General features: G+C 67.2%; 86 protein-coding genes, 2 pseudogenes and 2 CRISPR repeat arrays (1 of these 90 running past the window's edge). Of the genes and pseudogenes, 52 read left to right on the top strand and 36 right to left on the bottom strand.

The genetic code is table 11. From position 1 onward, the window contains the following. The 3 genes from MJ777_RS01225 to MJ777_RS01215 form a co-directional block, all read left to right on the top strand. Window positions 1-1,115, top strand: partial view of a deoxyguanosinetriphosphate triphosphohydrolase gene (locus MJ777_RS01225; protein WP_239308371.1) — the 3' portion only. Its footprint begins 136 nt before the window's first position; only the last 1,115 of its 1,251 coding nucleotides appear in the window; its start codon lies off the left edge, out of view; its stop codon occupies window positions 1,113-1,115. A gap of 253 nt (window positions 1,116-1,368) precedes the next feature. Beyond that, window positions 1,369-3,258, top strand: coding sequence for a DNA primase (dnaG, locus tag MJ777_RS01220; protein ID WP_239372513.1), 1,890 nt, complete (start codon window positions 1,369-1,371; stop codon window positions 3,256-3,258). A 40-nt stretch (window positions 3,259-3,298) separates the two neighbouring features. Next, window positions 3,299-4,480, top strand: coding sequence for an RNA polymerase sigma factor (locus MJ777_RS01215; protein WP_239330237.1), 1,182 nt, complete (start codon window positions 3,299-3,301; stop codon window positions 4,478-4,480). A 354-nt stretch (window positions 4,481-4,834) separates the two neighbouring features. Here the strand turns inward: MJ777_RS01215 and MJ777_RS01210 are convergent, their stop codons facing one another. Both MJ777_RS01210 and MJ777_RS01205 read right to left on the bottom strand, forming a co-directional pair. Further along, window positions 4,835-6,112, bottom strand: a complete 1,278-nt coding sequence (locus MJ777_RS01210) for a lipopolysaccharide biosynthesis protein (RefSeq protein ID WP_239372511.1) — start codon at window positions 6,110-6,112, stop codon at window positions 4,835-4,837. Then, on the bottom strand, window positions 6,112-6,915 hold the full coding sequence (locus tag MJ777_RS01205; RefSeq protein ID WP_239372509.1) for a bifunctional 2-polyprenyl-6-hydroxyphenol methylase/3-demethylubiquinol 3-O-methyltransferase UbiG: 804 nt from the start codon (window positions 6,913-6,915) through the stop codon (window positions 6,112-6,114). The genes MJ777_RS01210 and MJ777_RS01205 overlap by 1 nt, the downstream gene beginning before the upstream one ends. A gap of 365 nt (window positions 6,916-7,280) precedes the next feature. Here MJ777_RS01205 and MJ777_RS01200 point away from each other — a divergent pair, with 365 nt between their 5' ends. Continuing rightward, complete coding sequence (locus MJ777_RS01200) at window positions 7,281-8,300, top strand: GDP-mannose 4,6-dehydratase (protein WP_239346274.1); 1,020 nt, start codon at window positions 7,281-7,283, stop codon at window positions 8,298-8,300. 51 nt (window positions 8,301-8,351) lie between these two features. Here MJ777_RS01200 and MJ777_RS01195 read toward each other — a convergent pair whose 3' ends face one another. After that, window positions 8,352-9,545 (bottom strand): glycosyltransferase family 4 protein, encoded by a 1,194-nt coding sequence (locus MJ777_RS01195; protein WP_239346273.1) that lies wholly within the window; start codon window positions 9,543-9,545, stop codon window positions 8,352-8,354. A gap of 400 nt (window positions 9,546-9,945) precedes the next feature. Between MJ777_RS01195 and MJ777_RS01190 the strand changes: the two genes are divergently transcribed. The 12 genes from MJ777_RS01190 (at window position 9,946) to MJ777_RS01135 (ending at window position 22,385) form a co-directional block, all read left to right on the top strand. Then, window positions 9,946-11,445, top strand: coding sequence for a DUF362 domain-containing protein (locus MJ777_RS01190; RefSeq protein WP_239372507.1), 1,500 nt, complete (start codon window positions 9,946-9,948; stop codon window positions 11,443-11,445). Continuing rightward, window positions 11,442-12,785: a phenylacetate--CoA ligase family protein gene (locus tag MJ777_RS01185; protein WP_239372500.1), complete on the top strand. Its 1,344-nt coding sequence runs from the start codon at window positions 11,442-11,444 to the stop codon at window positions 12,783-12,785. The genes MJ777_RS01190 and MJ777_RS01185 overlap by 4 nt, the downstream gene beginning before the upstream one ends. A 212-nt stretch (window positions 12,786-12,997) precedes the next feature. Continuing rightward, on the top strand, window positions 12,998-13,681 hold the full coding sequence (locus tag MJ777_RS01180; RefSeq protein ID WP_239372499.1) for a bifunctional 2-polyprenyl-6-hydroxyphenol methylase/3-demethylubiquinol 3-O-methyltransferase UbiG: 684 nt from the start codon (window positions 12,998-13,000) through the stop codon (window positions 13,679-13,681). Between the two features lie 221 nt (window positions 13,682-13,902). Further along, on the top strand, window positions 13,903-15,789 hold the full coding sequence (locus MJ777_RS01175; RefSeq protein WP_370652612.1) for an asparagine synthetase B: 1,887 nt from the start codon (window positions 13,903-13,905) through the stop codon (window positions 15,787-15,789). A gap of 98 nt (window positions 15,790-15,887) precedes the next feature. Continuing rightward, window positions 15,888-16,841 (top strand): bifunctional 2-polyprenyl-6-hydroxyphenol methylase/3-demethylubiquinol 3-O-methyltransferase UbiG, encoded by a 954-nt coding sequence (locus tag MJ777_RS01170; RefSeq protein ID WP_239372497.1) that lies wholly within the window; start codon window positions 15,888-15,890, stop codon window positions 16,839-16,841. A gap of 215 nt (window positions 16,842-17,056) precedes the next feature. After that, window positions 17,057-17,215 (top strand): hypothetical protein, encoded by a 159-nt coding sequence (locus MJ777_RS01165; protein WP_239372496.1) that lies wholly within the window; start codon window positions 17,057-17,059, stop codon window positions 17,213-17,215. Beyond that, on the top strand, window positions 17,212-18,162 hold the full coding sequence (locus MJ777_RS01160; RefSeq protein ID WP_239372495.1) for a transposase: 951 nt from the start codon (window positions 17,212-17,214) through the stop codon (window positions 18,160-18,162). The genes MJ777_RS01165 and MJ777_RS01160 overlap by 4 nt, the downstream gene beginning before the upstream one ends. Continuing rightward, window positions 18,093-18,467, top strand: a complete 375-nt coding sequence (locus MJ777_RS22940; protein WP_370652615.1) for an ATP-binding protein — start codon at window positions 18,093-18,095, stop codon at window positions 18,465-18,467. Before MJ777_RS01160 ends, MJ777_RS22940 begins: the two co-directional genes overlap by 70 nt. A 404-nt stretch (window positions 18,468-18,871) precedes the next feature. Continuing rightward, complete coding sequence (locus MJ777_RS01150; protein WP_239372494.1) at window positions 18,872-20,272, top strand: O-antigen ligase; 1,401 nt, start codon at window positions 18,872-18,874, stop codon at window positions 20,270-20,272. A 50-nt stretch (window positions 20,273-20,322) separates the two neighbouring features. Continuing rightward, complete coding sequence (locus MJ777_RS01145; protein WP_239310987.1) at window positions 20,323-20,592, top strand: helix-turn-helix domain-containing protein; 270 nt, start codon at window positions 20,323-20,325, stop codon at window positions 20,590-20,592. Then, on the top strand, window positions 20,589-21,218 hold the full coding sequence (locus MJ777_RS01140; protein ID WP_239310986.1) for a hypothetical protein: 630 nt from the start codon (window positions 20,589-20,591) through the stop codon (window positions 21,216-21,218). The genes MJ777_RS01145 and MJ777_RS01140 overlap by 4 nt, the downstream gene beginning before the upstream one ends. Before the next feature lie 102 nt (window positions 21,219-21,320). After that, a complete protein-coding gene (locus MJ777_RS01135; protein WP_239310985.1) occupies window positions 21,321-22,385 on the top strand; it encodes a glycosyltransferase in 1,065 nt (354 codons plus the stop codon). Between the two features lie 5 nt (window positions 22,386-22,390). Here MJ777_RS01135 and MJ777_RS01130 read toward each other — a convergent pair whose 3' ends face one another. The 5 genes from MJ777_RS01130 to MJ777_RS01110 are packed head-to-tail and all read right to left on the bottom strand — an operon-like array spanning window position 22,391 to window position 30,209. Continuing rightward, complete coding sequence (locus tag MJ777_RS01130; protein ID WP_239372493.1) at window positions 22,391-23,788, bottom strand: hypothetical protein; 1,398 nt, start codon at window positions 23,786-23,788, stop codon at window positions 22,391-22,393. Window positions 23,789-23,837: 49 nt separating this feature from the next. Beyond that, window positions 23,838-26,084 (bottom strand): bi-domain-containing oxidoreductase, encoded by a 2,247-nt coding sequence (locus MJ777_RS01125; protein ID WP_239372492.1) that lies wholly within the window; start codon window positions 26,082-26,084, stop codon window positions 23,838-23,840. Then, window positions 26,081-27,982, bottom strand: a complete 1,902-nt coding sequence (locus MJ777_RS01120; RefSeq protein ID WP_239346281.1) for a heparinase II/III family protein — start codon at window positions 27,980-27,982, stop codon at window positions 26,081-26,083. The genes MJ777_RS01125 and MJ777_RS01120 overlap by 4 nt, the downstream gene beginning before the upstream one ends. Further along, window positions 27,979-28,842 carry an SDR family oxidoreductase gene (locus tag MJ777_RS01115; RefSeq protein WP_239372565.1) on the bottom strand — a complete coding sequence of 288 codons (864 nt, stop codon included), beginning with the start codon at window positions 28,840-28,842 and terminating at the stop codon, window positions 27,979-27,981. The genes MJ777_RS01120 and MJ777_RS01115 overlap by 4 nt, the downstream gene beginning before the upstream one ends. 2 nt (window positions 28,843-28,844) lie before the next feature. Continuing rightward, complete coding sequence (locus MJ777_RS01110; protein WP_239372491.1) at window positions 28,845-30,209, bottom strand: glycosyltransferase family 4 protein; 1,365 nt, start codon at window positions 30,207-30,209, stop codon at window positions 28,845-28,847. 397 nt (window positions 30,210-30,606) lie between these two features. Here MJ777_RS01110 and wecB point away from each other — a divergent pair, with 397 nt between their 5' ends. Together wecB and MJ777_RS01100 are read left to right on the top strand one after the other, a co-directional pair. After that, complete coding sequence (gene wecB / locus MJ777_RS01105; RefSeq protein WP_239310979.1) at window positions 30,607-31,773, top strand: non-hydrolyzing UDP-N-acetylglucosamine 2-epimerase; 1,167 nt, start codon at window positions 30,607-30,609, stop codon at window positions 31,771-31,773. Between the two features lie 483 nt (window positions 31,774-32,256). Further along, the gene (locus MJ777_RS01100) at window positions 32,257-33,951 is read left to right on the top strand and encodes a bifunctional diguanylate cyclase/phosphodiesterase (protein WP_239372490.1); all 1,695 of its coding nucleotides are present in this window, start codon (window positions 32,257-32,259) and stop codon (window positions 33,949-33,951) included. Here the strand turns inward: MJ777_RS01100 and MJ777_RS01095 are convergent. Together MJ777_RS01095 and MJ777_RS01090 are read right to left on the bottom strand one after the other, a co-directional pair. Next, a complete protein-coding gene (locus tag MJ777_RS01095; protein ID WP_305039355.1) occupies window positions 33,890-34,561 on the bottom strand; it encodes a protein tyrosine phosphatase in 672 nt (223 codons plus the stop codon). The two genes, MJ777_RS01100 and MJ777_RS01095, sit on opposite strands and share 62 nt — an antisense overlap. Then, entirely contained in the window at window positions 34,561-35,694 is a 1,134-nt protein-coding gene (locus tag MJ777_RS01090; protein WP_239372489.1) for a glycosyltransferase family 4 protein, read from the bottom strand. The genes MJ777_RS01095 and MJ777_RS01090 overlap by 1 nt, the downstream gene beginning before the upstream one ends. Window positions 35,695-35,869: 175 nt before the next feature. On the opposite strand from MJ777_RS01090, the gene MJ777_RS01085 reads away from it, so the two are divergent. From MJ777_RS01085 to MJ777_RS01045, 9 genes are all read left to right on the top strand, one after another. Beyond that, window positions 35,870-37,174: a nucleotide sugar dehydrogenase gene (locus tag MJ777_RS01085; protein ID WP_239372563.1), complete on the top strand. Its 1,305-nt coding sequence runs from the start codon at window positions 35,870-35,872 to the stop codon at window positions 37,172-37,174. A gap of 117 nt (window positions 37,175-37,291) precedes the next feature. Continuing rightward, window positions 37,292-38,467, top strand: a complete 1,176-nt coding sequence (locus MJ777_RS01080; protein ID WP_239372488.1) for a glycosyltransferase — start codon at window positions 37,292-37,294, stop codon at window positions 38,465-38,467. Window positions 38,468-39,891: 1,424 nt separating this feature from the next. Then, entirely contained in the window at window positions 39,892-40,902 is a 1,011-nt protein-coding gene (gene gap / locus MJ777_RS01075) for a type I glyceraldehyde-3-phosphate dehydrogenase (protein WP_239308503.1), read from the top strand. A 122-nt stretch (window positions 40,903-41,024) separates the two neighbouring features. After that, window positions 41,025-42,227: a phosphoglycerate kinase gene (gene pgk / locus MJ777_RS01070; protein ID WP_239308504.1), complete on the top strand. Its 1,203-nt coding sequence runs from the start codon at window positions 41,025-41,027 to the stop codon at window positions 42,225-42,227. After that, on the top strand, window positions 42,227-43,048 hold the full coding sequence (tpiA, locus tag MJ777_RS01065; RefSeq protein WP_239308505.1) for a triose-phosphate isomerase: 822 nt from the start codon (window positions 42,227-42,229) through the stop codon (window positions 43,046-43,048). The genes pgk and tpiA overlap by 1 nt, the downstream gene beginning before the upstream one ends. Window positions 43,049-43,196: 148 nt before the next feature. After that, window positions 43,197-44,954, top strand: a complete 1,758-nt coding sequence (locus MJ777_RS01060; RefSeq protein WP_239372487.1) for an ABC transporter substrate-binding protein — start codon at window positions 43,197-43,199, stop codon at window positions 44,952-44,954. A 192-nt stretch (window positions 44,955-45,146) separates the two neighbouring features. Next, entirely contained in the window at window positions 45,147-45,377 is a 231-nt protein-coding gene (gene secG, locus MJ777_RS01055) for a preprotein translocase subunit SecG (RefSeq protein WP_239308507.1), read from the top strand. A 29-nt stretch (window positions 45,378-45,406) separates the two neighbouring features. After that, on the top strand, window positions 45,407-47,158 hold the full coding sequence (locus MJ777_RS01050) for an ABC transporter substrate-binding protein (RefSeq protein ID WP_239308508.1): 1,752 nt from the start codon (window positions 45,407-45,409) through the stop codon (window positions 47,156-47,158). A gap of 164 nt (window positions 47,159-47,322) precedes the next feature. Beyond that, complete coding sequence (locus MJ777_RS01045) at window positions 47,323-47,658, top strand: RNA polymerase-binding protein RbpA (RefSeq protein WP_255720378.1); 336 nt, start codon at window positions 47,323-47,325, stop codon at window positions 47,656-47,658. Between the two features lie 198 nt (window positions 47,659-47,856). Here MJ777_RS01045 and pgl read toward each other — a convergent pair whose 3' ends face one another. The 4 genes from pgl to tal form a co-directional block, all read right to left on the bottom strand. Next, a complete protein-coding gene (gene pgl, locus MJ777_RS01040; protein ID WP_239308531.1) occupies window positions 47,857-48,633 on the bottom strand; it encodes a 6-phosphogluconolactonase in 777 nt (258 codons plus the stop codon). Further along, on the bottom strand, window positions 48,633-49,673 hold the full coding sequence (locus tag MJ777_RS01035) for a glucose-6-phosphate dehydrogenase assembly protein OpcA (protein WP_239346293.1): 1,041 nt from the start codon (window positions 49,671-49,673) through the stop codon (window positions 48,633-48,635). The genes pgl and MJ777_RS01035 overlap by 1 nt, the downstream gene beginning before the upstream one ends. 122 nt (window positions 49,674-49,795) lie before the next feature. Further along, window positions 49,796-51,328 (bottom strand): glucose-6-phosphate dehydrogenase, encoded by a 1,533-nt coding sequence (zwf, locus tag MJ777_RS01030; RefSeq protein ID WP_239308511.1) that lies wholly within the window; start codon window positions 51,326-51,328, stop codon window positions 49,796-49,798. 152 nt (window positions 51,329-51,480) lie between these two features. Next, on the bottom strand, window positions 51,481-52,590 hold the full coding sequence (gene tal, locus MJ777_RS01025) for a transaldolase (RefSeq protein WP_239308512.1): 1,110 nt from the start codon (window positions 52,588-52,590) through the stop codon (window positions 51,481-51,483). A 583-nt stretch (window positions 52,591-53,173) separates the two neighbouring features. On the opposite strand from tal, the gene MJ777_RS01020 reads away from it, so the two are divergent. After that, window positions 53,174-54,106, top strand: coding sequence for a heme o synthase (locus tag MJ777_RS01020; RefSeq protein WP_239372486.1), 933 nt, complete (start codon window positions 53,174-53,176; stop codon window positions 54,104-54,106). A gap of 118 nt (window positions 54,107-54,224) precedes the next feature. On the opposite strand, the gene MJ777_RS01015 is transcribed toward MJ777_RS01020, so the two are convergent. The 4 genes from MJ777_RS01015 to MJ777_RS01000 all read right to left on the bottom strand — a co-directional run bounded on the left by MJ777_RS01015 (window position 54,225) and on the right by MJ777_RS01000 (window position 57,877). Beyond that, entirely contained in the window at window positions 54,225-55,169 is a 945-nt protein-coding gene (locus MJ777_RS01015; protein ID WP_370651426.1) for a heme A synthase, read from the bottom strand. Window positions 55,170-55,282: 113 nt separating this feature from the next. Beyond that, on the bottom strand, window positions 55,283-56,116 hold the full coding sequence (locus MJ777_RS01010) for an ABC transporter permease (RefSeq protein WP_370652614.1): 834 nt from the start codon (window positions 56,114-56,116) through the stop codon (window positions 55,283-55,285). 5 nt (window positions 56,117-56,121) lie between these two features. Beyond that, on the bottom strand, window positions 56,122-57,063 hold the full coding sequence (locus MJ777_RS01005; protein ID WP_239308515.1) for an ABC transporter ATP-binding protein: 942 nt from the start codon (window positions 57,061-57,063) through the stop codon (window positions 56,122-56,124). 280 nt (window positions 57,064-57,343) lie between these two features. Then, complete coding sequence (locus tag MJ777_RS01000; RefSeq protein ID WP_239308516.1) at window positions 57,344-57,877, bottom strand: transcriptional regulator; 534 nt, start codon at window positions 57,875-57,877, stop codon at window positions 57,344-57,346. A gap of 374 nt (window positions 57,878-58,251) precedes the next feature. Between MJ777_RS01000 and MJ777_RS00995 the strand changes: the two genes are divergently transcribed. The 8 genes from MJ777_RS00995 to MJ777_RS00960 are packed head-to-tail and all read left to right on the top strand — an operon-like array spanning window position 58,252 to window position 65,190. Further along, window positions 58,252-59,010, top strand: a complete 759-nt coding sequence (locus MJ777_RS00995; RefSeq protein ID WP_239346295.1) for a metalloregulator ArsR/SmtB family transcription factor — start codon at window positions 58,252-58,254, stop codon at window positions 59,008-59,010. Continuing rightward, window positions 59,007-60,563: a Fe-S cluster assembly protein SufB gene (sufB, locus tag MJ777_RS00990; protein ID WP_239372485.1), complete on the top strand. Its 1,557-nt coding sequence runs from the start codon at window positions 59,007-59,009 to the stop codon at window positions 60,561-60,563. Before MJ777_RS00995 ends, sufB begins: the two co-directional genes overlap by 4 nt. Then, entirely contained in the window at window positions 60,563-61,813 is a 1,251-nt protein-coding gene (gene sufD / locus MJ777_RS00985; protein WP_239372484.1) for a Fe-S cluster assembly protein SufD, read from the top strand. The genes sufB and sufD overlap by 1 nt, the downstream gene beginning before the upstream one ends. Next, window positions 61,813-62,130, top strand: a complete 318-nt coding sequence (locus MJ777_RS00980) for a non-heme iron oxygenase ferredoxin subunit (RefSeq protein WP_239372483.1) — start codon at window positions 61,813-61,815, stop codon at window positions 62,128-62,130. Before sufD ends, MJ777_RS00980 begins: the two co-directional genes overlap by 1 nt. Window positions 62,131-62,169: 39 nt before the next feature. After that, window positions 62,170-62,967, top strand: coding sequence for a Fe-S cluster assembly ATPase SufC (sufC, locus tag MJ777_RS00975; RefSeq protein ID WP_239308521.1), 798 nt, complete (start codon window positions 62,170-62,172; stop codon window positions 62,965-62,967). A gap of 14 nt (window positions 62,968-62,981) precedes the next feature. Continuing rightward, the gene (locus MJ777_RS00970; RefSeq protein WP_370652613.1) at window positions 62,982-64,298 is read left to right on the top strand and encodes a cysteine desulfurase; all 1,317 of its coding nucleotides are present in this window, start codon (window positions 62,982-62,984) and stop codon (window positions 64,296-64,298) included. After that, window positions 64,295-64,756: a Fe-S cluster assembly sulfur transfer protein SufU gene (gene sufU / locus MJ777_RS00965; protein ID WP_239372482.1), complete on the top strand. Its 462-nt coding sequence runs from the start codon at window positions 64,295-64,297 to the stop codon at window positions 64,754-64,756. The genes MJ777_RS00970 and sufU overlap by 4 nt, the downstream gene beginning before the upstream one ends. Further along, complete coding sequence (locus tag MJ777_RS00960; RefSeq protein WP_370652611.1) at window positions 64,753-65,190, top strand: metal-sulfur cluster assembly factor; 438 nt, start codon at window positions 64,753-64,755, stop codon at window positions 65,188-65,190. Before sufU ends, MJ777_RS00960 begins: the two co-directional genes overlap by 4 nt. Before the next feature lie 96 nt (window positions 65,191-65,286). Here the strand turns inward: MJ777_RS00960 and MJ777_RS00955 are convergent, their stop codons facing one another. After that, window positions 65,287-66,306, bottom strand: a complete 1,020-nt coding sequence (locus tag MJ777_RS00955; RefSeq protein ID WP_239372481.1) for a type IV toxin-antitoxin system AbiEi family antitoxin domain-containing protein — start codon at window positions 66,304-66,306, stop codon at window positions 65,287-65,289. A 270-nt stretch (window positions 66,307-66,576) separates the two neighbouring features. On the opposite strand from MJ777_RS00955, the gene MJ777_RS00950 reads away from it, so the two are divergent. Genes MJ777_RS00950 through cas2 form a run of 7 tightly spaced genes read left to right on the top strand, consistent with a single transcriptional unit; the run spans window position 66,577 to window position 74,868 of the window. After that, window positions 66,577-67,266: a CRISPR-associated endoribonuclease Cas6 gene (locus MJ777_RS00950; RefSeq protein ID WP_239372480.1), complete on the top strand. Its 690-nt coding sequence runs from the start codon at window positions 66,577-66,579 to the stop codon at window positions 67,264-67,266. After that, window positions 67,263-68,732: a hypothetical protein gene (locus MJ777_RS00945; protein ID WP_239372479.1), complete on the top strand. Its 1,470-nt coding sequence runs from the start codon at window positions 67,263-67,265 to the stop codon at window positions 68,730-68,732. The genes MJ777_RS00950 and MJ777_RS00945 overlap by 4 nt, the downstream gene beginning before the upstream one ends. Continuing rightward, the gene (gene cas7i, locus MJ777_RS00940) at window positions 68,732-69,793 is read left to right on the top strand and encodes a type I-B CRISPR-associated protein Cas7/Cst2/DevR (RefSeq protein WP_239372478.1); all 1,062 of its coding nucleotides are present in this window, start codon (window positions 68,732-68,734) and stop codon (window positions 69,791-69,793) included. Before MJ777_RS00945 ends, cas7i begins: the two co-directional genes overlap by 1 nt. After that, window positions 69,790-73,026 (top strand): CRISPR-associated helicase Cas3', encoded by a 3,237-nt coding sequence (cas3, locus tag MJ777_RS00935; protein WP_239372477.1) that lies wholly within the window; start codon window positions 69,790-69,792, stop codon window positions 73,024-73,026. Before cas7i ends, cas3 begins: the two co-directional genes overlap by 4 nt. A 14-nt stretch (window positions 73,027-73,040) precedes the next feature. Beyond that, entirely contained in the window at window positions 73,041-73,580 is a 540-nt protein-coding gene (locus tag MJ777_RS00930; RefSeq protein WP_239372476.1) for a CRISPR-associated protein Cas4, read from the top strand. A gap of 40 nt (window positions 73,581-73,620) precedes the next feature. Beyond that, window positions 73,621-74,601 (top strand): type I-B CRISPR-associated endonuclease Cas1b, encoded by a 981-nt coding sequence (gene cas1b / locus MJ777_RS00925; protein ID WP_239372475.1) that lies wholly within the window; start codon window positions 73,621-73,623, stop codon window positions 74,599-74,601. 3 nt (window positions 74,602-74,604) lie between these two features. Further along, window positions 74,605-74,868, top strand: coding sequence for a CRISPR-associated endonuclease Cas2 (gene cas2, locus MJ777_RS00920; RefSeq protein WP_239334171.1), 264 nt, complete (start codon window positions 74,605-74,607; stop codon window positions 74,866-74,868). Window positions 74,869-74,978: 110 nt separating this feature from the next. Beyond that, window positions 74,979-76,344: direct repeats of the CRISPR family, unit length 27 nt; unit sequence CCTGATCATCCCTGGAGGGATTGAAAC. A gap of 60 nt (window positions 76,345-76,404) precedes the next feature. Here the strand turns inward: cas2 and MJ777_RS00915 are convergent. Further along, on the bottom strand, window positions 76,405-76,773 hold the full coding sequence (locus MJ777_RS00915) for a hypothetical protein (protein WP_239372474.1): 369 nt from the start codon (window positions 76,771-76,773) through the stop codon (window positions 76,405-76,407). Between the two features lie 296 nt (window positions 76,774-77,069). Between MJ777_RS00915 and MJ777_RS00910 the strand changes: the two genes are divergently transcribed. Continuing rightward, window positions 77,070-79,277, top strand: a complete 2,208-nt coding sequence (locus MJ777_RS00910; RefSeq protein WP_239372473.1) for a recombinase family protein — start codon at window positions 77,070-77,072, stop codon at window positions 79,275-79,277. Between the two features lie 290 nt (window positions 79,278-79,567). On the opposite strand, the pseudogene MJ777_RS22935 reads toward MJ777_RS00910, so the two are convergent. The 13 genes and pseudogenes from MJ777_RS22935 to MJ777_RS00840 form a co-directional block, all read right to left on the bottom strand. Then, a pseudogene (locus MJ777_RS22935) lies at window positions 79,568-80,233 on the bottom strand (transposase); the annotation flags it as partial. Between the two features lie 323 nt (window positions 80,234-80,556). Then, a CRISPR array of direct repeats spans window positions 80,557-83,287; the repeat unit is 27 nt; unit sequence CCTGATCATCCCTGGAGGGATTGAAAC. Between the two features lie 37 nt (window positions 83,288-83,324). Further along, entirely contained in the window at window positions 83,325-83,726 is a 402-nt protein-coding gene (locus MJ777_RS00895; protein WP_239372470.1) for a hypothetical protein, read from the bottom strand. Further along, window positions 83,723-83,968 carry a type II toxin-antitoxin system CcdA family antitoxin gene (locus MJ777_RS00890; protein ID WP_239372469.1) on the bottom strand — a complete coding sequence of 82 codons (246 nt, stop codon included), beginning with the start codon at window positions 83,966-83,968 and terminating at the stop codon, window positions 83,723-83,725. Before MJ777_RS00890 ends, MJ777_RS00895 begins: the two co-directional genes overlap by 4 nt. 1,438 nt (window positions 83,969-85,406) lie before the next feature. Then, complete coding sequence (locus MJ777_RS00885) at window positions 85,407-87,725, bottom strand: hypothetical protein (RefSeq protein WP_239372468.1); 2,319 nt, start codon at window positions 87,723-87,725, stop codon at window positions 85,407-85,409. Further along, complete coding sequence (locus tag MJ777_RS00880; RefSeq protein ID WP_239372467.1) at window positions 87,722-88,513, bottom strand: hypothetical protein; 792 nt, start codon at window positions 88,511-88,513, stop codon at window positions 87,722-87,724. The genes MJ777_RS00885 and MJ777_RS00880 overlap by 4 nt, the downstream gene beginning before the upstream one ends. Before the next feature lie 207 nt (window positions 88,514-88,720). Continuing rightward, entirely contained in the window at window positions 88,721-89,800 is a 1,080-nt protein-coding gene (locus tag MJ777_RS00875; protein WP_239372466.1) for a hypothetical protein, read from the bottom strand. After that, on the bottom strand, window positions 89,801-91,414 hold the full coding sequence (locus MJ777_RS00870; RefSeq protein WP_239372465.1) for an AAA family ATPase: 1,614 nt from the start codon (window positions 91,412-91,414) through the stop codon (window positions 89,801-89,803). Beyond that, on the bottom strand, window positions 91,411-94,188 hold the full coding sequence (locus MJ777_RS00865) for a TIGR03986 family CRISPR-associated RAMP protein (RefSeq protein ID WP_239372463.1): 2,778 nt from the start codon (window positions 94,186-94,188) through the stop codon (window positions 91,411-91,413). Before MJ777_RS00865 ends, MJ777_RS00870 begins: the two co-directional genes overlap by 4 nt. Further along, entirely contained in the window at window positions 94,181-94,738 is a 558-nt protein-coding gene (gene csx19 / locus MJ777_RS00860) for a CRISPR-associated protein Csx19 (RefSeq protein WP_239311030.1), read from the bottom strand. Before csx19 ends, MJ777_RS00865 begins: the two co-directional genes overlap by 8 nt. Before the next feature lie 8 nt (window positions 94,739-94,746). Beyond that, entirely contained in the window at window positions 94,747-96,495 is a 1,749-nt protein-coding gene (locus MJ777_RS00855) for an RAMP superfamily CRISPR-associated protein (RefSeq protein WP_239372461.1), read from the bottom strand. Beyond that, window positions 96,495-99,209, bottom strand: coding sequence for an RAMP superfamily CRISPR-associated protein (locus MJ777_RS00850; protein WP_239372453.1), 2,715 nt, complete (start codon window positions 99,207-99,209; stop codon window positions 96,495-96,497). Before MJ777_RS00850 ends, MJ777_RS00855 begins: the two co-directional genes overlap by 1 nt. After that, complete coding sequence (locus tag MJ777_RS00845; RefSeq protein ID WP_239372451.1) at window positions 99,206-100,957, bottom strand: hypothetical protein; 1,752 nt, start codon at window positions 100,955-100,957, stop codon at window positions 99,206-99,208. The genes MJ777_RS00850 and MJ777_RS00845 overlap by 4 nt, the downstream gene beginning before the upstream one ends. A 235-nt stretch (window positions 100,958-101,192) precedes the next feature. Continuing rightward, complete coding sequence (locus tag MJ777_RS00840) at window positions 101,193-101,408, bottom strand: hypothetical protein (RefSeq protein ID WP_239372449.1); 216 nt, start codon at window positions 101,406-101,408, stop codon at window positions 101,193-101,195. A gap of 326 nt (window positions 101,409-101,734) precedes the next feature. Here MJ777_RS00840 and MJ777_RS00835 point away from each other — a divergent pair, with 326 nt between their 5' ends. Further along, a complete protein-coding gene (locus tag MJ777_RS00835) occupies window positions 101,735-102,517 on the top strand; it encodes a DedA family protein (protein ID WP_239372447.1) in 783 nt (260 codons plus the stop codon). Between the two features lie 48 nt (window positions 102,518-102,565). Here the strand turns inward: MJ777_RS00835 and rfbB are convergent, their stop codons facing one another. After that, window positions 102,566-103,567 (bottom strand): dTDP-glucose 4,6-dehydratase, encoded by a 1,002-nt coding sequence (gene rfbB, locus MJ777_RS00830; protein WP_239311332.1) that lies wholly within the window; start codon window positions 103,565-103,567, stop codon window positions 102,566-102,568. A 440-nt stretch (window positions 103,568-104,007) separates the two neighbouring features. Here rfbB and MJ777_RS00825 point away from each other — a divergent pair, with 440 nt between their 5' ends. Continuing rightward, complete coding sequence (locus tag MJ777_RS00825; protein ID WP_239311333.1) at window positions 104,008-105,621, top strand: ABC-F family ATP-binding cassette domain-containing protein; 1,614 nt, start codon at window positions 104,008-104,010, stop codon at window positions 105,619-105,621. Between the two features lie 75 nt (window positions 105,622-105,696). Next, window positions 105,697-106,656: a cation diffusion facilitator family transporter gene (locus tag MJ777_RS00820; RefSeq protein ID WP_239346319.1), complete on the top strand. Its 960-nt coding sequence runs from the start codon at window positions 105,697-105,699 to the stop codon at window positions 106,654-106,656. 77 nt (window positions 106,657-106,733) lie between these two features. Here the strand turns inward: MJ777_RS00820 and MJ777_RS00815 are convergent, their stop codons facing one another. Continuing rightward, window positions 106,734-108,152, bottom strand: a complete 1,419-nt coding sequence (locus MJ777_RS00815; RefSeq protein ID WP_239372445.1) for a hypothetical protein — start codon at window positions 108,150-108,152, stop codon at window positions 106,734-106,736. Window positions 108,153-108,547: 395 nt separating this feature from the next. On the opposite strand from MJ777_RS00815, the gene MJ777_RS00810 reads away from it, so the two are divergent. The 5 genes from MJ777_RS00810 to pyk all read left to right on the top strand — a co-directional run bounded on the left by MJ777_RS00810 (window position 108,548) and on the right by pyk (window position 113,829). Then, a complete protein-coding gene (locus MJ777_RS00810; RefSeq protein ID WP_131766260.1) occupies window positions 108,548-108,766 on the top strand; it encodes a helix-turn-helix domain-containing protein in 219 nt (72 codons plus the stop codon). A 2-nt stretch (window positions 108,767-108,768) separates the two neighbouring features. Continuing rightward, entirely contained in the window at window positions 108,769-109,575 is an 807-nt protein-coding gene (locus tag MJ777_RS00805; protein WP_239372443.1) for an enoyl-CoA hydratase-related protein, read from the top strand. Between the two features lie 93 nt (window positions 109,576-109,668). Next, window positions 109,669-111,621, top strand: coding sequence for an ABC transporter ATP-binding protein (locus tag MJ777_RS00800; RefSeq protein ID WP_239372441.1), 1,953 nt, complete (start codon window positions 109,669-109,671; stop codon window positions 111,619-111,621). Between the two features lie 455 nt (window positions 111,622-112,076). Then, entirely contained in the window at window positions 112,077-112,229 is a 153-nt protein-coding gene (locus MJ777_RS00795) for a hypothetical protein (RefSeq protein WP_239311338.1), read from the top strand. 184 nt (window positions 112,230-112,413) lie between these two features. Further along, the gene (gene pyk / locus MJ777_RS00790; protein ID WP_239311339.1) at window positions 112,414-113,829 is read left to right on the top strand and encodes a pyruvate kinase; all 1,416 of its coding nucleotides are present in this window, start codon (window positions 112,414-112,416) and stop codon (window positions 113,827-113,829) included. Between the two features lie 928 nt (window positions 113,830-114,757). Here the strand turns inward: pyk and MJ777_RS00785 are convergent. Continuing rightward, a pseudogene (locus MJ777_RS00785) lies at window positions 114,758-115,343 on the bottom strand (hypothetical protein); the annotation flags it as partial.

Raw genomic sequence — 115,343 nt, 5'->3', positions numbered from 1 at the left:
CCGGCAAGACACAGGTCGTCGGCCCGCTCGACGACGACTTCCCGCGTACCCGGCTCACCCATTCGCTGGAGACCGCGCAGGTCGGCCGGGGACTGGCCCGTTCTCTCGGCGCGGATCCGGACCTGGTCGACGCCGCCTGCCTCGCGCATGACATCGGGCATCCTCCGTTCGGTCACAACGGCGAGGCCGCGCTTGACGCCGCTGCCCGTGCCTGTGGGGGTTTCGAGGGCAACGCCCAGAGCCTGCGTGAGCTCACCCGTCTCGAGGTCAAGATCGTGGATGTGCACGGGCGCGAAGCCGGGCTCAACCTCACCCGCGCCACCCTCGACGCGGCCCTGAAATACCCGTGGCCGAAGCGGGGCGATACGCCCAAGTTCGGTGTCTACGCCGACGACATGGCGATTTTCAACTGGGTCCGCGACGGCGCGCCAGCTGGCCGGCGATGCATGGAGGCGCAGCTCATGGACTGGGCCGATGACGTTGCGTACAGCGCGCACGATCTGGAGGACGGTGTCGTCGCGGGTCTGATCGACCTGGGCCGGCTGGCGGATCCCGGGCAGCGGGCCGATCTCGTGGCCTCGACCGCGGCCCGCTATCCCGCGGCGCCCGAGGCCGCGCTTGACGAGGCCTTGGAGCGCCTGCGGCGGCAGCCCTGGTGGGTCGCGGGCCCGGTGAGCACGCCGGCGGCGCTGCGCGCGGTGCGGACGATGACCAGCGAGCTGATCGCGCGGCTGTGCGTCGCCGCGGTCGCGGCCACCCGCCGGCTGCACGGCGAGCGTGCGCTCCGCCGCTACCACGCGGACCTGATCCTGCCCGCCACGACGGTCGCCGAGTGCTGCCTGCTCAAAGGGGTGACCGCGCGCTTCGTCATGGACCGCCGCGACGCGCATGACCGGCAGCGGCGGCAGCGCGAGGTCATCGCGGAGCTGCTCGCGCTGCTCGTCGTGCGGGCGCCGGAGGCACTCGACCCGCTGCTGCGCCCGGCCTGGTCCGCCGCCGCCGATGACGCCGCTCGCCTGCGGGTCGTCGTCGACCAGGTGGCCCGTCTGACGGACGCGAGCGCCGTCCGGCGGCACGCTCAGCTGACTGGCCGTTCCTGGCCGGTGACCCTGTGACAGCAGGTGGTGCCGCCCTGGTGACGGCCGGCCCCGTGACGCGGCTCCTGGCCCGCGTTGCCGTACCCGGCGGAGATGACCGTTGCTGTTTGCGCACCGCGTGCTTGGAAGATCGGCACTCTGGCGCGCTGACAAGTATCATCACGGGGGAAAGGGCGGACCCGCGGGGGCGGTGGCAAGCCGGTGGCATCAGCTGAGGGGCGGCGGCCCCGGTGTGACGCCGGTACCCCGCCCGGGATGCAGGGAGGGACGTGTGGCCGGACGCATCCGCGACGCAGACGTCGCTGCCGTGCGTGACCGCTCACCGATTGCGGACATCATCGGTGACTATGTGCAGCTGCGTCCCGTCGCTAGTGGTCAGCTGCGCGGCCTGTGCCCGTTTCACGATGAGAAGACCCCGTCGTTCAATGTTCGTCCACAGGTCGGTGCCTATCACTGTTTCGGGTGCGGCGTCGGCGGCGATGTGATCGCGTTTGTCCGGGCGATCGATGCCCTGTCGTTCCCGGAGGCGGTGGAACGCCTGGCCCGCCGTGCTGGGGTTACTCTCAGCTATGAAGGCGGTGGGGTGACCGGCCGCGTGGTCACCAGCCAGCGCCAGCGGCTCCTTGACGCACACCGGGCGGCGGCGGAGTTCTACACCGAGCGGCTGGCATCGACTGAGGCCCGTGAAGGCTGGGAGTTTCTCGCGGCGCGGGGCTTCGATCAGGAAGCGGCGTCGCGGTTCGGCGTCGGCTATGCGCCAGCGGGCTGGGACACCCTGACCCGTCACCTCATGGGCCGGCACTTCACCGCCGCGGAGCTCGTCCTCGGCGGCCTGGCGAAACAGAGCAGCCGCGGGAGACTGATCGACAGGTTTCACCGAAGGCTGGTGTGGCCGATCCGTGATCTCGCGGGAGACGTCGTCGGCTTCGGCGCCCGTCGGCTCGCCGCCGACGATCCCGGGCCCAAGTACCTCAACACCCCTGAGAGCCCGCTGTTCAAGAAGGCCAGCCTGCTCTATGGCGCGGACCTCGCCCGGCGTGAGATCGCGCGGCGGTATCAGGTTGTGGTCGTCGAGGGTTACACCGACGTGATGGCCTGTCATCTCGCCGGCGTGCCGACCGCGGTCGCCTCCTGCGGCACCGCGTTCGGCAGTGAGCACGTGACGGTGTTGCGGCGGCTGCTGATGGACCAGAGCGAACACCGCGGTGAGGTCGTGTTCACGTTCGACGGTGACGAGGCCGGCCGCAAGGCCGCCATCCGTGCCTTCGAGTTCGAGGAGCGGTTCGTCACCCAGACCTTTGTGGCGGTCGAACCGTCCGGGCTGGACCCGTGCGATCTGCGGATGGCGCGGGGCGACGGGGCTGTTCGTGATCTTGTCGCCGGCCGTCTCCCGCTGGTGGAGTTCGCGATCCGCGGGAAGCTGGCCGAGTTCAACCTCGACACGACCGAAGGGCGGCTGGCGGCGCTGGACGCGTCCGCACCACTGATTAACAGGCTGAAAGACCGGGGCCTGCGGCACCGTTATGCGGTTAACCTTGACAACTGGCTTGGTTTTCTGGACGAGGAGTTCGTGGTGCGGCGGGTCGCTGAGCACTCCGCACGTGTCAACGGGGGTGCCGCGTCCCGTGCCGGCTCCGCCCGCCCGGCGCTGTTGCGCCCACGCGACGCCACCGCGGATGACGCGGTCGTGGCGGTCGAACGGGAGGTGCTCAAGGTCGCGCTCCAGTATCCCGGCCTGGCCGGCCCCGCCTTCGACACGTTGCCGGCCGAGTTGTTCACGGTTCCCGCGCATCGCGCTGTCCGTACGGCCATGATGACGGCCGGTGGTGTATACGCTGGGCTGTCAGCGGCTGGTGATGTCGCGGGCTGGGTTTCCCTGGTGGCCACGGCGGCCGGGGACGATGAGCTCCGGCGGTTGGTCACCGGGCTTGCCGTCGAAGCCGTGTTCTGCGACCGCGATGTCGACGACAGGTACGTCGATGAGCAGCTGTCACGTATACAGGAGTTGCATGTGACCCGTCGTATCACGGAGCTGAAGTCGCGTGTGCAGCGGCTCAACCCCGTGACCGACGCCGAGACGTTCAAGCACGCATATGGTGAGCTGATCGCCTTGGAACAGCACAAGCGCCAACTCCGGGAACGGGGCCTGGGTGCCGCGTAACCTGGGTCGATCCCGAGAAGGAAGTGACGAGATTCCGCCCATGAGCAGTCCAGCCGTCCTACCGCGCGAGGCCCAGGTGGACGAGGTCAAGGACCTCATCACCAGGGGCAAGGAGATCGGTTTCCTCACCACTGAGGACGTCACGGTCGCATTGCAGGCGGCCGAGCTGCCGCCGGAGCAGACCGACGCCGTTCTGCAGGTCCTCAACGACGAGGGCATCGAGATCCTCGAGGCGGGTGGAGAGGACGCCGACGAGGCCGACCTGCTCGCCCGGCGTCGCCGTGAGGAGGAGGAACTGGCGCTCAAGGCGCCGACCTCCGATCCGGTACGCATGTATCTCAAGGAGATCGGCAAGGTTCCGCTGCTGACCGCGGAGGAGGAGGTCGACCTCGCCAAGCGTATCGAGGCCGGTCTGTTTGCCTCCGAGAAGATCGCGGCAGCCACCCGCAAGACCTCTCCGCAGATGCGTCGTGATCTTGAGGCGATTGAACGTGATGGCCAGGTTGCCAAGCGTAAGCTTGTAGAGGCGAACCTGCGCCTTGTCGTGTCGATCGCCAAGCGCTATGTGGGTCGTGGCATGCTGTTCCTGGATCTCATCCAGGAGGGCAACCTCGGTCTGATCCGCGCTGTGGAGAAGTTCGACTACACCAAGGGCTACAAGTTCTCCACCTACGCCACCTGGTGGATCCGCCAGGCGATCACCCGCGCTATCGCAGACCAGGCCCGCACCATCCGCATCCCGGTGCACATGGTCGAGACGATCAACAAGCTGATCCGCATCCAGCGGCAGCTGCTGCAGGACCTCGGGCGCGAGCCGAGCCCCGAGGAGATCGCCAAGGAGATGGACCTCACACCCGACAAGGTGCGTGAGATCCTCAAGGTCTCCCAGGAGCCGGTGTCGCTGGAGACTCCGATCGGTGAGGAGGAGGACTCCCACCTCGGTGACTTCATCGAGGACTGCGACGCGGTCGTGCCGGTGGACGCGGCCAGCTTCATCCTGTTGCAGGAGCAGCTTGACTCGGTCCTGCACACCCTCTCCGACCGGGAGAAGAAGGTCATTCAGCTGCGCTTCGGGCTGACCGACGGGCATCCGCGCACGCTGGAGGAGGTCGGCCGGGAGTTCGGGGTCACCCGCGAACGGATCCGGCAGATCGAGTCGAAGACACTGTCCAAGCTCCGCCACCCGTCCCGCTCCCAGAAACTCCGCGACTACCTGGAGTAGCAGCTGGCTTCAATCTCCGTTGGTTCAGGATTCGGACGATCAGCTTTTCACGCCAACGGTCGTCCGTTGGCGTTGGCTCAGCCAACCTGGATCTGCGCGGCCGTGGCCGCTACGCGCGTGTGGACAGCGAGGGCGGGAGCGCGCCCCCAGGGCCCGGAGGGCCAGTCGGGGGCGGCGACGCGGTGGGCGCTGCCCCGTGTTTGTCATCGTCAGCGTTGATCGTTCCGCTTTGATCCGCATTCGGACGCACGTAAGGGTCCTCCGCAGAAGGGCGTCCGGAAACGTGACCGCCAGATCGAGGTCCGTCATAACCCACTCGCGGATTTTCCAGGAAAGATCAAAAATTCTCGGTCTTCAGGTTACAATTTCTGAGCCGAGTTCTTGAGATGGAACGGAGACAGCACGAAGGCGGCGGTACCACAACGCCTCCCCGACTATGAGCGCAGCCATTGTCGACAGTACATTCGCCCAGGCGAGACCGATCATCGTCGGCTCAAATACCACGCCAACAGCGAAGCTGACGGCGCCGACTCCCTGCGAAATGGCTGCCGCCCGCTGGCCCATGGCACCGATCAGACGCCATGTGCAGCCCTGGAGGCAGAAGACGGCAACGCCGCCAAGAAGGAGCACCTGTGCCACCGGCACAGCCTGCGCATAGGCGGCACCGAAGACCAACGGAAGCACGGTAGGTGCGAGAGCGCAGCCAACAAGTGCAGCGGCAGCAACCGCCAGGGCCCCGTGGACGTCGATACCCGACGAGCGGCCCGCAAGGCCCCGGAGCGCATTTGCGGTGCCCAGGAATCCGAGCACCTGACCGACTGAGACTCCCACGGCGTACCAGCCAACCTCATTTTGGGTCAGCAGCAACGGAGCGAGCAGAAGATCGAGTCTGCTGTTCAGGTACTGCAAAGCCGTACATAGCTGGATTTCCCATGCCACGCGTGACAATCGTTGTGAAATCGCTGCGCGGCGTGCCCTCGTCCACGGTCTGGGTAGGGCTGGGCCGAAGAAGAGAGAGATGAACGACGAGCAAACGAGACAGCCTACCACCATGATCTCGCCATCGTGGTCCAGAGCCTTGGGTATGGCGGCCAGGAGAGCGACGAGCATGAGATAAAGGAGCGGCTGGATCAGGCGGACACCCAGATAGCGTCGGTGATTTCTCGCCACGATCAGAAGGCCGTACTGGAACTCCTGCAGCGTGGTTACCATGACGAGTATCAGAAACAAGGGGACAAGGATCGGGAAGAGAACCATCCCCAGCATGCCGGCAGCGATCAATGCGACGGCGGTGGCTGGCCGCATAGTGGTGGCCGCCAGTACGGCGAGTTGTCGGAGACGCGCCGGATCATGATCAGCCTGAATATCCTTTCCGATGACGACGATTGCTTTATCGACAGACAGAACACCGATCCATCCTAGGAACTGCCCCCACGCGGCGAATGTTGCAACTGTTCCTCGTCCGCTGGGCCCGAGAAGGCGGGCGGTGGTGACCCCGGTCGCTATGCCGAGAAGTTGCGCCACAAATAGCAAAGCGTCTGTATTCCGACTGTCCAGGGTTGCGGAACGGGATACTTCATCCGGTTTTCCAGGATTTTCCCGGTCTTTCACGAGAACCTTTCCGCCGATCATCAGCCCAATACGACGGCGGGACCGACGATGCGCGGAAGGACATCCTCTGATCTCGTTCCCCGCGGTAGGGGCTCTGCTGGACGCTGGGCCCGCGCGAGGAAAACGCGGGTGTACACACCGCTTCCGCGGCTTCCTGTTTCTGCGAGGTTCCATACAGCAAGACCACTGCTGATCATTTTCCACAATGCCGCTCGCGCGGCGCTTGCCGCGCCGTGGACATAGGGTCCACACGCACGAACCTCGAATTCCGTGAGGCCAGCTACCAGGAGTACGTGGGCAAGACTAGCTGGATCGAAGCCCGTCTCATGGGTGAAGTCGTGATATCGATGCATGCTGCCCCAGGGCGACTCCGCGTTCGGCGTCTGGAGTATGACCGTTCCGCCAGGTCGCAACGCCTTTCTCACGAGGTCAAGAAATTCAATGATCTCCGTCTTGTGGAGATGTTCGATGATATCGAAACCAGTAATGAGGTCAAATTTTTCAGCATGGCTGGAAAGGTAGTCCAGGACATTCTCGCACTTGACGTCGGGCCAGACCTTTCGCGCCACGGCAGCCTGTTCGGGGCTTACATCAACCCCGCTGATGTTGTGGTATCCGGCTTCCCGGAGAAGATAGAGGAGGTTGCCGTGGCCACAGGCCACGTCGAGACAACGCGCTTCCCGGCTGCTCGGCAGCCAGCCACGCAGGCGACGTCGGCAAGCAGCTGCCCAATGCTCATAGTCGGTCTCGGTCGAGTCAAGCAGGTGTGGAAGCTTCTCACTGGTGTACCGGGCGTATATACGGGTTCGATAGTCGGATTCCATGCTTACCGGCACAACAGCTCCATCCCGTTCTTCGGTGGGTGGTCAGCGCGAACCGCTGGGCAGCGCGAGGCCATTATGGTTCCACCGAAGAGCACGCGTGCGGCAACACGCCGAGCAAGCGCGCGGAAGATGTAAATATTCAAGAATATTCGAATTTTCAGCCATCTATTATTTTGGTCCCGTGCCGGCCAGAATGTCGGTTTTTGGGCCCGCTGGGTAGCAGTGGTTGCCTGCTACCACGGCGTCAGCGTGTAGATCCAAAGCAGGCGGCGATTGCCTGAGTGTGGCGGCGGTAGAAAATAACGTAAGGCAACTACGATGCGCAATATGCCGTACACCTTGAGTCGCAATAGGGAGGACATCGCATGCCACGCGCGCTGATCACCGGCATCACCGGCCAGGACGGCCTCTACCTGGGTGAGTTGCTGAGCGACAAGGGATACGAGGTATTCGGCCTCGTTCGCGGACAATCGAATCCGAAGATCGCGATGGTTGAGAAGGCGCTGCCGGGGATCCGGCTGCTGGAGGGAGACCTGACAGACCTGCCATCCCTCATCGGAGCGGTCGAAATCGCACAACCGGACGAGGTCTACAATCTGGGCGCAATCTCGTTCGTCGGGCTGTCGTGGCGGCAGGCGGAACTGACCGGCGAGACAACCGGCATCGGCGTCCTGCGCATGCTGGAGGCGATCCGGATAGTCACTTCGGACGAAATGGATCGAATCCGCTTTTATCAGGCATCGAGCTCGGAAATGTTTGGCAAGGTGCGGGAGACCCCGCAGCGCGAGACCACACCGTTCCACCCGCGCTCGCCGTACGGGGTTGCCAAGACCTTTGGCCACTACATCAGTGTCAACTACCGTGAATCCTACGGCGCGTACGCCGTGTCCGGTATTCTTTTCAATCATGAGAGCCCGCGGCGCGGCGTGGAGTTCGTGACCCGGAAAATCAGTCGCGGTGTGGCACGGATCGCGCTGGGCGTACAGGAAAAGATTACACTCGGCAATCTTGACGCACGCCGCGACTGGGGTTTTGCCGGCGACTACGTCGACGCCATGTGGCGGATGCTCCAGCGCGACGCCCCCGAGGACTACGTTGTCGCTACCGGCGAGACGCACTCGATCCGTGAGCTTCTCGACACGGCGTTCGGCCACGTCGGCATCGATGACTGGAGCGCATACGTCATCCAGGACCCGCGATTCCTACGTCCGGCGGAGGTGGATGTGCTTGTCGGTGACGCGGCCAAGGCGCGGGATGCGCTCGGCTGGCGACCAGCCGTTGGATTCAAGGCTCTCATCCAGATGATGGTGGATGCTGACCTTGCCGCCGAACGCAATGACCTCGAGCGGGCGGACAACGCGGATCATCGGCTGTTCCGCCACTGACCCGATCAGCGTAGTTGTTCCCAGTCCCCTCGATTGCCGACTCGCCCCCGGTTAGCGCAGCGGGATCGAGTCGGCGACCTGCCCGTCGTCGGCGCTGTGCACGTGCGAAACCGGCCGACATTCGGACACAGCGCCGGATGACGTCGTGGCGCCCAGAAGAAGTCGACACGCCTGCTCCGCATATGCCACAGGTTCAGTTACCGTCCGCGCCCATTCCCGGGCGCGTAGGCCGGCTGCGGCACAACGCACAGGGTCGGACAACAGCCTCAGTAGCAGATCGGCCAGGGCCTGCGTGGACTCGTCTACCGGCGACCAACCGGTCAGCCCGGCAACATAGGCATCGGCCGAGCCGCCGGAGAATGGCGCGATGACCGGGCAACCCGCAAGCTGCGCCTCGACCAGGACGATGCCGAAGCCCTCACCACTGGACGGATGCCCTACTCGGGTACGGGTACACAGGGCGAACAGGCCCGCCTTTGCGTAGAGCTCCGCGAGCTCAGCGTCAGACGGTGAGACCCGCAGCTCGGCTTGCACGCGATCAAGCAACTCGACCAGCTCGGCTGGGGCCGGTCCCTGCCCCGCCACGATCAGGCGCACTTCGCCAAGCCGCTCCCGAACCTGCACGACGGCTCCGGCCAGCTCCGGTAGGCCTTTTCCACGCCAGTCCGAAAGCCGAAAGACGGATAGTACCGTCGATGGGAGGTCTGGGCTGGACTGCCGGGTGGCCTCCAGCAGAGTCCGTCGCCACAGCGGATCGATCCCCGGTGGGAGGACCGCTGGGAGACCAAGAGACGATAAGGCACCCGCACTGAAGCTGCTGATCGTCAGAGGGCTTGCCCCCGACAGCCGCATGAGCAGTGTTCGACGCAGCGACGGAGTACCCCAGATGTCTGTGCCATAGAACGCGACGAACGACCGGCGCGGACGGGCCAGACCCGTTACCGGGACAGCTACCGGCATGAAACCGGGATGCCCTATCAGCAGGCACTCAACAGGGCGGTGGCGCCGAGCGACAGCAAGCGCACGAGCAACGAAGACCGCCTTGGCGGCCGGGGTGGGGTGGTGCCCAGGAGTGAGCAGATCGATCCTGTGGACCTTTGCGCCCGACCCCTCGAGTGCGCGGACAACGGTGGAGAGGTACCGCTCGATACCGCCACCAAGTCCAAGCGAAGGCGCGAGCAACAGCACGGTGCCAGCCGGGTCAGGCAGTTCCGCCAATCGATCACTACGGAAAGGATTTTTCACATCACATATTGTGCCCGAAGAACATCTCGAAACAGCAACACCGACGCGACGATCCTTGAAGGGCAATAATTCTTTTACTAGATTAGATAAATATCAACAGTGCATGCCCCGAAGCAGAGCCACGCGCGGGGCGAGAAAACCCCTGCCCTAGCGGAGCACGGTCTGCTGGGGCAGGGCGGGATGACCTGCCAGGTTCTCTTGGTCCATCAGACCGCTCGAGCCTTAACATGCCCGACACAGCAAGATTATCACTTTCAGTGAATCATCTGCTACCCTAGGTGCATCAAATGATCGACTTCAGGCGCTCGCCTACCATCCTATAGATGATCAAAACATCCGACGCACCGTTACCGCAGCCGTCATTGTACTTTGGCCGGCGCTCCTACCAAGAAGGCAGGGAATGCCCGAACATGTTGCCCAGTATCAGGTATCGGTAACGCGCACCGAGGTCGCCTCCTACCCGGACGCGGCGCCCTTCTCCCCTGATACGGCATATCCCGAGTACACGCACGATCACCTCAGCCCCAGCAAGAACCCGGTGTACTCTGGGGTCCGCCGGGTACTGGCACTGGCCGGGATGGACGCCGCGTACGTGGAAACGGCCCGCTGGAATCCACTAGGTGATTTTGTCGGACCGGGCGGAACGGTCGTACTCAAACCAAATCTGGTGCGGGAGCGCCATCCGCGTGATTCCGGTGGATGGCGTTACATACTCACGCACGGCTCGGTGGTCCGGGCCGTCGCCGACTATGCCTTCACCGCGGTCGGGCCCACTGGACGGGTGGTCGTCGCTGACGCACCACAGACTGATTCGTCATTCTCCGCGATCATGCACATACTCGGCATGGACGACCTGCAGCGTTTTTATCGGGAGCGCGGATTCACGTTGGACCTGATCGACCTACGGAAGGAGGAATGGACGACGGTCGATGACGTTGTCGTGGCCAGGCACCGCCTGGTGGGTGATCCCGGTGGCGAGATGTCCTTCGACCTCGCCGCGGCCAGCGAGTTTGTCGGTCACAGTGGCACCGGCCGCTACTATGGTGCTGATTATGACAGCCGCGTGGTGAATTTTCACCACCGTGGAGGTCGGCACGCGTACCTGCTGTCCGGCACTGTGATGCGATCTGACCTCGTGGTCAACCTCCCGAAGTTGAAAAGTCACAAGAAAGCTGGGATCACGCTTGGGCTCAAAAACCTCGTCGGGGTCAACGCGGACAAGAACTGGTTGCCGCATCATACGGAGGGTCGGCCCGACAGCGGCGGTGACGAGCATCCCAGTCGAAATACCCGGCACTCCCTTGAGCGGGCTGTTGCGACCAAGCTCCAACGGGTGGCGCTGGCCGCCCCTCGCCTGGGTGGCGGCATATTGCGAGTTGCTCGGCGTGGCGGCAGCCAGGTGTTCGGGGACGGCGACAGCGTCGTGCGCAGCGGCAACTGGTGGGGTAACGACACGGTGTGGCGCATGTGCCTGGACCTGAACAAGATCGTGGAATACGGCCGTGCGGATGGCACGGTGGCTCACACCCCGGACCCGGACCGGCGACACATCGTCCTTGTGGATGGGGTGATCGCGGGTCATCGTAACGGTCCGATGAACCCGGATGCACTTCCCTCCCGGTTGCTCGCCTGCGGGACGACCCCCGCCGCCGTTGACGCGGTTGTCACCTACCTGTTTGGCTTCGACCCGGATCGGGTGCCGGTGGTCCGCCAGGCGTTCATGTGTCGAAGCCTTCCGTTGGCCTCCGGTAACTGGCGTGAGATCCAGGTCGTTTCCGATCATGATCCGTGGAACGTCCGTCTCGGGGCGTTGCCGGTCGAGGTTACTCTGCATGCCGAACCACACTTCGCCTGGAAGGGGCACATCGAACACGAGCCGCGTACGGCAGTGCATCGATGAAGACCACCTCGTTGTTCGGATCACGGGCCGCGGCCACGGCATTCGCGGCTGCGTACACCAGCCCACTCGTCCAGGCGCACCTTCGTACGCTCGCCCGGTTGGAAATGGCCGACGCGGCCGAAGTCCGGGAGTGGCAGTTGGCCCGGCTGAGCAGGTTCCAACACAGATGGCTTCGATCGGTGCCCTACTACCGGGCGCGCCCGGAATACCTGCACGGTTCGCTTGATGACCTTCCCATACTGACCAAGGAGGCGGTTCGTCAGGTTGTCGGATCCTTCGCCCATCCAGGAGTGCCAGCTCGGCGAGTCACCACCGGCGGCACCGGCGGACGGCCCCTCGATCTCAGAATATCCTACCCGTCCTTTTTCACCGAATGGGCACATATCGCGTACGTGTGGGGTCGGGTAGGTGTACGGCCAACCGACCCGAAGATCACTTTTCGGGGTGGCAGCCTCGGTGAAGGCTTCGCCGGTCGTCCCATCCTGTTCCAGCCCACGTACAACCAGTTCCTGGTCTCGCCATTCCATTTGTCTGATCGAACGTTCACCGAGCTCCTGGATCGAATTCGGGACTTCCGGCCGGTGGCGATCTGGGGGTATCCGTCGGCTGTGACGCCCTTCGCGCGTTGGGTGGCACGAACCGGACCGTACCCGGAACTGAGCAGAATCCGGGCAGTTCTACTCGCCAGCGAGGGCGCCTTTGACTGGCAGCTGCCGCTCTTGCGGGATGTCTTCGGTGCCCCGGTGGTGCGCTGGTACGGGCAGAGCGAGAAAGTGGTGTTCGCAGGCGAGTGCCCGCGCCGGGTCGGCGTCTACCATGTCACGCCTACCTATGGCGTAGCCGAGATCGTCGCTGGCCGGATCATCGGAACCGGAATGACAAACACCGCCATGCCCCTCGTGCGTTACGACACCGAGGATGGGGGGACACTCCGATCACCGGATTCTGAGGGCGCACGGTGTGTATGTGGTTCACCGTTCCCCGTACTGACCGAAATTCGCGGCCGGTGGGATCAGTCCTTGGTCTACGGGGCCGATGACGAACCGATCTCCACCGCTGCCTTGAACTTCCACGACAGCGCATTCGCGGTCTTCGACAGGTTCCAGTTCCGGCAGGAACGGCGTGGCGAGGTGGAGCTGCGTGTCGCCGCCGCCCGGCAACCGGCAACAAACGACCTGGCCCGGGCCCACCGCCTGCTACAGGACCGGGTCGGCGACCGGCTCGCGGTGTCCGTCACCGTTGTCCCTTTGGACGAGCTCGTGAGCCGGCTGGGAAAGACCGTGACGGTGGATCAACGCTACCGACCGGCTTCCGCTCAGGACCAGTGTGATGCGCTCTGACACGGCCTGCTCGGTCAGACTGCAGCGGCTTCGAGGAATGTTTCGACATCCCGCGCCCGCGTCAGCCGGATCTTGCGAGCGCGCCAGGCGAACCAGACCATGCCGGTCATCCCACGACGTAATATGGAGATCTACTGGTGAATGCCAACCATCTTGCCGAAGAATTTGCACAGCTTGTACGGGAGCTTCCGTCGGCCCTGCACGATGCTTCGATGAGGGACATACGAAGGCAGGTTTTCCACGTCTCGACCGTCGCGGCCCTCGCCCAGGGTGGTCGGGTCTGTGACATCGGCGGCGGCGTCGGCCTGTTCTCCCTCGGCTGTACCGTAGCCGGTCTCGAGGCCGTCCTTGTCGATGATTTCGCGGACCCCATCAACGCAGAGCTCGGCGACGGGGTGCTTGACGTGTATCGTTCACACGGTGTGAAAGTCCTCCGCCGGGACGTGATCGAGGAGGGTTTCGGTGCGGAGGCGGAAAGCTTCGACATTATCACCAGCTTCGACAACATCGAACATCTGCATCATTCACCGAAGGCCCTGCTGCATGAGGTGACGAACGCCCTGCGTCCGGGGGGATGGTTCTTTCTGGGCGCGCCGAACTGCGTTGACCTCAAAAAGAGGGTCACGGTGCTTCTGGGCCGAGGAAAGTGGTCGGGAATGGCAGACTGGTACGAACAGCCGCGCTTCCGGGGGCACGTGCGGGAGCCCGATCCGGACGACCTGCGGTATATCGCGCGAGACATGGGGCTCGTGGATGTCCGCATCGAGGGCCGGAACTGGAACGGTTACAGCGACAGACGTCGCTGGGTGCGTCGATCCGTCGGTTATCTCGACCCGCTGCTGCAGCGACGGCCTTCGTTGTGCAGCGACATCTACATCGTGGGGCGGCGGGAATGAGCGGCGGACTGTCCTGGCTGCCGCTGGTCCCCAAACAGACCTGAAGCAGACGAGCTCATCGCAGTAGGTGGGATTCAGAGTTGAACATGGCAGTCTCGATATACTCCGCGTTTGACGAGGGGACTACGTGACGCGGACCAGGTGCCTGGGGCGGGAAATGCGGATTTTTTCCTCCCAACGGCCATGTGACTGGCAGCTGCGGATGCGCACAATGGATTCATATGCATACGTGGTCAGACGCACACCTGGCAACTGCTGCCCCGGCCGGAAGGGAATCAGGCATGTGCGGAATCGCGGGCGTAGTCGACGCAGACAGGGATCGGGCGGAACATCGGGTCGCCGCACTCATCAGGATGCAACATCACCGCGGACCTGACCACAGCGCGGCGATGTACACTCGACCTTCTGCGCTAGGTATCGCCCGGCTTGGGATCATCGCTCCATCCGACGCTGGTAACCAGCCGCTGTGGTCGGCCGGCGGAACCATCGGCACAGTCTTCAATGGAGAGATCTACAATCACCGGGAGGTTGCCCGCTGGTTGGGGATCGACGACACGCACGGAAGCGACGGACGCGTCATACCGCACCTCCTCGAGGTCCATGGCTCCCGCGAACTGTGGCGGCTGCGGGGCATGTACGCTTTTGCCGCCGCGGACGTACAACGGCAGAAAATCTTGCTCGCGCGTGACCCTCTTGGTATAAAACCGCTCTACTGGCGCCGGCTGTCAGACGGTACCGTCGCCTTCGCGTCGGAGCTACGGGCGCTTGCCGCAATAGCACCCCGCGGGTCCATACGGGCTGCGGCGGTGGCTCGCTTTCTGCATCTGGGCGCCTTGGGCGGTGATGAATCACCGCTCGATGGCATCCAGGCTGTGCCGGCAAACACCTGGATCGAGATCGATGCATCCGGCGAACGCGCACGAGGAACCATCGTCGGTCCCGACCGGCTCGGCGGTCCGCTCCCGCTCGGCGCACCCGAGACAGATGCCCCACTGCGCACAACTCTCCTGGACGCCGTTGCCGTCCACCTTGGCGCGGATGTACCTACCGCTCTCCTGTTGTCGTCGGGTATCGATTCTGCCGCGATCGCGTGGGCCGCGCGGGAGCTCGGAAGCACGCTGACCTGTCTGACGGTTGCACCGGGGCCACAGCAGGGTGAGGCTCTGGGAGCCGCGGCGATCGCCGCAGCGTTCAGTCATCATCACCAGGTTGTGACGGTTGGTGGAGATCCCCTGGACATCGAATCATTCTTTGGTCACATGCAGCGGCCGTCGATCGACGGCTTGAACACGTGGATCGTGTGCCGGGCGGTACGGGACCACGGCTTCAAGGTCGCGCTTTCCGGGCTCGGTGGCGACGAGGCGTTCGGCGGCTACAGCCATTTTCGGCAGCTTCCGGTCTTGCAGGTTCTCCGCGCGCTCGATCGTCTTCCCGCAGGGCCACGGCGGTGGGTGGATCAACAACTTGACCTGCTTCCAGGGCGTGTTCCGGCCAAGGCAAAGACGCTCGCCGCGCTTGGCGGTCCACGGACCGCTTGGGAGTTTGATCTCCTACATCGGTCGGTCTGGCCCCTCGAGCGTGCCCTTGCGGGCACCGGTCTCGTCGACACTGTGCCGGATCATGTTCAGCCCCCGGACGGGCTTGGCGATGGCTGCTCGTCCGCCGCTCTAATCCGAGCTGAAGTGGACAGTTACCTCAGCGCGACGCTTCTACCAGACGCGGACGGATTTTCCATGGCCAGCTCAGTGGAGCTACGTGTCCCGTTTGTGGACCGGTGCGTTCTTGCTGCCGGGCTGCACGCCGCGGAAGACGGTCGGGTCGGAAAAGTACGATTCGCCCGCGCCATCGGCGACCGTCGTCTGCTTCGAGCCGCACGCGGGCCTAAGCAGGGCTTCACCGTCGGGGTTCAACAGAAAATGAACGCTGGGCCGCTCTCGGCCTATGTCCGTGCGCTTGCAGATCCGACGGCCGCGGTCTGGAGTCATGTCGATCCGGTGATCGGCCGCCGAGTACTCGAAAGCAACAGCCGTCGTTGGGCGGAGATCTGGGCGCTCGCGTCGTTGAACGCGTGGCTTGAATCGCTCGACACCGACAAATGTGATCACTAAGTCGGCCATCTACCGATGAGCTCCAGACCAGTCGCGCTAGCAGCTGAAAGGGACGAAAAAATGCCATGACAGGCCGCCACGGAAATCTGATGATGCGGATGACCAACGACACCCGCTGTCTTTCCCGTGGTATAGCCAGCCAAAGAGAAGATACAGGGTCGGAAAAGCGAGGAGTCCTCTTGAAATTCAAGTCGCATCGTAGCGAGAAACAGCCCATCGACAGCGTCCAGATCGGCAATCGGGACTGGTGGACGAACAACCCGATGACCTACGACTGGCATGGGATGTCCAGCTCTGAGCCGATGAGTCGCGAATGGTTTGATGAAATGGATCGCCGATGGATCGAGGCGAGCTTCCCGTTTCTGTCCAAACGGCGGCCTTTCGACCAGATCATACCAGATTCGCTCGATGGTAAAAGGGTACTGGAGATCGGCTGCGGAATGGGGCTGCACACCGAGGAACTTATAACTCGAGGTGCGGATGTCACCGCTGTGGACCTGACGGAGAGCGCTGTCACCGCAACAAAGTCGCGGCTGGCCGTGAAGGGGCTGACTGCCCGCGTGCAGCAGGCGGATGCCGAGGAACTGCCGTTCGGCGCCGGCGAGTTTGACTTCGTATGGTCGTGGGGGGTGATTCATCACTCGTCGCGGACCACTCGCATAGTCCGCCAGATAGCCCGTGCCTTGTCAGCGCAGGGGGAGGCGCGGGTAATGGTCTACAACCGTGACGCTCTCGTGACCAAAATGTTGCTGGCCCGTTATTATATTATTGGCCTGGAGTTTCGCCACCGGAGCGCTGACGAAGTCCTCTGGGAGCATACTGACGGCTTTATGGCGCGATACTTTCATCGCGAGCAGTTCGAGGACCTCGGTCGAGGGTTCTTCGAGGAGGCTCGTACCTCAGTCCTGGGACAGGAGTCGGACGTCATCCCGCTACCACGGCAGCTGCGCCGCCACGTCTCGGGCTGGTTGAGCAACGAACGCAGGGTGGCCGCCGCGGCAAAGCGGGGCACTTTCCTGTTCACGATTGCAAGGAATCCGCTGAGTCGTTGAAGCGGCCTCGGGGGGATGTCGTCCGTCACTGCTTGTCCCGTCAATATCGATGGCGACTCTGCGATCAACGATCGGAGAAGAACACCCCACCCCACCCCGGATCCGAGCGGCGAGGGCGCCGACTCCGGCGGCCCGAGCGCGGCGCGGCCAGCGGCGAGGGAGCACGGGACACGGCCGGTGCGACTACTCCCACCTCGAGACCGGTGATCGGGCCGGTGCCGCCCAGGCCGGTGGCCAAGGGCCGGTTCACTGCCGCCTTCCTGGCCCGGCTGCTGTTCGAGAAGTATGTCCTGGGCCGGCCGCTGCACCAGATCGCCAGGCCCTGGCCGTCGACGGGCTCGATGTCGCCGAGGGCACCCTGTGCGGGGCGTTGAAGAGCGTGCACGAACTGCTCGCCCCGCTCGAACAGGCGGTCATCGAACGCAACGCCGCCGCCCACCTGCATGCCGACGAGACCAGTTGGCGGGTCTTCGAGCAGGTCGAGGGTAAGGAGGGTCACCGCTGGTGGTTGTGGGTCTTTGTCGCCGCCGACACTGTCGTGTTCCGGATGGACCCCACCCGCTCGGCCGCGCTGCTCACCGGGCACCTCGGCATCGAGCGCACCGACACCGCCCTGCCCGAGGGCCGGCGGCTGCTGCTCTCAGCGGACTTTTACACCGCCTACCAGGCCCTGGCCCGTGTCGAGGGCGTCGACCCACTCTGGTGCTGGGCCCACATCCGCAGGTACTTTATCCGGGCCGGGGACGCCCACCCCCAGCTGCGGTACTGGCGGGACCTGTGGGTGGGCCGGATCGCGGCCCTCGACACCGCCCACCGCGCCCTGGCCGCCGCCGAACCCGGCAGCCCTGCCCACCACCAAGCCACCGCCGCGTTCGAGGCGGCCCTGGCCGCCATCGACACCGCCCGCCGCGAGCAGGCTGCCGCCCCCGGCCTGCACCCCGCAGCGAAGAAGGTCCTGGCCACCCTGGACCGGGAATGGGACGGGCTGGCCCGCCACCGCTACGTCCCCGACATAGATCTTGATAGCAATGCGGCGGAAAGAGCATTGCGGACCCCGGTCGTCAGCCGGAAAAACTACTACGGCACGCACGCGGCATGGTCCGCGGAGCTGGCCGCCCGGGTGTGGACCATTACCGGCACCGCTGAGCGCAACGGCCGCGAACCCCTGGCCTACCTCGCCGGCTACCTCCAGGCCTGCGCCGCCGCCGGGAGCCGGGCACTCGCCGGTGAGACACTCGAACGGTTCTTCGTCTGGCTGCACACCCCCGGAAGCCACAATCACGATCTCAACGAAGAGATTCCGCCTGGCCCGGCGCCGTAACCCCACCCGAACAGATCCTGAGCCGTTCCGGACACCTGGCCTTCACCCACGGGCCGGGTCCTCGGCATGCTCTTCCCCGGCATCACCGAATACTTACCACCGAGCGGGAGGAGAAAGCCTCGATCGCCTGCGCGTCGAACTCGCCGTTCTCCGAATGGGGTAACACCTTCACCGACCCGCGGCTGGCCGCGGCCGTGGTCGACCAGCTCACCTACCGGGCGCACATCATCCAGACCGGAACTGATTCCTACCGGCTTCGCACTACCCGCGCCCTGAGGAACGCGGAAGCAGCGCCGGGGAGATAACCCGGTCCCTGCGGTCACCATCGGTGACCGCAGGGGTCTCACGGTCCGTGTCCGAGGATCGAGTCGAGTGGGGCCGAATCAGACCAACACGGCGGAGCCCAATCGGCTTGACATTCCCACTCCCTCCCGTCAATGCGATCATGCGCCGATTGCTGGCATTGCGTCTCGGGGCCCCACGGGGTCACCGAATATTTTATCCCCCAATTAACCCGAATGGCCGTTGGCGGGTGATTTGTCTCAGAAAGACAGCATCCCACATCGACTGCCGCCGTTCTCCGTTCAAGTGTCCGGCGTGTTGCCTACCAGCTACCCGAGCCGGCGCATCTGATGATTCATAATAACCGTGTGCCGTACCGCCGTTCGTGGCGGCTTTCTACCGGAGAAATGAAAGGAGTCGCTGCCGGGTGAAAACAGCCTCGGAGCATCGAGCCCATATTGACTCCAGCGCGGATCATCGTCCTGCATTGCAGCGGTTCGTCGCCTGCTCCGGGCGCGTGACCGCCGTTGAGCGTCCTGGTGTCCACAGCCAGATATCCCTCATTGTACGAAGCTGGCCTTTTCTTGTCGTCGTGGCAGCGTTCGGACCATATCTCACCGTCGGAGTCAGGACGGAGCAGGTGATGGTCTACGGCTCTCTGCTGTTGGCCATCCCGTTTCTCGTGTCAAAATTGAAGCTTGATGATCCACATGCATGTGTCGCGATCCTGTGGGTTTCTCTTCTTCTTCTGGTTATTGTTAATGCGAACCGAGTACCAGTGCCCGGCAAGTTTTTCCCAGGTAACCTGCTGTCCGGCGTCGACAGCTACCTCTACCCGCTGGCGGTGCTACTTCTGGTTGCATGCTGGCTGGCGGTGGGACATAAGCGACTTAGGTTACTGAATGTAGTCAGTCAGGTTTTTGTAGTTATGGTATCCCTCAACGGGATCATAGCTTTTGCCGGTCTTTTCAGTGATCCAACCAATCAGTTGCAGAGGTTCTGGGGATATTCTCCGGCCACTCTTGAGACGACGGTTGCTGTACGTGCCCTCGACAACGGTCGACTGACGGGAATCTTTGCTCAACCAGCTGAGGCCGGGGTCGCCTACTCCCTCGCGCTCCTTGCAGCCGTTTATCTTTTCGGCCGACACGGCCAAGACCGTCCGGTTCTTCTCGGACTTGCAGTGACACCTGTTCTCGTCGGTGGAGTCCTGAGTGTTTCGAAGATTTTTTTGCTGGTCGGTCTGCCACTAGCAGTGTGGCAGGCAATGGGACAAGGGCAGCGAACACGGCGACTACTGGTCCTCGGCTGTATCGCCGGGTTGGTTAAGATTTTTTCTTCCCAGTTCGATATCCCGCAGTGGCGAGGCTCCTGGATGCTGGCGTCGCTCTTCGGCGGTACCGGTAGTACGAGCGTGGAAAGTAAATATACGGCGGGACGACTGAGCTCTAACGGTTCTTTCAGTGTAGCATTCCAATATGTCTCGGAAACTCATCCATGGTTTGGCTACGGGGCCAGCGGTCTTGCCATTCCGTACGACAGTTCATGGATTGAGATAATGGTGGTCGGTGGATTCATCGGTGTGGCAATTTTTTCCTTCATACTGGTTATACTGATTTACAATTGGCTTAAAGGGAGGCCTGCGCGGCGGACTCCGGAGCGGTCGTTCGCCACTGCGGTCCTACTTCTGAGCATGGCAGCAACAATGGGTATCCCTGCATTTACGGCGAACCGGGTCGCACTGTTTATCTGGATTTTTCTAACGCTTCTTATACTGGTTGACGAGCAATCAGAACTTGGCCTCAAAGGGTCAGTGCACCATGCGTGAATCACGTCACATATGATATACCGTGGATTCCACTGACCAAGGAGACCAAAGTGCGCGGCGAAGCGCCTACCACAGCGGACCGCGAAGAGATTTCCCATGGGATCACCGAGGGTTTATCGGGACCCGCCATGGTGAGACGATTGGGCAAGAACCGGTCCATGGTCTATCGGGAGATACATCGTTGTGGTGGCCGTGGAAAATATCGAGCGGTGGACGCGCAGCAGCGCACCGAGGAACAGACGCGTCGACCGAAACCGCGCAAGCTCGCCGTATTTCGTCGGTTACATGACGCTGTCGCGGACGGCCTGGTGCAGAAATGATCGCCACAGCAGATTTCGGCGAGAATGACGATCGACTATCCGGACGAGCCGGAGATGCGCGTGTCCAGCGAAACGATCCACAGGCGCTCTATCTGCAGGCCCGTGGCGAACTGAAGACCCAACTGAAGATCATTCTTTGGTTCGGACGGGTGCGAAGGCATCCATCCGAGTCTACTACCAGCACACAAGGCAGCATAACGGACATGGCCAATATCAGTGAACGGCCTCCCGAGGTGGCCGACCGGGCCATCCCTGGACACTGGGAGGGAGACTTGATCATCGGTAAGGACGGCAAGAGCCAGATCATCACCCTTGTCGAACGGACCAGCCGTTTCCTCCCCCTTGCCCGCGTTCCCTATGATCGTTGCACTGATCGAGTGGCCCTCATTCTGTCGATGAAGGTTATGGCGCGATACTTTCATCGCGAGCAGTTCGAGGACCTCGGTCGAGGGTTCTTCGAGGAGGCTCGTACCTCAGTCCTGGGACAGGAGTCGGACGTCATCCCACTGCCACGGCAGCTGCGCCGCCACGTCTCGGGCTGGTTGAGCAACGAACGCAGGGTGGCCGCCGCGGCAAAGCGGGGCACTTTCCTGTTCACGATTGCAAGGAATCCGCTGCGTCGTTGAAGCGACCTCGGGGGGATGTCGTCCGTTACCGCTTGTCCCTTTAATGTCGATGGCGACTCTGCGATCAACGATCGGAGGTTGCCAAGTGAAGGTTGATGTCGAATGATCCGTGTGGCGATCGATGCGTCGTCAGCAGCAACCGGTGGTGGAATTTCGTACCTACGCCACATTCTGCCACGCCTTGCCCGGCACGACATGCTCGAAGTCGGCCCGATTCTGGCTCGTGTCGAGCGGTCGCAGGTCGCGGCCGTGATTCCGCCCGAACTACAGGTCGTACCCGCGTCCGGGCGCCTTGCAGCGCGCTCGCGCACATGGCACGAGGTAGTAAAAAACGAGCGTATCGATGTAGTCTTCGCACCGACAGAGATATCATTCTGTCGCTATGACATACCGCTCGTGCTTGCGTTTCGTAATTCAGCAATTTTTGACGAATCCCTGCACCGCGACTACCGTCGTCACGAGCGGGTCCGGTTCCGGATCCAACAGGCGCTCACAAAGCTCTCGGCACGGCATGCATCTTCCCACATTGCTGTCAGTGCGTATGCCCGCGATGCGGCGACATCTTTGCTCGGTATTGAACCTGAACGGATTCACATAGTTCGCCACGGCGGCCCAATTGAAAATGATTGCTACCGGCCGAGGTCACCACGGCCGGTGCGACGGCTTCTCGTCGTTTCTTCGCTCTATCGATGGAAGAATGTTGATCGGCTCCTGAGATGTCTGCGTCAGGTGCGCGGCGAATGGTCGCTCGACATCGTCGGGGACATGCCCGAAAAACGTTATGGGCAGGAAGTAAACCGACTGATCGATAGCATGAGAAGTCGGGTGACATTTCATGGTTACCTGACCGGCCAAAGTCTGGAAGAGATGTACCAACGGGCCGACTGCTTGATCTGGCCGTCGTATGGAGAGACCTTTGGCCACCCCCTCCTGGAGGCTCATGCGCACGGTCTTCCACTCCTCGTGGCACGGGCCTGCAGCAACGAAGAAATAGCTGGGTCTTCGCCGGCATACTACTTCGACCCATTTGACGAACTTGAAATTATCACCGTGCTCCAAAAATCGATCGGCACCATACTACCGTGCGGACCGCTACCCAGGAAGTACGACTGGGATGCCTGCGCCACGCATACAGGCGACATTCTCACCAAGGCAGCCCAGGGCTGACGATATTAGAGCTGAACCAGTGGTCGGTATATCGCTACTTGTTGGGTATTTTTCCGACCGTATATTCGGGTCAACCATGTTGCGATTAATAGCGTTGTCCCCGTGAAGATCGAGTCTCGAGCGATCTCGATGGCGCTCATCACGACGGAGGGGGCGATGTCGATTACCACCGACACTGTGATGATGCGTAGTGCAAGCCGTCCTGCTGTTGGTGCTTCTCCCAGAGTCCGGTAGATTCGATCGAGGCCGATCACATAGAGGCCGATCGCCAGTACTGTTCCGGTGACGCCAAAATTGACAATGCCGTCCCCGAAGCTAGTGATCAGTGATGACGTTCTGATGTTTGTGGAAATTCCGAAGTACGCCTGGGAGATTCGGGCGCCGTAGTCGACTGATGGTTTGTTCGGGTTCAGCACCCTAGGTACGGCTGCACCAAACTGGTCGCGCAGGTTCACGGCCTCGCGTGCGCTAGAATCATCACGCAACTCGATCGCTCTCGCAAGATACTCACGGTAGTCGATACGTGCGGTGACGACATCGACGAGGTTACTGAGCTCGACGGAGGGCGGACCGCCGCCGCTGCGGGGTCCTGCTTGAGCTGTGATATCCGTTCGGATGGCCGAACCAGCCAGAAAGAGCCCGATGCCACCGGCTGAAAGCGCGAGAATAACGGCGGCCTGCTTCGCGCGTCTGCGTCGGCTGGAACCGGTGACCCTGGCAAGAACGATTGCGCAGAGTAGCAGCGGTCCGGCGCTTCGGAAGCCGGTGAAGGCGAGAGTCACCGCATGGAGCACCACAAGGAGCGCCGCGGCGATGCCCGTGGCGGACCGACCTCGCCCGGTGGCATGGGCCGCGAGCACCACACCACCAGCGATAGCAGCGCCGGTCTGGCCGAAAAGGCCCAGGTACCCGCCCCCGCTTGTGCGCCCGGCGAGCTGCGCGGCCACTCCGGTCGCACCACTGGTGATCAGTATCAGATGAACAGCAAGGGCTCCCGCGGAAATTGCAAGGGCAGGGACGAACGAGGGATTCCCGTGCGGGACCACCCGTGTTCGTCTTGGCGGCCATGCACAGGACAATGTCCCGGCGAACACCGCAACAGCGATCCAAAGTGCCGCGTAGGTGTCGACAGGACCGACGGTGACAGTCACATTGCCCCAAGGCAGGCGGGCGGCAACCAGAAGTTCGATCGCAATCAACAGGACGTACACGACAACCAGCGCGGACAGTGCACGCCGCACGGCCAGCGCGCCCAGCCCCGCGATTGCCACGAGAACCATCGCATTGACGTCCAGCTCGGCGAGCAATGCCACGCAGGCGAGGCACAGTCCGGAAATCCAGATTGGTCCGTCCTGCGTTGTGCGAACATTGCTGGTGGCCACATTTCCCACGGTGAAACTCATTCCCACAATACCCATTGTTTCCGGCGATGGTCGCCTGGCAAGTGGCTGCTCATGCGGGCGTGGATGTTGTCGGCTTACGCCGCAGGGCGGTTGCCTGGGCTGTCGCAGCCGCCGCGGCCAGGACATGGAACGTGGAGTCCAGGCCGCAGGCTGCTCTCTGGTCGCCGCCCCGGCCCCCGATCCGCCGGCGGAACTCGCCGACGGCGGCCATATGGCCCTTGTCCTGGCGCCCGTGCCAGACGCTGCGCCCGGCGACGGTCAGATCGCGGAAATCGTCGAGGACGAGATGCAGATCGCCCGCGAGAGCTTCCACGCGTTCCTTGCCGATTCCGGGCGGGCGGGCCGAGGAGTACACGATGACCGAGGTCGACCCGTCAACGTGCCCGAGAACGACCGTCACGTCATCGACGGCCGGAGCGCCATGGGCTCCGGCGGCGTGCGTCCGTATCGATATGATCTTTGAGGGATTGAGGAACATGCAGGTGTCGACGAAGTGGCACACCTCCCCGAGCAGGCGCCCACCCTGGCGGCGGTCGGCGTACCAGTGCTTGTCGCTGACCGGCCCGGCCGCGACCCGGTAGACCAGCGTGAGGGGAGACGTCCGGCGCTCAAGGTGCTCTCGGGCGAGTGTGGCAGCGGGCGACCAGCGACGGTTGAAACCAACGAAGAGGACCCGGTCATTACGACGTGCGGCGGCATCGACCTTCTCCAGCTCCTCGAAGGACAGCGCGAGCGGCTTCTCGCACCAGACATGGCAACCCGCGTCGAGCGCCGTCACGACCAAATCGGCATGGGAGTCGTGCGGGGTTGCGATGACGACCACGCCGACATCGGGATCGGTGATGACGGCCTCCGCGCTGCCCGCGACTTTGGTGAACCCCGCGCGTTCGCCGAACCGCCTGGCTGTCAGGCCGCTGGCGGAGCTCACCGCTATGAACCGGTCGAAGCCGGCAGCACGGAAGGCCGGGAGCAGCACAGCGGACGAGAAGGCTCCGGCGCCGATCCAGCCCACTGCGTGGCGACCGCCAGAGGCGGCCGGTCTGTCCGTGTCCACGGCACGGCGCTGCCCTGGCAGGCCCGGCAGCTTTGGTATCCCAGGTAGCTCCAGCAGGCGCGGCCGATGCGCCGCGCTCGTCCGCGGCGTGGGAAGGACGATGGTTTCCCTGAGGGTTCGGGCGGTGTCATAGTCGAAGCGGATAGCCAGGTACGGCTCGCTCCTGCTCTCGATCAGGGTGTAGGCGGCGGTCGCGTCGTCGATCGCGAAACTGTGCGTGACGAGATCCTTGACTGTCAGCCGGCCGGTGGCGAGCAGATCAAGGACAGCCTCCAGATTGCGGCCTTCGGTCCAGCGGACCTGCCCGGCTGGGTAGTCGACTCCCCAGTCCTCGTACGCGCGCTCGTAGCGTCCAGGCCCGTACGAGCGCGCGAAGCGTACCGACAGTTCCCGGTCGTAGAAGGGGGTGCGGTCCAGATCGAGGCCGACGTCGCCGACGACCACGACCGTGGCGCGGTCCCGGCAGCGAGTCGGCACCCGGGCCATCAGTTCCGAGGTTTGTGCGGCGGCGCAGACCAGCACAGCGTCGGCGCCCCGGCCGCGGGTCCACCGCAGCACCTCAGCGGTTGTCGCCTCGCCCTGTTCCCGCAGCGTGTGGACGCCGGCCCGCGCGGCGGCGGCCAGCGGTAGATCAGCGATGTCGACACCGGCCACGTCGCATCCGCTCGCGAGCGCGATCCGGGCGGCGAGCTGACCGACCAGCCCGAGGCCCGCGACCACCACTTTCGCGCCCGGTCCGACATCGGCGAGGCGCAATCCGTGCAGGGCGATCGAAGCGACTGTGGCGAACGCGGCGTCGGTGGCCTCGACCCCGTCCGGAACAGGTACGCAGAGCAGACCGGGCACCGCCTGCACCTCGGCATGGCTGGCCCAGCCGGCCCCGCCGGTTGCGACAAGCCGGCCCGGGGAGATTCCACTGACCATCTCTCCGATTTCCACCACGGTGCCCGCAGCGCTGTAGCCGAGCGGTACGTCTCCGCCGAGCCGTGCCTGAACTGCCCGGACGGCTGTGGAAATCCCGTCGGTCCGGGCCCGTGCCGCCACCTGGCGGACCAGGTCGGGACGGGCCCGAGCCTTCGCCACCAGCCCTGACTGGGCAAGTGCCGTCACCGCTCGTTCGGTGCCGGGGGAGACGATGCTCGCCATGGTCCGGACAAGGACCTCGGTGGGCCCGATCCTGGGGGCGGGAACGTCGAGGACCTCGACCGCGCCACCCCGGACGGCCTGCACTACCTGCTTCATGTTTGTCTCGCCTTCTCCATATGCAGGCCGCGCGCGTTCCTGCCGGTTTTCCCGGTCGTCTGCCGGACGGCAGCGAGGTCCGTACGGATCTCGATCGGCAGCTGCGTGTCGATGACATAGACGACGGTGAGTGCCGGCACCGTGTGCTGCCACCCGACGGCCCGCCGAGCCGGGCGGAGGTCCCAGCGCCCTGACGATCGTGGTGCGGCGGTGGCACCCGCATCGGTGACCCGGGTGTGCAGGATGATCTCCTGCCCGGCCGCGGTGCGGATCCGCACGGTGCGCGCGGGGTCCTCCACGGTGGCGCCGGTGTCGGGCGCGAGCGGGAAGTGGACCTCCACCTGGTGGCGTCCAGCGCCGGTCACCCGATCGTCGATGCGCACCCGATCGGCGCTGACGCGGAAGCGGCGTTGGTGTGTCGGGTGTCCAGGCAGGTTCCGGTAGCCGTCGTGGGACGCGGTGAGGGCGGCCTCGCCGCCGTCCACCGCCATCTGGATGATGGTCGGACGGGCCCGGCGACCGGCGCGGAACGCACCCCAGACCTCGGTCGAGTCGATCCCGTCGATGACGACCGTCGCGTGCGCCGCGGTGGAGCGCTCGGCGGCGCGGACAGGCCCCGGCTCATAGGTCGAGGTCGCGGTGTCGACGATCAGCGGGGCGCCGTCCCACCAGAGCAGGAACGCGAGCGTGTCGGCATGGGCGTGCGCGGGCAGCGTGTCCGGGCACGCGGGCCCGACGTCGGCGAGCAGATGCCAGCGTCCCGCACGCAGGGCCGCGAGACCGGTCTCGGCGAGCAGCCGGAGCCCTGTCGGGCTCCGGCCGGACGTCCGCCTCGTGGGCGCGACTCCACCGGACAGCAGGTCGGCGACGGCGCCGGCGGGGACCGGGTAACCGTCGTTGAGCAGGGGCACGCTGCCGTCCGGCCCGACGACCACGCGCAGCCACTGTCGCATGCGGATGACCGCGTCGGTCAACTCGTCGGGTACCGCCGCCGCGGTGGCCGCCAGCAGGCCGACCACGTCGTCGAGATCGGCGAGTACCTGGCAGTGGTAGGCGGGAGCCCGTTCGAAGTGACCGCCGTCGGTCAGCACCTGGTGACGGACCTCGGCACGCAGCATGTCGACCCACGGGTGGTACCTGCCGGTCTCCGCGGTGTCTCCGATGGTGACCGCCAGGCCGATCAGGGCCTTGAGATTCTTGATGAGATGGTTGCCGCCGACGTCGGTTTCCAGGTGGAGCCGCAGGAAGGCCTCGTGCCGGCCGAGGTCCGCGCGCATCGTCGGCATGACCGCGCTGTTGCGGGCCAGCGGTTCGAACAGCGCGCACAGCGTCCATGCGCGCAGCGACGCGACGTAGGGCGCCCAAGCGGTGCCACGGGGAGCCGCGGTGGCGGTCCGCCAGGACGTGTAGAGCCGGGCGAACACCGACCGGGCCTGATCACGGTCGGGATGGGCCGTCAGTGACCAGGCCCAGTCCCAGTAGTGCAGGTGGTAGCGCCACAGCAGCGGCGCGTCGGCCTGCACCCAGTCGGCCGCGCGTGGGTTCTCGCCGGGCCGGTACAACCGGCGGGTGTGGCCGAGCAGAGTCAGCGATCCGTCCAGGATCTCGGTCGGGTCCGGTCCGGTGCCGGCATGGCGCCCGTCGAACGGCACGAATGAGCGCGGCCAGTTGGCGGAGCACGGCCAGCTGTCACCAGCCGGCGCGGCCAGGCCGAGTATCCGTTCGGCGGTCCGGGGTATCCGGGAGGCGAATGCTCGCTGGGTGCGCAGGCGCGCGCGGGCGAGGATCTGCCCCGGCTGAAGGTAGGCGACGGTGCGGAGATATCGGCCCGCTTGCGTGCCCGCGGAGCTGGTGACAGCACCGGGATCGAGCTCTGGCAGATGACGAAGAACCGTCATGCCAGTAGCTCCGCTTCGGCTCGGATGCCCTGCTGGAATGGCCGTGGGTCGAAGTCGAGGTCGGCGGCCGCGTCGTCGATGGGGAACGCCTTGTCCTCGGCGAGTCGGGCGATCTGCTCAGCACGCAGCTTCGGTCTGGCAGCCAGCCGTTCGTAACCGCTCACGACTGCGAGAGTGGCTCTCAACGGAAGCGCAACGGTGAGGATCTGGCGACCGACCGCTGCTCCAGCCTCCTTGACGATCGTGCGGAAGGTAAGCGCTTCGGGCCCGGCAATGGTGTACGTCCGACCGATGGTCGTGTCCCGCCGGGCCGCCTCCAACACGGCGGAGGTGAGATCGTCGACGTGGACGGGCTGCTGAAGACGGTTGCCGCCGCCGGGCAGTGGCAGCACCTTTGACCTGCGCAGGGCGGCGAGCAAGCGGGCCATGTTGCGGTCGTCCGGCCCTCCGTAGATCATCGTGGGCCGCAGGATGGTCCAGTCGAGCCCGCTGCCGGTAATCGTTGATTCGGCCTGAGTGCGAACTCGTTTCGTCGAGGCCGGGAGCGTTGTGAAGATCGCCGTTGTCGAAATGAAGATCGCACGGTTCAGTCCGGCGTCTTCGGCCGCTGACACGATCATGTCCGCGTGCCCGAACCCGAGCGAGGCAAGGTTGATCAGTATGTTGCCCTTCGACGCCCGGAAGGCGGCGTCCACCGAGGCCGGGTCGTCAAGGTCGCCGGGAACGGCTTCGGCGCCGGCCTCTTCGAGGGCGCGAATCGCTGCGGCGCTGCGGGCGAACCCGACCACATGATGACCTTCGCCGATCGCGCGGGCGACGACTCGGCGCCCCAGGAAGCCGGTTCCACCAGTCACCAACATCCTCATGTCAGCTCCCGCTGCCCGGTATCGGTTGTCTGGACGATTGCGGACGGCGGGGAGACGGCGGTCGCCCTGACCGTGATCGGCTCAGCGACATTCGCCGTCCGCTGCTTCGGCACGGCGGCCGAGCGGCCCGTCACCTCCTCGAGGAGGGTGCGATAGCGGCGCGCAAGCACCGCGCGGTCGAAATGATCCGTGACGTACGCACGCCCCGCCACGCCCATCGCCTCGCGCCGGTGCGGATCGCCGGCCAGGCTCCGGATCGCGTCGGCGAGCGCGGTGGGGTCTTCCGGCGGAACGACAACACCGCCCGCCGCGGCGAGAATACGGGCGGCCTCACCGGCGAGTGCGCCGATGACTGGGCGTCCGGCGGCCAGCAGCTCGAACATCTTCGACGGGATGAACGTGGTGAACAGGGGCACGTCCCGCAGCGGGACAAGGCAGATGTCGGCCGCGGCGACGATTCCCGCAACCTCGTCGTGGCGTACCGCAGCATGCATGGTGACGTTGGTGAGACCACGTTCGGCCACCCGGTCGGCGACTCGCTGCCGGTCGGCTCCCTCGCCGACGAAGGCGATGTGTACGGGTTCTCCAACGAGTTCGGCGGCCGCGTCCACGACCGAGGGCAGGCCTTGGGAGATCCCATGGGCGCCGATGTAGACCACGAGGGTGTCTCCGGATCGGGCACCCAGGGCCGCCGACGGCGGATCGGACGGGCTGAACCGGCGCAGATCGGCCCCGTTGTGAATGGTGTGGACCTTCCTGGCTGGGATGCCGCGCCCGATGATGTCATCCCGGAAACCGTCGGTCACGGTGACGACGGCGTCCGCGGCCCGGTAGGCGGCGAGCTCCAGGCGTTCGAGCACGGCGATGACACGGCGGTTACGCAGCACCCCGAGCTGCACGAAGATTGCCGGCCACAGGTCGCGGACCTCGACCACCAGGCGGGCCCGCCGCAGGCGCGCCAGCAGCCATGCCGAACCGAGCGGGAAGAAGGTCGGCGACGACACGACGATGACGTCGGCCCCACCGGCCGCATTCCCGCCGAGCAGCACGCTGGTCACCATGAACGACAGGTGACCGAGAGTCCGCCGCACGATGCCCTTGTTCGGCGTTGCGTACACCCACGTCCGTACCACACGGTAACCGTCGCGGTGTTCGACTCGTCGCCACGCACCGCGGTACTCCGGCGGGATGATTCCGGTGGGGTGGTTGGGCATCCCGGTCAGGACTGTCACGTCGACGCCGTCCGCGGCCCATTCCCGGGCGGTCTCGGCGAGCCGGGCCTGCGGGGCGCCGACCTCGGGTGGGAAGTAGTGGGTGATCAGAAGCACCCGGAGTCGTTGTGTAGTCGCCTTTGCGGTCATCGGGCTACCTCGACTGTGAGTACGTGATGGAGGCGGACTTCACGGATCTCCCTTGAGCGAGGAACGGCTTGGAGCGACCGGCAATAGGGGACGCGGCGCCGCGGGGCTGGGGCACGCAGCTCGCGTCATCGCTCCCCGTCCATCACTGCGTGATGCACGGGTACCCCGGCTCGTCGGTCGCCACCCACCACCTCCGGTGGCTCCCTCCGCCGCCTCGCGATGCACGCACCCCAGTTCCGCTCCTTGATCCACACTCTTATTGCCGGTCGCTCTTAGGCGCGCACTGTCAGTGCTTTGGAGCTTAGCGTGCCTATCTGGATACGATCCGTATGCACACTGCGGGCGCGGCGGCCGGAGCCTCGCCCGGCCGCGCCATCGACCACGCAGGGAGTCCGTCGTGCATGTGCTCTTCGTCGCCGCTGCTCGACCCAACTTCATGAAGGTCGCGCCGGTTCTCGCCGCGATCGTCGCCCGCGGCGCACAGGCCACGCTGGTGCACACCGGGCAGCACTACGACAGCGCAATGAGTGGTGTGTTCTTCGATGAGCTCGGTCTGCCCACCCCGGACCACTTCCTCGGGGTCGGTTCGGGCAGCCACGCGGCCCAGACCGCGGGTGTGATGACGGCGTTCGAGCCGCTGCTCGAGGACGTCCGCCCGGATGTCGTCGTGGTGGTCGGTGACGTCAACTCCACGCTGGCCTGTGCGCTGGTCGCGGCGAAGGCAGGTGTTCCGCTCGCCCATGTCGAGGCCGGCCTGCGCAGCCGCGACTGGTCGATGCCGGAGGAGGTCAACCGGGTGGTGGTGGACCGGGTCGCCGACCTGCTGCTCGTACCGTCCGCGGAGGCCGCGGACAACCTCCGGCGCGAGGGCTACCGGCCGGACCAGATCCACCTCGTCGGCAACGTCATGGTCGACACCCTGCTCACGAACGTCGAGCGGGCGCGGCAGGGGCCAACGCTGTCCCGACTCGGCCTCGCACCGGGCGGGTACGGACTGGTGACGCTGCACCGCCCGTCCAACGTGGACGACGCGGACGTTCTTGCGGGCCTGCTCGGAGCCCTCGCAACGGTGGCAGTGCGATGCCCACTCATCTTCCCCCTGCATCCCCGGACCCGGGCACGCATCAACGGCCGGCTCCCGGCGGGCGTGACGGCGCTTCCGCCCGCTGGCTACCTCGACTTCCTGGCTCTGCAGGCCGGAGCGCGGCTTGTCCTGACGGATTCCGGCGGGGTCCAGGAGGAGACGACCGTGCTGGGGGTGCCCTGCCTGACGTTGCGTGACACGACGGAACGCGCAATTACTGTCACTGAAGGTACCAATCAGATCGTCGGCACCGATCCCGAACGGATCGTCGAGGCGGCGCAGAGCGCTCTCACGTCACCGCCGCCACCGCGGCGGCCCGCGCTGTGGGATGGCTGTGCTGGCAGGCGAATCGCGGAGGTGCTTCTCGCGGGGGCCTACGGTCGGCCCGGCAGCCGGCCGACCGACATCCTGACGGATGTCCTTGTCGAACCGGCCACCGGCGACAGCGGTGTCGCTGTCGTCCGCCAGTTCGCCCCGTAGTTCGCCGGCCGTTGTTCGGACCACATTGTGGCCGCCTCGGCAGACCACGCCGTCGGTGTTCAGGCATTGTGTGATCGGTGCCAGACGGACGGCCGTGGTACGGGTGACAGCCGGGGCGAAAAGGCTCCGGAGAGGCGCCGAAGCGCTGCATTCCGGACGAGTCCAGCGGGTTATCCTCTGATATCTCAGGTGAGGCATCCGGCACGTCTGCATTTCGGGGGAAATGATGTTTGTCCACAGTGGCGGCCGTCTCGGCCACAAGCCCGCGGCCACGCCGTCGGCTCAATGGTGAAGCTGCTCGCGCCCGGCCGTCGGGCGCGGCTCCGGGCTGTCTATGGATACATGTTACCGAGGGTTTCTTCAGCTGATTCTGCTGCTTCCACCCTTTCCACTGTTTCCGCGGATGTCTTTTCAACGACACGGGTAACCGCGCCGGGCCAGGCCGGCGAGCGGGTCGGTTCCGCTAGCGCAGGCATTGCGCCGATGACGGCGGAACCGGCGCCGCTTGTCGGTCTCGTCGCCACCGCCATCCCGGTCTGGACGATGTTGTTGATTGTCGCGACACTGCTGGCCTGGCCGATGGCGTACGCCGAGTTCGCCTCGTTGCTGGGGAGCGGTATGTGTCTCGCCGCTGTGATCTTCCTGGTTGAACTGGCTGGACTGGCTGTCCGCTTCCGGCCCACGGATCGCGAGATTCAGCCTGACCGCCCCGGCCGTGCGTGTGGGCGGGTCGACGAACTGACCGGCCTGGCCAACCGGCACGGCTTTCTCGACCAGGCCACTCATGCGTTCGCTGATATCTCGGGCAGCTGTTCCGTAGGGGACGGAGGCCCCGAGCGTACGCGGCCCGGATCCTCCGGTTATGTTTCCTTCGTTCTACTGCTGATCGACATCGATCGGTTCAATGAGATCAACGGCAGCCTGGGGAACGAATACGGCGACCACCTACTGATTGAGGTAAGCCGGCGGATCAGCGTGGTCAGGAGGCCGAGGGATATCGTCGCACGAATCGGTGGGGACGAGTTCGTGCTGCTGCTGCACGGCATCGATGCGCAGCGGGCCCGGACAGTGGCGGCCGAGACGTTGGCTCGTGTCCGCAACGCTCTGGAGGTGCCGTTCGTCCTGGCCGGGATGCGGGTACCGCTGGAGGCGAAGATCGGTATCGCCGTTGCTCCCGAGCACGGTCGCGACGTTGGTGAATTGCTGTGTAACGCCGCCATTGCCCTGCGTGAAGCGAAGAAGGCGCGTGCTGGTCACAGCATGTACGACACACGGCTGGTTCGGCCCAGCCCGGCCCAGTTACGGCTGCGTACTGAGCTTCGCGCGGGCCTTCAAGGCGGGCAGATCGAACTGCGCTACCAGCCCAAGGCGGATCTGCGCACGGGCCGCGTCAGCGGGATGGAGGCGTTGGTGCGATGGCGCCATCCCACTGACGGCGTCCGCTCGCCGGACATTTTTCTCCCCGACATGGAAGCGGCGGGTCTGATGCCGGAGCTGACCTTGCTCGTCCTGCGGATGGCACTGAGCGAGTGCGCACGCTGGCGCGCGGCCGGGGCGGAGCTGTCGGTGTCGGTGAACGTTCCCGTGTCCGTGATCGTCGACTCCACCTTCGCACCGGTGGTGCACGATGCGCTCGGCGCGGCCGGAGTCCCTCCCGCCGCCTTCTGCGTGGAGATCACCGAGGATTCTGTGATGACGCGGCGTGAAGATGCCCAGCGCACGCTCGCCCGATTACGGGCGCTTGGCGTCCGGGTCAGCCTTGACGATTACGGCACCGGCTACTGCTCACTGGCCTACCTGCGTGATCTTCCGGCGGATGAGCTCAAGCTCGACCGGGTCTTCCTTCGTGACATCGAGTGGGACACTTCAGCCGCGGAGATCGTTCGTTCGGCTATTGCCCTGGCGCATACGCTCCGGCTGCGGATGGTCGCCGAAGGCGTCGAGACCATCCGGTTGTGGGCGCTGTTGGCAGCCTGGGGATGCGACGAGGCACAGGGCTATTTCATCTCTCGGCCGATGACCGGCGACGAGGTCCTGCCCTGGTTGGGCCGGTGGGCCCGGCACCCTCGGTTATTTCAGGAAATGATCATTATGGGTGGGGATATGACGGTAGAGGTCAGCCGGTCATGCGTGCGGCGAGAGTCAGGAGCCCAAGTGGCCGCGCCAGCGCGGCGCTGATCTGTTCGGCGCAGTACCGAAATGCCTCGATCGAGGCTCCGATCGGGTCGGCGATGTCGTCGTCGGTGGGACGCTCAGGCCGGGTCAGGCCCCGACGCCCCACCGCGAGGGCAACCAGCGCGTCCCCGTATGCCGGCAGCGAGCCAGCCGCATCGCCGTCGGAGGGGAGGCCGGTGGAGACGATGTCCGCGAGGGTGATTCCGGCGGTCAGACGGGCGAACTCCCGCAGCGTGAAGGTACGGCGCACGGCTTTCGGCACCATCGTCACAACGATGCCGCGGTGTTTGCGCTCCGCGCACAGCACGAGGCCGGCGCTGCGTACCGTGTCGACGTCGATGCGGTGCGCCCTGAACCCAGCTGGGTTGAGGCCTCGTTCGGCGAGGACTGTCGCGGTGTGGGGGTGCATGGGTGCGTAGGCACGGGCGTGTGTCCCGGCACTGCTGACGGTCACCGAATCCCTCTCGGCGCCCAGACCGGCCCGTAGCGCCGCGGCGGCGACGTACTCGGCCGTCGGTGACCGGCAAAGATTGCCCTTGCAGACCATCAGCACGTGCCACGGCGCGGGCACAGCGCTGGGAGGTGGCGCGATGGGGGTGGCTCCAGACCTCATCACGCCGCCGGCGTGTTGCGGGCCGGGTCGGGCTGTCCTTCGGCTCCGGTGTGCTCCGCCGGGAGTCGCCCGCTCCTGTCTGCGACCGCCCTGGCACGTCTGGTGGCCAGGAGGAGGCGAGGCAGCATGAGGTATCCGCAGATGAGCAGGATGGCCAGGGCAGCGGAGCCGAGTCGTACCGCAAGTGCCGCGCTGTAGCTGATAAGACCGAAAGCGGCGCTGGCCGCGGTCAGCGCTGAAACGAGTAGCGTGGCGCGGGTATGTGATCCGCCCATCACCGTGAGCTGCTGGTAGACGTGGTCACGGTGCGGCGTGTACCAGCCCTTGCCGGAGCGGATCCGTCGCGCCAGGGTGCAGGACGTGTCAGCGAGGTAGACCAGAAGCGGCGCGACAACGGTCTCGGGCCGGACTCCGTGCGCTACCGCGATCAGTGCCAGGACGGCGATCAGTGCGCCAAGGGCGTAGCTGCCCACATCACCGAGAAAGATCTTTGCGTGCGGGAAGTTGTAGGGGCCGAAACCGAGTGCGACGCCGACCGCCATGGCGCCGCCGTAGCGCAGGGTATCGAGCCCTTCCCAATGCCCGACAAGTGCGAAGGCGATGCCGGTCACGAGGGTCTGGCCAGCGGAGATACCGTTGATGCCGTCCATGAAGTTAAAAGAGTTGGTGAAACCGGTGATCCACACCGCGGCCGCGCAGGCGGCCGGCAGCACGAGCTGGACCGGGAGGTCCGGGCGGGTGACAACGAACCAGGCTGCGACCGTCGTACCTGCCGCCGCTATCTGGAGGCCGAGCCGGCGCGGTGCGGGGACGCCGTGGACGTCCTCGATGAGGCCGATGAGACCGAACAATGCGACCGCGACAACCACTACGAACATCTCAGGAGGGGGCGTGACCGCCGGATCGATGACGGGGACCAGCGTTCCCGTGAACAGCCCGAGGGCGACGGCCACGCCGCCGCCTCGGTAGGTCGGCACCAGGTGTGACGATCGTTCGGTCACCTGGTCGACTGCCGCAAGGCGGCGCATCCAATTGATCACGATTGGTGTCATGGTCATGGTGACCAGGAGCGCGACCACTGCCGAGAGCACCACGTCGTCCGCCACTCCTTCAGGTCCGTTCTTGAGTGCCACCGGGATGGCCACTTTATGTAGCAGTAAAATTACTCCCTGTGTTGCCAACTCTTCGCCGTGTCGCATCGGGGTCGTGGCTGAGCTCTGGGCTCGGGTGCGTTTCTGGGTGCGCTTCCGTTGCGACACGCACCGCGGCGTCCCTCTCGGCAATCTCTTGATCTGCGACTCTCTGCGTATGAGTCGTTGCGGAAAGTTGGTTGTCGTTGGCCAGGGCTATGTGGGCCTGCCGTTGGCGATGCGGGCGGTCGATGTCGGCTGGTCGGTCGTCGGGATCGAGATCGACGAAGGACGGGTCAAACGGCTCGGCATCGGCGAGTCGTACGTGGAGGACATCCCGGACTCGATCGTGGCCGCCGCACTCGAAAGCGGTCGTTACCACGCGTCGTCCCACTACGCGGACGCCGCCGGGTTTGACGTGGCTGTCGTGACGGTTCCGACGCCGCTGCGGGACGGCGTTCCGGACCTGTCCTATATCGAGAGCGCCGGGCGCAGCCTCGGTGCGCAGCTGGTGGCCGGGGCGACCGTGGTGCTGGAGTCCACGACGTACCCGGGCACCACCGACGAACTGTTCGGGCCTCTGCTGGAGGAGTCCTCCGGGCTGGTCGCCGGGGACTCGTTCTTCCTCGGATACTCGCCGGAGCGGATCGACCCGGGCAATCCGACCTGGAACCTGGTCAACACCCCGAAAGTAGTCTCGGGGATCGACGCGGCGTCGCTGCGGGCCGTACGGGAGTTCTACGACACCCTCGTCGAACGGACCGTGCCGGTGGCGGCCATCCGTACGGCGGAACTGACCAAGTTGCTGGAGAACACCTTCCGGCACGTCAACATCGCTTTGGTGAACGAGCTGGCGATGTTCGCCCACGAGCTGGGGGCCGACGTCTGGGAGGCCATCGAGGCGGCGTCGACCAAGCCGTTCGGCTTCCTGCGCTTCACCCCCGGTCCCGGCGTCGGCGGGCACTGCCTGCCGATCGACCCGTCCTACCTGTCGTGGCGGGTGCGGCGTAGCCTCGGGCGTAGCTTCCGGTTTGTGGAGCTCGCCAACGATGTGAACGACAACATGCCCGACCATGTCGTGCGCCGGGCCGTGGAGATGCTCAACCGTCGGCGCATGGCTGTGAACGGCAGCCGGATCCTCCTGCTGGGGCTGGCCTACAAGAAGAACACCAGCGACACTCGGGAGTCCTCGGCGGTGCGGGTCGCCGCTCTGCTCGCCGCTCTCGGCGCGGACGTGCGAGCCGCAGACCCTCATGTCGACGACTCCTGCCTGCCGTCGGGCGTGGCCTTTGTCGAGGCGGACGCCCAGGAAGTGGCCGCCGCCGACCTGGTCGTAGTCCTGGTCGATCACGATGCCTTCGAGCGGGGCCTGGTGGCACGCAACGCCCGCGCTGTTCTCGACACCCGCTGTTGGCTGCCGTCGCGGCGCTCCGGAGGCCATGATGATGTTGAGGTTGCCGGGGCTGATGTTGTCCTCCTGTGACGAGCGGTCCCCGTCCCGGCCGTCGGGTGGGTCGCTTGCGCGTTGGCGGCGCCGAGTGCGCCGACCGGCTGGTGGTACTCGCCTCGTCGCCGGTCAGGCCGTCGCCGGTCAGGCCGCGTGAGCGCCGCCCGGCCACGGACGGTGCTCCACGTCGTCGACACCGTGAACCGGAGTGGTCTGCTGCCGCGCACCGTCGAGCTGATGAGCCGGCTCGATCCGACTGAGTTCCGGCTGGTGTTCTGCGCCCTGGCCGGCGGACCGGGAGCGTTTGATCACGAGATCCGCTCGCTCGGGGGACAGGTGTACCACTGCCGGCTCGGCCCGTCCTTCCCGCGTGCTTTCTTCCTGTTGCTTCGCCAACTGCGGCCGTCGGTAGTCCACTCGTGGGCGCGGACATCCACCGGGACTGTGCTCGGGCTCGCCCGGATGGCCCGGGTGCGGCGGCGCGTCGCCCATCTCCACGACAGCCTGGGCGGGCGGGGCAGCGGCCCGGTGACGTGGCTGGGGCGCGCTGTCGACCGGGGCCTGATTGACGCTGGCGCGACCGATCTGCTGGCGGTGTCCGAGACCACCATCCGCAGGTTCTGGTGTTCCCAATGGCGGGCCGACCCGCGCTGCCGGGTGATCTACGACGGATTGGCGGTCGAGCCGTTTGGCGTTGCCATCGCGGCCCGGCGGCGAGCGCTGGAGGCCGCGCCGGCGGGCGTCGACATCCCGATCACCATGCTTCACACCGGACGGCTCGCGACGAACGACACGGGCCGGCTTCGCCCGGTGGAGATCCTTGCGGCGCTCAGCGCCCGCGGGGCCGACGCCCGCCTGCGGCTCGTCGGGCCTCAGGAGCCCGCGGAAACCGCGGCGCTGCTCGCCGCCGCGGTCAGGCATGATGTCCGCGATCGTGTCGAGCTGCTCGGGGAACGCGACGACATCCCGCGGCTGCTGGTCGCCGCGTCCTTGTTGCTGGTCACCTCCGACCGCGAAAGCCTGCCCAGCGCTGTGCCGGCAGCCTGCGCGGTGGGCACTCCCGTGCTGTCCGCGGACCTGGCCGGCGTAGGGGAGATCTCTCGGCTCCTGCCAGGGATCACCATGCTGCCGTTGTCCGCCGCGGACGGGCTCTGGGCCGACGCCGCGCGGGCGCTGACCGACGTCCCGCCATCGCTGGACGATCGACGGGCCGCGCTGCGGCACTTCGTCCGCTCACCGTTCACGATCGAGAACTGGCAGCGGGAGCTGACCGCGATATGGTCCGAGTCGATTTCCACGGCCCTTCCAGCACTGCGCGGAGAGTCATGATCAAATAGTATTTGATCATGAATGAGAATGTCTGCTGGGGGAATTCATAGGGATGCGGCAGGGGGTTTTCCGCAGACCATTTTAGCCGTTGTCGGATATCTATTAAAGCCGTCCACGGAACGGCCGATGAACATTTATCGGCAGGTTTTCCGGGTTGGGCTGGCGTACTGGCTGGGCCGCCACCACGTTCTTCTGTTCTTCCTTTTCCTTTTTCTTTTCGAGTTCGCAGCCGGTTGCCGAGGCGCGGCGGCACAAGTCGTTACGACCGGGGGCTGTCGCCGTAACTTGTGCCGCCGCACCCGCTGAAAGGTACCGGCGGCCCCCACCCCGGTGGGGTGAGTGGGGACGGAGGCGGGGACCGCCGATACCCGTTCGACCTCGGTGGCCAGGGCACGGTTAGCCGGCCACCGAGGAGCTTGTAGGCGTCCTCCGGCCGAACCGAAGACGGCGCGAAAAGGGCCAATATCGCGCCGCCCTCGGCCGGCCGGAGGCGGGAGAAACGATCTCGCGTCCAGCCCTCTTCCGCATGTTTCCAGCGGCGGTTGGTGGCTGAACTGTTTGGCAGCTTAGGGCGCTTCAAGCACGTGCGTCTACTCCCAGTTAGGCGACATCCGTCCCAGCGGAATGTGGTTCGCCCGCTGACCGCCGAGCCCTGAAATTACCGCGCCGCGCCGCATACGAGCGAGGCGATTCGCTGTCCCCGGAGCTGCCCGTGTATGAATTCTCGGTTCGCCCCGGCGTATCGCTCATTTTCCGGTACCGGTCCGCCGAAATACATTCGAGCCGGTATCGCCGAGGTGAACTCCGCCCTGCCTGGAATACCGGTCCGTGCCACCGGCGCCACCGGAGCCGGGGCCGGGGTCGGGGCGACGGCCCACCCGCGCCGGTGCCGGTATGGCCGTGCCGGCATCGACGCGACGCGGTGAGCCGCGGCGCTGGGCACGATGCGGTCCGGTGTTTGTGATCGAATATTTGCATTATCGAGAATATTGATGTACGGCTTGGGTCGCGACGGTGGCCGGGGTGTGACCCATACGGATCCGGCAGGCACCGGTCTGGATCAATCCGGGGGCCGTCGTGCCCATGCCACTTCCGGCCGTCCTGTCGGGAGCAGCGCGGATGGCCGCTGGAGAGAGCGCGCCGTACCCGGACGGCAGGCGTGGAGGTATCGAAAATCGTTACGCTGCGTAAATGAAAATCTTGTGCTTCGCGAAACTATGAGCCAGGTCGGCACAAGCGCGATCCAGCCAGCCGGTAGTCCGACAAATCTGGAAAAAGCGCTAGGTAAGCAGCTCATGGGCGCGCCGGGCGCCGATCTGTGAGGAGGCCAACAGCGATCCGGCCGGATAGCGGCCGATGATGTCCGAAGTCGTTAGGCTCACTGCGACAACAGAAAGCACATGACGGCAGAGAGGTTCCCTGACGTGGTTACGCGAGTGGGTGTCAACGGCTTCGGCCGTATCGGCCGCAACTTCTGGCGGGCGCTTCAGGCGAGTAAGCGTAACGACGTACAGATCGTCGCGGTCAACGATCTTACTGATAACAAGACCCTTGCTCACCTCCTGAAGTACGACACGACGCTGGGTACGCTGGCGGAGGCGGTCAGTGTCGGCGATGGTGGGATCAAGGCCGGTGACAGTTTCATCAAGGTGCTCTCCGAGCGTGATCCGGCGGCGCTTCCCTGGGGCGATCTCGGGGTCGATGTGGTTGTCGAGTCCACCGGCCGGTTCACCTCGGCCGACGACGCGCGCAAGCACGTCCAGGCGGGCGCGAAAAAGGTCATCATCTCCGCCCCGGCCAAGGGCGAGGACCTCACCGTGGTCATCGGCGTGAACGACGACGTGTACGACCCGGCGAAGCACACGATCCTGTCGAACGCGTCATGTACGACCAACTGCGTCGCGCCGCTGGCCAAGGTCCTTGAGGACGCCTTCGGCATCGAGCGCGGCCTGATGACGACCGTGCACGCCTACACCAACGACCAGGTCATCCTCGACTTCCCGCACTCGGACCTGCGTCGTGCCCGTGCCGCCGCGCAGAACATCATCCCGACGACGACCGGCGCGGCCAAGGCGACGTCCCTCGTCCTGCCGCAGCTCAAGGGCAAGCTGGACGGCCTGGCCATGCGGGTGCCTGTCCTTGACGGCTCGGTGACGGATCTGGTCGCGACCCTCAAGCGCGAGGTCACGATCGAGGAGGTCAACGCGGCCTACCGGGCGGCGGCCGACGGCGCGCTCAAGGGCATCCTCGTCTACACCGAGGATCCGATCGTCTCCTCCGATATCGTCGGCACGTCGCCCTCGTGCACTTTCGACTCGCTGCTCACCATGGCCAGCGGCAACCAGGTGAAGGTCATCGGTTGGTACGACAACGAGTGGGGTTATTCCAACCGTCTGGTGGATCTCACCGCTCTCGTTGGCGGACGTCTTCAGTGACCATGGCACGATCATGAATTATCCGCGCGTGCGGCCCGTGCGCCGATCCGGGGGTCCGGATGGGCTGACGTGGGAGGTTTCGACAACTTTCGCGTGTTTTTGGAAACCCTGGAGCAAACGGCGTGAGAATGATTGACGATCTGCAGGTCGACGGGCGCAGGGTTCTCGTCCGCAGCGACCTGAATGTTCCGCTGGACCGGTCCGGGGACACTCCCCGAATCACCGATGACGGGCGGCTGCGCGCGAGTGTTCCCACCATCCGCGCGCTGCTGGACCGCGGTGCCCGGGTGGTCGTCTGCTCCCACCTGGGGCGTCCCAAGGGCATGCCGGACCCGGCGTACTCGCTCGCCCCGCTCGTCGGGCGGCTCGCGCAGCTGCTTGGGCGGCCGGTCACGTTCGCCGGTGACGGCGGTGGTGACATCGCGGGGCCGTATGCCCAGAAAGTCGTCTCCGAACTCGGCGACGGTGAGGTCGCTCTCCTGGACAACCTGCGTTTCCACCCCGGCGAGACGAGCAAGGACCCGGCGGTACGCGCCGCGTTCGCGGACCAGCTCGCCGGCCTGGCCGAGTGCTATGTCGGCGACGCCTTCGGCGCCGTCCACCGGGCGCACGCCAGCGTCGTGGATGTGCCCGCAAGGCTTCCGCACGCCGCCGGAGCGCTGGTAACCAGCGAACTGAAGGTGCTGGCGGCCCTCACCGGGTCTCCGGCTCGTCCCTACGTGGTCGTCCTCGGGGGCTCGAAGGTCAGTGACAAGCTCGCGGTGATCCGGGCGCTGTTGCCGAAAGTCGACGCTCTCCTGGTCGGCGGCGGGATGTGCTTTACCTTTCTCGCGGCGCGGGGACACGCCGTCGGCGGTTCGCTGCTGGAAGCAAGCATGATCGATACGTGTAAGGAGCTGTTGGGCGAGGGCGGGGACAGGATCGTGCTGCCCACCGACGTGGTGGTGGCCGAGGAGGTCTCGGCCGACGCGGTCACCGCGGTGGTCCAGGCCGACGCCATCGCCGACGCGCAGAAGGGCCTCGACATCGGCCCGGCGTCGGTGGCGCTGTTCGCCAGCCGGCTGCGCGGTGCCCGCACCGTGTTCTGGAACGGTCCGATGGGCGTGTTCGAGCTCCCGCCGTTCGCGGCCGGTACTCGGGGCGTGGCTGAGGCCATTGCCGGGGTCGACGGTCTGACCGTCGTCGGTGGAGGGGATTCGGCCGCCGCTGTCCGTACTCTTGGTATCCCCGAGGATTCTTTCAGTCATATTTCCACGGGGGGTGGTGCCAGCCTCGAGTATCTGGAGGGTAAGGTCCTGCCCGGTCTCGCGGCCCTGGAGGCATGATGGCGATCGACAAGCAAGCCGGCGACGGCAGGAAGCCGCGCGGCAGCGGGCGGCAGGCGCTGATCGCGGGCAACTGGAAGATGAACCTGAACCACCTCGAGGCGATCGCGCTCGTCCAGAAGGTGGCTTTCGACCTGAAGCCAGCCGAACTGGACAACGCCGAGGTCGTTGTCCTGCCTCCGTTCACCGACCTGCGCAGTGTCCAGACCCTCATCGATGGTGACAAGCTTGCCATCGGTTACGGCGCCCAGGATCTCTCCCCGCACGGTTCCGGCGCCCATACCGGTGACATCAGCGGTGCGATGCTCGCCCGGCTGGGCTGTGGCTACGTGGTGGTCGGCCACTCCGAACGCCGCGCTGACCACCATGAGGACGACGCGCTGGTGGCGGCCAAGGCGCGGGCCGCCTACAGCCACGGCATCACCCCGATCGTGTGCGTGGGGGAGCCCGAGACGGTCCGGGCGGCGGGCAGCCATGTCACCCACGTTCTCGACCAGATCGACGGTTCGCTCGACGGGATCACCCTGGAACAGGCCCGCACGCTGGTCATCGCCTATGAGCCGGTGTGGGCGATCGGCACCGGGCGGACCGCCTCCGCGCAGGACGCACAGGACATGTGCGCCGCGATCCGGGGGCGGCTCGCCAAGCACTTCGGCGCCGCGGCCGCCGCTGTCATCCGCATTCTCTACGGCGGGTCGGTGAAGGCGTCGAACGCGCCGGAACTGTTCACCCAGCCCGACGTGGACGGCGGTCTCGTCGGCGGCGCGAGCCTGGACGCGGCGGAGTTCGCGGCGATCGTCCGCAGCGCGCCGCCGAGCTGAGTCCTGAGTCCTGAGTCCTGAGAACGGACGGGCGGGGCAGGCGGGACGGGCGGACGAGCCACTGCGCGGCAGGTGGCCTGATCCGGGTGTGCTTGGGTGGCTCCGGTGGCGGGATGCGCTCCCGCCGGGAAGGGGCTCAGCTCAGACCATGCGACGCAAGCATGCGCTCACCCGGGTCGGCACCGTCGTGGCTGTCCTCGGTCTTGCCTCGGTCGCCTGCACAGACGCGGGACGCCACGGGCAGGTCTCGCCTGCCCCGCTGGTCCCGCCCGCCGCGATCAGCTCCAGGACCATCGCGCCGTCGGATCGGACCGGCGGGACGCTGCGGGTGGCGGCGACTACCGACTGCGACTCCTGGGACCCGCAGCGGACCTCGGCCGTCCGCTGCTGGAACCAGCAGCGGTGGATCTCCCGCCAGCTGGTGACCTACAGCGTGAGCGCCGGCGTCGCGAAGCTGGCCGGAGATCTCGCCACCGACGTGCCGACGTCCAAGGACCTGCGTACCTGGACCTACACCATCCGCGCGGGGCTGGCGTTCGAGGATGGCACACCGATCACGTCCAAGGACATCAAGTACGGGATCGAGCGGGCGTTCGCCACGGACGTGATCACCGGCGGTCCAGGTGAGGTCGTGAAGCTGCTCGCGGACGACAACGCCCCCTATCCGGGGCCCTACAACGATCCGGATCCCGATCGCCTCGGTCTCGCCTCGGTGATGACTCCGGATGATCTGACCATCACGTTCCGGCTGAACCGGCCGTTCGCGGACTGGAACCTCGTGATGGCCTCACCGGTCTCAACCCCGGTGCCACGGGCGCACGACACCGGCGCGGCCTACGGCGCGCGGCCGGTCGCCTCGGGGCCGTACAAGATTGAGAACTACCGTCCGGGTGAGTCCATCACCCTGGTACGCAACCCGAGCTGGAGCCCGAAGAGCGACCCGAACCGGTCCGCCTTCCCGGATCGCGTCGTGGAGCGGATGGGGCTTACCGCGGCTGACATCGACAACCGCATCCTGACCGACCAGGTCGACGTCGCCGCGGCGCAGACCGGGGTGGGAGCCCAGGCCGCGGCCCGGATCGTCGCGAACCCGAGCCTGCGGGCGGACCGCACTGTCGAGGCACCCACGGGCATCCTGCGTTACCTGGCGGTGGTGACCAAGACCGCTCCTTTTGGCAACATCCACTGCCGCGCCGCCGTGGCCTGGGCACTGGACAGGCAGGCCCAGCAGAGCGCCCGGGGAGGCCCGATCATCGGCGGGGACATCGCCGGGACGATGCTCACGCCGCCGGTGCGTTACTACTCCTGGTTTGATCTCTTCCCGAGCCCCGGCGGTACCGGCGACCTTTCCAGGGCCAGGGCGGAACTCGCGGCCTGCGGCCAGCCCGCCGGCTTCGCGACGACGCTCGTCACCGGGCCGGACCCGCTGGACGCCGCACAGGCCGAGGCGCTCCGTGTCTCGCTGGCCCGGGTCGGTATCACGGTCACCGTCAGCGTTGTGGATGATCCGCAATACCCCGCCGCGGTGATCGGGACACCCGACCGTGCGCACGCCATGAACTACGGCCTCATACTGACTGCCCGGCAGGGTGACCGGCCAGCACCGTACGCCTTTCTCAGCCCGCTCGCCGATGGGCGTGAGATCCGTCCCCAGCATAACCTCAACCTCGCCGAGCTGGATCAGCCCGCGATCAATGCGGACCTCGACCGCGCCATCCAGACGGTGGACGAGGATGACGCGGCCGGCATCTGGACGGCGCTGGACCGGGCGGTCGTCGCGTCTGGTGCCTACATCCCGTTGCTCTATGATCGGGCACTCAACGTCTACAGCGATCGGCTCACCAACATCCGCTACTCGTCAGCTTTCATGATGGTGGACCTCACCTCGCTCGGCGTCGTCCCGTAACGAGCAGCTGTCTGGACGGTCATCGCCCGGGCAGCCGGGGACATGGCGTGCCGTTCATACGACCGGGACGCCGTGATGTAACTTGGCACGATTGTTGTACCTCCACTGGAGGCGCGATCATGGTCTTTCGCGCGCCTGGTGAGGCCTCACAGTGACGGCTGGATGACGACGGCGCGGGAGCAGGTCTAAGAGATGACTGTTGGGCTGTCCATTGCCCTGATCATCACGAGTGTGCTGCTGGTGCTCCTCGTGTTGCTGCACCGGGCCAAGGGGGGTGGGCTGTCCACGCTCTTCGGCGGCGGTGTGTCCTCCTCGCTCGGGGGTTCTTCGGTCGTGGAGAAGAACCTTGATCGATTGACGATCGCCGTCGCGCTGATCTGGATTACCTCCATCATCGGCCTGGGCCTCCTTCTCAAGGAGTGAGCGGCCCTGGACGGACACGAACGCCGGCCTTGACGCTGATCGTCTGCCTGGTCGTGCTCTTCGGGGCTGCCGCGGCATGCGCCGAGGGTGGTCCCGGGCCGGTGCGGGTGACGCCGGTCACGACCACGGTCACCTCCGAGCCGACGGACAAGCCCGGCGGAACGCTGCGCTTGGTCGGCGCCACCATGCCCACCGGTGACCCCGGCTGGGCGGCTGACCCCGCTTCGAGGATGCTGGTACGGCTGGTATCGCGCCAACTGTATTCCTACCGCGCGAGCACTGACCCGGTCTTCGCCGCGGCACCCCAGCCGGATCTGGCGGTTGGCCCCCCTGAGATCAGCGAGGGCGGGAAGGTCTACACGGTCGTCCTGCGTTCCTCGGTGCGCTGGGACACCCCCGGCTTCAGGCGGGTCACCGCGACCGATGTCGCCCGCGGCATCAAGCGGTTGTGCACCCCGCCGAAGCCTTCGCCCATGCGGGGGTACTTTGCCGCCACCGTGACGGGTTTCGCCGTCTACTGTGACGATCTCGCGCGGACTCCGGTGGCTGGCGCGCGTGACTTCATCGAGCATCGCGACATCAGCGGTGTCCAGGTCATCGGCGATGAGACCATCGAGTTCCACCTGCTTGCGCCGGCCTCCGACTTTGCCGATGTCCTGGCCCTGCCGGCGGCGGCCCCGGTACCGCAGGAGGCTTTGGCATACCCGCCGGATTCGTCGGGCTACCTGGAGCACCTCATCTCCGATGGCCCTTACCATTTCTCGGCGGCCGTGAACGACGAGGCCTACCGGCTCTCCCGTAACCCGGCCTGGAGCGCGTCATCGGACGGTGTCCGCCCGGCACTTGCCGACCATGTCACGCTACGCATCAACATGGACGCCGCCACCGCCCAGGCTGAGATCGAGTCCGGGCGGGCTGACCTGGCTCTCGACAGTCCCGTACCCGCCGCGGAGGTGGCGGGGCTGGACGCCCGGGCGGACGGTCGGCTGTCCACCGACGGCCCGGGATCCGTCGTGTCGCTCACCGTGGGGCTGCACGGCCCGGCCGCCGCAGCCCTGCGGGTGAGCGCCGTCCGGGTGGCGCTCACGTACTGCGTGGACCGCGCGGCCGTCGCGGCGGCTCTCGGCGGGCCTGTCACGGCCACCGCGACCGCGCAGTTGCTGCAGGCCCCCATGGCCGGCTACCAGCCTCGGGATCCCTTCCCCACGCTCGGCTCGACCGGCGACGCGACCCGTTGCCGGGAGGGCGCGCGGAGCGCGCCTGGCGGTCCGCTGACCGCGCTGACCCTGCTCACCACCGATTCGGCCGCGGCCGCGGGCGTGGCGTCAGCGCTCCGGGATGGTTTCGCCCGCGGGGGCGTGGCACTGCGCGTCATCGCGGTGCCCGCCGTCGACTATCCTTCGCGCGCCATGGCGGCCACCGAAAGCCAGTCCTGGGACCTCGCCCTGGACACCGTGACGCCACAGTGGTTCGGCAATGCCGGGCGCACCGTGTTCCAGCCCATGCTGGAGCCGGCATGGTCGGGGCCCCGACCGGCCGATGGCGGATACCGTAATGAACAGATCACCTTGTTGCTGCACAGCGCCCTCGCCGAGCGTGATGCCGCCACCGCCAACACCCGCTGGGGTGATCTGGAACGGGAGCTGCTCACCGATGCCGCGGTTATCCCGTTGGCTGTTACCGTGGTGCCGCGTATGCACAGCGTTAACGTTCGTGGTTTCGTACGGCTGGGCTCGCTCGACAACGGTGATCCCACCAGCGTATCTATGGGCATTGCGTGAGAAGTGCGCTTACAGTGACCTGAAACCGTCGTGCGGATGACCGGCGGTGGTGGGTGCGACGAGGTCGGCCCATCTCGTCTTACACTCGGTCAGGCCGAACCGGCAGGCGCTGGGGGCCGGGTCCGGAGTCAACCAGCGGGACGAGACAAAGGAGTAGACGGACCGTGGCAGGTGGTAACGCCATCCGAGGAAGTCGGGTAGGAGCGGGACCAATGGGGGAGGCTGAACGGGGCGAGACCGCCCCGCGGCAGCGGATTTCCTTCTGGTGCGCCAATAATCACGAAACCAGGCCGTCGTTTGCGGCGGAGGCCGCGATTCCAGAGACCTGGGACTGCCCAAGCTGCGGCTTCCCGGCGGGCCGCGACCGTGACAACGTGCCCGCGCCGCCGAAGACCGAACCGTACAAGACCCATCTCGCCTACGTCCGGGAGCGGCGTAACGAAAAAGACGGCGAGGCGATCCTGGCCGAGGCCCTTGCCAAGCTGCGGGGCGCCGTTTAGAGGCTCCGGCAACAGGGGTGTGGGTCAAGGAGCGGGGCTGGGGTCCGTGCCCCAGCCCCACGGCGCCGCGGCGGCCCTGCCTGACCGTGGAGTTCCGGCCGTGGCACCGGTCGCGGCGTTCGTCGATCGGTACCACGCGGCCCCGGCTGTTGTGACGCCAATTTGGTGATCCTGGTTGACGTGTGCCGTCTCGACAACCTACCGAGCCGGCGCCGTGGCGCGTGGTGCCGGAACCTCGGCTGCCGCGGCGCGGTCCAGCAGCCACAGCGTCCGCTCCCGGCCCTGGGCGCCCGCGGCCGGGATCTCTGGGGGGTAGGCGCCCGAGAGCGCCCGCGCCACCGCGGCGGTCTTCGCGTCCCCTGCGGCGAGCAGCCAGACCTCACGGGCCGCCCGGATGGCGGGGAGCGTGAGGGTGATCCGGACCTGCGGCGGTTTGGGGGAGTCGGGGACGGCGACGGCCGTCGCGGTGGCGTGTACGGCTGGGGAATCCGGAAAGATCGACGCTACGTGGCCGTCCGGCCCGATGCCGAGCAGCAGCACGTCGAAGGATGGGGCGGCGATGTCCGCGCCCGGCGGGGCGTGTTCGGCAAGCAGCTGTGCGTAGGTGGCCGCGGCCGCGTCGGCGTCGGCCGCGCTGTCCGGATCGCTCATCGCGAAGACCCGAGCCGGGTCCAGGGGCAGCGCGTCGAGCAGCGCCGCCCGTGCCTGGCCGTCGTTACGGTCGGGCGAGCCGAGGGAAACGAACCGCTCGTCCCCCCACCACACGTCGACCCGCCTCCAGTCGACCGTCTGGACGGCCGGACTGCCGCGCACCGCCCGCAGCGTCGCCACGCCGATACCGCCACCGGTCAGCACCACCGACGCGGTGCCGCGGGCGGCCTGCGCGTCCGCTAGGCTGATAATCATCCTGGCGGCTGTCGCGGCGGCGAGCAGGCTCGCGTCGGGGTGGATGATGACCTCGGCAGCCGCGCCCATCAGCCCGCCGCCCCCGCGATCGTGCCCGTCTTCCGTGTGATCGTGCCCGTCGTGCCCGTCGTGCCCGGGCTGTCCACACTGCTCGCCATCGGGTCGCGCCAGATGTGCTCGCGCACCGGGGAACGAGCTGCCAGCCCCTTGACCGTGCTCCAGGCGGCCAGCGCATCCGCGTAGGGCCCGTCGTGGTCAAGCCTGCGCAGCTCCTCGGCCAGCAGATCGCCGAGACCGCGTTCGGCCAGCGGCACGGCCCGGTCGGGCTGGCCGGGCCGTTTCAGCACAGCGGTGCGGGAGTCCTGCCGGGCAACCGTCAGTTCGCCGTCATTAAGATCAAAACGTACTTCGGCAAGCCCGTGGTGCGACTTCGTCTCCACGCTGACCGGTAGGCCCAAACGGTCGGACAGCCACCCGGACAGCAGACAGACGCTGGGGTCGCGGTCGCCGCCGGCAATGGTGGCCGCCCGCGGCCTCTCGGTGAGCGACTCGAAGGCGGCGGCGATCAGGGTCCGCCAGGCGGTCAGCCGCGTCCAGGCGAGGTCGGTGTCGCCGGGGGCGAAGTCCGCCGCCCGCTGGCGCAGCGCGGCGACGGGATCGTCCGCCGCGGACGTGTCGGTGACTCGTCGGTCGGCGAAAACCCCGAGCGGATCGTAAGCGATGTGGTCCGGCGGGACACCGTGCCACCAGGTGATCACTGGCGCGTCCGGTGCCAACAACGGCAGGACCACCGACTCCGCGTGCAGGCTGAGGCGCCCGAACATGCGCATGACCACAGCCTCACCCGGCCCGAGCCGCCCCCCGATGGAGACCTCGGCGTCCAACCGCGAACTGGCGGCGTCCAGCTGGCGCCGGACGACGATGAGCAGCCGGCACGGGTGGGCCGCCGCCGCCGTGGTCGCGGCGCTCTCAGCGACACCGACGTGCTTTTCGTCCACCACGACCACCAGGGTCAGCGCCAGGCCGAAGGCGAGCGCGCCGGCCGAGCGCCGCTCGGCCGCCAACGCCCTGACAACGTCGGAGCCGGTCGTGTCCCACAGGGTCGTCATAGGTCGCCTCCCTGGTCCTTCAGTCCACGGTCCTTCAGAGTCCACGGTCCTTCAGAGTCCACCGGGCGCTCCAGCCGCTGGCGGGGGAGCGATCGCGGTCACCGGCTTCGCGCTCGCCGGCCTCACGGCCGCCGCCAGCGACGCCCGTCCCGGGCGAGCATCTCGTCGGCGGCGGCCGGGCCCCAGCTGCCGGCCCGGTAGCGGAACGGGACGGTCCTCGCCCAGTAATCCTCCATCGGGTCGATCACCCGCCACGATTCGATCACCTCGGCGTTGTTCGGGAACAGTGTCGCGTCCCCGAGAAGCACGTCGAGGATGAGCCTTTCGTAGGCTTCGGGCAGCGACTCGGTGAACGCCTCACCGAACAGGAAGTCCATGGCGACATCGCGGACCTCCATGGCCGAGCCCGGCACCTTGGACCCGAATTTCAGCGTCACGCCCTCGTCCGGCTGGACCCGGACCACCAGCTGGTTGTGGCCGAGCTCGGTGGTGTCGGTGGTGTTGAAGGGCAGGTGCGGCGCTGGTTTGAACGACACGGCGATCTCCGTCACCCGGCGTGGCAGCCGTTTGCCGGTGCGCAGGTAGAAGGGCACACCAGCCCACCGGCGGGTTTCAATCCCGATCCGGACGGCGGCGTAGGTCTCCGTCCGGGACTCCGCGGGGACGCCGTCTTCCTCGAGATAGCCCTTTACCCGCCGGCCGGCGAGCCAGCCCTGTTCGTACTGGCCGCGGACGGCGTAGCCGGCGAAATCGGCCGGCAGCGAGACCGCCCGCAGCACCTTGAGTTTCTCGTACCGGATGGCCTCGGCGTTGAAGCTCACCGGCTCTTCCATCGCGGTCAGCGCCAACAGCTGCAGCAGGTGATTCTGCAGGACGTCACGGGCCGCGCCGGTTTCGTCGTAGAACCCGGCGCGTGAGCCGATACCGACGTCCTCAGCCATGGTGATCTGGACGGAGTCCACGAAGTGGGAGTTCCAGATCGGTTCGAACAAGGTGTTGGCGAATCGCAGCGCCAGCAGGTTCTGGACGGTCTCCTTGCCCAGATAGTGGTCGATGCGGAATACGTCTTCGGGGGTGAAGACCTCGTCGACCAGCTCGTTGAGCGCGCGGGCCGACTCCTGGTCGTGGCCGAAGGGCTTTTCGACCACGACCCGCCGCCAGCCCCCGGACGCCTCGTTGGATGCCATGCCGGTGCGTTGCATCTGCTTGAGGACGACGGGGAAGGCCGAGGGTGGGATGGACAGGTAGAAAGCCGCGTTCCCCGGGATCCCGTGGGTGTGCTCGAGGTCGAGCAGCGTCTGGGCGAGGGTGTCGAACGCGTGGTCGTCGTTGAACGATCCGGGGACGAGCTTTATCGAGGCGGCAAGGCGCTCCCACACCTCCTCGCGGAACGGTGTCCGCGCCCCCTCCGCCGCGGCCTCCCGGATGATTTCCGCGAAATCGCTGTCGGTCCAGTCGCGCCGGGCGAACCCGAGGAGTACGAAACCCGGTGGCAGCAGGCCCCGGTTCGCCAGATCGTAGACGGCTGGGATGAGCTTCTTGCGGGCCAGGTCACCGGTCACCCCGAAGACCACCAACGCACACGGGTCAGGCAGCCGCGGCAGGCGGCGGTCGCGCGGGTCTCGCAGTGGGTTGGTGTTCACCGTCGGTGTCACCCGAACCCCCTCTGTCCGTCCAGAATCATCGTGGGCAGGTTCAGAACCGTCGCCGGACGGCAACGACGGCAGCAACGGCGGCACCTGTCGCCGCGGGTCCGCAAAGAGCGCCCGAGCCGCCGGCCGCCGCTGGCGGGACGCCTCGCCCCGGGTCAGCCGCCGGCGGCGTCAAGCTGGCCCTCCACCGCCGTGAGCAGCTGGTTCCAGGAATCCTCGAATTTCTCCACGCCCTCGCGCTCCAGCACCTCGACCACGTCGGGGAAGGAGATACCGAGTTCGGTCAGGCGGGCCATCACCGCGCGGGCGTCCTCATAGTACGGTCTGACCGTATCGCCGCTGACCACCCCGTGGTCGGCGAAGGCGTGCAGCGTGGCCTCGGGCATCGTATTGACCGTGCCCGGGGCAATCAGTTCCTTGACATAGATCGTATCTGGCAGTGCCGGGTCTTTCGTGGAGGTCGACGCCCACAGCGGCCGCTGCGGCTTGGCGCCGGCCTTGGCAAGGGCCGACCAGCGCGGGGTCGCGAAGGCCTGCTCGTATCGCTCGTAGGCCAGCCGCGCGTTGGCGATCGCGGCCCTGCCCCGCAGCGCCCGAGCCCCCTCAGTGCCGATTTTTTCCAGGCGGCGGTCCACCTCGCTGTCCACCCGGCTGACGAAGAACGACGCCACCGAGGCGAGGGCGGACAGGTCATGGCCGGCCTGCCGGGCCTGCTCGATGCCGGTCATGAACGCGTCCATGACGGCCTCGTAACGGTTCAGCCCGAAGATCAGGGTGACGTTGACGCTGATGCCCTGGGCGAGGGTGGCAGTGATCGCCGGTAGGCCGGCGAGAGTGGCCGGGATCTTGATGAACAGGTTCGGCCGGTCGACCAGCCACCACAGCGCTCGGGCTTCGGCCAGGGTGCGTTCGCTGTCATGAGCCAGCCGCGGGTCCACCTCGATCGACACCCGGCCGTCCACGCCCGCGCTGGTCTCGTAGGCGGGGCGAAGTACGTCACAGGCGGCGCGGACGTCTGCCGCGGTGATCGCCCGGATGGCCTCACCGACGTCCACTCCGCGGATGGTGAGATCGCGGATCTGCTCGTCATACGCGGACCCGCCGCTGATCGCCTTCTGGAAGATGGTCGGGTTGCTGGTGACGCCGACGACGGCCCGGGTGCGCATCAGCTCGGCGAGGTTGCCGGTGCGTAGGCGGTCGCGGCTGATGTCGTCGAGCCAGACCGCCACTCCGGCGGCGGAAAGCTGGGCCAAGGTGTCGGTCATCGCGGTGTGACGTCCTCTCCACGGGCGTTGGTACATGGTCTGGCACTATCGGGCCGCACTGTACGGGCACGGCCACGCCGACCACCGCGGCGGCAGCTGCGGGCAGGTCGCGGCCTGCCCACGGGGCACCGTCGCGCAGGCCCCGCCGCCGTGCCACCATGATGGCTCTACCCTCTCTCGGTCGCCTCATCCCAGCGTCCGGATACTCGCGGCAGAGTGGGAAAGTTAGCGAGAACACCATCCTTCCGCTACCTCTGTTTGAGAATTTATTCGTCTGATGTGCGCCCGTGGCAGCCTTGGGTGATCGAAGGTCGTGTATTGGCGCTGGTCCGGTGCGTCCTGTACCGCGGTCGTGACCCGAAATTGTGATCTTTTCTGGCCGAATAGTGATCTTGTTTGTCGGTGGGTCGCGTGCCGGGCACGGCATCCGGCGGTTAGACTCCGACACGTCGTAGAACCATGTTGTGAGCCCCGGCCGCGGGGCCTGAGCCTGCGCGGGTGCTCTTCCTCTCCCGCCGATCGCGAGGTCGTCCTGTCCGCCTTGGCCGCGTCCACACCGGTTTCCAGCCTGCCGCAGCGGAACATGCCCGCGCAGCCTGAGCCCGGTGGGCCGGCGGGCCCGGTGAAGTCCCGGCGCCCGGCCGGAGCACTGGCCCGCTCCTACCTCGCCCTGACGAAGCCGCGGATCATCGAACAGCTGTTGATCACAACTGTACCGGTGATGCTGCTGGCCGAACGTGGTCTTCCGTCCCTGTGGCTGGTGCTCGCGACCCTGGTCGGCGGGACCTTCGCGGCGGGCAGCGCGAACACGTTCAACTGCTACATAGACCGCGACATCGACGAGGTGATGGCCCGGACGCGCCGACGGCCGCTCGTCCGGGCAAGCGTCACTCCGGCGGAGGCGCTGCGGTTCGGGATCATGCTCGGGGTGGCCGCCACGGCCCTGTTCGGTTTTGCTGTCAACTGGGTCTCGGCACTGCTCGCCGACGGGGCGATCGTGTTCTATGTCTTCGTCTACACCCTGGGGCTCAAGCGTCGTACCCCGTCCAACATCGTCATCGGCGGCGCGGCCGGGTGCTTCCCGGTGCTCATCGGTTGGTCGGCGGTGACAGGGACGGTCGGCTGGCCCGCTGTGCTGCTGTTCGCCGTGATTTTTTTCTGGACGCCCCCGCACTTCTGGGCGCTCGCCATCAAGTACCGGGACGACTACGCCGCGGCGGGCATCCCCATGCTGCCGGTCGTCGCGTCTGCCGCGGTGGTGACCAGGCGGATGCTCGGCTACTCGTACGTCATGGTGGCCGCTTCCCTGCTGCTCGTCCCCATCGCCCACACGGGATGGCCGTATCTGGCGGTGGCCGGCTCGCTCGGTGGCTGGTTCCTGTTTGAGGCCCACCGGCTGGTCCGCCAGGTCCGCCGAGGCGGGGACATCCAGCCGATGCGGCTGTTCCATATTTCGATCACCTATCTGACGCTTCTGTTCGTCGCGGTCGCGGTCGCGGCGCTCACCGCTTCCTGAGCTGAGCCAAGCCAAGCCGAGCCGCCGACGGCGGTTTCGCCCGCTTCCGCCGGAGCCGGCGGCGCGATTCTCGCCGTGCATGGCGGCGTTTGCCAGCCGTTGCCGGAAGTTGATGTTTTTATCCGACCGGTACCGCGTCGGGTCCGCGCTCGGCCGGCGCGCAGGCGGCCGGCGCACCGGCGGGCGCGTCCGGAGCCGGCCGTTCGACCATCGCGAGCCAGACCCACAGGGTGATCATCCACAGTGCGGTGGCCCCGGCGATGTGCAGTTCCACCAGGCCCACGGGCACACCGGTGAAGTACTGGGTGAACCCGATGCCGGCCTGGGCCAGCACGACGGCGGCGAGCACGGTGGTCGCGCGGACGGCCTCAGCCCGCGCCTCCCCGAGACGGACCGCGAGAACCATTGCGATCATGAGGCCCACCAGCACCATCGCCGCGTCCGCGTGCAGCTGCGCGACATTGGTGATATCGAGCCCGAAGCGTCTGGCCTGGGCCGAGTCCCCGCTGTGCGGGCCGGTGCCGGTGACCACCGTGCCGAGCAGCAGCACGGCGCCGGCGACCAGGGTGAGCACCCGGGCCAGCCAGCGCAGCTCGGGCCGGCCCACGGGGCGGGCCGGGCCGGGGCCCGATCCGGCCCGGCGGTCCAGCACGATGACGTCCACCAGCAGCAGCATCGACAGCAGGAAGTGCCCGGCCACCAGCGCGGGGTGCAACTTGAAAAGGACGGTCAGCCCGCCGAGCAGCACCTGGCCGAGGAAACCCAGCCACAGGCCGAAAGAGAGCATGACGAGGTCGCGGCGACGGTCGCGCAGCCGCAGGGAGACCAGCGGCAGCAGCAGCATCACCAGTCCGACGGCGACTGTCAGCAGGCGATTGCCGAATTCGATCCAGCCGTGCGCGGAATACTCCGGCCGGGTGACGAACGAATTGTCGCCGCAGGTGGGCCAGGTGGGGCAGCCAAGTCCGGAGCCGGTCAGCCGGACCGCGCCGCCGGTGACGACAATCAGCGCGAGCAAGGCGACGGAGATCCGGGTGAGTCGCCTGAAAACGGTGGGGCTCACTGTCGGTATTCTTCGCGATGCGTTCATCGCGGGTCATGCTACCGTCTGTAGAAGTTAGTGGGTGCGAGGGAGCCGGGCAGGGTGCCGACAGGGTACGCCATGGCCGTAAAAGATTATTCCCATTTGAAGGTCCGCGCCGCGAGGGCCAGCGAACCGATGGCCCAGGCGAGCAACACGGCGAGATCCGTGACAGGCAGCCCGGCGGAGCCCCGCAGGACCGCGCGCAGTCCCTCCGACGCCGCGGCCGTGGGCAGCAGCGCGCCCAGGCTCGCCAGCCAGCCAGGCAGCCGGGAGAGTGGGAAGACGATCCCGCCCACGAGCAACAACAGCAGGTAGACACCGTTGGCCGCGGCCAGGGTGGCTTCCGCCCGCAGCGTGCCCGCCATGAGCAGCCCGAGGCCGGAGAAGGCCACCGTCGCCACCAGCAGGAGCAACGCCACCGACAGCGGGGAGCCGTGCGGATGCCAGCCGGCGCCGAGGCCCACGGCGACTATCAACAGAACCTGGATGATCTCTACGCCGACCACGGCCAGTGTCTTGCCGGCGAGCAGGATCACGCGTGGCAGGGGGCTGGCGCCGAGCCGTTTGAGCACACCGTAGGAACGCTCGAAACCGGTCGCGATGGCCTGCCCGGTGAACGCCGTCGACATGACCGCGAGGGCCAGGACGCCGGGGACGAGAAAGTCCACCGGCGCACCCGCACCGGTGGGCAGCACGTCCACGGCGGTGAAGAACAGCAGCAGGCCAACTGGAATGATCATGGTGAGCAGCACCGATTCGCCGCGGCGCAGCGTCAGCTTCATTTCGATCATCGTCTGCGCCCGCAGCATGGCCGGCCAGCGCGCGGCACCAGGCGCCGGGCGAAGATCGAGTGGGCGCCGGGCGGCTGGTAGCTGTCCGGCCACTGTCGTCTCGGATGGTGCGCCGGTGCTGGCACCGGCGTCCATGCCGGTCACGGACGCAGCCCCGAGCCGGTGAGTTCCACGAACACGTCCTCCAGGCTGCGCTGTTCGACTCTGAGGTCCTCGGCCAGTACACCGTTGCTTGCGCACCACGCGGTCACGGCCGCGAGCAGCTGCGGGTCGATCGTGCCGTGCACGACGTAGCGACCGGCGGGCTCCTCGCGGGCGACCGTCCCGTCCGGGAGGGCCAGCACGAGGCGGTCGATGTCGAGACCCGCGGGTGCCCGGAAGCGCAGCTGCCCCTCGGCGCCGCCGCGGGTCAGTTCGGCCGGGGAGCCCGCCGCCAGCATCCCGCCATGGTCGACGATCACGACGTGGTCGGCGAGCCGCTCCGCCTCGTCCATGGCGTGGGTGGTGAGCACCACCGTCACCCCGCAGACACGCAGCTCTTCGACCAGCTCCCAGGTGGCTCGGCGGGCCTGCACGTCCAGGCCGGCGGTGGGCTCGTCCAGGAAGACGAGCTCGGGCCGGCCCACCAGCGCCATTGCCAGGGACAGCCGCTGGCGCTGGCCGCCGGACAGGCGCCGGTAGGGCGTGCGCGCTGCCCCGGCCATGCCGACCCGCTCGAGCAGAGAGCCGACGTCCAGCGGGTTGCGGTGATGAGCGGCGAGCAGCGCGAGCATTTCGCCGGCTCGGGCACCCGGGTAGACCCCGCCAGCCTGGAGCATGACCCCCACCCGAGGGCGCAGGGCGGCCACGTCGCGCCGAGGATCGAGACCGAGCACCCGCACATGGCCCGCGTCCGCGTGCCGGAAGCCCTCGCAGATCTCGATGGTGGTGGTCTTGCCCGCGCCGTTGGGGCCGAGCAGGGCCGTCACCGAACCGGTTACCACGCTCAGCGACAGGTTGTTGACGGCCCGAATGGGTTGGCCGGAACGTGGCCAGTAGGTCTTGACCAGGTCGGCAACCTCGACTGCCAGATCCTCCGCCACACTGGCGATCCTACGGACCACTGCGTGCACGGCGCGCGGCATGTCTCGGCCGGCATGTATCGGTGCAGGTAACGGCAGGCACCGGTACGCGAAGGGCCGGGCGGCAGCGAAGATCCGGGCGGCAGCAGCCAGGGCGTGTCCCGAAAGCCATCTGGACGCGGCTCCCGATCGAACGACGGCTTCCGAAGCACGCCGCAGGTCAGGTCTGATGGACCGTCAACCGCGTGGATCGATACCCGCATCGGCCACCGGCCACCGGCCACCATCCAGCAGACATGCGCTAACTGTGCCGTCCCCGAGGTGACGGGGGCCGCTGGCCGGGGCTCGGGTCCGCGAGCGCGCCCCAGGCGCCGAGGCGTTGGTACAGGATCAACGGGGTTGTGCTGTACAGCCGGGCCAGCGGGCGCAGGTCGGTCCGCCGCAGGCGCAGCACGTCCCGGGAGCTCTCCGCGCGCAGCACCTGGATGATCGCGATCCACCGCCGCAGTGGCCCGGTGCGGGTCGGTGGCAGTTTGCGCAGCCGGTGCAGGTCGATGGCAAGCGGCGGCAGCCGTACCAGCTCGGGCCTGGCCGACGGTGGCGGGACAAGCATGATCGTGGCTACGTCGTAGAGCTCGGCCAGTTCCACCAGGCGATGTACGCGCAGCGCGCGGTTGCCGCGTTCGTAGGCGCCGAGGGTGCCTGCCGTCCAACGCCCGTTGGTCCGCTCCTGGACGTCGAGGAGGGACATCCCGCGTCGGTGGCGGGTGGCCCGCAGCCGGTGCCCCAGCTCCGCGGCGTAGTCCCTGCTTGCACCGGAGTGGGCCTCGGTCACGCTCTCCGTCCGGGTCACAACGAACCAGGGACGCCGTTCGCCCCCCTGCCGCAGCCTGGCAGGAGTTGGCCCGCGAGACGACCGTCTCGTTCATGATCCTATGTTGATAGGAGTGGTCTGCCTGTGGTAGCTCGATCGCCGAAGGTGCTGGCGGGGCCGGGCGCCGGCCCGTCCGCGCTCCCGGAGACCTCGCGTCACGTCTTCGGCGCGGCCCGGGAAAGGGGTGTGGCGCATCAGACGCTCGGCTCGATCACATGGTCCACGCCCAGGTCAGATGCCACGATGGTCAGGTATTCCGACAGCTCGCGCCGACTCGGCACACAGGCTTGTTCGACCCCCGGCGGGAAATAGGGCACAGTGGTGTTGTGAAAAGCATGCCCGACGCTTCCAGCGGCACGGTGGCCGATGGCCGTACCCGTGACCGTGTCGCGCGCCTGCTCCTGGAACTCGGTCCCTCGACCGCGGTCACGCTCGCCGCTCATCTCGGCCTGTCCCCGGCGGCGATCCGCCGGCATCTTGACGCGATGCTCGCCGAGGAAACGATCACGATCCGGTCGGCGCGGGCCGCGGGCCCACGCGGCCGCGGGCGTCCAGCCCGGCTCTACCAGCTCACCGCGGCCGGGCACGCGGCGGGCCCGACCGCGTACGAAGACCTTGCGGCCAGCGCGCTGAGTTTCCTCGCCGGCGTCGCGGGCCACCAAGGTGTCGCGGAGTTCGCCGAGGCGCGCGCCGCGGAGCTGGAACGCCGCGTCAAGCCGGCGGTGGCCGACGCCGATCCGGCGGACCGGCCGGCGGTGCTGGCGGCGGCCATGTCCGCCGCCGGCTACACCGCCAGCGCCTCGTCACTGCCGACCGGCGTCCAGATCTGCCAGCACCACTGCCCGGTCCAGCACGTCGCGGAGCGATTTCCCGAGCTCTGCGGAGCGGAGACCGCCGCATTGGCGAGGTTGCTCGACTCCCATGTCCAGCGGCTCGCGACAATCGCGCACGGCGACGGGGTGTGCACGACGCATGTTCCCCTGGAGCCTGCCCCCGTTGCCGCTACCAGTACGTCCACCGGCACCTCCACCGGCTGTACGGCTACCGCAATGAACCCCGTCACTTCCACCTCCTCGGAGGGGCCTGTCATATGACCACAACTCCCGAGACCGAGATCGACAGTCGGCCAGAGGGCCAAAGGGCGCGCGACGATCGTCAGATCGCGCGCCCGGAGGCCGTAATCCCCGCGGTGTTGGAGGGCCAAAGGGCGCGCGACGATCGTCAGATCGCGCGCCCGGAGGCCGCAGTCCCCGAGGCGCTTGAGGGCCTGGGCGCCTATAAGTTCGGCTGGTCTGACACGGACGCGTATGCGGCAACCGCCCAGCGCGGGCTGTCGGAGGCGGTCGTCCTCGGCATCTCGGCCAAGAAGAGCGAACCGGAGTGGATGACGCAGCTCCGGCTCAAGGGCCTGAAGCTCTTCGGCCGCAAGCCCATGCCGACCTGGGGCGCGGACCTGTCCGGGATCGACTTCGACAATATCAAGTACTTTGTCCGGTCGACCGAGAAGCAGGCTGCCACCTGGGACGATCTGCCCGCGGACATCCGTAGCACCTACGACAGGCTCGGCATTCCTGAAGCCGAGAAGCAGCGCCTGGTCTCCGGCGTGGCGGCTCAGTACGAAAGTGAAGTCGTTTACCACAAGATTCGTGAGGATCTTGAGGAGCAGGGTGTTATCTTCCTCGACACCGACACCGGCCTGCGGGAGCATCCGGAGATTTTCCAGGAGTACTTCGGGTCGGTCATCCCGGTCGGGGACAACAAGTTCGCCGCGCTCAACACCGCGGTGTGGTCCGGTGGTTCTTTCATCTACGTACCGCCGGGCGTGCATGTCGACATTCCGCTCCAGGCCTATTTCCGCATCAACACCGAGAACATGGGCCAGTTCGAGCGGACGCTCATCATCGTCGACGAGGGTGCCTACGTGCACTACGTCGAGGGTTGCACGGCACCGATCTACTCCTCCGACTCGCTGCACTCGGCGGTCGTGGAGATCGTGGTGAAGAAGAACGCCCGCTGTCGGTACACGACCATCCAGAACTGGTCGAACAACGTGTACAACCTGGTCACCAAGCGGGCGGCCTGCCAGGCCGGCGGCACCATGGAGTGGATCGACGGAAACATCGGCTCCAAGGTGACAATGAAGTACCCGGCCGTGTGGCTGCTCGGTGAGCAGGCCAAGGGCGAGGTGCTCTCGATCGCGTTCGCCGGCCCCGGCCAGCACCAGGACGCCGGTGCGAAGATGGTGCACGCCGCGCCGCGGACATCATCCAAGATCGTTTCCAAGTCGGTGGCCCGCGGCGGCGGCCGGACGTCCTACCGGGGCCTGGTCCAGATCCAGGACGACGCGCACAACGCGCGGGCGACGGTGAAGTGTGACGCCCTGTTGGTGGACGCGATCAGTCGTTCCGACACCTACCCGTACGTGGACGTCCGGGAGGACGACGCCTCCATCGGGCATGAGGCCACCGTGTCCAAGGTCGGGGAGGACCAGCTCTTCTACCTGATGAGCCGCGGGCTCTCCGAGGATGAGGCCATGGCCATGGTCGTGCGCGGGTTCGTCGAGCCGATCGCCCGGGAACTGCCGATGGAGTACGCCCTCGAGCTCAACCGGCTGATCGAGCTGCAGATGGAAGGCGCGGTCGGCTGATGGTGACCGCTCCCATCCACAACGGCTCGCGGGACGGTTCGGCCGCAGGATCCGCCGCGGGATCCCCGGCCGGTCCGGCTGTGCTGGTGCCCGGGTCCTCGACCGGTTCGCCGGCCGGGTCGAAGGCGGGGGTGTCGGCGGGGCGGCCCGACGGCCGGCCGCGTCCGGTGCGCTCCCGCGACCCCCAGGTTCATCCGCTACCGACCGGCCGCGAGGAGGAGTGGCGGTTCACTCCGTTGCGCCGGCTCGGCGGCCTGCTCGGTGGCCCGGCCGCCGACGCCACGTTCACGGTGGATGTCGAAGCGCCCCCGGGAGTGACGGTTGAGCGCGTCGGCATCGATGACGCCCGCGTCGGGCGGGTGCTCACCCCGGCCGACCGTGTGTCGGCGTTCGCGATGACCCGCGCCGAGCATGCCGTGGTCGTCACCGTGCCCGCCGAGGCGGCCCCGGACACGCCGGTGGTCGTCCGGCTGCACGGCTCCGGCGGAACGGCCTACGGCCACCTGGTGGTCGAAGTCGGCGCGTTCGCCTCGGTCACGGTGGTGCTCGATCACACCGGACAGGCCGTCTTCGCCGGCAACGTCGAGCTGTCCATCGGCGACAGCGCGTCCCTGGTCTTCGTGTCGCTCCAGGATTGGGATCCCGGCGCTGTGCACGTCGCCGCACACGCGGCCAGGGTCGGCCGGGACGCCCGGTTCCGTTCGTTCACGGTGACTCTCGGTGGAGATCTCGTCCGCTTGTCGCCCACCGTCACCTACGCCGGACCTGGCGGGGATGCCGAGCTCTACGGGCTGTTCTTCACCGACGCCGGCCAGCACCAGGAGCACCGGCTGCTGGTTGATCACAGCCCGCGGTCCTGCCGCAGCCGGGTCGCTTACAAGGGCGCGTTGCAGGGCGAGGGCGCGCACGCGGTGTGGATCGGTGACGTGGTGATTGGCGCGGACGCCGTGGGTACCGACACCTACGAGCTGAACCGTAACCTCGTCCTCACCGATGGTGCCCGTGCGGACTCGGTGCCGAACCTGGAGATATCCACCGGCGAGGTCGTCGGGGCCGGCCACGCCAGCGCCACCGGCCGTTTCGACGACGAGGCGCTGTTCTACCTGATGGCGCGGGGCATCCCGGCGGACGAGGCGCGACGGCTGGTGGTCCGCGGCTTCTTCGCCGAGATCGTCGACCGGATCGAGATCGGCTCTCTCCGGGAACGGATCACCGCGGCGGTCGAGGCGGAGCTGGACGGGGTCGTCTAGTGGGTGTTTTTCAGCGTGTGTGCGCGTTGGCGGACCTCAGCGAGGAGTCCGCGCTCGGCGTCGAGGTCGGCGGGCAGCCGGTGTGCCTGGCGCTGGCCGGTGGGCAGGTCTACGCCATCCGCGACGAGTGTTCCCACGCCGAGGTGATGCTCTCCCACGGCGAGGTCGAGGACGCGAGGATCGAATGCTGGCTGCACGGCTCGCAGTTCGACCTTGCCACAGGTGAACCCGTCGGGCTGCCGGCAACCGAGCCGGTACCCGTCTATCCGGTGAAGATCGACGGTGACGACGTGCTCGTCGACATCGGGCAGTCATAGCGGCTTGTAGGACATAGCGGTTTTTAGGAGACTGATCAAGTGTCGACCCTTGAGATCCGTAACCTCCATGTCTCGGTGGAGACCGATTCCACCGAGGGGAGGGAGATCCTGCGCGGTGTGGACCTGACGATCCGCCGCGGCGAGACCCATGCGATCATGGGGCCGAACGGCTCCGGCAAGTCGACGCTGGCGTACTCCATCGCCGGTCACCCCAAGTACACGATCACCAGTGGTTCGGTGGCGTTGGACGGGGTCGACGTGCTCGCGATGAGCGTGGACGAACGCGCCCGCGCCGGGGTCTTCCTTGCCATGCAGTACCCGGTTGAGGTGCCCGGCGTGTCGGTGTCGAACTTCCTGCGCTCATCCGTGACAGCCGTGCGCGGCGAGGCGCCCAAACTGCGTACGTGGGTCAAGGAAGTCCGTGAGTCCATGGCGACCCTGGAAATGGACCCGGCATTCGCCGAGCGCAGCGTCAACGAGGGTTTTTCCGGTGGCGAGAAGAAGCGTCACGAAATCCTTCAGATGGCCCTGCTCAAGCCGAAGATCGCTATCTTGGACGAGACCGACTCGGGCCTTGACGTGGACGCGCTGCGGATCGTCTCCGCCGGCATCGAATCCGTCCGCGCGGCCGGGGAGACCGGTATTCTTCTGATCACCCATTACACCCGTATCCTGCGTTATGTGAAGCCGGAGTTCGTCCATGTGATGGCTGGCGGGCGCATCGTCGACTCCGGCGGCCCCGAGCTCGCCGCGGTCTTGGAGGACGGCGGCTACGACCGGTATGTCAAGGCGACCGAGGCGACCGAGGTGCCTGCGCCGGCCGGGACGGCGGTATGACGATGACGGACGCGATGCCCTCGCCCACGCGGCGCACCGCCGCTCAGCCGGGGGGCGGGTACGACGTCGATCAGGTCCGCAAGGACTTCCCGATCCTGGCCCGGCGTGTCCACGACGGCCGGCCGCTGGTCTACCTCGACAGCGCGGCCAGCTCGCAGAAGCCCACGGCCGTCCTCGACGCCGAGCGGGACTACTACGAGCTGCACAACGCCAACGTCCACCGCGGCATCCACGTGCTGGCCGAGGAGGCGACCGCGCTGTACGAGTCCGCTCGCGACCGGGTCGCAGCCTTCATCGGCGCGCCCGGGCGTGACGAGGTCGTCTTCACCAAGAACTCCTCCGAGGCGCTGAACCTCGTCGCCTACGCGATGAGCAACGCGGCTGCCGCCGGCCCGGAGGCGGAGCGGTTCCGTCTCGGGCCGGGCGACGAGGTCGTCATCACCGAGATGGAGCACCATTCCAACCTGGTGCCCTGGCAGATGCTGTGCCAGCGGACCGGGGCGGCCCTGCGCTGGATCGGTCTCACCGACGACGGCCGTCTCGACCTGGCGGATGTGGAGAAAGTGATCACCGAGCGGGCGAAGGTCGTCTCGTTCGTGCACCAGTCGAACATCCTCGGCACGGTCAACCCGGTGGCGACGCTGGTCGACCGGGCTCGGGCGGTGGGCGCGCTGACCGTCCTGGACGCCTCCCAGTCCGTGCCGCACATGCCGATCGACGTGACCGCGCTCGGGGTGGATTTCCTCGCCTTCACCGGCCACAAGATGTGCGGGCCGACCGGTATCGGCGTGCTGTGGGGCCGGGGTGAGCTGCTGGCGGTGATGCCGCCGTTCCTCGGTGGCGGCGAGATGATCGAAGTGGTGACGATGGAGGCGTCGACGTATGCCGTGCCACCGCACCGGTTCGAGGCCGGCACACCGATGATCGCCCAGGCGGTCGGCCTCGGTGCCGCGGTCGACTACCTCACCGATCTCGGCATGGACGCGATCGCCGCCCATGAGCACGACATCACCGCCTACGCACTCGACCAGCTGGCCACCGTGCCGGGCCTACGGATCATCGGGCCGCCGGACGCGGTCGACCGGGGCGGCGCCGTCTCGTTCGTGCTCACCGGGTCCGACAACCGGCCGCTGCACCCCCACGATGTCGGCCAGCTGCTCGACGAACGGGGTATCGCCGTTCGCGTGGGACACCACTGCGCCCGCCCGGTCTGCCTGCGCTACGGCGTCCCGGCCACGACTCGGGCCTCCTTCCACCTGTACTCGACCCGTGGTGAGGTCGACGCGCTCGTGGAAGGCCTGGGGCATGTCCGGAGGTTCTTCGGGACGTGAAACTGGACTCCATGTACCAGGAGATCATCCTGGACCACTACCGCAACCCGCACCACCGCGGGCTGCGCGAGCCGTTCGACACCGAGGTCCACCACGTCAACCCGACCTGCGGGGACGAGGTGACACTGCGGGTCAAGGTGGCCGACGGTAAGGTCGCGGACGTCTCCTACGAGAGCGAGGGCTGTTCGATCAGCCAGGCGTCCGCGAGCGTCATGGCCGATCTCGTGATCGGCCGGTCCGTGACCGACGCGCTCGAACTCGGCCGGGAGTTCCTGGCGTTGATGCAGTCGCGCGGCACCGTCGAACCGGACGAGGATGTGCTGGAGGACGCGGTCGCCTTCGCGGGCGTGTCGAAGTACCCGGCCAGGGTCAAGTGCGCCCTGCTGTCGTGGATGGCCTGGAAGGACGCGACCGCGCAGGCGGTGGGCGGTATCCCGGAACAGGAGGTGGACCGGTGAGCGAGACCACCGTGACCGAACAGGACCCGACCGTGGCTGAAGTGGGAACGGCCGAACCGGTCGCGTCGGCCGTAGCGACGGCCGGTGACACTGCTGTGGACAAGGCCGTGGACAAGGCCGCTGTCGATGACGTCGAGGAGGCCATGCGCGACGTCGTCGACCCCGAGCTCGGCATCAACGTCGTCGACCTCGGTCTCGTCTACGGCATCAACGTCCACGACGACAACACGGTCACCCTGGACATGACGCTGACGTCGGCGGCCTGCCCGCTGACCGACGTGATCGAGGACCAGACCCGTTCGGCCCTGACCGACGGGCCGGATGCCCTGGTCAACGACGTGACCATCAACTGGGTCTGGATGCCCCCGTGGGGTCCCGACAAGATCACCGATGACGGTCGCGACCAGCTGCGGGCTCTCGGCTTCAACGTCTGACCTGTTCTTCCCATCTCAGGTTCATGATCGGCGCGTGTTTGTTGTTGTGTACGCTTTTCCGGCTGAAATGCGTGCCGACCGACAAACACGCGACGATCATGAGTGCTGATTGCCGACGGCGAGGGCGTGCGCCACGGTCTGGGCTACGTAGTCGGCGCGCTGAGTTATGTCGGCCCAGGTGAAGCGGAGCACCGTCCACCCCAGCATGGCCAGCGTGTTCTGCCGGTAGCGGTCGCGGTACAGTGCGTCCGGTTCAGCGTGCACGGCCGTACCGTCGGCTTCGACGTCGAGTCGTCGGCTCGGCCAGGCGAGGTCAAGGCGGGCGACGACGCGTCCGGCCATATTCCTGACCGGCCACTGGAGCTGCTCGGGACCCAGGCCCGCGTCCATGAGGAGCAGCCGCAGCCGCGTTTCGAGCGGGGACTCGGCTCGGCCGTCAGCGTGCTGCCACCAGCTCGATCGCGTTGCCGCGCCCAGCCTGCCGAAGACGAGCGACCGAGCGCTGTTGAGATCGGTGAGATGGCCATCGTGCAACACCGCGTCCATGAGGGCGACGGCGTCATCGCGGCTACGACGCAGCACCATGTCGGCGAGCGTGCGTGGCGCCGACGTCGCCGGAACGCCGCAGACATCTGTGACCTGGGCGAGCGGTATGTCGGCCCAGTGCAGTACGACGCCGTCCGGCTGTGCCCGCGCGGCTCTGCGTGGCAGCAGGAGGTGCACCGGTTCGCTGGGCGCTGCCGTCGGGAGGCCGCCGAACCCGAGGAGCCGCGCCGCGGTGATCTCGCCTGCGACGGCGTCCGACCTGCGTAGCAAAGCGGCCCGAACCCGGCTCCGGAGCGGATGGGCTCCTGGCACGAGGTAGGCGCCTCGGCGCGGCTGCCGCCACTGGCCGATCTGGACGAGATGCGCGATCTGCCGGCGGGTCAGTCCGAAAGCCTGAGCCTGGGCTGTAGTGATCATCCCGTCCTGCCGCCGTGCCTGACGAAGGAGATCCGGGGTCAGATCGGGACGGGGATCGAGCATGACTGGATTTTTCCTGCGCCGGTTGGAGCGGCGCCATGCCTGGAACTGATCTGTGGACAACCACCGGCATTCGCTGACGACCGCTGACATCCACCGTTCATGATCGGCGCGTGTTTGTCATTGTGTACGTTTTTCCGGCTGAAATGCGTGCCGACCGACAAACACGCGCCGATCATCCTGGGGCCGGGCCCTGTCCGATAGTCACGATCATCTCACCTGTTGTTCGGCTTCGGATTGGTGGGTGAGAGGCTGCCGGTTCCGTCGTCCGTCAGTACCTGATGGATGCGGCGGCTTCGTGAGGACCGGGCGCTCGGTACCGATAGTGGACAAGATCCTAATACGAGGAGAGTGGGGAGCTGGATGAGATTTCGGGTGGACGTCGCCGCGGATGTGGACAGCATTCCGTGGGACCAGGTGTTCAGCCCTGCGCGCGGGGTCGCCTACGATCTGATCCGCGCTCAGGACGAGGCGCTGGCCGCCGAGTTACACGATCATGGCTACGCGGGCAGTTCGCTGCGTCCGCTTGGTCTGTCGGCGCCCCGCTTCCGCGGGGCGGGCCGGCGTACCGGCGTGTACGGCGCGTCCGGTGACGGCACGGTCTGGTTCGGCTCCCCGGTACCGCGGGTGGCCGCGGCGCTGCTGGCCGGGGTCGCCGGGCGCACGCAGCTCCGCTGGGGCACTGTCGCGCTGCGGGTGCGGGGCGTCCAGCTGGAGCCGATGCCGGACCACAGCCGCGGGTGGGCGGACTTTTCGACGGTGACAGAGGTGCTGGTGAAATTCGAGGACCGGTTCATCCACCCCGACCATCCGCGATATGCGGAAAGGCTCTGCCACAACCTGCGGCACAAGGCGGACGTGCTGGGCCTGCCCGGCGACCTGGAGATTGACATCGTGTCGTACGGGCCTGCGCGCAAGTTCCTGGTGCAACGGGCGCCCCGGTACGGCAGCACCGTCCAGCTGCGCGTGCATGCCGATCCCGTGTTGCTCGACGCCCTTTATGAATGGGGCCTGGGGCTCAACACCAACCAGGGATTCGGCTGGATCCGATGACCGCACCACCGGATGCCGGCGAACAGTTACGGACAGAGGCGCTGGCCTTGACACGTCATCCGATCCAACGTTGCGGAGCATGGGCGGTCACGATTCTCGCGGGCCGCGATCATCCGGATGACGTGACGGTGGGGGATCTCGATGATGTCGCGGCACGGATCGTGCGGGATGTCGTGCGGGCAGCCACAGCGGGTAAGGACGACGCGGCCTATGACTGGTGGAAGATCCTGTACGCGCTGTTCCCGAACGCGAAGCCGACCCACGCGAGCCGGCCGCGGGACGCCGCCGCGCTGACCGCCGAGGTGGACCGGTTCTTCGCCGTGGACCGGGCGCGCGACGTGCTGCGGCCGTGTGTGTTCTGCGGCGCGATGGCCGGCGTCCGGTGGGCGAAGTCGATGCTGCCGATGTTCGACACGACGAAGTTCCGCAACACGCTGCCACCGGGGACGGCGGGCTGGCCGGTGTGCCGGGCGTGCCGGATCGCGGTGTGGGCGATGCCGTACGGCGCCGCGGTAACAGCCGGGTCGGCGACGGTACTGACCTGCGACGGTGACGTGGTCGAGCGGAATTTCGCGGCGCGGAACTGTGAACGGGCCGCCCGGATCCAGCAGGTCGGATTCAGCTCCCTGCCGTCTCATGCCTCTCCCGAGGCGGTGACATTGTGGGGGCTGCGAAACTACGCGGCACGGTCCGGCACGAACCAGCGGCCGGTCGCCACGACATTGTGGATGTTCAAGAACGACAATCAGGAGCCGTGGTTGCGGGTCACCGCCACCCGACTGGCGGTCGTGGGATTTCTGCGGGCGCTGCCGACCCAACCGACCGCCGCCCGGGGCTGGCGGCGGCTTGAAAGCGCTATGACCCGCCGCGCCGCGGACGGAACAGTCATCCGCAGCGGCCGTGACGCCATCGCCCGGACGTTGTTCGAACCGGTCAACGATCATCGGGACCGGCTGCTGGTCGAGCTGTTCAACCGCCGCGACGCGGTGGAGAAGACGTCGGCGTCGACCCTGCGGGACTGGCGGGCGTTGTCAGCGCTGTATCTGAGGGAGATGTGTGGAATGGACACGGGTGACCTGAAACCCGTCACCACGCTGCTGGTCGACTGGATCACGGCGGAGAAGAATCCCCGCGGCCGGTTCAACGAGTACCGGCAGGTGGCCGGGCGGACGTTCGCGCTGCAACGCCTGCTGATGGAGGCGAGCGCCCGGCTGCTGCTCGACGGGCGTCGTCCGTCGGACATCACCGGGGCGACCGAGACGCTGCTGGCCTCGACCCCGCCGGGGTGGCGCCTGCGCGGGCAGCTGTTCTTCGAGGTCGTCGCCGAGCTGGCCGCGCGCGGCGCGGCGATCGGCACCCGGGCTGAGAGCGACGAGGACGACGCCGACGACACCGACGGGCCGCACGTGGGGTTCGACCCGGATGCGGACGACGATGATGTTGACAATGACGGGGGGTACGCCTGATGGCGTTTCTGGCAGGAAAGATCGTGCTCGCGGTGGAGGCGGGCGCGCCGAACAACGGGGCGGGTGACACGACGACTGGCAGGGTGAAGAAGACCCGGATCCGGGGCCGGTACTACCCGTATGTGTCCGCGCAGGCGTTCCGCCGCTGGCTGCGGGACACGATGACCGCCGCCGGCTCGGTGCCGTCACCGACCGAGCGGGTCGGAAAAGCGCAGGGTAAGGCGCAGAAGGTGACCACGAACGCGGACCCGATCCGGTACGTCGATGACGACCTGTTCGGTTACATGAAGGCCACGGCGAAATCCACCGACGAGGCCACGACCGTGCGGGACACCCCGTTCATGGTGGGTACGTTCCTCGCGGTCGAGCCGGCGCAGCTCACCGAGGATTTCGGGGTGATGTCCCGGAACATTCCCGAGCCGGTGCTGCACTCGCACGAGTTCTACACCGCGGACCTCGCCGCGCCGTTCCTGTTCGACATACCACGGGTGGGCACGTTTACCCTGCCGGGCCCGAGCGGGTCGGGCCGGCCCAACTATCTCGACGAGAAAACCGCGCTGGGCTTTGCGGCCGCGGCGCAGGCCGGTGCGACCACGCAGACCTTCCGCGGCCACACCGCGGTACGCCTGCCGCTCGCCTCCCGGCGGGAGCGGGTCGCGGTCCTGGTGGAGGCGCTGGCGGAGCTGGCCGGTGGCGCGAAGAAGGCGTTGCACTACGGTGACCGCGTTCCGGCGCTGCTGGCGGTGGTGCCGATGGCGGGTGGGGTGAACCCGCTCGGCTTCGTCATCGACGGCGCGGAGGACGGCACCGGTCTTCAGGTCCGCGGTGACGTGCTCCGCAAGGAACTGGCCGCATGGCAGGGCGAATGGGAGCCGCCGGTGCTCGTCGGCTGGCGGCCGGGCTTCCGCGATGTCCTGCGTAAGCGGTTCGAGGCCGACCTGGCCGAGGAGATCGCGGCCGGCCAGGTGGTGATCGATCATCCGCGGACGGTGCTGCTGGCGTTGGCCGCGCGGGTGCGGGACGGGCAGCACGACGCCTGGTTCGACGACCCGGCCCGGTGACCACGGTGAGCGAACATCCACGCTCGGTCCCGGTCGAGGCGCTGCGGGTCGAGCTGTTCGCGCCGGTCGCGTCGTTCCGGGACCCGATGTTCCCCGGGGTCACCCGCTGCCTGCCGGTGCCCGCACCGTCGACCGTGCGGGGCATGCTCGCGGCGGCCACCGGCCGGCCCGACGAACCGGTCCGGCTGGGGATGGCGGCCAGCGCCGCCGGTGACGGCATCGACCTGGAGACCTACCATCCGATCGCCGCGGACGGGAGCAACCCGGCGATCGGCGGCCGGGTCCGGGCGGGCAAGGGCGGCGCCACCGTCCGGGAACGGCCCTTCCTCACCGGCGTCCACGTGACCCTGTGGATTCCGGGTGCGGACGGCCGCCGGATCGAAGCCGCGCTGCGCCGGCCGACCTGGGGTTTGCGGCTGGGGCGTTCCCAGGATCTGGTGTACCTGCGGGGCCGGCCTCGGTGGACGGTGCTGCATCCGGCCGCGCAGGCGGTGGTCGGTCACGCTCTGGCCCCGCCGGACGGGCATGACGCGCCCGGGGCGGTGTCGGTCCGGCTCGCTGAGACCGTGAGCGCCGACCGGTTCCGCACCGTCTACGGTTCGTTCCTGTGGTGCCCGACAGCTGCGGGGCGCCGGGATGTTCAGGGTGCCTACCGCGACGAGGGCACCGGTGAGGCGGTCTGGCTCCACGGCCCTGACCAGGCCGGCACCACGGATGGCGCCGATGCCGGGGAGATGGCCGATAACACCGATAGCCCCGGCGCTGCGGGCAACTCGGCGAGCGCCCGCGGCGATGGCTGCGGTGGCGATAGCGGTGACGGCGGTCATCGAGCTGCGCTCGACCAGGTGCTGGCGAAGTCCGCCACCGGCTCCGCGCACGGCCGGCCGGAGCCGCTGACCGACCACTGCGCGGCGGTGCGGGACGCCGCCCGCGCGGTCGCCGACCGCATCGGCCCGGCCGGGCCGATCGCCGCGGAACCGCGCTTTTGGGCCTGGGTGGAACAGGCCGCCCTGCTGCACGACGCCGGCAAGGTAGCCGCCGGTTTCCAGCGGCAGTTGCGGGTGCGCAAGGCGCCGTGGGGCGAGCGGCACGAGGTGCTCTCGCTGGCCTACGTAGACCTGCTCACCGCCGGTCAACCCGATCATGACCGGCTCATGACCGCCACGGGTGTCGCTTTCCACCACAAGCCACTGACGGTCAGCGGTGGCCTCGGCGACGGCCTGGCTGACAGGTACCCGTATGACGGTGGCTGGGAACACCGCTTCGGCCTCAACCCGGATGCTTTCGGTGACGAACCCCGCATCCAGGTCACCCCGGCGCGGCACGCCGAGCTGCTCACCTGGTTCACCGGCCAGCTCGGCACGAGCCTGCCGCCATCGGACGGCCAGCGGTTGTGGCAGCGGGCCCGTGATCTGTTCGTGGCGACGCGGGACGCCTGGATCGATCCGGTCACCCTGGAGGACGGCCTGCTGGCGGTGCTGTTACAGGGCGCGGTCACCCTCGCCGACCATTCCGGCTCCGCCCAGGTGCCGTTGCAGCGGCACATGCCGTTACCGTCGCGCTTTCTCGACCGACTGGCTACACCGTACGATCATCAGCGGGGGGCGGCGGCGGTCGACGGCCATCTCGTACTGACCGCGCCGACCGGCAGCGGTAAGACCGAAGCGGGTCTCGCCTGGGCGTCCACCCAGCTCGCGGGGATGCCGGGCCGGCCACGGCTGGTGTGGGTGCTGCCCTACCGGGCGTCCATCGACGCCGCCGCCGACCGGTTCACCCATGCGCTCGACGCGCCACCGGGCGAGGCGGAGCCCGACATCGGCGTGCTGCATTCCACCGCTGCCCGCACGCTGCTCACCCGGGCGGTGGCGGAGGACTGCGCGCCCGGACCCGACGACGCGCGCAAGGCCCGCGCCCGCGCGGGGGCGATGCGACTGTTCGCCCAGCGGGTGCGTGTCGCCACCCCGCACCAGCTGCTACGGGCGGCGATCGCCGGGCCGCGCTACTCCTCAGTCCTGCTGGAGCAGGCCAACGCGCTGTTCGTCCTGGACGAACTGCACGCCTACGACCCGGTCACCTTCGGCCGGATCTGCGCGGCCCTGCGGCTGTGGAAGCAGCTCGGGAGCCGGGTCGCGGTGCTCTCCGCGACCCTCGCACCGCCGATGATCGAACTGGTTAAGGAAAGTCTGTCTCCGCGGCCGGTGGCGGTCGTGCCCGCCGCCGCCGGCACCGCGCCGGACCGCCATCGGCTCGTCCTCGACGAGGAGCCGGTCACCTCGCCGGCAAGCCTTGAGGTCATCACCGGATGGCTGTCCGAGGGGCGCAGCGTCCTGGTCGTGGCCAACACCGTCCGCAGCGCCCAGGCCCTGTTCGAGGCGCTGGCGCCGGCCGCCCGCGCTGTTCATCCGGATGACGACGACGCGGCCCTGCTGCTGCACTCGAGGTTCAGGGCCCGCGACCGGGCCGCGATCGAACGGCGAGTCGCCGCCCGGCATCCCGAACGCGAACCGGGCGAGCCGGCCCTGCGTGAGGGCCGTGGCGGACTCGTCGTATCCACCCAGGTGCTGGAGGTCTCGCTGTGCCTGGACTTCGACCGCGGGGTCAGTGAACTCGCCCCGATCGAAGCGGTCGCCCAACGTGCCGGCCGGGTCAACCGCCGCGGGCGCCATCCGGACGGGCCTGTCGAGTTCCGCGTTCACGCCGTGTCGTCCCACCTGCCCTACGAAGAGGAGGCGCTGGACGCGGCGTGGGCCGCCATGCAACGCACCGTGACCGGTGATCCGATGATCTCGGAACACACGATCGGTGCCTGGCTCGCCGACGTCTACGCCACCCCCTGGGGGCAGCAGTGGGCCCAGATCGCCCGCGAGGCGCGGGACGAGTTCGCCGCGGCTTTCCTGACCTTCCGCCAGCCGTTTGAGGACCGTGGCGAGTTCGCCGCCAGGCTTGACAAGGATTTCGACACCGTGCACGTCCTGCACGCCGACGACGTCGACGAATATCGGACGCTGTCGGACAGGCGTGACGGTCACCCGCTGCTCGCCGAAGGGCTGCTCATCCCCATCCGCTTCGGGCAGTACGCAGGCCTGTTGCGCGACCGGCATGCCCACGTCGACCGGCGTCTCAAACTGGCTGTGGTTGATCTGCCGTACACGGCCGAGGCCGGGCTGGATCTGTCCGCCGATCCGGACACGGGTGCTCGTGCGCAGGCCATCCCCGTGGACACCGTCCTGTGAGCGACACGAATCCTGTGAGCACCGTCGGCCCCGTGAGCCCCACGAGCAGCCCCACGAGTGAGGTTGGTGACGACGGCCTCGGCGGTGTCCACATCAAGTACCTGCTGCACTGCCCGCGTCAGCTCTGGCTCTACATGCGTGGCTACCGGCCGGAGGCGTCCAGCGATCTGGTCGCCTTCGGTGAGGTCGTGGACGACACCACCTACACCCGCCGCCGCGACATCGACCTCGGTGAGGCGAAAATCGACTGGGTCACCACGGGTGCCGTCGTCCATGAGACCAAGTCCTCCCGTGCCCCTTCGGCGGATCATGAGGCGCAGGTCCGCCACTACTGCCTGTTGCTCGAACGGCGCGGGGTCCACGTGCGAGGCGGGACTGTCCACTACCCGTTGATCCGCCGGACGGTCACCGTGACCTGGAACGACCAAGCCCGCGCCACCGCTCTGGACGCCGAGCGCCAGGCCCGTGCCGTGATCGCCGCGCCGTCGATACCACCACGGCTGGAGCGCAGGCGCTGCCGCGGCTGTTCCTATACCGACTACTGCTGGGGGTAGTTCATATGACCGACCATCGCCGGACGTCCCGGCCACCGGCATGAGCGCCGCCGGCCGCACGTACTGGCTGACCGAACCGTGCCGCATCCGTCGCGAGGACAACAGCCTGCGTATCGAGCGGGCTGACGCCAGCCCGGTGCACCTTCCGATCACCGATGTCCGCGATCTCGTGACCTTCGACCACGTCGACATCAACACCGCTGCGGTGTCGCTTCTCGGCCGGCACGGCGTGATGCTCCACGTCTTGGACCACTATGGCAACTATGCCGGCGCCGTCACCCCCGCCGAGGAGATGTCGTCGGCCCAGATGGTGCGTTGTCAGGTCGAACTTACCGCCGACCCCGAACGGCGCGCCACCGTAGCCCGAGCGATTGTCGCCGCCACCGCGGCGAATGTGCGATGGGCCCTTGACACCGACCATCTCGACCGCTCCCTGGAGACCATCACCGCCCAGCTCCCGGACTGTCACAGCGCCGAACAGCTTATGGGGGCAGAGGGGAACTTCCGCCGAACGGCCTGGGGCGTGTTCGACACGATCCTGCCCGCCTGGCTGCGGCTGGACGGTCGAACCCGCCGTCCACCGACCAATGCGGGCAACGCCTTTATCAGCTATACCAACAGCATCGTCTACGCACGGGTCCTCACCGCCCTGCGGTGCACCCCGCTGCACCCCGCGCTCGGATTTCTGCACGCCGACACCGACCGGCGCCGTAACACCCTCGCCCTGGACCTGGCCGAACCGTTCAAGCCGCTGTTCGCCGAGCGCCTGCTGCGCCGCGCCGCCGCGCAGAAGACCCTGCGACCCGCCGACTTCGAAACCGACGTCGGTCGGGCCTCCCTCAGCCGTGACGGCCGTAAGAAGGTCTCCACGATGATCCGGGAGGAGCTCGCCACGACCGTCTACCACCGGACGCTGCGCCGCAAGGTCTCCTATGAGGAGATCATCCATCTTGAGGCGCTCAAGATTGTCCGTCTCTGTCTGGAGGGCACCCCCTACAAGCCTTTCCGGCCTTGGTGGTGACGCATGTTCGTCGTGCTCGTCTACGACACCGCGGCCGAACGCAACCCCGTCGTCCTCAAGACCTGCCGCAAGTACCTGCACTGGACTCAGCGCAGCGTGTTCGAAGGGGAACTGTCCGCTGCGCAGTATCGAGCACTCCTCGCAGCGCTCCGTACCCATCTTGATCTTGACTATGACAGCATCCGCATCTACCGGACCCGCTCCCCGCACCTGGTGGAGACCGAGTGGCTCGGACGCGAGACGGGCAACCAGGACTCCATCCTCTAGAATGACGATCATGGCTCTGACCTGCGGTGTTGCACTACCGCCGGACCGCTGCAGAACGAGCCCCGGAACGATCTCCAAAACTGGCTGTGACCTGCGTGTTTATCTTCGGGGTTCCTGATCATCCCTGGAGGGATTGAAGCGTGCGGAGCTGAACGCCAATCCGGGGCTACTGCCCGGGTTCCTGATCATCCCTGGAGGGATTGAAGCGTCGGGAAGCCGGGGCGCGCCCGGTAGACAGTCCCGGTTCCTGATCATCCCTGGAGGGATTGAAGCAGGTGGGCCAGGATGTGGCTGAGGGTCCGGGCCGCGGTTCCTGATCATCCCTGGAGGGATTGAAACCAAGATCAGAGCCGCGGAATCCGGCAGCGTAGGCATAGTTCCTGATCATCCCTGGAGGGATTGAAACTATCCATCCGGTCGGATGAACGTGATCATTCCGCCGTTCCTGATCATCCCTGGAGGGATTGAAACTAGCGTCTGCGGTCATCGTCCCTGCCAGGGGGGTCCCTGATCATCCCTGGAGGGATTGAAACGTTTGCTGGATCGCGGCGGCCAGGACCCTGCGGCGGTTGGTCCCTGATCATCCCTGGAGGGATTGAAACCGTTTGCCCGAGCGATCCCACTTGAGCATCTCCAGGGTCCCTGATCATCCCTGGAGGGATTGAAACACATTGACGGGGTTGCAGATCCCGCCGGACGCCACGAGTCCCTGATCATCCCTGGAGGGATTGAAACCGGTGACCGTGTAGGAGCGGATCAGCCGCAGGGCCAGGTCCCTGATCATCCCTGGAGGGATTGAAACACGACGAACAGCGGCTCCGGGTCGCCCATGATGTTGTCCATGATCATCCCTGGAGGGATTGAAACCCCATGACGCCGCCACGGTGGATGGTGACGGTGTTCACGTCCCTGATCATCCCTGGAGGGATTGAAACTGTGATACGAGCGGGCTGAGCAGGCCGGTGAGCCAGCGTCCCTGATCATCCCTGGAGGGATTGAAACACCCGCGGTGCTGGCTGGGAGGGGCCTGGCCGACCCCTGTCCCTGATCATCCCTGGAGGGATTGAAACATCTGCTCTTTCTTGACGCCGGCATTGCCGAGCCCGTGTCCCTGATCATCCCTGGAGGGATTGAAACACCACCGATACGACGCTGGGGTCAACTGCGCCCTGCATTGTCCCTGATCATCCCTGGAGGGATTGAAACTGGAGGGTGGGCGTTCGGGGCAGCCGCGGGCCTGCTGTCCCTGATCATCCCTGGAGGGATTGAAACAGCAACTGCCGGAAGCTGGACGCCAACCGGAAGGCCTCGAGTCCCTGATCATCCCTGGAGGGATTGAAACCCGCGCGCGACCAGGCTGTGAGCGACATCGCCGGCATGTCCCTGATCATCCCTGGAGGGATTGAAACCAGTCCTTGCGCCCGGCCCACACCGCGACGTCATGGAGTCCCTGATCATCCCTGGAGGGATTGAAACGGAAGGGACGTCAGCCATGTGTATTCCTTGCGCAGGTGTCCCTGATCTTGGAATTTAAGGTCACTCTACGTGGCTACGTTCACCTTTGGTGCTGGTGCGGTGAGGCGGGCACGTGCTCTTCGGCCGATTCGTCGATCCTTTAGGCCGTCCAGGGCCAGGCCGGCTGAATTTCGCCGGCTTGGTGGGCGAACCAATCTTCGCGCGGAGCCGACGGAATCCCAGCCGGGTCCGGTAAGGGCTCAGCACGGTGCCCGGCGCGGGTTTGGACTGCCAGGGCCTGCGCAGGTCATCGACGAGAGTGGAGGCCATGCGTAGCTGGGCGTAGGCGGCGATGGTCAGCTGCACCCACCGGTCGGTGGCCTGCGCGGAAGCCAGGTGCACGGCACGCAAACCGAGGTAGACCTTCGCGAACCGGTGGAAATTGTTCAAGGAGCAAGCCGCACTGCACACATAAAAATCCCCGATGTGGGTAAAACTCCCGTCCTCGGAGTGGATGCCCTGTTAGCCCTGGTCGCAGCCGTGCGGCGGCTGCGGGAGGCGCGGGGCTGTGTGGGTGAGGGAGGTGGGTCGCGGTGCCAGACGCAGCCGTGCCCCCCCAACGGCGGACCCTGCGATCGCTGTCCCGACATGGGAGGCGTTCCCGGAGCTGAACCGGGCGGCGGTGCGGCACCTGCTGGGCCTGCTGGCCGTGCGTGCGGCGACGCCGTCGACGAGCGGGGCCGGGGGTGAGCGGGGTGGGCACGCAGGCCGGGCTGTGGGAGCCGGTGAGCACGGTGCAGCCGCGGCATCGTGACCTCCTGGCGGCGGTGTATGTCCGCCAGTCCACTCTCGCCCAGGTCGAACGCAACACCGAGTCGACCCGGTTGCAGTACGGGCTGGCCGAGCGGGCGGTGGCCCTGGGGTGGGCGCCGTCGCGGGTGCTGGTCATCGACGACGACCTGGGGTACTCGGCGTCGGGGGCGGCCGACCGGCCGGGGTTCGCCCGGCTGGTCGCCGAGGTCGGCCTGGGACATGTGGGCATCGTGGTGGGCATCGAGATGTCCCGGCTGGCGCGCAGCGGCCGGGAGTGGCACCAGCTCCTCGAACTGTGCGCCATCTCGGGGACCCTGCTGGCCGACGCCGAGGGGGTCTATGACCCCAACGACCACAACGACCGGCTGCTGCTGGGGCTCAAAGGAACGATCAGTGAGTGTGAGCTGTTCCTGATCCGGCAGCGGATGTGGTCCGGGCGGGTGAACAAGGCCCGCCGTGGTGAGCTGGCGCTGGCGCTGCCCGTCGGCTACGTGCGCCGGCCCTCGGGGGAGGTGGTGCTCGACCCCGACGAGCAGGTCCAGGCCGTGGTGCGCCTGGTCTTCGACCTCTTCGACCGGTTCGGCACCGTGAACGCGGTGCTGTGCTACCTGGCCGACACCCACATCCAGGTCGGGGTGCGTCTGCGCGGCGGGCCCGAGCGCGGGGAGCTGGAATGGCGTCGGCCCAGCCGGGTCGGGATCCAGAACATGCTGCGCAACCCGGCCTACGCGGGTATCTACGCCTACGGTCGCAGTGGCTTCGATCCCCGGCGGCGGCAGGCCGGGCGGGCGTACAGCGGGCGGGTGCGCCGGGGCCGGGAGGACTGGGTGGCTTACCTGCCCGGGGTGCTGCCGGCCTATATCAGTGTCGAGCACTATGAGCGGAACATGCAGCGGATGGCGGCCAACTGCTCCCGGGCGCAGGGCCTGGGCGCGGTGCGCGACGGCCCGGCCTTGCTGGCCGGGCTGGTGGCCTGCGGTCGCTGCGGCACGAAGATGACGGTGCGCTACCAGCGGGGGGAGGGTGGGCGGCTGCACCCGGCCTATGTCTGCTCCCGCGACAAGGTCGACTACGGCAGCCCGTCCTGCCAGCAGCTGGCCGGTGCCTGCGTGGACGCCCACGTCACCGCCTTGGTGCTCGAAGCCCTCGCTCCGGCCGCGTTGGAGATCTCCCTGGCGGCGGCCGAGCAGGTCGAGGCGCAGCGGGCGCAGGTGGACCGGATCTGGCGGCAGGGCCTGGAGCGGGCCGACGTCGCCGCCGACCGTGCCCGCCGTCAGTACCGGCTGGCCGAGCCCGAGAACCGGCTGGTGGTACGCCAGCTGGAGAAGGACTGGGAGGCGGCGCTGGCCGAGCGCCAACGCCTGGGCGAGGAGTACGACCGGTTCGCCGCGGCCCGCCCGCGTGTGCTCGCCGCCGCCGAACGCGACCATATCCGCGCCTTGGCCGCCGATGTCCCCGCCCTGTGGCAGGCAGCTACCACCACCGACGCCGACCGCAAGCAGCTGCTGCGCCTGCTCGTTGAGACAGTCCGCGTCGAGGTCGTCGGGGTCAGCGAGCGTGTGACGGTCCAGGTGGCCTGGGCCGGCGGGCACCGCACCGACGGGGAGGTGGTGCGCCCGGTAGCTTGCCTGACCCAGCTCAGCTACTACCCGCGGCTGGCCGCCCGGGTCCGCGAGCTCGTCGCCGCCGGGCACACCGCCAACCAGATCGCGGGCTGCCTGAACCGGGAGGGCTTCCGTCCGCCCAAACGGCGGCAGACCTTCAACCGGCAGTGCGTCCGCGACCTGATGGGTGCCCTCGGCCTGAGCGAACCAGCCGCCAGACCCCGGGCCCGCCCGCCGCTGGGCGAGCACGAATGGTGGCTGGTCGACCTTGCCCGCGTAATCGGCATGCCCGAGGTCACCCTGTACACCTGGGTCGGCCGTGGCTGGGTGCGCGCCCACCGCCACCCGGACTCCCCGCGCAGGTGGGTCGTCCATGCCGACCCCGCCGAGGTCGAACGGCTACGCGCCCTGCACGTGGCCCCCCGCGGGCAGCACACCCGCCGTCCCTGGCTGGCCAACCAGCGGGCCGTCCTGGATACTGACAGTGACACCGAACCGGGAGGAAACACCCACGATGGAAGCAAGCCGCAGTTATAACAGCACTGCGGCTTGCTCCTTTCCTGGTCGAACCTGCGTAGGTAGGCCTTCCACAACAGGTCGAGGTCGGGTTCGGTGGGGCCAGCGTGGAACAGCCAGATGTCCTTGTGGGGTTTACGGCCGCCGGGCAGGCGCTCGACACTGACCTGGATGACGGTGCCACGCACGATCGGTAGCGTGCGGTCCGGTGGCCAGCGGGCCCAGTGACCGTCCCGGCCGAGTTTCTGGTGCATGCCCCGCCAGGCCCGCACCGTGACCGTCCCGTGGCGGGGAGAGGTGCCGGTGCGTTCGGTGTCCGGCGGTGGCTGCTGGTCGGGTGTGTCCAGGGGCAGCCGCTGCCCGTGCCGGCGGGGGGCGCCCCGCGCGCCGGCCGGGCGGGGGCCGGGGTCGGTGTGGAAGACACGGTTGCCGCGTAGCCGGACCAGGAGCTGGACGTGTTCCCCGGCCAGTTCGTGGGCGAGCGCGCTCGGGTCGTTGCCCGCGTCCAGGACCACCAGCGGGGGTGGGGTGCCCAGGGTCTGCCGGCCGGTGGCGGCCAGGTCTGCGAGCAGATGACGGATCTGGCCGCAGGTGACCTCGGTGTGGTTGTCGCCGGGGGCCAGGCGGCGGGCCTCGACCGGGTCGACCCAGGACGAGGCGCCCCAGCCGATACCGACCAGGATGCTGAAGGAGTAGCCGGGTAGGAACACGTCGCCGCCCTTGCCACGGACCTGCACCATCGTTCGGTCATCGGCGTAGGCGGCGTCGGGGCGGGCCAGCGGGGTGGTGTCCACTGCGAACATCAGCGGCTCGCCGTCCCGGGCCGGGGCCACGTGCCCGACCAGCAGCCGGCGCAGCGCGACCTCGTCGGTCCGACCCGTGGCCAGGGCGGCGTAGGCCGAGCCGTAACCGCGGCCGAACTCTGGCTCGAGGGAGAGTTCGGCCGCCGAACGGACCGGCCCTTGGGCGCACAGCATCGCATCCGCCAACTCGAACAGGGCGTCACTATGGCGGGTGAAACAGTCCCGCAACTGGCGACGGAACGTCACTATCTTGGCGAGGAGGTCGACGGGTTCGGGGTAGTCGGGCACACTCGTCCTTACGGCCTTGGTCCGATCATGGTTTCGCAACGCACGATCGTGCCAGGGCCGTCCTGCTGTCTGGATGCCAGCTGCACCCTGGGTCCAGGTCGCCGGGCCTGAGTGGCCCGCCGTTGGCGGGCCGGTGGCAGGCGAGTGGGTCACGGTTGGGATGACTTACGGTCAGGTCGCAGGATTGACGTGCCCAGAACCTTAAATCGCAAGCTGATCATCCCTGGAGGGATTGAAACGACGCCACGACATAGAGCGGCTGGTCGCCGCCGCCGGTTCCTGATCATCCCTGGAGGGATTGAAACGCGCCGCTGACCCCACACACCCGTTGCAGCCGCTCGCCCGTTCCTGATCATCCCTGGAGGGATTGAAACTGCGGCGGTGAAATGGTGTTGATGTGGGGGATGTGGTTCCTGATCATCCCTGGAGGGATTGAAACCATTTTGGCGTGCCGGGTTCGGCCAGTCTGGACCCGTCCCTGATCATCCCTGGAGGGATTGAAACACCAGCTTGACGACGTGCCAAGCCATGGCGTCGCCGGTCCCTGATCATCCCTGGAGGGATTGAAACATGTCCCCGTAGGCCTTAGCCATCTCGTGCATTTTGTCCCTGATCATCCCTGGAGGGATTGAAACTTCAATTACGGCCAGGTGGTCGACACGGCCGTCCGTTCATGATCATCCCTGGAGGGATTGAAACAGTGGTGGGTTTGCATGCCCTGCCCTGCCCTGCCCTGCGAGTTCCTGATCATCCCTGGAGGGATTGAAACGAGATGGCCAGCGAGACCCGCAGCCCCGGATAGGTTGTTCCTGATCATCCCTGGAGGGATTGAAACAGTGCTAAGCAAACGAACTTGGGCGCCCAGTAGCTGTTCCTGATCATCCCTGGAGGGATTGAAACACCGGTCCCTTGTGGAGGCCGTATCGCTTCAGGTGGCCGTTCCTGATCATCCCTGGAGGGATTGAAACGCTACCAGTGCCAGGTATTCGGCCCGGTGGGTCTGTTCCTGATCATCCCTGGAGGGATTGAAACGACAGCAGCGGCAACACGAGGCCGGTGGGGCCGCCGGGTCCCTGATCATCCCTGGAGGGATTGAAACTACGCGACGCCCAGGGCGCCGGCCGCCTGTTCGTGTCCCTGATCATCCCTGGAGGGATTGAAACTATTGGAAGTACGCGGTCCAGCTCGATCCGGGGGCGCTTGTTCCTGATCATCCCTGGAGGGATTGAAACCGGTCCATCGTGATGCTGGTCACGGCGACCAGCCACGTTCCTGATCATCCCTGGAGGGATTGAAACGCGTCAGCGCCGACTCCACCGACGACGACCTCGCCGGTTCCTGATCATCCCTGGAGGGATTGAAACCGGCCCATGCCCGGCTGATCGCCGCGCCGGCACCAGTTCCTGATCATCCCTGGAGGGATTGAAACCGCGATGTCGACCGGCCGGAACTCCGTTCCGGGTGTTCCTGATCATCCCTGGAGGGATTGAAATGTCCCGCTGGACACCGCCACGGCGTGGCTGGCGCCGGTTCCTGATCATCCCTGGAGGGATTGAAACTGGGTACCGTCTTCGCGAGTAACACCCTCTCCGTCGAGTTCCTGATCATCCCTGGAGGGATTGAAACTCGCGACACTCTACATGCAGCAGCTTCGAGGCTGGCGTTCCTGATCATCCCTGGAGGGATTGAAACTCCGGCACGACTCCGTGGCTCCGCTGGTGTCCCGCGTTCCTGATCATCCCTGGAGGGATTGAAACGCGAGCTGTTGGAGCTCGAGATGGAGCTGGCCCCGGGTTCCTGATCATCCCTGGAGAGATTGAAACGTTTCGTGGCGGCCGGGCTACGGGGGGTGCCCGGGTTCCTGATCATCCCTGGAGGGATTGAAACACGAGCTGGCGGCGTGGCTGCCGCACGGTGACGCGTGTTCCTGATCATCCCTGGAGGGATTGAAACAGGCAGTGGGCGCGGTGCAGCCGTTGGCGCTTCGGTTCCTGATCATCCCTGGAGGGATTGAAACTGGAGGGACACCGCGTTCGCGGACGCGCTGGACGAGTTCCTGATCATCCCTGGAGGGATTGAAACGTTTTTCGGGCCGACGTCAGACCCAGGACAGATGGGCGTTCCTGATCATCCCTGGAGGGATTGAAACGTGGGGCGATGCGCCGTGCCGCCACAGGCGATACGAGTTCCTGATCATCCCTGGAGGGATTGAAACGCTAGGAGGACAGCGATGGAAGCATTCGGCGGTCCCGAGTTCCTGATCATCCCTGGAGGGATTGAAACAGGCGCCCGACGGCGCTATCTGGGTGGTCGAGCGGTTTCTGATCATCCCTGGAGGGATTGAAACTACGGGAACAGTGACGTATGCCGCTTTTCCTGTAAAGTTCCTGATCATCCCTGGAGGGATTGAAACTGCTGTTGGTGAAGTGGAGGTCGTAATACTCCGGGTTCCTGATCATCCCTGGAGGGATTGAAACTGGACGAGACAGAATGGAACGTACCAAGACCCGAAAGTTCCTGATCATCCCTGGAGGGATTGAAACACCACGACGAAGTCGACCAGGGCCCGCTGCCGGCGGGTTCCTGATCATCCCTGGAGGGATTGAAACCGCGCCTCCCGATCAACGACCCCGCAGGCCGAGCAAGTTCCTGATCATCCCTGGAGGGATTGAAACTAGAGCCCGGACGCGTAGCCGGAGATCACCACGGCCGGGTTCCTGATCATCCCTGGAGGGATTGAAACGTTGAGGAGGCGTGGAGGTCAGCAGTTGCGCCGAGTCCCTGATCATCCCTGGAGGGATTGAAACGGGGTGGCGAAGTGCGGTGCGTGGGGCCGTTGCGGGTCCCTGATCATCCCTGGAGGGATTGAAACGGCAACCCTGCGAGATACGCGCGGATCTCCGCGAGGGTGTCCCTGATCATCCCTGGAGGGATTCAAGTCCGATCGGCAGCTGCGGGTGCGGAGCGTGGAGTCGCTTTAGGTTGCAATCAGATATACCTGGCCGCCGCAGAGCTTGGACATGTCATCGACGTCCGATGTCAGCATGGCGACTGGTCCCGGCTGTCGTAGCGCCATCTCGGCCACTGTGGCGTCGATCGCGTATCTGCGGCCGTGCGGATTCGCTTCTTTGAGTAGCCGGGCGGAGGCTTTCGCGGTCTCCTTGGTGACCGGTTCGACCTTGATCCGCGAGAGCAGCCAGTTCAATCGAGGGATGTTTACCCCCGCATGACTGACCTCGATGATTGTGGTAGCGCTGATGACGAGGTCGGACTCCAGTTCGCTGAAGATTTGAATCATGGCGGCGACCTGGCGGTCCTGAACGATCCAGGCCGACAGACCCGCGCAGTCCAGGACAACCGTCTCGATGCGCTTGGTCACACTGCCGTGTCTTCGGTGACGTCGGCGGCGTCGAAGAGCCTGGCCCGCGCGTCGGTCAGTTCCTCCTGCGTGAATGTGCCGGATTCATCCTGGTAGCGCTGCAGTTCGTCGATGAGCAGCCTGTGCCGGATCTGGCGTGCGACAGCCTCGGCGACGTAACCGGAAACATTGTCTGTGATCTTTTTCAGTTCGGCGACTTGGTCGCTGGGCAGCGTGACCGTGATACGAGTGGTAGCGGACATGCATCGATCATATCGTGGTATGCGCTTCCGTTGGTCGTCGGATATTCGATGATCCAAGGATGGCCAGGACCGGCAGGTGGTGCTGGGGCGAACAGCTCTCGGAGCGGGTACGCGATGATGTTCGGATGCCATCGCCGGACGCCTCTGGGCGTTACCAGCCGCTCGCCACACCGACGCCGGTGAACTCCAGGCCACAGCAGGCTCGCTGGGCCGACGCGATGAAGAAGGCGCTCGGCCGTACAAAGATCAGCCTGCCGGCGTTGACGGCCGCCGTTGCCGAACAGCTGGGCCTGCCGTCCAGCACGGACAAGATCCGTCGCTGGTTGGCGAACGACACAGCGGTGGACCCGCATGCCATTCTGGTTCTCGCCCGTGCGGTTGGTGTCCATCCGTTGGAGATGCTCGCGGCGTTCGGGCTGGTCGACGATTCGGTCGCCGGCATGGCGGGACGCCTTGCGGTGATCGAGCGGCAGGTCCGCAAACAACGAGCCTTGCTGCAGAGCCAACATTGTGAGGCCGGTGGAGCGCTGTTCGCGGAGATGGCGCTGCGGCATGGCAGCTGGGCCGTGACAGTTGTGCCGCACTGGCGTGGTCGGCTCTGCCGCTATCATGTCGGTGACTACGTTCTGTTGGAACGTAGGGACGGCATCGCCACCCGGGCCGACGCGGAGCGGGTGTTCGCCGAGGCATTCGAACGAACCGGCGCGACATGGGACGACGTCCCGTTCGCCACGGAGCCCGCACCACGATGGCCAGCGGGTCGGCTTTTCGTGCCGCGGCTCGCCGCGCCACGCACGGCGGAACAGCACAAGGCCGATCTCCCGGGGGTCCACAGCGTGGTCGTCACAGGGCCGAAATGGGCCGGAATGTACACGGTCGCGGCGCTGGTAGGCGCCGCGACCGGTTGGGGACTCGACAGCTTCGCCCTGCTGGCTCGTTCGTTGTCCAGCGGAGGACGGCTCGACGAGCGGCTAGCCGACGAACTGATGCGGGACGCGCTGGCCCGGCCGGACGGCAATACGCATCAGGTGTGGGCACATACGCTCACCCAGCAGCCCACGCCCGTGGCGCCGGCCGCCCGGCTGCTGGGCTCGCCGCCCGACGGCGTGCGGGTCGTGCTTCTTGTTCCCGATGCCGATATGCTCGGCGTCGTCGCGGACCTCGGCGGAAAGCCCTGTGCGCAGGTGCGGACTTTCACGGCCGGATGGCGATCCCTGCTGCCTGAAGGAGCGCGGATCCAGCATGTGTCCGTGCACGCCCCGGTTGGCCGCGACGGCACGCCGCTGTCGCTGTCCCAAGCCGGATTCCTTGATGCCTACCACGACACGTCGGTGAACGCGGCATTGCGGGTACTCGGGATGCTCGCCGCACCCCGCAGGCCGTCCGACATTATTCCGCTGCGGGCACGGACCGACACCTTTGCCGCGCTGGCCGCGACCTATTCGGCCGCTGCGCCGGACTGCCCCACCGGCTCGGACCTCTCCTCGAACATCCGGACCTCCCCGAGTAGCCGGTCGAGTTCCTTCGTCAAGAAGTCTCGATCCATTAACACCAACGATGGGTAGCGCTTGGTAATTGCTTCCGTCAACTCTTTGCCTACCGCATCCAGGAGCGTGGCGACCGTTTCGGATTCTGGAACGCTGATGGGCTTGGCCTTCTTGCCCTGCGTGGCTTTATCGACGAAAGCATGGGAGAGCGGATGACTGTTGCGAAGTTTGCGTAGATCGCTGGACGGCCCTTCCGTCATTCGGAGCGCATGCCAGGGCGCAAGGTAGTACCAGCGATCGCCGACGGGCTCTGTGCGCGGGACAGGCGGGTCTGTTTGCGGCACCCAGCCCTCCCGCTGAGTGAGCCCGAACTGACCCAGTTGGGCAACCGTCACTTCTTCCGCTTTTTTCGGCGTCCGGAACGTGTGGTCGAGCATGGCGAGGGCGAGATAGGCGGCGTCCCATGGGTGGGAGTCGACGATTCGCAGACACAGCTCGAGCCGGGCGCGGGCGAGTTTCACTTCGGCTACGGAAGTCTGATCATCCGTGCCTGGCGGCAGGACGCCGAAGGCGTTGCGCTGAAGCTCGTTGACCTCGACGGCGAGGGCTTGAAGCTTGCGGGAGCCACGCTGGAGCAGATGCCCGGCCAGCGTGATGTCGAGTCTGGTCAGCGCCTCGGCACCCAGATGGGCGAGGGCACTGTCAAGGCCCAGGACGGCGAACGGTCTGGTGTCCTCTGCCGTAACACGTGTCGTTTCGATGATGAGTCCGTCAGGGCCATGGTCACCCTCCGCTACCAGCAGCGTCAGCGGCACCGCAGCGTGCAGCGACCATTCGATCCCTGCGAGGATCGCTGCCACCATCAGCGCCTTGCGTCCGATCGGCAACAGTACGGCGACCTCGTCGGCTACCACCGCGCGCGGTTCTGCCAACAGTGCGTCAAACAGCTGAACGCGGCACTTCTCGACATTGTCCGGTCGCAGTTTGGGGTCGGTGACCGTCACCGAAATTCGTTCCACGCCTTCGCGGGTGGCCGTCACCCTGGCCATGTCGGTGACGAATTCGAACGAAAGCACATGCCCGGCGCCGAGTGCCTCGGAGATGCGGTCGAGTAGAAACTGATCGTCGACCTTACCCTGGTCGGGTGTGGCGGACCGGCTCAACGCCCGTAGCACGACGACTGTCCGTTCGGCCGGCGGCGGGGGTGCGACCGGCCAGTCCGGGAAGGCTTGGAGTACGCAGCGCTCGGCCCGCCGAGTGGTCGCCCATTCGTTCTGCATCGTGCGGATGACAGGAGGTGGAGGTACCGGTTTGTGCATGCCGTGGCTGAGCCGTACAACCTTGTTACGCCATTCCTCGACCGTCGGATTTTTCGGATCGGGAAGCGGAGGCACCAGCCGCTTTTCTGGAATAGCGGCGTGTCCCGCCAGGCAGAGCCAGGTGCGGGCGGCAGCGCCGTCGGTGATCTCCCCGCGGGCGAGTCCTTCGGCGAACGCGGCCTGTACCGCCTCAGCCAGGATCGCCTGAACAACGTCCGTCACTTTCCAGGCGCCGTTTTCCTTCGGCTGATCGGCGAGCAGGGTGCGTACATCGACGCGTTGCCGGCGGGCCAGAAAGTCCCAGCCGGCGTCACCCGGGGACAGCGGTGGTGGCACCTCCAACGGCGGATCGCTGCTGGCGAGCGGCTCGTAGTAGCGGTGGCGCACCAGCCATCGCGCCGGCGCCGCGTTCAGCCCGCGCGGAAGCAGCGAAATCCGGCTCCCGGCTCCGTTCGCCGCCCACAAGGTCGACTTATGCCCATGCAGTAGAAGCTCGAACATCACTCCCAGTAAAACGCCTGTTGCACCGCCGCCAAGCGGTAGCTCCCACTGGGTATGTGCGTCGACGGCGTTGGCCGCGTCGTCGACGAAATCCGTCAACCACTTTCTGGCATCCGCAACGCTGGGAAGTGGAATCGTTGCGACGGTGGTTGCCGGCACCCGCTGCTGGACGAAGGGGAGGATCGCCTCGGCCAGGTCCTGGGTTGCCGGCTGCACCCTCGGATCGTCGTGCCGCTTGGTCGCGATGAGGATCAGTTTGCCAACCGGAGGATCATCCAATTTTTCGATCTTCCGAAGAAACCAGGCGATCGGTGTACCGGCGAGCTCATCAGCGAGAGCGGAGGGCTCAAGGCCGGTGAGTTCTGTAATCCGCGTGGCCGTCTCGGCGGGTGTCGGCTCGTGCATGCCGAGGTCGGAGGCTCCGACGACGTGCACAGCGATACGGTTCACTTCCTGCCTTTCGTTGCGGCGGTCATCTTCTTGGTCGGCACAGCCATGGGTGTCCCTGTACGCGTGCGGTCCTCCCACAGCCCCGGTGCCGCCGTGTACCGATGTCGCTGCCGCCGAACAGGATGCCCGTCGACGAGCTCGACGGCGCTGAACGGGACAGTTGCACGCGGTTTGGCAGCCAGTGGCCCCGCGATGTACCGCTGATACCGACGCGGGTCTTCCTCACGCAGCACACTGACAACACGGGCGACCCACCTGGCCATGTCCGGGAGCGCCAGCCCGTGGCGTTCCGCCCACACCTGCAACGGCCAGCCCGGATCGCCAGTCGCCGGGCCGTCACTGCCGAGCCAGGTGAGGGCGTGTACGAGCAGCGCCCGATCCGCCGGGTCGGGGAACAACCGCTTTGCCCAGTCGGCGTCGACGACCCGCTCCGGCCGTTGCGGCAACTCGAGATTCTTGCGCCGATGGCGGTGCATCTCGCCGAGTACGGCGGCGGTTGTGCGTGCGGTGTACAGGGACAGTCTCGCATCCACGCTGGCACCACCGCAGTCGTCACACGGCCGGGCGTAGTCGGGTGAACGCTCAAGCCAACCGGCGGTCGTGACCTTCTCCACGACGGCGGCCAGTATCTCTTCGGCTTCGTCGAAGCAGCCGCGGTCGCAATAGGCGAGCACCGTCCGCCGTGGGTCGGGGCCTGCCGCCTTGCCCCGCGTAGCCGGGCAGGGACGACCGCCATGCCACAGCGACGCCCGCGCCATCGTGGCGTTCACCGCACTGGTGCAGGTCACGAACACCTGCTCAACCCAGCTCGGCTCGGTGGCCCCACAGCGATGCCCAGGCGTCCGTGGCGTGTTCTCACCACTGACTCGGTCCGGATTTGGATCGGTTTCCATCGCTTCCATGCCGCTGAGCCTGGTAGCCGACCAGCCGCCCCAGGAGGGCACGATCTGCTGAGTTCCTTCGTCGCCGCAGCAGATCGTGCCTGCCCGACGCCGTCACGATCCCTGCCGTCGGCCCTGGGGCTGCGGCCGGCTCCCTGCTGCGGCGATCAGTATCTTTTCTTTTTCGAGAATGTTCGTGAAGTCACTACTGTGCCGGTCATCCTCGCAGCGGTAGGTAAGCTGCCCATCCATTCCGGCAGGATTGGCGATATAATCCAATCCCGAGCTTATCGACAGAGTTCTTTTATCGAAACGAAAATGCCTGTCATGGTGTCGTTCTTCCGGCGATGAATCTGTTTTCTTCTCCCCCTTTTTTCCCCATGTTTTGTCCGGTAGCCAGGTCAGCTTGAACTCTTTAATTCCAGTCGTCCCTTCGTAATTCCTTGCAAAGGATTCCACCTCTTTCATTCTGTGTTCTGCATCCTCCCGGTCGCCCTTGTTTTTGTTCGGTAGTACACGTGTCAGGATCTGTATTTTTCTTCCGTGGCTGCTTTTGGGTGAAGGGATCTCGCCTATTTTCTCCCATAGGTATGCGCAGTCCTGAAGATTTCCCCCCGCGTATTTATCGATTAGCACGACATTGGAGGCCCGTATGACCAGTGGTTTTATATAATGGTTCCATAGATCGTCTCGCGAAAGCTGACCCGCGCGGTAGTAGCGGCTGTTCAGCTCCTCCATCTCCCGTAGCTGTTTCGGTGTCACGCCTCGATAGCTGCTGATACATATTCCGCTGGCCTCGTCGGTTCTGCCGTCTGAGCTCGGACTGAAGCCGAATTCTCGGGCCTGGTCGGTGCCCACCAGAAAGTGATCCATGTGGCTTCGCCAGGAAAGAAGATCTTTCCTATTTGAGATTGACATTGCTCGACGGGACGGACGTGCCGATTGGGGGAAGTGGATACGGAATTGGCGGCCGGCACGTCCAAAAATGGGATCCCAGTAGGCTCTGACAGTCGATGGTAGAGTGCTCACCTTCCGCCGGTATTCGCTCACTTCGGTATCATCCAGGCAGGCAATTTCGGCATGCCGGGTAAGTACCGCAGTGAGGGATCGGTGCACCGCATGCAGCTGATACCGGTCCGAGTTGAGCACCGGGTCATCGAAGAAGGAGGCCGCAATTGCGATTCGAACTAACATCTAATACTCCGGCTCGATAGCGCGAATGCGTGCCGTCGGAAATACGTTGTCGGCTCCCGGGTCAAGCTCCCCGTCTCCTGCCCACTGATGGTCCACCGGAAATGCGGTGTAGCGCTCATGATCCATTCCTACTGTAATCACCTGAATATCTTCGGCGCGCTCTTCTTGTAGAGCTACGAGTGCCTGAATTCGCAGCAACATATTCTCGCTGTGGGTCTCGACGACAAGCTGCGGTAGTGAGACCTTTCGGGCGGGATTCGTGGCGCTGTGCAGCAGCTCCTCGATGAGGTCAACCTGGAGATCCGGATGTAGGTGTGTTTCTGGCTGCTCAATCAGAAGTGGGCGCCCACTGTCGCGACTGCACTCAGCGAGGATCGGCAGGAGATGGTTGAAACCGTAACCGACGTTCTGTAGCTGAGACTCCATTCCGTCACGGACAAGGGCTATATCGCTGAGCATAATTTTTGATCGATGTCTTTTCAGGCTACTTACGTCATTGTCGTCGAAGGTCGCCTGTGGATAGTTCCATTGCCGGATCTGGTAAGGGGAACTGAGACGGGAAAGTGCGTCGTTGACACCGTTGATCACGCCTTTTCCTTCACGCTGGCTTGCCAGGAAATGAAAGAGTCTGCCGCCGTCACGGCCCACCCCGTCAGGGCCGTCGTCGTCGTGCCGTACCGGCCGCCGGTCTGGTGGTATACGCCCCGGGCCGAGATGTCGAACATCGCTCAGGACGTGCTCCAGGCTTTCCCTGAGGCGTATTGCGTAGCGCGCCGAAGCGTCGATGCACTGCCAGGGAGAGTCCGAATCGAGCCATATTGCTACGTCGCTCCCTGGCTCGCTGTCGTCTTTTCCGTTAGGGAACCATGATCCGCCTGGGAACCGGAAGCCCTGTATTTTACCCGGGCATAGTCCGGCGACGTTGACAAGAGGCTGAATCGATGCGGCAGTGGCTGCAGCCCAGGTTCCGGCGAGGCTGGCATCCGGGATACCATTTGAGGAGTTGAGGATCGTCCGCAAAAAGACATCGATTGTTTCTTCTGATATTTCAAAGAGAAATTCTTGATCCGACTGGTTGTTGTTTGTCGACGGTGGTTGAAGAAGGTAGGTGGTCGCCTCGCCGGGGTCCAGAACCTCGATCGACTCAAGTTCGCCGCCGGCGCCACTGAAACCGTAGATCGCGACGGTCTCGTTGCCGAAAGCATCGCGCCAACTCACCCCCAGGGAGATGGTCAACTCCGTCTGGTGTCTGTGGACGACTTCGCGGGTGGAGCCCAAGGCGATCAGGCTGTCATTGAGGACCAGCCGTGGCCACTCCTGCCGGGCAGGCTGCATCAAGGACTGGGCGAGCACCAGTAATGCCTGCAGGAGAGTCGATTTACCTGCCGAGTTCGGACCGTAGAGGAGAGTCAGTGGTGCCAGTGGAATGAAAAATGATCCATCCCCGCCCGCGGGCACTCCGAAGGCCTTGAAATTCGCAATGTGCAGGCCGGTGAGAAGCGGACGTGTGTTGGGAAGAGCGGGCGGCGATTCTTTGCGATCACCATCGTCGGTCGGTACATCCTCGTTTTTGACCTGAAGTTCGAGGTCATCTTTTGGAGCGGCGTCGGTCATCGTGGCGGGCCTGTACGGTCGGGGGCCGGGTATACAACGAGCGGGTCGCCGTCTGTAGGCGGGAGGCTTTCGGCCCGCACGAAGCTGTTGGAGCGTTCCTGCTCGTTCTGTACGAACCAGGCATAGGCCTGGCCGCGCGGGTCGGGCGGGACGGGAACCGATCTGTCTATGGCGGCGGGCCGGACCCGCGGATAGTGCACCGGGGTGGACGCATCGCCGAGCGCCGCTGTGAGGAAGGCGGCGAGGTGCGGGCGTCCGGGCCACATGTCGGAGGCCTTCTCGAACACGGCGATGAGCGTGTTGACGTCCGCAGCGGTGCCAGGGAGCTGGTCGCCGAACGAGGCGTAGTAGTCGGCGATGGCGGCGCCCGTACGCAGTTCGGTCGTCTCGGGGTCGAGATCCAACCGGACGCTGCCGAAGCCGAGAGGTTTACCGAGCCCGAATCGGTGATAATGCTCCGCCGGCAGCTGTAGCAGCCACAGCAGAGCGCCGAGCTCCACCTCGGTCAGGTTGATCACGTCCAAGGTGAATCGGAATGTGGTACCGGGTCTGACCCAGCCACGGACCGAACGGTTCTGGTTGTCACGCTGTTCGTCGTCACCGGTGGCAAACGCGCGGTTGTCGGCGGTGAGTTCCTTGCCCGGGCTCTCTTTCGCCGGGCGCCGGTACTCCTGATAGTGCCCTTTGTCATCCAACGTCTGGGTTCGGTCCTCGGTCGGATTCTTCCAGTAGTCGCCAGCCAATCCGGCATGGTGTGGGTACGTCTTGCGGCCACGCAAAGATCGGCCGGGAACGTACCAGTCCCGTCGCGGGGTGCGTGGCGGCAGCGGCATCGGGTACTGCGACGTTCCTGCCGCCGCGTAGAAGCGGCCTTGCTGGGGTTTTGGCTGGCCGAGGATCGCCAGTGGAAGACCGTCCGCGCCGAAATCCGTAACCGTGTCCCCAACGGCATCGCGGCCTACGTCCACCGTGACCGGTCCCACCCGCAGTTGTCCGCGGTATGCACCGTGGCCGTCCGGATTGACCCAGCCGAATACCCGGTCCGCGGGGGACAACTCGTCGCGGGTCGACGCCGGGCGGAGCGACGGGTGAAGAAGATCCTTGGGTGATGCGGAAAAGAGCTCCCGGGCGATCATCACCGGGTACAGGGCGTCGACGTTCCCCCGCGAGTCGAGGAGGGCGTAACAGAGGTCGCCGGGGCGAAGCTTTTCCGCTCCCTCCTCGTACAGGTGGCGACTCCATGCCGTTTGTCCCGGTTTCGGGCCGAGCCATTTCTGCGGTGGGGCGAACTTCTCGCTGCCGCCCCGGGGCGCGCTGCGTGGCCCGGGACCCCGGTCGGTGCTCACGTTCGGCCGCTCCCAGACGTCGGCATGCCGGTGAGCGTTGCGGTAGTCGTTGACGAGCGCTGTCCACGCCTTCTTCGTCGTGTCCGCCAGCTCCCGGGTATGCGAATCGCCGAAGAAGACCCGCTCGTCATGTTTGCGGCTGAAGTTGCGGTTGTTCACACAGACCCAGCCCAAGGCCTCCCGTGTGTCGGAGAGCGGCTCGTGCACGGTGAACCGGTCACGCCACACCGCGTCCGCGACCCTCATGTCAGCCGGGAACGGCTCGCCGGCCCGAGCGATCGCCACCACCTGCCAGTAGCGGAAGTCGGCGACGTGGTCCTGCCGGCGCTTGTCCCAGCGGTAGTGCTGGATCAGCCGCAGCCGGACCCTGACCTCGTCCCGGTGCTCCGGCTCCGACTGGTCGCCGTACAGCACAGGCCGCCGGGATCCCGACCCGTACCGCGGTAGCCAGGCCGCGTACATCACGGTCTGCGGGGACGAGCGCTGGCCGAGCGGCGCGGTACCGGTCAACAGGTCGACGGTGACGGCGTCCCGGCCGACACGCGCCGGTACGAGCGCGAGACCTGCACTGGCGGGCGGCCGATATCCCAGCGGTTCGTCATGGCCGGTGAAGACACCGAGCCGGGAGTTGGTCGCCGCCTCGTAGGCCGCCCGCAACATTCCCTTGACCGCCGTCGGCGGGATGTGTGGCCGGCCGTCCCGCAGCAGTACCGAGTACGTTGTGTGACCCCGGTCGTCCGGCTTCGCCGGCGCGGTGTCCAGCAGCAGCAGCGGTGTGACGGTCGTCAGCGTCACACCGATCCGCCCGCTCCAGCGGTCCGCTTCCCACACGTCGTGGCCAGCGGGTGGGGCGTCTCCGAGAGGTCCCGCACCGTCGCGTGCCAGCGCCGGCACGAACGTGTACGGGTTCCGGAACAGGTCCACGGCGTTGACCGCCGGCCGGGCGGATCCCTGAGCGGACGGTGGGCCGGTCGGGCGGGTCCAGCCGGAACGCTGTCCGTCCCCATGCCGGCTCCCTGGCCTGCGCGGGGGAACGCTGCGCTGACTTGCGCCCGCTTCATTCGATGCGCGGGTGGCAGGCTCTTGCTGCGGGGTCCGCCGGCCGGTGTCGGAGGACGCGGCGGGCTGGGCCGACCGCGTGGAAGGGGGACGGCTCGGCAGCGGGCTGCCTGCCCGGCGGACGCCTCTAACCTGGCCCTTCACCCATTCGTAGTCGACGCTGAGCCCGTCGAGTTCGGCGGGGGCAAGCGCGCCCAGGTCGTCGACCAGGGCCTTGCCCGGTTGCGGGATCCTGCGTCGGTCCGGCCCGTCGACGATCACGAGCCGGCCGCCGTCGGCTCCCGAGGGCTGCCAGTGCAGACGTCCGCTGCGGGTGTGGGTGCTGCTGGCGGCGCCGCTGCTGTGATCAGAGCTGCGAGCCTCACTCATCGATCTGCCCCTCCTCGATGGCGATCAGTCGTTCGTCGAGCACGTAGGAGTTGCCGTGGTCGGGTTCTACCGCGATGTACTCGCGTGCCCGCAGCCGCAGCCTGCGTCCTCGCGGGGGTACCGCCGGTACCCGCAGCGTGCCGATCCGTGCCGCCGACAGCGATACCCAGCCCGCCGGGTTGTCCCCGTCGACCACCTCACCCCACAGCAGGTAGTGCAGATCCACCGTCCGCAGATCCTTCCATTCCTGGCCGCCGGTCACCCGTTCGCCGAGCAGCACGCCCTGGCCGCTGTCACCGCGCCGTACCCACCGCAGTTCCACGTCCGGAGTGAAGGCGCGAGCTTCATAGACCCGGCCGAGGTCCACCTCACCCCCCGGCATACCGCCGTCTGGCGCGCTACACCTACCGTCATCACTAATGGTGGCAATGGTGTAGGCGTCAGGTGACGACAGCAGGGCGATGCCACCTGCCAACTCCGTCACCTGGACGAGCATGCCGGGCAGCGGTCCGCGCAGCGACCGTGACCCGAGCCGTGTTGATCCGCCCATGTGTCCGCTCATGCCGCTGCCTGTTCTTTCCACAGCGCTGTCCACGTGTCCCGCAGCAGCTCTCCAGCCGGTGACGCGAGGTACTCGTCGAGATCCAACGTGCCGTCAGGGGTGTCCACGGTGACGGTCGCGGTGATGTCCCCGAAACCACGGGTAGTGCCTTGGCCGATCGGTAGCCGGTGGTCACGCAGATCGCGTAACACGAGCATCAGCAGCGCCAGGGACAGGTTCGCGTCGTCGCCCAGCCGCGCGATGTCGACGGTCAGCCGGATCGGTTCCCAGCCGATCTGCCACGGCTCCAGGATGGTGAACAACAGTTTGTCGGCCGCGCCGCCGGTCCACCGGTCGATGGCGACATGGTCCGCCTGGCTGAACCCGTGCGACGACAGCCACTGCCGGTGGCTTTGGCTGTTCTGCCCAGAATGATTGGGTTTTTTGGCGGGGCTGTCCTGCGCTGGAAGGCCGCGGTCCGCGATCCTCGCGTCGAGGTCGGGTTCCGTGGCCATTTTCCGCCACAGGTCGCCATCCAGCGGCTGGGACGAGCGACAGTCGGCGACGGCGACCGCGCCCACGCCATAGGAGAACTGTCTGCTGGGTGCGCCTATCGGCTTGTCCGGGGTGTCGGGGCGCTCGTCCTGCTCGTCGGGGAGTTCTTTGATACCCCTGGCCGGGTCGACGGGAATCTCCAGGATCGAGCGGTGGACGTCCCGCTGTGCGGCGGGCGGCGCCGCACCGAACAGCGCCTTTGCCAGGTGCAGCTGATCGAGTTGGGCGCGGAACGCGGTCGCGTCGGTTATTGGGTCGCCGACGGGCCGCGGCGCCCGGCGCTGTTCCAGCGTGCGCAGGATCCGCTCGGCGTGGCTGCGCAGCGCCCCTTTCAGGCTGGATCCGGGCAGTACCAGGCGTACCGTGTCGGTGCCGTCCGCACCCGTCAGCGGCAGTGTGTCGACGGCGACACCAGCCCGATCAGCACGCACCATCACCGGAGCGTCCGGTGTCCAGTCGATGGTGACGGCCAAGCGGGGGTGCAGATCAAGGCCAGGTTCGCCGCGCGGTTCGTCCAGTTCGTCCAGTTCGTCCAGTTCGTCCAGACCGGGACGACCCGGTTGGCCGCGCAGCAGCGCGATCAGGCCGGTGGCGTTGCTGAGATCGTGTTCTTCGAGCTCGACGTCGTGCGCTAGCTGGACGTGGCCGAGCCCACGGGTTACGGCAGCGCCGAGCCGCACCTCGCCATGACCGAGAGCGTCCAGCAACGCCGCCAAGCGGGCGCGGTCACGGAGCCAGCCGACGTCGGCCGGATCAGCTGCACCGGACTCGACGTCGAGTTCGAACCGGATGAACGCCCCGACAGGGACGACTGCCCGGGAGAACAGGATGCCGTAGGCCGCGGCACCGGTGTACCGGTCGATCCCGACCGAGGTACGGGCATCCAGCCGGGTCACCGGGAAGGGCACTTCGCCGTTCGGTTCGGCGCAGATGAGGCCGTCGCGGACGAACACCCGGCTCGCCCGGCCGTCGGTGTTGTCGGTGAATCCCCACAGCTCATCGAGGGTGTTCGCGTCGGTGCAGCGGCCCGTCATCCAGTGGCGGCACACTCCGGCGAGGCTCGTCCCGGGCACGTACAGCCGGGACTTGCCGTCGAGCGCGACCGGCAGGTCCACGTCCGGGTCGTGCCCGAGCCCGCCGACGTGCAGCGGCGAGCACACCTCAAGCCAGCCGCGGACCCGCAGCCGGTGGTGCAAAGGTCGGCCGGCCATCACTGCGCCTCCCGGTTCCGGCGGTGCGCGGTCAGGCAGGTCAGGACCAACGTCTGCACGGCCTCCTGCCACAGCTCCGTTCGCAGGTTCGCGGCGATCGTCGCGGCGTGCGGCGCTTCATGGGTCTGACCTCCGGCCGTCGGCCCCGCGGGGCCGACCCAGCCCAGGGCCTCCCACACCTGGCCCGGTCTGGTGAGGAGGGGCTTCAGCTGTCTGCCGACGCCGTCTGGCCATGATCGTCGGCGGGACGGGTCGACGAGCTTGTCGACGAGCGCTTCGGTGGCCGCGCGGTCAGCCAGCCGGGGCAGGATGTCGCGGAGCTGGGCGAGCTGCGACGGCGGGACCTTGTCGACGCCGTCGCCGAACACCCGGCGTAGGCCGTCGGGGTCGGATGCGACCGTGACGGCACGCCTCGCGATTTCTGCTCGCCAGGCCTCCGTGCGCAGTGCCGCGATGAGCGCGATGTCGTCGGCCGACAGGATGTCGGTGTTCGTGGGCTCGGTGTTCGTGGCATGGATATCCGCCGTGCCCGCGCCGCCGACGGGAATTGTCGTACCCGGTGCGGCACCGGCTGCGGCCCGGGGTTCCGTCCGTGCCGCCAGGGCCTTCTCGGCGGGCTCCTGCGTGTCGGCGAAGCGTGTGATGACCTCGGGTCCGTCCTCGACGCCCCCCGAGGGTCCCGGGACGGCGGCAATGCACAGCTGGCCGAGTCCTTCGCCGCGCCGTTCCCCGAGACCCCCGGTCTCCAGCTCGGCGACCAGCGTCGGATCCAGCCGCGGAGTGGTACCGCCACTGCCGTCACCCGCCGTGAGGTCGTAGCTCACAATGCTGCCGGCGGCCAGGCCGAGCAGAGTCGGACGCGGCCGACACCAGCGGGTGTGCCATGACTCGGTGCGTGTCACCGCGAACGTATGGCTCCGGCGACCGTCCGCCGAGCCGACCTGTTTCAGCGCCGTGGCGGGCAGGCGCAGCTCCCGGGTGAGCGCTTCTCGCAGCAACGCCGGATCGCTGGACGCGCGCAGCCGTTCGTCCAGCAGAATCATGTCGCTGACCAGCCAGACGACGATGCGGCGGGCGTCGACAAGCCGCGCCCGCGGCGCAGGCGGTGACACGGGCGTCGCGCTGACCGTTGCCCGGCCGTAGTCGTCCTTGCGAGAGCGTCCCAGCACCCATGAACCCGACAGGTCCTCGGCCCATCCGGCGGGCAGCAGGCCCGCACGTACCCGTATCTCAGCGACCAGCGGTCGCTTGGTCGCCAGCGCACGGTAGGTGTACACACCGCCGCCCTCGTCGGTCGTCGGCCGTTGCATCGTGTCGCTCACGCTGTTGTGCGTGTGGACCGACAGTGTCGGCCGGACCCGCCGAAGCGGACGGGTGGTGGCGACGTACCCGTCGATCTTGCGGGTCTCCAGCGTGCGCGCGTCGGTGTTGGCACGGTTGATGATCCGACCCGGTTCGGTCTTCACCGCACCGAACGTGCGTGGCACGGGTAGTCCGCGTTCGCCTGCGACGTCCACGGTCGCGTCTGTCACCACCAGGTGGCCGGCGAGGAGCGCGGCCTGGCCTGCCGGTCCGAGGCGTCGCAGCACGCCGGGCAGCAGGGTGGACCCGGGGATGTGGTCGCGGCCCATCACCTGGTTGCCGAGCTGACGCCCGCCGGCCAGGAGCGGGTCGTCCAAGGTGATGCTCAGTCGCGCAATCTCCCAGCCGGGCACCGGGGTCGCGTGAGGCCACGGAGTTGGCGTGACCGGGGATGTGACCGCGGATGTGACCGCGGATGTGACTGCGGATGTGACCGCGGGGGGCGCGGCATCGACGGCTGGTGGCGGCGGGGGAGAGGCGGTTTCCAGCCAGTCCCACCACGGTGTCGGATCGATGATCGACGGGAGTTCCAGTGTGCACCGTCCGTTACCACGGCGCCGTTTACCCCCGATCTGTTCGACGAGCCTGCTGCCGGCGAGCAACAGCGCCGTGACGCAGCGCCGGGCGTTTTCGTCCAGCGGTGCCGCGGACGCCAGGCCGCCCGGCGAGGCGGCGCCGGTGATCTCGAACGTGCCGTGCAGGACTGACCCGACCCGGGCCTGCTCGGAGAACCGCAACATTCCGGGCGTGGCGCGACCGGTGTGCGGGTCGACGCGCACACCCGGTTTGACGAAGGTGACGGCCTCGCGCACGAACGAGTCGCGGGCCAGCACCGCGCGCACGCCATCGCAGTAGCGGGCCGCCCGAATCGACACCGCCGCGGCTACCGGCGGCGCCGTGCTGGCGGGCGGGGAGGGCGCCTTCCCGCCCGCTGCTCCGGCGGCGTCCCGTCCCGTGCCTCGGGTCGTTGTCGGGCTACCGGAAAGAGCCGGCTGGCTACCGAAGGCGAACATCACCCAGCCCTGCCACGGTCCTGTGTCGCTGCCGCCGTCAAGGGCGCGGGCGACAATCTCGCAGGCGTCACGCCACACACCGGTGACGGTCTTCGCCGGCAGATACGGCAGGTCGTCGGCGTCACGGCTGACCAGGTGGTCGACGTCGCCGGGACGTCCTGTTCCGGTACCCGGATGCCAGTCGGAGGTGAACACAAGCCGGTAGGACAGGGGAGTACCGGTGGGAAGCGGTGCAGGACCCGACATCTGCGGCGGCGGCTGCGTCGATATCGACGAGGAGACCGCCGGCTGTTCCTGCGCCGCGGCTGGTGCGGGAGGGGTGGTCTCGTGCGCGGTCACCGGCTTGCCGCCGTCTCGTCGCGGTCACCAATGAACTCCTCGGCGTCCATCGCATCGAGCAGACCTGTGATGTGAACACCGCCTTCCTCCCAGAACAGCGACCAGCGTTCACTGTTGGCGGCCAGCGCAGACAAGCCGCTGCGGCCGTAGCGGTTGCGCAGCAGTTGGAAGCGACCGTCTGCGGTGTCGCGGCCGAGGAACAGCCCGGCACGCAGGGTGTGGGTCTGGCTGCGTGGGAGAGCCCGTCCGCGATCGCTGTCGCCGTCGGTGGGATCGACGGTCCCCCGCAGCGCGGTGACCCGGGCCAGCAGATCCGACCAGCGGCGACCGTCAGCCCAGCCGGCATTGTCATTTCCGGTAACGACGTACGGCTGAGCAACGAGCCGGTCGCCTCCGGGCAACGTCGTGCGTGCCCGCAGATTGTCCAGTCCGGTCGCGGCGCTGTCGTACAGGACGTGAAAGGACAGCGCGCTGGCGCCGACGGCCTTGACCTTCACGCGTTTGGCCTCATCCGTGAGATCGTCGGCGAGCTGATACGCCGAGGAGAACGGGTAGTGCTGCTTGACGACGGCGACGCCGGCCGCCGCCGTGAGCTGCTTTTCCTTAGGGTGCAACAAAGCTGCCGTCCGGTTTTCGAATGCCTGCAGGAAGGCGGCCGTGAAGGGTAACGCCGCAGGTCCGTCGCACACGACCGTGAGGTCGTCTCCGCCGAGAATGAGCGGCAGGACCGGGAAGAAGCTTCCGGATGCGCCCGGTCTCCTGACTTTTTTTATCCCTGGATAGCACCGGAGCTCGTCGAGCGCCGCACGGAAGGCCTCATGTGCCGCGCGGTCGATGCGTTCGGAGTAGACGGCGAGGAGGTCGACGTACCCACGACAGCCTTCGACAGTCTGCCGAGTGGTGAGATTCCGGAGCACCGCACCGAGGCCGTTGACGTCGGCGTGGACAACCGCGACCCACTCGGCGTGGCGCTCCAGGTAGTCGGCTACCGCCTCGATCCCCTTCCGAGCCTCATCCTCATCAATATCGATGCGGGGCTCGGACCCGGTGTCCTCGTCGGCGACCGCCGCCGCTTTCTCCCAAGGGGCAGGGCGTCTACAGCCGTTGGGATCGATCCATCCGACCGTCACCCTTGCCAGCCGGTCGTATCCATCGCGCGCCGCCTCCAGCTTGGCCGCGGACGGGTGTGACCGCGGCACCGGTTCAGCGCTCGCCGCGCTGGAGCGCCGGGGCGACCGGCGACCGGACGTCTCGTCGTACAGGTAGGCGGCGGGCAGGCCGCTGGAGGTGCACTGGTCGACGATGGGCAGCCGTGGAAATCGCGACTGCGGACCGGCCCTTCGTGTACGTACCTCAGGAAGCGTCGCATATGCAGTTGTGATGGCGTCCATCACCGGATCGGGGTCTTCGTCGTCCCACTGGAAGGGAATGACGACACCGCACACGTCGAGCCCCGATGCCACCTCGAGGGCTTTCCGGGTAACCCGGGTAACCAGCTCCCGTGCCCGTTCGCCGTCGGTCAACAGGACCTTGACATCGCCGGAGGTGGCGGTGACCAGTTCGGCGGTGTGTGCCGGGACCCGTGACCGTCTCGTCCATCCGCGGACGAGACCTTTCAGCGATTCTTCCGTCCAGGCGACGAGACTCGCGATCAGGTGGGACGCGCCGACGTTCTCCCGTCGCTTGTTGGTGTCGAAAATGAAGTTCTGGTTGCCAGACGTTTCAAGCAGCACGAGATAGCAGTCCACGCCTACATCCCCTCCCCCTCAGGCCTGACGCGGCGCCGTGGACGGCACACTACGCGTCGGCGCAGGCCGGTCACCATGCCGCCCCACACACTCCTGACGGACATCGGCGCGGTCACCATGCCGCATTGGCGTCCAATGGTTCGAATGTTGTGGATGGCTGGAGGCAGCTCGTCTCGGCGTGCGGCGCCGTCCTCGACCACGGCGACCACGGCGACCACGGCGACCGTGGCGAGAGTCAGGTCAGTACGTCGGTGGGGCGGAAGGCGACGGGGAAGGGCTCGGTGAGTTCGCACGGGTCGACGGCATGGAGGTAGGCCAGACCTTCGTCGAAGTCGACCCGGCCGACCGGCAGCGGCCACTCGACGAGGCCGGTGATGTCCAGCGGCTGACCGAGCGGCCTGTCCTGCGGCTCCTGCGCCATCGGGTCACGGTTCACCGCCACAGCTGTCATGGTGCCACTCCTCCTCGGATTCGGACGGCACATTTGCTGTGAAGCATACGTCGATGAGTGACTGATTTACGACGATGAGCGAAGAATCGTCCGTTGGCTCGCAGTGACCCAGTGGCCGGGTGTTCGAATCATGGGGTTCCCGGGCGTGTCGTGCCTGGTCAGCCGACGATAGAGGGGTGGGTGATGCCGCGGTTCCGCTCACGACCGCCACGGCGCAAAGCGCGCACAACGCCGTGACGGGCGCAACGCCGGATGAACCCATACCGGATGGGCCGGATGGGCCGACGGCCACAGCCAGGCGCCGGTGGTGGACGCGGATAGGGCCGGTGGACGCCGTCTGTGTCGGCGGCCTCGCGGCGCAAACCATCTGGGCGTCAGTCAGCGTGCTGCTGATCCCACGGCTTATCGGCACCCACCCCGTCCTGCTCGAGCTGCTCGGCGCCACGTCTCCGGCCATGGTCGCCGCGGGCGCGTTTGCCCGCGCCGGCAAAGCCGGCCTTGCCGTGGCCCTCGCGGCGCCGACGGTCGGGTGGGTGCCGTTGGATGTGTTCGGCTGGTGGGCGGGACGCCGGTACGGGCGGCCGGCGGTCGACATCCTCACCCGCGGTCGTCCGCGCAGCCTCGACTTCGCCGACCGTGTCGACCGGATGGCGCGACGGTGGGGATTCGGCGCGCTGGTGCTCGCGCCCTGGCTGCCCGTCCCGAATCAACTGATCTATGCGGCCACCGGCTGGCACGGCATGTCGCTGGTCCGGTTCCTGATCGGCGACGCCATTGGTACGACCCTGCGCACCGGGGTGATCGTCAGCCTGGGCTACGCCGTGGGCGACCAGGCGGTCGATCTCGCCACCGCGATCTCCCATGACACCGTTCTCAGTTTTGTCACGCTGACCGCCCTGATGGTCTCCTGGGCGGTCTTCCGTAACCGCCGGAGTCTGCGCGGTCTACTTGCCCGTGCTCGCCCCCGCCCGCGGGCGTTGCGAACGCCGCGGCGGGTCCGGGGCGAGCCGCCGACGCCGGACCCGTCGGACCCGCCGGAGCCGTCGGAGCCGTCGGACCCGCCGGGCGGTCCCACGCCGGACCCGTCAGACCCACCGGGCGGGTCCTGACCGGCAGAGCATGGGCCAGCGCCGGGCGGGGCCACACCCGGCGGGGGGTCAGCGCCAGGCGGTCTCCGAGACAGGGGAGCGGCCGATGAGCGGGCGCCACCACGACTCGTTGTCGCGGTACCAGGCGACGGTCTCCTTCATCCCGTCGGCGAAGCCGATCTCGGGTGCCCAGCCGAGCTCGGCCCGCAGCTTGGACGAGTCGAGCAGGTAGCGCCGGTCGTGCGACGGCCGGTCCGGCACGATCGTCTTCAGTGACGCGGGCAGGCCCAGCTCACCGAGGACGGTGTCGGCGATGGTCTCGATGTCGGCCTCGACGCCGCTGCCGACGTGGTAGGTCTCGCCGACCCGGCCCCGCTCGAGCACCGCGTCGATCGCCCGGCAGTGGTCGGCGACGTGCAGCCACTCCCGGCGGTTGCGTACCGAGGCGTACAGCGGCAGGTTCTCACCCTGCAACGCCCGGGTGACGAACAGCGGGATGACCTTCTCCGGGAACTGGTACGGCCCGTAGTTGTTCGAGCAGTTCGTGATGGTCACGGGCAGGTCGTAGGTCAGGCCGTAGGCGCGCACCGCGTGGTCGCCGCCGGCCTTCGCCGCGTTGTACGGCGTGCGGGGCAGGTAGGGGGAGTCCTCGGTGAAGGCGCCCGGGTCGTCGAGGTCCATGTCGCCGTAGACCTCGCACGTCGAGATCTGGTGGAAGCGCGCCACACCGACCGTACGGGCGGCCTCCAGCAACGTCTGGGTGCCGATGACGTTGGTGGAGAAGAAGTCCCCCGGGCGGATGATCGCCAGGCTGTTGTGTGACTCGGCGGCGAAGTTGACCACGACGTCGACGTGGTGCTCCCGCAGCAGCGACTCGATCAGCTCGCGGTCGCGGATGTCGCCGTGCACGAAGGTGATCGCGTCCAGCACGTCGGTGAGGTTTTCCCGGCAGCCCGCGTAGGTCAGCGCGTCCAGGGCGACCAGCTGGTCGCCAGCGTGGTGCTCGCGCCAGTATCGGATGAAGTTTGACCCGATGAAGCCAGCGGCCCCGGTCACCAGTAGCGTCGACATGGTGTGAACGTCCCCCTTGGGATGAAGTCGTGATCGGCGGCCCCCGGACCGCCCGGACGCCAGCCTCTCATGTCGGTTACTCAGCCCACTGCTCAGCCCACGCCAGGTGCTCAGCCCGGCCGGGCGGCTGCGCTGGCGCTGGTGGCGGGGCCGCCGCGGTGATGGCGGCGGGGCTGCCACACCGCGCTCGAGCGCGGTGGCTCCCTCCGGACGTCGCCTGCGCGCCGCCCGCCGGGCACGACGGCGACGAAGGTGACGAACGCGGTTCCCGCCGGCTGCGCCCGGTGCACCCAGGTACGGGCGAGCCAGGTGACCGTACTCTGTGACTATGGGCTCGGTGGTGAAGTTCGTGGGCGCAGGCCGGGTGCCGAGGCACGCGATCGAAGTTCGACCGAACAGGCCCTTCGTTCGCTGACGTCCCAGGAAGGCCACGTACATTTATGATCATCGCGTCCGACCTGGAGTTGCGCGCTGGCGCCCGGACTCTTATCGAGGCGGTGTCGTTCCGTATCCAGCCGGGTGACCGGATCGGGCTTGTCGGCCGCAACGGCGCGGGTAAGACGACGCTGCTCAGGACGTTGGCCCGCGAGACGCTGCCGTTCGCCGGAAAGGTCGACATCCGCGGCGACCTCGGTTATCTCCCCCAGGAGCCCCGGGCCGGCGACCCGGCGGACAGTGCCCGTGACCGTGTCCTGTCCGCCCGCGGCCTCGATGTGATCGTGCGGGAGATGGAAAAACTCCAGGTGGAAATGGCGGAGCTGGTCGACGATGCCGCGCGGGACGTGGCGATCCGTCGCTACGGCCGCCTTGAGGAGCGTTTCGGCACCCTCGGCGGATATGCGGCCGAGGCCGATGCGGCCCGGATCTGCTCCGCGCTGGGGCTCGCGGACAGGGTGCTCGGCCAGCAGCTGGAGACGCTGTCCGGCGGCCAGCGCCGTCGGGTCGAGCTGGCTCGCATCCTGTTCGGTGGCGCCGGTGACACCGACGCCACCCTGCTGCTCGACGAGCCCACCAACCACCTCGACGCCGACTCGATCATCTGGCTGCGTGAGTTCCTGCGCTCCCACAGCAGCGGGCTCGTGGTGGTCAGCCACGATGTCGATCTGCTGGACCGCTGCGTCAACAAGGTTTTCTACCTCGACGCCACCCGTGCCGCGCTGGATGTCTACAACGTCAGCTGGAAGACCTACCTGGCCCAGCGGGAGCTTGACGAGCGCCGGCGGCGGCGGGAGCGGGCCAACGCCGAGAAGAAGATCGACGCCTTGAAGGCCCAGGCCGACAAGATGCGGGCGAAGGCCACCAAGGCCCGCGCGGCCCACCAGATGGACCGCCGGGCCGACCGGCTTGCCGCCGGGCTCGCCGCGGTGCGGGTCGCGGACCGGGTCGCCAAGCTGCGGTTCCCCGATCCGGCTCCGTGCGGACGGACCCCGCTGACCGCCACCGGCCTGTCGAAGTCCTATGGGTCGCTGGAGGTCTTCACCGGAGTCGACCTGGCCATCGACCGTGCCGCGCGGGTTGTCATCCTCGGCCTCAACGGTGCCGGCAAGACGACCCTGCTGCGGATGCTCGCCGGTGTCGAGTCCCCGGACACAGGCGAGGTCCACCACGGTCATGGGCTTCGGCTGGGCTACTACGCCCAGGAGCACGAGACCCTGGACATCAACCAGTCGGTGCTTGACAACATGCGCGCTACCGCGCCGAGCACCTCCGACGTGGAGCTGCGCCGCATCCTCGGCGCCTTCCTGTTCAGCGGCGACAGCGTGGCCCAGCCGGCCGGCACGTTGTCGGGCGGGGAGAAGACCCGGCTGGCGCTGGCCGGCCTGGTGTGCAGCGCCGCGAACGTGCTGCTGCTGGACGAGCCCACCAACAACCTTGACCCGGCGTCGCGGGACGAGGTCCTCGCGGCCCTCGCCACGTTCCGCGGAGCGGTCGTGCTGGTCACCCACGATCCGGGCGCGGTGGAGGCGCTGGCCCCGGACAAGGTGCTCATGCTGCCGGACGGCGTCGAGGACTCCTGGTCCGCGGATCTTGTCGAGCTGATCACGCTTGCCTGACCGGGGCGGGCGCCGGTGCTGTACCCGCCGGCCGTGCCACAACCTGTGGGGGAGCGTCGAGCAAGGGATGGTCGTGTGAGCGCGGAAGGTGGCACGAAGGCGGTTCTGGCCGCGCTGTCGGCCAATCTGGGGATCGCGGCGGCGAAGTTCGTCGGCTTCCTCATCACCCGGTCGTCGTCGATGCTGGCCGAGTCCATCCACTCGGTCGCGGACTCGGGCAACCAGGTCCTGCTGCTCGCGGGCCAGCGGCACGCGGCCCGGCCCGCTGATGAGGAACACCCCTTTGGCTACGGCCGCTCGCGCTACATCGCCGGCTTCCTCGTCGCGATCGTGTTGTTCAGCGTCGGCGGGCTGTTCTCGGTCCATGAGGGGGTGGCGAAGCTGCGCCATCCCCATGAGCTCGACAGCGCGCTGGTGGCGATCGTCATCCTGCTGGTCGCGACCGCGCTGGAGGGATTCTCCCTGCGGACCGCGGTCGCCGAGGCCCGGCACGTCAAAGGAGCCGCCTCCTGGTGGGAGTTCATCCACGCCGCGCGTGCCCCGGAACTGCCGGTGGTGCTGATGGAGGATCTTGCCGCGCTGGTGGGCCTCGTGTTCGCGCTTGCCGGCATCGGTCTCACCATCGTGACCGGCGACCCGGCCTGGGATGCCGTGGGCACCCTCGCGATCGGCATCCTGCTGCTGGCGGTGGCCGTCATCGTGGCGGTCGAGACCCAGGCGATGCTGGTCGGGGAGGCGGCCACCCCGGCGATGGTCGCCGCCATCCGCGACGCTCTCGCGGAATCGCCGCACATCACCCGGGTCATCCACCTGCGCACGCTGCACCTCGGCCCGGACGAACTGCTCGTGGCAGCGAAGATCGGCATGGATGTCACGCTTACCCTGCCGGCTGTCGCGTACGCGATCGACAGCGCTGAGGCGCGGCTGCGGGCGGCTGTACCGATCGCGCGCAGGGTCTACCTGGAGCCGGACATCGCCCGGGAGACCGATGAACCGCCCGTGCGAGCGATGAACCTCCCGTCGGCTGGCCGCTGACGCCGCCGGGCGCGCCGGCTGGTCGGCTGGTCGGCGCACCCGGTCGGGGCAGGTGGCCGGTTGGCCGGCGCCGGCTGTCACAGCGTCCCGGGCAGGAAGGCGCGGGCGACAATCGCGCTGAGGGCTCCGACGCCGGTCAGGCCCAGCGGAAGGGCTCCTGCCTGGGTCATGTCGCCTGGACGGTCCGGGCGTGGGTCAGGCGCCAGCGCGGGCACCAGCAGCCAGCAGTAGAACGGCAGCCAGGACCGCCCGGGATCGACCGCGGCCAGGCCGGTCAACATCCCGAACCCGATCGCGGGGACGGCACCGGCGAGAAAGGGCCATCCAGGGGTGAGCCGGACGCGCCGCGCCGCCCGGATGATCGTTGGCCCGCAGGCGACCAGCACAACCGTGAGGCCGGGAGGAACGCGCGCGACCCACGCCGGCACACCCGAGCCGATGCCGGGGATGTGCGCGGCGGCGTGGGCCACCTGGTCACGCGCGACAGTCAGCCCGTCCGGCCAGGAGAACCCCAGCAGCGCGGCCACGGACAGCGGCACCAGAACGCACGCGCCAGTGATCACGTTGAGCAGCGGCCGCCGGCGGACGAAGTAGACGGCCACAACCGCGACACCCAGCCAGGGGATCCCGTAGCCGCACAGCGTCGCCACGCCGATGCCCAGTCCACATGCTGCCGCCCACCACAGCCGCCGCCCCGGCTCGGAGCCGATGACCCCGAGCGTGACGGATGCGGCGGCGAGTGTCGCGGCCAGCGCGTCCGCGGCCGGGAGCCATACCGCCCACGGCGCCAGCACCAGCACCGGGACGAACCGCCGGGCGGCCCGTTCATGGCACAGTGACCGGACCGCGATCGTGACCAGCGGGACGGTGGCCGCGCCCACGAGCGTCAGTATGGCGCCGAGCGTGCTCGGCGCCCCCATCCCCAGCCGCGTCAGCGCCCACAGCAACAGCGTCAGGCCGGGGGGATGGGTGCGGGTGTCGTAACCGTAGGCGGCGGCGTGCTGGGCGTACGTCCGCAGGAACCCCAGCGGATCCGCGCCCACGGCGGCCATGTCCGACAGGTAGCCCCGCTCGCCGCCCAGCGGGGCGGCCAGGCCGCCACAGCCGCTCACCGAGGCCAATGCCAGGGTCCACGCCACCGATGCCGCGTATCCGACGACCAGCAGCGGACCCCACCGGATCCGAATGTGAAGATCCTGCCATACCGCGATGATGACCACGGTCATGACGGCCGGAGCGAGGAGGGACGCCAGCGAAATATGCGCGCGTCGCTCCGCCGTGAACGGTATGCCAACAAGCGTCCTCGGCAGCGGCACGGTATCGCTCCCGCCGCCGCGCAGCAGTGCGGTCAGGCCCAGACAGGCGATTACCGTACCGATCCACACCGCGATTTCCCCGAGCCCGGCGCTGCCCGCACCGGGTTCTCCGCCGGCTTGCCGGTTGCCGCCTGGATCCTGGCCGCCTGATCGAATCGAGGTCCGCAAAGACGTTCTCACGACCGCACGCCCGGCGCAATGACCACATGTGCACCGTAGCCAGGTCGACGCTGCTGGGTTCGGATGGTGCACGATGTTCCTGGCGCGGATTCGACGATGTCCGTTGCGGCGCGCTGAAGTCCCTGTTCGGCCAGCCAGGGCGATGAGGGACGCTGGTCTTCGCTGGCGTCGGCGGACGCGCTGTTTCTCCTGCCGGGTGGGCGGAACAGCTGTGCTCCCGTGGCCGGGCGTTGGTGTTCCGGTGGTGGGAGGAAGGGAAAGGCTGGGCCTATCCCGGGGGTTGCTCGGGCGCGCGAAGAGGATCAGTGTGATGGATCACATGCGCTTCGAGTGGCGCGTTCACCGCGACTGAGTGAAGATCGGTTCGCAGATCATCTATCACGGAGGGGGCCACATTGGCCGAGCTTAGGAAAGGAACCCGGATCACCGGCGCGGAGCGCGACAAGCTTGCATCAGAGCTTCGGAAGAAGTATGAGGCGGGGCAGAGTATCCGCCTCCTCGCTGAGTCGTCGGGTCGTTCGTACGGGTTCGTTCATCGGATCCTCTCGGAGTCCGGAACGACTCTGAGAGGCCGAGGCGGCGCAACCCGAGGCAGTAAGAAGAAGAGCGTCTGATCATGTCGCGACCGGCCGCCGTCGATCTGGCGGCGGCCGGGGTGACCCTGGCGATCGAAGGCTCACGGGCGACCGTAACCATTGATCGCCAGGATCACGACGCCGGATGGGCGCGTGCCGCGTCCACCGCGGGAGCGCTGGCGGATATCGGGAGATGTCTATCCGGGAACATCCGGCTTGTGCTTCTGCGGATCATCGGTGGTTTACCGTGCCCCGATCGTGGTCGAGTCGATGCAGCCGCTGCTGACGGCTTGGAGCGGCCCGGTACGACGGGCCTCGGTACAGCGGGTATGACGGGTATGACGGGCGTCGGTATGGATGGCATGGGCAGCCGGCCGCCCGCCCAGTGCTGGTTGTCCCGGCCCGACCTGTTCAGCGTCGCTGTCGTCAGCGGGTACGCCGTGGACGCGCTTCACTTGGCGCTCGCCTGCGATCTGCGGGTTTTCTGCGAGGACGCATATCTGGCCATGACCGGAATCCACCAGGGACTCGTCCCGGCGCTGGGCGTGTCCCGCACGCTGGTTGATCTGATTGGTTACAGCCGGGCGCTTGATCTCTGCGTGACGGGACGCGTGTTGTCCGGGAGGCAGGCGTATGAACTGGGGCTCGCGGAGCGGCTGGTGGCCCCGGGCGATCGGGATGACACGGTGGAGGATCTCGTGACCGGGCTGCTGGCGGCACCCCGCGGGCTGGCCGTTGAGATCAAGGCGCTGTTGCTGCACAGCCGTGAGCGCACCCGGAAGGATCAGTTGCGGGCCGAACGCGATGCCTGGCTCCGCACCGCGCGGGAGGCCGCGCCACCGGGATGAGATCTCACCGGGATGAGAGCGCGGGAATGATCCGCTGGTGGGGCCTGCTTACAGTGTTACACAAGCAGCGGCATCGATTCCTGGGGTGGACTGATGAGATTTGCGGAGGGCGGGCCGCCCATCAGCGCACGGGCTTTCCAACGTGATCGTTCGATTGTGCATCAGAAACTTCGGCCAGGTACTCTGCGCCGGATCGTGGAGTTCGCACGCCCGTACCGGCGGATGCTGGCCGGTTTCCTCGTGTTGATCATAATTGACGCGGCGCTGGGCGCCACCACGCCGCTCATCTTCAAATCGATCATTGATGATGGCATCATCCCCGGCCGGGTGGGTGTTGTGGAGGCGCTCGCGGCGCTGGTCGGGCTGATCGCCGTCATCAGCGCGCTGCTGGCTCTGGCGCAGCGCTGGTTTTCCGCCCGCATCGGCGAAGGCCTCATCTTCGACATGCGGTCACGGGTATTTGATCATATCCAGCGCCAGCCGCTGGCCTTCTTCACCCGCACCCAGACCGGCGCGCTGATCTCCCGGCTGAACAACGACGTCCTGGGCGCGCAGTCGGCCTTCACCGGGACGCTGTCCGCCGTCTTGTCCAACGTCGTATCCGTCGGTTTCGTGCTTGCCGCGATGGTCGCGCTGTCGTGGCAGATCACCGTCGTGTCGTTGGTCCTGCTGCCGGTGTTCATCATCCCGGCGCGGCTGCTCGGCCCGAAACTCGCCGCGCTCACCCGGGAGGGCTACGGGCTCAACGCCGAGATGAACACGACGATGACCGAACGGTTCAACGTGTCGGGGGCGATGCTCGTCAAGCTTTACGGCCGCCCGTCAACGGAGAACCACGGCTTTGTCGCCAAGGCCGCCCGCGTCCGCGACATCGGGGTGACCCAGGCCATGTACGGCCGGATCTTCTTCGTCTCGCTGACCATGGTCGGGGCGCTGGCAACCGCGATCGTCTACGGGGTCGGCGGACGCTTCGCGGCCGAGGGCGCGCTCGAAGTAGGCACGGTCGTCGCGCTGACGTCGTACCTCTCCCGCCTCTACGGGCCGCTGACCCAGCTGTCGAACGTCAACGTGGACGTGATGACCGCGCTGGTCTCCTTCGAGCGGGTGTTCGAGATCCTCGACCTGACGCCGGCCATCGCCGACCGGCCGACCGCGATCGACCTGCCGCGTGGGTCCGCGACGATCGAATTCGACAACGTCGACTTCGGTTACCCGGCCGCGGACGAGGTCTCGCTGGCATCGCTGGAGTCGGTGGCGGTGCTCGACGGCCGGGTGCCCGAGCCCGTCCTGCACAACGTCTCGTTCCAGGTGGCCCCCGGTGAGCTGGTGGCGTTGGTAGGCCCGTCCGGCGCCGGCAAGACGACGATCAGCCAGCTGGTGCCGCGGATGTATGACGCGCGTTCCGGCACGGTGCGCGTCGGCGGCCATGACGTCCGCGACGTCACCCTGCGGTCACTGCGCGACGCCGTGGGCGTTGTCACCCAGGACGCGCATCTGTTCCACGACACGATCCGGGCGAATCTCGCCTACGCCCGTCCGGAGGCGAGCGAGGAGCGGATGTGGTCGGCGATGGAGGCGGCCGCGATCGCCTCCGTCGTGCGGGCGCTGCCCGACGGCCTCGACACGGTTGTCGGTGACCGTGGCTACCGCCTCTCCGGCGGGGAGAAGCAGCGCCTGGCCATCGCCCGGCTGCTGCTCAAGGAGCCTTCGATCGTGGTCCTCGACGAGGCCACCGCGCACCTGGACAGTGAGTCCGAAGCGGCGGTCCAGCGGGCGCTGGCCACCGCCCTGGCCGGCCGGACAGCACTGGTGATCGCGCATCGTCTGTCAACGGTTCGTGATGCCGACCGGATCCTGGTGATCGAGGGCGGCCGGGTGGCCGAAAGCGGGCGGCACTCCCAGCTGCTGGCCAGCGGCGGCTTGTACGCGGAGCTGTACCGCACCCAGTTCGAAGGCCAGCGTCCGGTTCCGCCGGTGCTGGTGGCCGAGGGCCGGGCCCCTCGCGGTCGCGGCGAGCCCGAAGCCGTGGCCACGGCTGTCAGTTAGAGCGCGTTTGAGATCGTCATTCCGGCTCGCCGCGCCCAAGCGGCCCCTGGCCGCGTTCTCGGCCAGGCCGATACCACTCATCCGGTATCGGCCTGGCCCGCGGCTTTGCCGGCAGCCACCTGGGCGCGGCTGCCTGGTCGAACGGCAACGTCTGGAACACGCCGAGCACCGCGGCCGGCCGGCCGTGTCGTTCTCAGGCCTGGTCGCCCGATGGCCCGCCCGACGCGTCAGGCGACGTTTTCCGTATATGTGTGCCCGGATTCACCGTGGACCGGCCGGGCCATTTCACGCGGGCCGTCCGGGCTGTTGCCGCGGGCCGGACGGCGTCACATCCCCGGGGTGCCGGGGACGGGCAGGACTACGCCGGGCGTCCTTTGCCACTGTCGGTGGGAGTCTGGTCGGAGGCGTCATCGCCACTCGCCGACGCCGCATCGGGCTCGTCATGCGGGAGGGAAATGTCGACATCGCCGGACGGATGGCGGTGGATCGCCGGGTTTTCACTCATCTGCCTGCCCACCGTGACCTGGGTAGTTATCCTGGACCTGCCCGCCTGCGCAGCCGCTGGGGAGCTCGCCGGGGAACTCTCGGCTCCGGTGCCGACGCTCTGATCCGGTTCGTGTCCACGCGCTCCGCAGCAGTGCGGACACGTTGACCGTACGCCTGGTCGCCACATAACGCAGCCGATGGCGTAGCTGGGTCCTTTTTCCTGTAGACGAAAAACGTTCCGGGTGTCGTTCAGTCGATAGCGGGGGCGGTGTCCAGGCCCCCCGCATCATTTCCTAGGCTTATCCCGTGTCTCGTCGCGCGAAAATTGTGTGTACACTCGGTCCGGCCACCAGCTCTCCCGACATGATCCGGGCGCTGGTCGAAGCCGGAATGGATATTGCCCGTCTCAACCTCTCGCATGGCTCCCATGATCAACATGTCGAGACCTACCTGCGCATCCGCGCCGCCGCTGACGCCGTCGGGCGCAGCGTCGGCATCCTGGTCGATCTTCAGGGGCCGAAGATCAGGCTGGGGAAGTTCGGGTCCGGGCAGGTCACCCTGCTGCCCGGCCAGCACTTCACGATCACCACCGATGACGTCGTCGGTGACCAGAACCGCGTGGGAACAACGTTCTCGGGGCTGACCGCCGACGTCTCCAAGGGGGACCGCATCCTCGTCGACGACGGCCGGCTGGTGCTCGATGTCACAGACGTGATCGGCGCCGACGTCCATACGACGGTTGCCATCGGTGGGCCAGTCAGTGATCACAAGGGTATGAACATCCCGGGCGCGGCCCTCGGCGTGCCCGCGTTGACCGACAAGGACACCGAGGACCTCCGTTTCGGGCTCGGCCTGCCCGCTGACATGATCGCTTTGTCCTTCGTCCGGTCGGCTGCCGACATCGAGAAGGTACGGACGGTGATGGACGAGGCCGGTGTGCGTATCCCCGTCCTTGCCAAGATTGAGAAGCCGCAGGCTGTCGATCAGCTTGAGGAGATCGTCGAAGCCTTCGACGGTCTGATGATCGCGCGTGGCGACCTGGGCGTGGAAATGCCCCTGCAGGTCGTGCCGCTGGTCCAGAAACGTGCTGTGTCATGGGCGCGCGAGCGCGCGAAGCCCGTGATCGTGGCCACCCAGGTGCTGGAGTCAATGGTCCACGCCCCCCGGCCCACCCGTGCCGAGGCCAGCGACTGCGCCAACGCGGTCCTGGACGGCGCTGACGCGATCATGCTGTCGGCGGAGACCAGCGTCGGTGACTACCCCATCGAGGCGGTGTCCACGATGGCTCGGATCATCGAGACGGTAGAAGTAGATCTTTCTCGGATCCCGCCGCTGCGGACCCGTCCACGGACGGTCGGCGGCGCCCTGGCCGAAGCCGCGGCGAACGTCGGCGGCGCTATGGGGGCCCGTTACCTCGTCGCGTTCACCCAGAGCGGGGACACCGCACGGCGGCTCGCCCGGTATCGCAGCCCCATCCCGTTGCTGGCCTTCACCCCGGTGCAGGCGGTCCGCAGCCAGCTGGCTCTGCTGTGGGGCGTCGAGACCTTCCTGGTGCCGTTCGCGCACAGCACGGACGAGATGGTCCGGCAGGTCGACAGCGCGCTGCTGCACCTGGAGCGTTGCCGGCCGGGTGAACTGGTTGTCGTGGTCGCGGGGACACCGCCGGGGGTGGCCGGGATGACCAACACCATCCGGGTGCACCGCATCGGCGAAGAGGTATAGCCCTGCCCCAGCGAGTGCCTTCGGCGCGATCTGGGAGCCCGTCTCCTGGGCTGGTCGTTGTGGGGGGTTTGTAGATCACCTGATGATGATCTACAAAGGGGAGGGGTCGGTGCGTCCGCTCCGCGGAAACCTGGGGGCCCTGGCTCGCGGGCCGCCGCCGAGCCGTGAGAGGACGGATCAGCCCGTAGTGCCCGCGTCACGATGATGCGGCCCGGGGCCGGGCTGGACATCCGCGCGCTGTGCGTCCCGGCCGGCTGTGGCCGGCTGGATGCGGCTGATCAGGTTTACTGGGTGGTCAGGCGAACGGATGGCAGGACTGTCCCACGGTCGTGGCAGTGTGCGCCATTGGTGTGAACGCCGCTGTTCCAGCGGGCGGAGGTCCTGGGGACCCGCGAGGCGATGGCCTGGTTCCCAGGGGCTTCAGCTCCCTGGGCCATTCGCCGGACCCTGACCCGGCCCAACCGACCCGGGAGCGTGTCATGACCGAACAGCCGGCGCGGCGGCCTCGTGAACGGCTTCGTGAAACAGACCGCGGCAACGATGCCGCCGAGGGGCAGGGCTCTTCGCCGGCTGAGGCCCAACCCGGTACGGAGCGCCCGGCGGCTCCGTCCGGCCCGTCCGCCGATCGGCCGGATCCGCGGACCGAGGCGCCCGCCCCGCGCCGGACAGGCACGGTGCAGCCGCGTGGGCAGTCCGGGGCGCACCGTTCCCCGCCGGCCGCTGCTCCTTCGTCCGCCGCTCCTTCGCCTGGCGCCCCCTTGGCCGGCGCTGCTGTGTCCCCCCCTGAACGGGGCTCCGGCGGCCAGCCGCCGGTGGCGCGCCCGGCGCAGGCGAGTCCTCGACCGGTGAGTCCCGCGTCGGTGAGTCCCGCACCGGAACGGCCCGCACCGGAACGGATGCTGCCAGTGGCTCAGCGGCGGGTGGCGTCTCAACGGGCCGAGGCACCGGCCGGCACGACGGCCGCGGCGGTGCCGACCGGCCAGGGTGACAACGGGCCATCGCGGTCCGGACCGGAGCGCCAGCAGACCCCGCGGCCCGCACCGGGCCGTGCCGCCGCGGACGCCGCGAAGGACTCAAACGGCGCGGGTGCTCGCCCGGACCCAGCCGCGACTTCCTCCCGGCCGGCGGCACCCGTGCGACCGGCCGCGCCGAGTCCCGGTCCCGCATCCAGCCCTGCCGCCGGCCCCGCTCGGACAGCGCCGGGGCTGCCGGCGACGCCGCGTGCGGAACCCTCGCGTACGGAGAATCGCCAGGTTGAGAACCGGCGGCCCCCGCAGCCCCGGCAGGCGGCACCGAACGGACCCCGGTCGGCTGATCGCGGGCCGGTGGACCGCCAGCCGGGCGGCGCGGCAGCCGAGGCGGCCAAACCCACCGAGACCAGGTCACCCACAGCGCCGCGGCCTTCCCTGGAGGCCCCCACCACGCGGATTTCCCCGCAGCGATCACGGTCACCAGCGCCGGAGACAGGCTCCGAGCGTGCCGAGCCGCCGCCCTGGACGCCCGCGCCCCAGCCT

Source organism: Protofrankia sp. Cj5, from assembly GCF_917627405.1.
GTDB lineage: Bacteria > Actinomycetota > Actinomycetes > Frankiales > Frankiaceae > Protofrankia.
The sequence above is the reverse complement of the archived record's forward strand: the minus strand, read 5'-3'. Positions and strand labels throughout refer to the sequence as shown.

What these genes read in the sequence shown, in the direction of transcription:
- tal (WP_239308512.1), bottom strand. Translation starts at nt 52,590, where the DNA reads ATGACCGACACCTTGGCCCAGCTTTCCGCCGCCGGAGTGGCGGTCTGG.
- MJ777_RS01185 (WP_239372500.1), top strand. Translation starts at nt 11,442, where the DNA reads ATGAAGACCACCTCGTTGTTCGGATCACGGGCCGCGGCCACGGCATTC.
- cas2 (WP_239334171.1), top strand. Translation starts at nt 74,605, where the DNA reads ATGTTCGTCGTGCTCGTCTACGACACCGCGGCCGAACGCAACCCCGTC.
- MJ777_RS00875 (WP_239372466.1), bottom strand. Translation starts at nt 89,800, where the DNA reads ATGTTAGTTCGAATCGCAATTGCGGCCTCCTTCTTCGATGACCCGGTG.
- MJ777_RS01135 (WP_239310985.1), top strand. Translation starts at nt 21,321, where the DNA reads ATGATCCGTGTGGCGATCGATGCGTCGTCAGCAGCAACCGGTGGTGGA.
- MJ777_RS01035 (WP_239346293.1), bottom strand. Translation starts at nt 49,673, where the DNA reads ATGACGACCCTGTGGGACACGACCGGCTCCGACGTTGTCAGGGCGTTG.
- pgl (WP_239308531.1), bottom strand. Translation starts at nt 48,633, where the DNA reads ATGGGCGCGGCTGCCGAGGTCATCATCCACCCCGACGCGAGCCTGCTC.
- MJ777_RS00870 (WP_239372465.1), bottom strand. Translation starts at nt 91,414, where the DNA reads ATGACCGACGCCGCTCCAAAAGATGACCTCGAACTTCAGGTCAAAAAC.
- MJ777_RS00995 (WP_239346295.1), top strand. Translation starts at nt 58,252, where the DNA reads ATGCCCGACGCTTCCAGCGGCACGGTGGCCGATGGCCGTACCCGTGAC.
- sufB (WP_239372485.1), top strand. Translation starts at nt 59,007, where the DNA reads ATGACCACAACTCCCGAGACCGAGATCGACAGTCGGCCAGAGGGCCAA.
- MJ777_RS00795 (WP_239311338.1), top strand. Translation starts at nt 112,077, where the DNA reads ATGTCGACATCGCCGGACGGATGGCGGTGGATCGCCGGGTTTTCACTC.
- MJ777_RS01010 (WP_370652614.1), bottom strand. Translation starts at nt 56,116, where the DNA reads ATGGACGCCGGTGCCAGCACCGGCGCACCATCCGAGACGACAGTGGCC.
- MJ777_RS01115 (WP_239372565.1), bottom strand. Translation starts at nt 28,842, where the DNA reads ATGTTGGTGACTGGTGGAACCGGCTTCCTGGGGCGCCGAGTCGTCGCC.
- MJ777_RS01060 (WP_239372487.1), top strand. Translation starts at nt 43,197, where the DNA reads ATGCGACGCAAGCATGCGCTCACCCGGGTCGGCACCGTCGTGGCTGTC.
- secG (WP_239308507.1), top strand. Translation starts at nt 45,147, where the DNA reads ATGACTGTTGGGCTGTCCATTGCCCTGATCATCACGAGTGTGCTGCTG.
- MJ777_RS01210 (WP_239372511.1), bottom strand. Translation starts at nt 6,112, where the DNA reads ATGATCGGCGGAAAGGTTCTCGTGAAAGACCGGGAAAATCCTGGAAAA.
- cas7i (WP_239372478.1), top strand. Translation starts at nt 68,732, where the DNA reads ATGGCGTTTCTGGCAGGAAAGATCGTGCTCGCGGTGGAGGCGGGCGCG.
- MJ777_RS01085 (WP_239372563.1), top strand. Translation starts at nt 35,870, where the DNA reads ATGAGTCGTTGCGGAAAGTTGGTTGTCGTTGGCCAGGGCTATGTGGGC.
- cas1b (WP_239372475.1), top strand. Translation starts at nt 73,621, where the DNA reads ATGAGCGCCGCCGGCCGCACGTACTGGCTGACCGAACCGTGCCGCATC.
- MJ777_RS01100 (WP_239372490.1), top strand. Translation starts at nt 32,257, where the DNA reads ATGACGGCGGAACCGGCGCCGCTTGTCGGTCTCGTCGCCACCGCCATC.
- MJ777_RS01020 (WP_239372486.1), top strand. Translation starts at nt 53,174, where the DNA reads ATGCCCGCGCAGCCTGAGCCCGGTGGGCCGGCGGGCCCGGTGAAGTCC.
- csx19 (WP_239311030.1), bottom strand. Translation starts at nt 94,738, where the DNA reads ATGGGCGGATCAACACGGCTCGGGTCACGGTCGCTGCGCGGACCGCTG.
- MJ777_RS00890 (WP_239372469.1), bottom strand. Translation starts at nt 83,968, where the DNA reads ATGTCCGCTACCACTCGTATCACGGTCACGCTGCCCAGCGACCAAGTC.
- MJ777_RS01175 (WP_370652612.1), top strand. Translation starts at nt 13,903, where the DNA reads ATGCATACGTGGTCAGACGCACACCTGGCAACTGCTGCCCCGGCCGGA.
- MJ777_RS00840 (WP_239372449.1), bottom strand. Translation starts at nt 101,408, where the DNA reads ATGACAGCTGTGGCGGTGAACCGTGACCCGATGGCGCAGGAGCCGCAG.
- MJ777_RS01190 (WP_239372507.1), top strand. Translation starts at nt 9,946, where the DNA reads ATGCCCGAACATGTTGCCCAGTATCAGGTATCGGTAACGCGCACCGAG.
- MJ777_RS00800 (WP_239372441.1), top strand. Translation starts at nt 109,669, where the DNA reads ATGAGATTTGCGGAGGGCGGGCCGCCCATCAGCGCACGGGCTTTCCAA.
- MJ777_RS01200 (WP_239346274.1), top strand. Translation starts at nt 7,281, where the DNA reads ATGCCACGCGCGCTGATCACCGGCATCACCGGCCAGGACGGCCTCTAC.
- MJ777_RS00950 (WP_239372480.1), top strand. Translation starts at nt 66,577, where the DNA reads ATGAGATTTCGGGTGGACGTCGCCGCGGATGTGGACAGCATTCCGTGG.
- MJ777_RS01130 (WP_239372493.1), bottom strand. Translation starts at nt 23,788, where the DNA reads ATGAGTTTCACCGTGGGAAATGTGGCCACCAGCAATGTTCGCACAACG.
- MJ777_RS01215 (WP_239330237.1), top strand. Translation starts at nt 3,299, where the DNA reads ATGAGCAGTCCAGCCGTCCTACCGCGCGAGGCCCAGGTGGACGAGGTC.
- MJ777_RS01120 (WP_239346281.1), bottom strand. Translation starts at nt 27,982, where the DNA reads ATGACGGTTCTTCGTCATCTGCCAGAGCTCGATCCCGGTGCTGTCACC.
- MJ777_RS00855 (WP_239372461.1), bottom strand. Translation starts at nt 96,495, where the DNA reads ATGGCCGGCCGACCTTTGCACCACCGGCTGCGGGTCCGCGGCTGGCTT.
- MJ777_RS01140 (WP_239310986.1), top strand. Translation starts at nt 20,589, where the DNA reads ATGATCGCCACAGCAGATTTCGGCGAGAATGACGATCGACTATCCGGA.
- MJ777_RS01125 (WP_239372492.1), bottom strand. Translation starts at nt 26,084, where the DNA reads ATGAAGCAGGTAGTGCAGGCCGTCCGGGGTGGCGCGGTCGAGGTCCTC.
- rfbB (WP_239311332.1), bottom strand. Translation starts at nt 103,567, where the DNA reads ATGTCGACGCTACTGGTGACCGGGGCCGCTGGCTTCATCGGGTCAAAC.
- MJ777_RS00945 (WP_239372479.1), top strand. Translation starts at nt 67,263, where the DNA reads ATGACCGCACCACCGGATGCCGGCGAACAGTTACGGACAGAGGCGCTG.
- MJ777_RS00970 (WP_370652613.1), top strand. Translation starts at nt 62,982, where the DNA reads ATGCCCTCGCCCACGCGGCGCACCGCCGCTCAGCCGGGGGGCGGGTAC.
- MJ777_RS01095 (WP_305039355.1), bottom strand. Translation starts at nt 34,561, where the DNA reads ATGAGGTCTGGAGCCACCCCCATCGCGCCACCTCCCAGCGCTGTGCCC.
- MJ777_RS01170 (WP_239372497.1), top strand. Translation starts at nt 15,888, where the DNA reads ATGACCAACGACACCCGCTGTCTTTCCCGTGGTATAGCCAGCCAAAGA.
- MJ777_RS01180 (WP_239372499.1), top strand. Translation starts at nt 12,998, where the DNA reads ATGAGGGACATACGAAGGCAGGTTTTCCACGTCTCGACCGTCGCGGCC.
- MJ777_RS01110 (WP_239372491.1), bottom strand. Translation starts at nt 30,209, where the DNA reads ATGACCGCAAAGGCGACTACACAACGACTCCGGGTGCTTCTGATCACC.
- sufD (WP_239372484.1), top strand. Translation starts at nt 60,563, where the DNA reads ATGGTGACCGCTCCCATCCACAACGGCTCGCGGGACGGTTCGGCCGCA.
- tpiA (WP_239308505.1), top strand. Translation starts at nt 42,227, where the DNA reads ATGGCGATCGACAAGCAAGCCGGCGACGGCAGGAAGCCGCGCGGCAGC.
- MJ777_RS00865 (WP_239372463.1), bottom strand. Translation starts at nt 94,188, where the DNA reads ATGAGTGAGGCTCGCAGCTCTGATCACAGCAGCGGCGCCGCCAGCAGC.
- MJ777_RS00825 (WP_239311333.1), top strand. Translation starts at nt 104,008, where the DNA reads ATGATCATCGCGTCCGACCTGGAGTTGCGCGCTGGCGCCCGGACTCTT.
- MJ777_RS00805 (WP_239372443.1), top strand. Translation starts at nt 108,769, where the DNA reads ATGTCGCGACCGGCCGCCGTCGATCTGGCGGCGGCCGGGGTGACCCTG.
- MJ777_RS01205 (WP_239372509.1), bottom strand. Translation starts at nt 6,915, where the DNA reads ATGGAATCCGACTATCGAACCCGTATATACGCCCGGTACACCAGTGAG.
- MJ777_RS00955 (WP_239372481.1), bottom strand. Translation starts at nt 66,306, where the DNA reads ATGTCAGCGGTCGTCAGCGAATGCCGGTGGTTGTCCACAGATCAGTTC.